This window comes from Curtobacterium sp. ER1/6 (assembly GCF_001742745.1).
Classification (GTDB): domain Bacteria; phylum Actinomycetota; class Actinomycetes; order Actinomycetales; family Microbacteriaceae; genus Curtobacterium; species Curtobacterium citri.
On the sequence record NZ_MJAK01000002.1, the window covers coordinates 1 to 115,343 of the forward strand.

General features: G+C 72.5%; 98 protein-coding genes, 3 tRNA genes and 1 pseudogene (1 of these 102 running past the window's edge). 35 read left to right on the forward strand and 67 right to left on the reverse strand.

Annotated elements, in window-relative coordinates:
- A pseudogene (locus Cus16_RS04375) lies at positions 1–372 on the forward strand (hypothetical protein); the annotation flags it as partial.
- A gap of 19 nt (positions 373–391) precedes the next feature.
- Here the strand turns inward: Cus16_RS04375 and Cus16_RS04380 are convergent.
- The 3 genes from Cus16_RS04380 to Cus16_RS16560 form a co-directional block, all read right to left on the reverse strand.
- Complete coding sequence (locus Cus16_RS04380) at positions 392–1,015, reverse strand: CE1759 family FMN reductase (RefSeq protein WP_069711457.1); 624 nt, start codon at positions 1,013–1,015, stop codon at positions 392–394.
- Positions 1,016–1,182: 167 nt separating this feature from the next.
- Entirely contained in the window at positions 1,183–1,452 is a 270-nt protein-coding gene (rpsO, locus tag Cus16_RS04385; RefSeq protein WP_022902140.1) for a 30S ribosomal protein S15, read from the reverse strand.
- A gap of 100 nt (positions 1,453–1,552) precedes the next feature.
- Positions 1,553–1,999 carry a VanZ family protein gene (locus Cus16_RS16560; protein WP_069711458.1) on the reverse strand — a complete coding sequence of 149 codons (447 nt, stop codon included), beginning with the start codon at positions 1,997–1,999 and terminating at the stop codon, positions 1,553–1,555.
- A gap of 103 nt (positions 2,000–2,102) precedes the next feature.
- On the opposite strand from Cus16_RS16560, the gene Cus16_RS04395 reads away from it, so the two are divergent.
- From Cus16_RS04395 to Cus16_RS04405, 3 genes are read left to right on the forward strand one after another with little or no spacing between them, the layout of a single operon-like run.
- Complete coding sequence (locus Cus16_RS04395) at positions 2,103–3,188, forward strand: glycoside hydrolase family 6 protein (protein WP_083263699.1); 1,086 nt, start codon at positions 2,103–2,105, stop codon at positions 3,186–3,188.
- Positions 3,189–3,221: 33 nt separating this feature from the next.
- Positions 3,222–4,277, forward strand: coding sequence for a M4 family metallopeptidase (locus Cus16_RS04400; protein ID WP_069711459.1), 1,056 nt, complete (start codon positions 3,222–3,224; stop codon positions 4,275–4,277).
- A gap of 17 nt (positions 4,278–4,294) precedes the next feature.
- On the forward strand, positions 4,295–4,567 hold the full coding sequence (locus tag Cus16_RS04405) for a protealysin inhibitor emfourin (RefSeq protein ID WP_069711460.1): 273 nt from the start codon (positions 4,295–4,297) through the stop codon (positions 4,565–4,567).
- Between the two features lie 132 nt (positions 4,568–4,699).
- Here Cus16_RS04405 and Cus16_RS04410 read toward each other — a convergent pair whose 3' ends face one another.
- The 3 genes from Cus16_RS04410 to Cus16_RS04420 form a co-directional block, all read right to left on the reverse strand.
- Positions 4,700–6,946, reverse strand: a complete 2,247-nt coding sequence (locus Cus16_RS04410; RefSeq protein WP_069711461.1) for a HelD family protein — start codon at positions 6,944–6,946, stop codon at positions 4,700–4,702.
- Positions 6,947–7,077: 131 nt separating this feature from the next.
- Entirely contained in the window at positions 7,078–7,914 is an 837-nt protein-coding gene (locus Cus16_RS04415) for an aldo/keto reductase (RefSeq protein ID WP_069711462.1), read from the reverse strand.
- A complete protein-coding gene (locus Cus16_RS04420) occupies positions 7,914–8,285 on the reverse strand; it encodes an FKBP-type peptidyl-prolyl cis-trans isomerase (RefSeq protein WP_069711463.1) in 372 nt (123 codons plus the stop codon). Before Cus16_RS04420 ends, Cus16_RS04415 begins: the two co-directional genes overlap by 1 nt.
- 148 nt (positions 8,286–8,433) lie before the next feature.
- Here Cus16_RS04420 and Cus16_RS04425 point away from each other — a divergent pair, with 148 nt between their 5' ends.
- Both Cus16_RS04425 and Cus16_RS04430 read left to right on the forward strand, forming a co-directional pair.
- Positions 8,434–9,750 (forward strand): MFS transporter, encoded by a 1,317-nt coding sequence (locus tag Cus16_RS04425; protein ID WP_083263700.1) that lies wholly within the window; start codon positions 8,434–8,436, stop codon positions 9,748–9,750.
- A gap of 120 nt (positions 9,751–9,870) precedes the next feature.
- A complete protein-coding gene (locus Cus16_RS04430) occupies positions 9,871–10,956 on the forward strand; it encodes a YihY/virulence factor BrkB family protein (RefSeq protein ID WP_069711464.1) in 1,086 nt (361 codons plus the stop codon).
- 170 nt (positions 10,957–11,126) lie between these two features.
- Here the strand turns inward: Cus16_RS04430 and Cus16_RS04435 are convergent, their stop codons facing one another.
- The 3 genes from Cus16_RS04435 to Cus16_RS04445 all read right to left on the reverse strand — a co-directional run bounded on the left by Cus16_RS04435 (position 11,127) and on the right by Cus16_RS04445 (position 14,331).
- Positions 11,127–12,602, reverse strand: a complete 1,476-nt coding sequence (locus Cus16_RS04435) for an aspartate ammonia-lyase (RefSeq protein WP_141718836.1) — start codon at positions 12,600–12,602, stop codon at positions 11,127–11,129.
- Between the two features lie 120 nt (positions 12,603–12,722).
- On the reverse strand, positions 12,723–13,019 hold the full coding sequence (locus Cus16_RS04440) for a hypothetical protein (protein WP_069711466.1): 297 nt from the start codon (positions 13,017–13,019) through the stop codon (positions 12,723–12,725).
- Positions 13,020–13,074: 55 nt separating this feature from the next.
- A complete protein-coding gene (locus Cus16_RS04445; RefSeq protein WP_083263701.1) occupies positions 13,075–14,331 on the reverse strand; it encodes an inorganic phosphate transporter in 1,257 nt (418 codons plus the stop codon).
- 116 nt (positions 14,332–14,447) lie between these two features.
- Between Cus16_RS04445 and Cus16_RS04450 the strand changes: the two genes are divergently transcribed.
- The 3 genes from Cus16_RS04450 to Cus16_RS04460 all read left to right on the forward strand — a co-directional run bounded on the left by Cus16_RS04450 (position 14,448) and on the right by Cus16_RS04460 (position 18,110).
- On the forward strand, positions 14,448–16,136 hold the full coding sequence (locus Cus16_RS04450; RefSeq protein WP_069711468.1) for a cation:proton antiporter: 1,689 nt from the start codon (positions 14,448–14,450) through the stop codon (positions 16,134–16,136).
- Between the two features lie 82 nt (positions 16,137–16,218).
- Complete coding sequence (locus Cus16_RS04455; protein ID WP_069711469.1) at positions 16,219–17,793, forward strand: ABC transporter permease; 1,575 nt, start codon at positions 16,219–16,221, stop codon at positions 17,791–17,793.
- A 29-nt stretch (positions 17,794–17,822) separates the two neighbouring features.
- Positions 17,823–18,110: a hypothetical protein gene (locus Cus16_RS04460; protein ID WP_069711470.1), complete on the forward strand. Its 288-nt coding sequence runs from the start codon at positions 17,823–17,825 to the stop codon at positions 18,108–18,110.
- Positions 18,111–18,166: 56 nt separating this feature from the next.
- Here Cus16_RS04460 and Cus16_RS04465 read toward each other — a convergent pair whose 3' ends face one another.
- On the reverse strand, positions 18,167–18,673 hold the full coding sequence (locus Cus16_RS04465) for an 8-oxo-dGTP diphosphatase (protein WP_069711471.1): 507 nt from the start codon (positions 18,671–18,673) through the stop codon (positions 18,167–18,169).
- A 64-nt stretch (positions 18,674–18,737) separates the two neighbouring features.
- On the opposite strand from Cus16_RS04465, the gene Cus16_RS04470 reads away from it, so the two are divergent.
- Together Cus16_RS04470 and Cus16_RS04475 are read left to right on the forward strand one after the other, a co-directional pair.
- Positions 18,738–19,088: a tryptophan synthase subunit alpha gene (locus Cus16_RS04470; protein ID WP_069711472.1), complete on the forward strand. Its 351-nt coding sequence runs from the start codon at positions 18,738–18,740 to the stop codon at positions 19,086–19,088.
- A gap of 34 nt (positions 19,089–19,122) precedes the next feature.
- Entirely contained in the window at positions 19,123–20,013 is an 891-nt protein-coding gene (locus Cus16_RS04475) for an aminodeoxychorismate lyase (RefSeq protein ID WP_069711473.1), read from the forward strand.
- Between the two features lie 66 nt (positions 20,014–20,079).
- Here the strand turns inward: Cus16_RS04475 and Cus16_RS04480 are convergent, their stop codons facing one another.
- Entirely contained in the window at positions 20,080–21,279 is a 1,200-nt protein-coding gene (locus Cus16_RS04480; protein ID WP_069711474.1) for an amidohydrolase, read from the reverse strand.
- 255 nt (positions 21,280–21,534) lie between these two features.
- Between Cus16_RS04480 and Cus16_RS04485 the strand changes: the two genes are divergently transcribed.
- On the forward strand, positions 21,535–22,653 hold the full coding sequence (locus Cus16_RS04485) for a Fic family protein (protein ID WP_141718815.1): 1,119 nt from the start codon (positions 21,535–21,537) through the stop codon (positions 22,651–22,653).
- Entirely contained in the window at positions 22,650–24,821 is a 2,172-nt protein-coding gene (locus Cus16_RS04490) for a S9 family peptidase (protein ID WP_069711476.1), read from the forward strand. The genes Cus16_RS04485 and Cus16_RS04490 overlap by 4 nt, the downstream gene beginning before the upstream one ends.
- 48 nt (positions 24,822–24,869) lie before the next feature.
- Here Cus16_RS04490 and Cus16_RS04495 read toward each other — a convergent pair whose 3' ends face one another.
- A complete protein-coding gene (locus Cus16_RS04495) occupies positions 24,870–26,402 on the reverse strand; it encodes a CYTH domain-containing protein (RefSeq protein ID WP_069711477.1) in 1,533 nt (510 codons plus the stop codon).
- A 59-nt stretch (positions 26,403–26,461) separates the two neighbouring features.
- Here Cus16_RS04495 and Cus16_RS04500 point away from each other — a divergent pair, with 59 nt between their 5' ends.
- Positions 26,462–26,734: a mycoredoxin gene (locus Cus16_RS04500; RefSeq protein WP_022902366.1), complete on the forward strand. Its 273-nt coding sequence runs from the start codon at positions 26,462–26,464 to the stop codon at positions 26,732–26,734.
- 135 nt (positions 26,735–26,869) lie between these two features.
- Here the strand turns inward: Cus16_RS04500 and Cus16_RS04505 are convergent, their stop codons facing one another.
- Together Cus16_RS04505 and Cus16_RS04510 are read right to left on the reverse strand one after the other, a co-directional pair.
- The gene (locus Cus16_RS04505) at positions 26,870–28,996 is read right to left on the reverse strand and encodes a DEAD/DEAH box helicase (RefSeq protein WP_069711478.1); all 2,127 of its coding nucleotides are present in this window, start codon (positions 28,994–28,996) and stop codon (positions 26,870–26,872) included.
- 528 nt (positions 28,997–29,524) lie between these two features.
- Entirely contained in the window at positions 29,525–30,769 is a 1,245-nt protein-coding gene (locus Cus16_RS04510; RefSeq protein ID WP_069711479.1) for a phosphotransferase enzyme family protein, read from the reverse strand.
- Positions 30,770–30,849: 80 nt separating this feature from the next.
- Here Cus16_RS04510 and Cus16_RS04515 point away from each other — a divergent pair, with 80 nt between their 5' ends.
- Positions 30,850–31,926, forward strand: coding sequence for an FUSC family protein (locus Cus16_RS04515; RefSeq protein WP_069711749.1), 1,077 nt, complete (start codon positions 30,850–30,852; stop codon positions 31,924–31,926).
- Positions 31,927–31,959: 33 nt separating this feature from the next.
- On the opposite strand, the gene Cus16_RS16565 is transcribed toward Cus16_RS04515, so the two are convergent.
- Complete coding sequence (locus Cus16_RS16565; RefSeq protein ID WP_069711480.1) at positions 31,960–32,322, reverse strand: hypothetical protein; 363 nt, start codon at positions 32,320–32,322, stop codon at positions 31,960–31,962.
- 264 nt (positions 32,323–32,586) lie between these two features.
- On the opposite strand from Cus16_RS16565, the gene Cus16_RS04525 reads away from it, so the two are divergent.
- Entirely contained in the window at positions 32,587–33,264 is a 678-nt protein-coding gene (locus Cus16_RS04525) for a response regulator transcription factor (RefSeq protein WP_069711481.1), read from the forward strand.
- Positions 33,261–34,865 (forward strand): sensor histidine kinase, encoded by a 1,605-nt coding sequence (locus tag Cus16_RS04530; protein ID WP_083263704.1) that lies wholly within the window; start codon positions 33,261–33,263, stop codon positions 34,863–34,865. Before Cus16_RS04525 ends, Cus16_RS04530 begins: the two co-directional genes overlap by 4 nt.
- Before the next feature lie 8 nt (positions 34,866–34,873).
- On the opposite strand, the gene Cus16_RS04535 is transcribed toward Cus16_RS04530, so the two are convergent.
- The 15 genes from Cus16_RS04535 to rplU form a co-directional block, all read right to left on the reverse strand.
- Positions 34,874–38,290 (reverse strand): error-prone DNA polymerase, encoded by a 3,417-nt coding sequence (locus Cus16_RS04535; protein WP_069711482.1) that lies wholly within the window; start codon positions 38,288–38,290, stop codon positions 34,874–34,876.
- 10 nt (positions 38,291–38,300) lie between these two features.
- Positions 38,301–39,953 (reverse strand): DNA polymerase Y family protein, encoded by a 1,653-nt coding sequence (locus Cus16_RS04540; protein WP_083263705.1) that lies wholly within the window; start codon positions 39,951–39,953, stop codon positions 38,301–38,303.
- Between the two features lie 35 nt (positions 39,954–39,988).
- On the reverse strand, positions 39,989–40,873 hold the full coding sequence (locus tag Cus16_RS04545; protein WP_141718816.1) for a hypothetical protein: 885 nt from the start codon (positions 40,871–40,873) through the stop codon (positions 39,989–39,991).
- 72 nt (positions 40,874–40,945) lie between these two features.
- Positions 40,946–42,451, reverse strand: coding sequence for an anthranilate synthase component I family protein (locus Cus16_RS04550; protein WP_069711484.1), 1,506 nt, complete (start codon positions 42,449–42,451; stop codon positions 40,946–40,948).
- On the reverse strand, positions 42,430–43,353 hold the full coding sequence (locus Cus16_RS04555; protein ID WP_069711485.1) for an aldose 1-epimerase family protein: 924 nt from the start codon (positions 43,351–43,353) through the stop codon (positions 42,430–42,432). The genes Cus16_RS04550 and Cus16_RS04555 overlap by 22 nt, the downstream gene beginning before the upstream one ends.
- 110 nt (positions 43,354–43,463) lie before the next feature.
- Positions 43,464–43,536: transfer RNA gene (locus Cus16_RS04560), tRNA-Ala, on the reverse strand.
- Between the two features lie 122 nt (positions 43,537–43,658).
- Positions 43,659–44,033: a ribosome silencing factor gene (gene rsfS, locus Cus16_RS04565; RefSeq protein WP_069711486.1), complete on the reverse strand. Its 375-nt coding sequence runs from the start codon at positions 44,031–44,033 to the stop codon at positions 43,659–43,661.
- A 131-nt stretch (positions 44,034–44,164) separates the two neighbouring features.
- A complete protein-coding gene (locus Cus16_RS04570; protein ID WP_069711487.1) occupies positions 44,165–45,568 on the reverse strand; it encodes a hypothetical protein in 1,404 nt (467 codons plus the stop codon).
- Positions 45,565–46,164, reverse strand: coding sequence for a nicotinate-nucleotide adenylyltransferase (gene nadD / locus Cus16_RS04575; protein WP_083263708.1), 600 nt, complete (start codon positions 46,162–46,164; stop codon positions 45,565–45,567). The genes Cus16_RS04570 and nadD overlap by 4 nt, the downstream gene beginning before the upstream one ends.
- Positions 46,165–46,175: 11 nt before the next feature.
- Entirely contained in the window at positions 46,176–46,376 is a 201-nt protein-coding gene (locus Cus16_RS04580; RefSeq protein WP_069711488.1) for a hypothetical protein, read from the reverse strand.
- 44 nt (positions 46,377–46,420) lie between these two features.
- Positions 46,421–47,686, reverse strand: coding sequence for a glutamate-5-semialdehyde dehydrogenase (locus Cus16_RS04585; RefSeq protein WP_069711489.1), 1,266 nt, complete (start codon positions 47,684–47,686; stop codon positions 46,421–46,423).
- A 177-nt stretch (positions 47,687–47,863) separates the two neighbouring features.
- On the reverse strand, positions 47,864–48,682 hold the full coding sequence (gene proB / locus Cus16_RS04590) for a glutamate 5-kinase (protein WP_083263709.1): 819 nt from the start codon (positions 48,680–48,682) through the stop codon (positions 47,864–47,866).
- A 7-nt stretch (positions 48,683–48,689) separates the two neighbouring features.
- On the reverse strand, positions 48,690–50,198 hold the full coding sequence (gene obgE / locus Cus16_RS04595) for a GTPase ObgE (RefSeq protein WP_069711490.1): 1,509 nt from the start codon (positions 50,196–50,198) through the stop codon (positions 48,690–48,692).
- Positions 50,199–50,324: 126 nt separating this feature from the next.
- Complete coding sequence (gene rpmA, locus Cus16_RS04600; RefSeq protein ID WP_022905368.1) at positions 50,325–50,576, reverse strand: 50S ribosomal protein L27; 252 nt, start codon at positions 50,574–50,576, stop codon at positions 50,325–50,327.
- Between the two features lie 14 nt (positions 50,577–50,590).
- Entirely contained in the window at positions 50,591–50,899 is a 309-nt protein-coding gene (rplU, locus tag Cus16_RS04605; RefSeq protein WP_069711491.1) for a 50S ribosomal protein L21, read from the reverse strand.
- Positions 50,900–51,076: 177 nt separating this feature from the next.
- Between rplU and Cus16_RS04610 the strand changes: the two genes are divergently transcribed.
- Positions 51,077–51,349, forward strand: coding sequence for a DUF4031 domain-containing protein (locus Cus16_RS04610; protein WP_069711492.1), 273 nt, complete (start codon positions 51,077–51,079; stop codon positions 51,347–51,349).
- 72 nt (positions 51,350–51,421) lie between these two features.
- Here Cus16_RS04610 and Cus16_RS04615 read toward each other — a convergent pair whose 3' ends face one another.
- Together Cus16_RS04615 and Cus16_RS04620 are read right to left on the reverse strand one after the other, a co-directional pair.
- Positions 51,422–52,375 (reverse strand): hypothetical protein, encoded by a 954-nt coding sequence (locus tag Cus16_RS04615; RefSeq protein ID WP_069711493.1) that lies wholly within the window; start codon positions 52,373–52,375, stop codon positions 51,422–51,424.
- A 1-nt stretch (position 52,376) separates the two neighbouring features.
- Positions 52,377–55,211, reverse strand: a complete 2,835-nt coding sequence (locus Cus16_RS04620; protein WP_069711494.1) for an Rne/Rng family ribonuclease — start codon at positions 55,209–55,211, stop codon at positions 52,377–52,379.
- Positions 55,212–55,546: 335 nt separating this feature from the next.
- Here Cus16_RS04620 and Cus16_RS04625 point away from each other — a divergent pair, with 335 nt between their 5' ends.
- Complete coding sequence (locus Cus16_RS04625; protein ID WP_223246523.1) at positions 55,547–56,149, forward strand: vitamin K epoxide reductase family protein; 603 nt, start codon at positions 55,547–55,549, stop codon at positions 56,147–56,149.
- Positions 56,150–56,615: 466 nt separating this feature from the next.
- Here Cus16_RS04625 and Cus16_RS04630 read toward each other — a convergent pair whose 3' ends face one another.
- From Cus16_RS04630 to ileS, 5 genes are read right to left on the reverse strand one after another with little or no spacing between them, the layout of a single operon-like run.
- Positions 56,616–57,467 (reverse strand): DsbA family protein, encoded by an 852-nt coding sequence (locus tag Cus16_RS04630; protein ID WP_069711496.1) that lies wholly within the window; start codon positions 57,465–57,467, stop codon positions 56,616–56,618.
- A gap of 28 nt (positions 57,468–57,495) precedes the next feature.
- Positions 57,496–57,915 carry a nucleoside-diphosphate kinase gene (gene ndk / locus Cus16_RS04635; protein ID WP_069711497.1) on the reverse strand — a complete coding sequence of 140 codons (420 nt, stop codon included), beginning with the start codon at positions 57,913–57,915 and terminating at the stop codon, positions 57,496–57,498.
- 26 nt (positions 57,916–57,941) lie between these two features.
- The gene (locus Cus16_RS04640) at positions 57,942–58,358 is read right to left on the reverse strand and encodes a DUF4233 domain-containing protein (RefSeq protein ID WP_069711498.1); all 417 of its coding nucleotides are present in this window, start codon (positions 58,356–58,358) and stop codon (positions 57,942–57,944) included.
- The gene (locus tag Cus16_RS04645) at positions 58,355–59,833 is read right to left on the reverse strand and encodes a bifunctional folylpolyglutamate synthase/dihydrofolate synthase (protein ID WP_083263710.1); all 1,479 of its coding nucleotides are present in this window, start codon (positions 59,831–59,833) and stop codon (positions 58,355–58,357) included. Before Cus16_RS04645 ends, Cus16_RS04640 begins: the two co-directional genes overlap by 4 nt.
- Positions 59,830–63,084, reverse strand: coding sequence for an isoleucine--tRNA ligase (ileS, locus tag Cus16_RS04650; protein ID WP_069711499.1), 3,255 nt, complete (start codon positions 63,082–63,084; stop codon positions 59,830–59,832). The genes Cus16_RS04645 and ileS overlap by 4 nt, the downstream gene beginning before the upstream one ends.
- Before the next feature lie 242 nt (positions 63,085–63,326).
- On the opposite strand from ileS, the gene Cus16_RS04655 reads away from it, so the two are divergent.
- Complete coding sequence (locus tag Cus16_RS04655; RefSeq protein WP_069711500.1) at positions 63,327–64,358, forward strand: cation diffusion facilitator family transporter; 1,032 nt, start codon at positions 63,327–63,329, stop codon at positions 64,356–64,358.
- Positions 64,359–64,377: 19 nt separating this feature from the next.
- On the opposite strand, the gene Cus16_RS04660 is transcribed toward Cus16_RS04655, so the two are convergent.
- Positions 64,378–64,977 carry a TetR/AcrR family transcriptional regulator gene (locus Cus16_RS04660; protein WP_069711501.1) on the reverse strand — a complete coding sequence of 200 codons (600 nt, stop codon included), beginning with the start codon at positions 64,975–64,977 and terminating at the stop codon, positions 64,378–64,380.
- Between the two features lie 31 nt (positions 64,978–65,008).
- On the opposite strand from Cus16_RS04660, the gene Cus16_RS04665 reads away from it, so the two are divergent.
- The 4 genes from Cus16_RS04665 to Cus16_RS04680 are packed head-to-tail and all read left to right on the forward strand — an operon-like array spanning position 65,009 to position 70,213.
- Positions 65,009–66,652, forward strand: a complete 1,644-nt coding sequence (locus tag Cus16_RS04665; protein ID WP_069711502.1) for an ABC transporter substrate-binding protein — start codon at positions 65,009–65,011, stop codon at positions 66,650–66,652.
- Positions 66,637–67,731, forward strand: a complete 1,095-nt coding sequence (locus Cus16_RS04670) for an ABC transporter permease (RefSeq protein WP_317614857.1) — start codon at positions 66,637–66,639, stop codon at positions 67,729–67,731. The genes Cus16_RS04665 and Cus16_RS04670 overlap by 16 nt, the downstream gene beginning before the upstream one ends.
- Positions 67,728–68,603 carry an ABC transporter permease gene (locus tag Cus16_RS04675; RefSeq protein ID WP_069711503.1) on the forward strand — a complete coding sequence of 292 codons (876 nt, stop codon included), beginning with the start codon at positions 67,728–67,730 and terminating at the stop codon, positions 68,601–68,603. Before Cus16_RS04670 ends, Cus16_RS04675 begins: the two co-directional genes overlap by 4 nt.
- Complete coding sequence (locus Cus16_RS04680; RefSeq protein WP_223246524.1) at positions 68,600–70,213, forward strand: ATP-binding cassette domain-containing protein; 1,614 nt, start codon at positions 68,600–68,602, stop codon at positions 70,211–70,213. Before Cus16_RS04675 ends, Cus16_RS04680 begins: the two co-directional genes overlap by 4 nt.
- 191 nt (positions 70,214–70,404) lie before the next feature.
- Here Cus16_RS04680 and proP read toward each other — a convergent pair whose 3' ends face one another.
- Positions 70,405–71,967 carry a glycine betaine/L-proline transporter ProP gene (gene proP, locus Cus16_RS04685; protein WP_223246525.1) on the reverse strand — a complete coding sequence of 521 codons (1,563 nt, stop codon included), beginning with the start codon at positions 71,965–71,967 and terminating at the stop codon, positions 70,405–70,407.
- Between the two features lie 225 nt (positions 71,968–72,192).
- Between proP and valS the strand changes: the two genes are divergently transcribed.
- Positions 72,193–74,784 carry a valine--tRNA ligase gene (gene valS, locus Cus16_RS04690; protein WP_069711505.1) on the forward strand — a complete coding sequence of 864 codons (2,592 nt, stop codon included), beginning with the start codon at positions 72,193–72,195 and terminating at the stop codon, positions 74,782–74,784.
- 73 nt (positions 74,785–74,857) lie between these two features.
- The gene (locus Cus16_RS04695; protein ID WP_069711757.1) at positions 74,858–75,109 is read left to right on the forward strand and encodes a hypothetical protein; all 252 of its coding nucleotides are present in this window, start codon (positions 74,858–74,860) and stop codon (positions 75,107–75,109) included.
- Positions 75,110–75,146: 37 nt separating this feature from the next.
- On the opposite strand, the gene Cus16_RS04700 is transcribed toward Cus16_RS04695, so the two are convergent.
- Both Cus16_RS04700 and Cus16_RS04705 read right to left on the reverse strand, forming a co-directional pair.
- A complete protein-coding gene (locus Cus16_RS04700; protein ID WP_069711506.1) occupies positions 75,147–75,821 on the reverse strand; it encodes a response regulator transcription factor in 675 nt (224 codons plus the stop codon).
- The gene (locus Cus16_RS04705; protein WP_069711507.1) at positions 75,818–77,113 is read right to left on the reverse strand and encodes a sensor histidine kinase; all 1,296 of its coding nucleotides are present in this window, start codon (positions 77,111–77,113) and stop codon (positions 75,818–75,820) included. Before Cus16_RS04705 ends, Cus16_RS04700 begins: the two co-directional genes overlap by 4 nt.
- Positions 77,114–77,226: 113 nt before the next feature.
- Here Cus16_RS04705 and Cus16_RS04710 point away from each other — a divergent pair, with 113 nt between their 5' ends.
- Together Cus16_RS04710 and Cus16_RS04715 are read left to right on the forward strand one after the other, a co-directional pair.
- Entirely contained in the window at positions 77,227–77,805 is a 579-nt protein-coding gene (locus tag Cus16_RS04710; RefSeq protein WP_223246526.1) for a TetR/AcrR family transcriptional regulator, read from the forward strand.
- 97 nt (positions 77,806–77,902) lie between these two features.
- Positions 77,903–79,930 (forward strand): M3 family metallopeptidase, encoded by a 2,028-nt coding sequence (locus tag Cus16_RS04715; RefSeq protein WP_069711508.1) that lies wholly within the window; start codon positions 77,903–77,905, stop codon positions 79,928–79,930.
- A 239-nt stretch (positions 79,931–80,169) separates the two neighbouring features.
- Here the strand turns inward: Cus16_RS04715 and clpX are convergent, their stop codons facing one another.
- A complete protein-coding gene (gene clpX / locus Cus16_RS04720) occupies positions 80,170–81,450 on the reverse strand; it encodes an ATP-dependent Clp protease ATP-binding subunit ClpX (protein ID WP_069711509.1) in 1,281 nt (426 codons plus the stop codon).
- Between the two features lie 209 nt (positions 81,451–81,659).
- Here clpX and Cus16_RS04725 point away from each other — a divergent pair, with 209 nt between their 5' ends.
- Positions 81,660–82,379, forward strand: a complete 720-nt coding sequence (locus tag Cus16_RS04725) for a YcnI family protein (RefSeq protein WP_069711510.1) — start codon at positions 81,660–81,662, stop codon at positions 82,377–82,379.
- A gap of 65 nt (positions 82,380–82,444) precedes the next feature.
- Positions 82,445–83,056, forward strand: a complete 612-nt coding sequence (locus Cus16_RS16570; RefSeq protein WP_069711511.1) for a copper resistance protein CopC — start codon at positions 82,445–82,447, stop codon at positions 83,054–83,056.
- Positions 83,057–83,077: 21 nt separating this feature from the next.
- On the opposite strand, the gene Cus16_RS04735 is transcribed toward Cus16_RS16570, so the two are convergent.
- The 6 genes from Cus16_RS04735 to Cus16_RS16575 form a co-directional block, all read right to left on the reverse strand.
- Positions 83,078–86,425 carry a M60 family metallopeptidase gene (locus tag Cus16_RS04735; protein WP_069711512.1) on the reverse strand — a complete coding sequence of 1,116 codons (3,348 nt, stop codon included), beginning with the start codon at positions 86,423–86,425 and terminating at the stop codon, positions 83,078–83,080.
- Between the two features lie 80 nt (positions 86,426–86,505).
- Entirely contained in the window at positions 86,506–87,165 is a 660-nt protein-coding gene (locus tag Cus16_RS04740; RefSeq protein ID WP_069711513.1) for an ATP-dependent Clp protease proteolytic subunit, read from the reverse strand.
- A 26-nt stretch (positions 87,166–87,191) separates the two neighbouring features.
- A complete protein-coding gene (locus Cus16_RS04745; protein WP_069711514.1) occupies positions 87,192–87,818 on the reverse strand; it encodes an ATP-dependent Clp protease proteolytic subunit in 627 nt (208 codons plus the stop codon).
- 158 nt (positions 87,819–87,976) lie between these two features.
- On the reverse strand, positions 87,977–89,314 hold the full coding sequence (gene tig, locus Cus16_RS04750; RefSeq protein ID WP_069711515.1) for a trigger factor: 1,338 nt from the start codon (positions 89,312–89,314) through the stop codon (positions 87,977–87,979).
- A gap of 36 nt (positions 89,315–89,350) precedes the next feature.
- Positions 89,351–89,427, reverse strand: a tRNA-Pro gene (locus tag Cus16_RS04755).
- A gap of 54 nt (positions 89,428–89,481) precedes the next feature.
- A complete protein-coding gene (locus Cus16_RS16575; RefSeq protein WP_069711516.1) occupies positions 89,482–89,805 on the reverse strand; it encodes a hypothetical protein in 324 nt (107 codons plus the stop codon).
- A gap of 56 nt (positions 89,806–89,861) precedes the next feature.
- Here Cus16_RS16575 and Cus16_RS04765 point away from each other — a divergent pair.
- Positions 89,862–89,932: transfer RNA gene (locus Cus16_RS04765), tRNA-Gly, on the forward strand.
- Between the two features lie 163 nt (positions 89,933–90,095).
- On the forward strand, positions 90,096–90,410 hold the full coding sequence (locus Cus16_RS04770; protein ID WP_069711517.1) for an SdpI family protein: 315 nt from the start codon (positions 90,096–90,098) through the stop codon (positions 90,408–90,410).
- Between the two features lie 15 nt (positions 90,411–90,425).
- On the opposite strand, the gene Cus16_RS04775 is transcribed toward Cus16_RS04770, so the two are convergent.
- The 9 genes from Cus16_RS04775 to Cus16_RS04815 all read right to left on the reverse strand — a co-directional run bounded on the left by Cus16_RS04775 (position 90,426) and on the right by Cus16_RS04815 (position 102,464).
- Positions 90,426–90,716 (reverse strand): DUF1905 domain-containing protein, encoded by a 291-nt coding sequence (locus Cus16_RS04775; protein WP_069711518.1) that lies wholly within the window; start codon positions 90,714–90,716, stop codon positions 90,426–90,428.
- A 16-nt stretch (positions 90,717–90,732) separates the two neighbouring features.
- Positions 90,733–92,433 carry a glycosyltransferase gene (locus Cus16_RS04780; protein ID WP_069711519.1) on the reverse strand — a complete coding sequence of 567 codons (1,701 nt, stop codon included), beginning with the start codon at positions 92,431–92,433 and terminating at the stop codon, positions 90,733–90,735.
- Positions 92,430–93,596 carry a hypothetical protein gene (locus tag Cus16_RS04785; protein WP_069711520.1) on the reverse strand — a complete coding sequence of 389 codons (1,167 nt, stop codon included), beginning with the start codon at positions 93,594–93,596 and terminating at the stop codon, positions 92,430–92,432. The genes Cus16_RS04780 and Cus16_RS04785 overlap by 4 nt, the downstream gene beginning before the upstream one ends.
- A gap of 188 nt (positions 93,597–93,784) precedes the next feature.
- Positions 93,785–94,759 carry an endo-beta-N-acetylglucosaminidase H gene (locus tag Cus16_RS04790; protein WP_083263713.1) on the reverse strand — a complete coding sequence of 325 codons (975 nt, stop codon included), beginning with the start codon at positions 94,757–94,759 and terminating at the stop codon, positions 93,785–93,787.
- Positions 94,760–94,844: 85 nt separating this feature from the next.
- A complete protein-coding gene (locus Cus16_RS04795) occupies positions 94,845–97,874 on the reverse strand; it encodes an alpha-mannosidase (protein ID WP_069711521.1) in 3,030 nt (1,009 codons plus the stop codon).
- A gap of 63 nt (positions 97,875–97,937) precedes the next feature.
- Complete coding sequence (locus Cus16_RS04800) at positions 97,938–99,305, reverse strand: glycoside hydrolase 5 family protein (RefSeq protein ID WP_069711522.1); 1,368 nt, start codon at positions 99,303–99,305, stop codon at positions 97,938–97,940.
- Positions 99,305–100,300, reverse strand: coding sequence for a carbohydrate ABC transporter permease (locus Cus16_RS04805; RefSeq protein WP_223246527.1), 996 nt, complete (start codon positions 100,298–100,300; stop codon positions 99,305–99,307). The genes Cus16_RS04800 and Cus16_RS04805 overlap by 1 nt, the downstream gene beginning before the upstream one ends.
- Positions 100,297–101,169 (reverse strand): carbohydrate ABC transporter permease, encoded by an 873-nt coding sequence (locus tag Cus16_RS04810; protein ID WP_069711523.1) that lies wholly within the window; start codon positions 101,167–101,169, stop codon positions 100,297–100,299. Before Cus16_RS04810 ends, Cus16_RS04805 begins: the two co-directional genes overlap by 4 nt.
- Positions 101,169–102,464 carry an ABC transporter substrate-binding protein gene (locus Cus16_RS04815; RefSeq protein ID WP_069711524.1) on the reverse strand — a complete coding sequence of 432 codons (1,296 nt, stop codon included), beginning with the start codon at positions 102,462–102,464 and terminating at the stop codon, positions 101,169–101,171. The genes Cus16_RS04810 and Cus16_RS04815 overlap by 1 nt, the downstream gene beginning before the upstream one ends.
- Before the next feature lie 103 nt (positions 102,465–102,567).
- Between Cus16_RS04815 and Cus16_RS04820 the strand changes: the two genes are divergently transcribed.
- From Cus16_RS04820 to Cus16_RS16580, 3 genes are all read left to right on the forward strand, one after another.
- Positions 102,568–103,626 (forward strand): LacI family DNA-binding transcriptional regulator, encoded by a 1,059-nt coding sequence (locus Cus16_RS04820; RefSeq protein WP_069711525.1) that lies wholly within the window; start codon positions 102,568–102,570, stop codon positions 103,624–103,626.
- 48 nt (positions 103,627–103,674) lie between these two features.
- A complete protein-coding gene (locus Cus16_RS04825) occupies positions 103,675–103,998 on the forward strand; it encodes a hypothetical protein (protein WP_069711526.1) in 324 nt (107 codons plus the stop codon).
- A 96-nt stretch (positions 103,999–104,094) separates the two neighbouring features.
- Positions 104,095–104,247: a hypothetical protein gene (locus Cus16_RS16580; RefSeq protein WP_181429186.1), complete on the forward strand. Its 153-nt coding sequence runs from the start codon at positions 104,095–104,097 to the stop codon at positions 104,245–104,247.
- Positions 104,248–104,283: 36 nt separating this feature from the next.
- On the opposite strand, the gene Cus16_RS04830 is transcribed toward Cus16_RS16580, so the two are convergent.
- The 10 genes from Cus16_RS04830 to Cus16_RS04875 all read right to left on the reverse strand — a co-directional run.
- Positions 104,284–105,180, reverse strand: a complete 897-nt coding sequence (locus Cus16_RS04830; protein WP_069711527.1) for an EamA family transporter — start codon at positions 105,178–105,180, stop codon at positions 104,284–104,286.
- 14 nt (positions 105,181–105,194) lie between these two features.
- Positions 105,195–105,857, reverse strand: a complete 663-nt coding sequence (locus tag Cus16_RS04835; protein WP_069711528.1) for a response regulator transcription factor — start codon at positions 105,855–105,857, stop codon at positions 105,195–105,197.
- 37 nt (positions 105,858–105,894) lie between these two features.
- Entirely contained in the window at positions 105,895–107,454 is a 1,560-nt protein-coding gene (locus Cus16_RS04840) for a sensor histidine kinase (RefSeq protein WP_083263714.1), read from the reverse strand.
- Between the two features lie 94 nt (positions 107,455–107,548).
- Positions 107,549–108,955, reverse strand: a complete 1,407-nt coding sequence (locus tag Cus16_RS04845) for a serine hydrolase domain-containing protein (RefSeq protein ID WP_069711529.1) — start codon at positions 108,953–108,955, stop codon at positions 107,549–107,551.
- A 27-nt stretch (positions 108,956–108,982) separates the two neighbouring features.
- On the reverse strand, positions 108,983–110,632 hold the full coding sequence (locus Cus16_RS04850; RefSeq protein WP_069711530.1) for an ABC transporter ATP-binding protein: 1,650 nt from the start codon (positions 110,630–110,632) through the stop codon (positions 108,983–108,985).
- The gene (locus Cus16_RS04855) at positions 110,629–111,198 is read right to left on the reverse strand and encodes a GbsR/MarR family transcriptional regulator (protein WP_069711531.1); all 570 of its coding nucleotides are present in this window, start codon (positions 111,196–111,198) and stop codon (positions 110,629–110,631) included. The genes Cus16_RS04850 and Cus16_RS04855 overlap by 4 nt, the downstream gene beginning before the upstream one ends.
- Positions 111,195–112,604 (reverse strand): serine hydrolase, encoded by a 1,410-nt coding sequence (locus Cus16_RS04860; RefSeq protein ID WP_069711532.1) that lies wholly within the window; start codon positions 112,602–112,604, stop codon positions 111,195–111,197. Before Cus16_RS04860 ends, Cus16_RS04855 begins: the two co-directional genes overlap by 4 nt.
- Before the next feature lie 69 nt (positions 112,605–112,673).
- On the reverse strand, positions 112,674–113,564 hold the full coding sequence (locus Cus16_RS04865) for an ABC transporter permease (RefSeq protein WP_069711533.1): 891 nt from the start codon (positions 113,562–113,564) through the stop codon (positions 112,674–112,676).
- Positions 113,561–114,502 carry an ABC transporter permease gene (locus Cus16_RS04870; protein ID WP_069711534.1) on the reverse strand — a complete coding sequence of 314 codons (942 nt, stop codon included), beginning with the start codon at positions 114,500–114,502 and terminating at the stop codon, positions 113,561–113,563. Before Cus16_RS04870 ends, Cus16_RS04865 begins: the two co-directional genes overlap by 4 nt.
- Positions 114,502–115,343, reverse strand: partial view of a M14 family zinc carboxypeptidase gene (locus Cus16_RS04875; protein ID WP_069711535.1) — the 3' portion only. It continues 559 nt past the right edge of the window; 842 of the gene's 1,401 nt are visible here — the last part of the coding sequence; its start codon lies off the right edge, out of view; its stop codon occupies positions 114,502–114,504. The genes Cus16_RS04870 and Cus16_RS04875 overlap by 1 nt, the downstream gene beginning before the upstream one ends.

Genomic DNA, 115,343 nt, shown 5'->3' on the forward strand with positions numbered 1-115,343 from the left:
CCCGCCGCCACGAGCGGCGGGTCGGGCACGTCCTACCCGAGCACGGACGGCGTCGCCGTCGACCCCGCCGGCGCGCAGGCGTACGCCCGCGGCGCCATCGGCTCCTACGGGTGGGGCGGCGACCAGTTCTCGTGCCTCGTGTCGCTGTGGAACCAGGAGTCCGGCTGGCGGGCGAACGCGCTCAACGCCTCGAGCGGGGCCTACGGCATCCCGCAGTCACTGCCGGCGAGCAAGATGGCCGTCGCGGGGGCGGACTGGCGGACGAACGCCGCGACCCAGATCGACTGGGGGCTCGCGTACATCCACGACGCCTACGGCTCCCCCTGCGCCGCGTGGAACCACGAGATGAGCGAGAACCCGCACTGGTACTGACCCCCAGGGGGCGACCCGCTCAGTGGCCGAGGCCGCCGAGCAGCGACGCGAAGTCGGTCGGTGCCGCGAGCACGTCCGCCTGCTGCGGCGCCCGCCGGGAGGCGCGGATCGCCCAGGCCAGGTCGACCCCGGCCCGGCGGATGCGTGCGTCGAGCGCGGCCGCGTCCTCGGGGCTCCCCCAGTCGTCCGTGGCGGCGAAGACGCCGGTCGGCACGACGGCGGCGCGCAGGTAGGCGAACACCGGTCGCAGTGCGTGGTCGATCGCCAGCGAGTGACGGGCGGTGCCACCCGTCGCGGCCAGCAGCACCGGCAGGTCCGCCACGGCGTCCTTGTCGAGCACGTCGAGGAACGACTTCGCGAGACCGCTCACGCCGGCGGTGAAGACCGGCGTGACGAACACGACCGCGTCGGCCTCGAGCACGGTCGCCTGCGCGGCGGCGAGCCCCGGCGCGGCGAACCCGGTGAGCATCGCGTCGACGATCTCGTGGGCGATCGGGCGCAGCTCGACGTGCCGGACGTCCACCGCGGTGCCGGGCTGGTCGGCCTCGACGGCGGTGACCGCGGCGCTGGCCAGGCGGTCGGCGAGCAGACGGGTGGAGCTGGGCTCGGAGAGTCCGGCGGAGACGACGGCGATGGTGGTCACGGGAGCACTGCCCTTCGGGAGTCTTTCAATGCGTTTGCATGAACATCGTACCGAACCGCGCCGCCCACGGCGACATTCCCCGGGAACGAGGAACGCCCCGGTCCTCACGAGGAGGACCGGGGCGTTCGGTCACGCAGTGTCTGCGAGTCGACCAGTGGCGCTACTGCCTAGCGGCGGAGGCCGAGACGCTCGATGAGCGCGCGGTAGCGGTTGATGTCGACGTCGGAGAGGTAACCGAGGAGACGGCGACGCTGACCGACCATGAGCAGCAGACCACGACGCGAGTGGTGGTCGTGCTTGTGCTCCTTGAGGTGCTCGTTCAGGTCGTTGATGCGACGCGTCAGAACGGCGACCTGGACCTCGGGGGATCCGGTGTCGCCCGGGTGGGTCGCGTACTCTTCGATGATCTCCTGCTTGACCTTCGCGTCAAGTGCCATGGATGATCCCCTCTCTGTCCGTTGCGCGGTGCCCGTACCTGATGCACGAGCGCTCTTGATCCGCGGCCGTTCGACGGCAACCGGACGAGACTACCAGAGTTCAGGCCGTGCGGGCGCGGAGCCGCTGACGCCGGGGTGCGGGCAGCAGACTCCGGAACAGTCCGACGAGCGTCGCGCCGAGCAGGCCGCCGAGCCCGTTCGACAGCACGTCGCGGGGGTCGGCGACCCGGTACGGCAGGTACAGCGCCTGCGCCACCTCGATGCCGACGGAGAGCCCGACGGCGACGACGGCACCGAGCAACCACCAGCGCCGCGGCAACCAGAGCGCCGCGAGCATGCCCACGGGCACGAACATCCCGATGTTCGCGAGGAACTCCACGCGGTCGTACGAGAACCACGTGCCGTGCGGCAGCCGCTGCAGCCAGGCGATGGCGTGCTGCACGAGCTCGCCCTGCGCGTGGGTGAAGACCTGCGGCGTGAGCGTCATCCGCCAGATCACCCAGGCGTAGCCGACGGTGACGGCGAGCAGCAGGAGCTTCCGGAACATCCGGTCAGTATCGCCGTGCCGTCCTGGCAGGAGCCCGCGTCCCACCTGGGTGGACGCCCGGCCCCGCTGGCACGAGGGCTCCCGCTCCTGCGAGCATGGGGGCATGCCGCACCAGGGGAAGCGCGACCACCGGACGTCGGTCCGGACCGGTGCCGGTCGTCGGCAGTGGGCGTGGCTCGGGGTCGGCGCCCTGGTCGCTGGCGGGCTCGTCACCGCCGTCGTGCTCGCCGTCCTGCCCGCGCGCACGCCGGACGGGGTCGGCCCCGACGGACGGACGAGTGACCGGGCGGTCGCGGCGAGAGCCACGGCGGCCGAGGCGTTCCCCGGCGGTCTCGCGCGCCAGCCGTCCGCCGTCAACCAGGCGGCGCGGCAGGCGGCCGAGGCGCGCGCGGACGGGCGGGACACCACCGCCGCACGCATCGACGTCATCGCCGACGAGGCGGTGGCGACCTGGCTGACCGACCCGTCCGAGCGGGCCACGGCGCAGACGGTCCGACGGGTCGTCCGCAGCGCCGAGCAGCAGGACCGCACGCCGGTGTTCGTGCTCTACGCCATCCCGGACCGCGACTGCGGCAGCTACTCGGCCGGCGGCACGAGCGACGACGCCTACCTGCCGTGGGTCCGGTCGGCGGTCCGGGCGATGGCCGGGTCGCACGCCGTGGTCCTCGTGGAACCGGACTCGATCGCGCAGATCCACGTCTGCGAGCGCCTCGGGCACGACCGGCTGCGGCTGCTCGACCGGGCGGTCGACGAGCTCGCCGGGCACGGGCTGACGGTCTACCTCGACGGCGGCAACGAGGACCGGGTGCCGGTGGCGACGATGGCCGACTGGCTCCGGCGGGCCGGGGTGGACCGGACGCAGGGCTTCGCCACGAACGTCTCGAACTTCTACCGGGTCGACCAGGAGCGTGCCTACGCCGACCGGTTGGCCGACGCCGTCGGCGACGACCCCCACTACGTCATCGACGTCTCGCGGAACGGGCAGGGGTGGCGCGGGACCTGGTGCAACCCCGCGGGCGCCGGCCTCGGGCAGGCACCGCACGTCACCCGCGGGACGACCCGCCTCGACGCCCTGCTGTGGGTGAAGACGCCCGGGCTGAGCGACGGCACGTGCAACGGCGGACCGGCGGCCGGGCGGTGGTGGGAGTCGTACGCACTGGCCCTGGTCGAGCACCGCGTCCGCGACTGACCGCCCGTCGGACGTCGGTGGTTGCATGACGCCATGACCGCCACCGACCGTCGCCGCTCCGTCGTCCCGCCCTACCTGCTGCGCGCCGTCGCCGCGGCCGGTGAGCACCCCCGCGCCGCCTCGGCGGCACGGACCGCCCTGGCCGAGATGTCGGCCGTCGCCGCACCCAAGCACGAGCACCGTGTCCGGCCGCAGGGCGTCACGGGCACCGTCGACCGGTCCCCGCAGCGCACCGTCGCGGACGCGCACGGCTCGACGACGCTGCCCGGCACCGTCGTGCGGCGCGAGGGCGACCCGGACTCGGGCGACGCCGCGACCGACGAGGCGTACGCGGGCCTCGGGGCGACGCACGCGTTCTGGCTCGACGTGTTCGGACGGGTGTCGATCGACGGCGCGGGTCTCCCCCTCGACGCGACCGTGCACTACGGGCAGGACTACGACAACGCGTACTGGGACGGCAGCCGCATGGTGTTCGGCGACGGGGACGGCGAGGTCTTCCGGCGCTTCACCGTCGCGCTCGACGTCATCGGGCACGAGCTCGCGCACGGCGTCACCCAGTACACCGCGGACCTGACCTACGAGGGGCAGTCCGGCGCGCTCAACGAGTCGGTCAGCGACGTCTTCGGCTCGCTCGTCGCGCAGTACGCCGCCGGACAGACCGCCGACCAGGCGACGTGGCTCATCGGCGAGGGCCTCTTCACGGACGCCGTGCACGGGGTCGCGCTGCGGTCGATGCGGGCCCCGGGCACCGCCTACGACGACCCGGTGCTCGGCAGGGACCCGCAGCCGTCGACGATGGCCGACTACGTCGAGACGACCGAGGACGCCGGCGGGGTGCACCTGAACTCCGGCATCCCGAACCACGCCTTCTACCTGGCCGCCACCGCGATCGGCGGACACGCGTGGGAGGGCGCCGGCGCCGTCTGGTGGGACGCCCTCACCTCGGCGGAGACGACCGCCGGGATCGACTTCGCGGGCTTCGCCGGGGTGACGGTGCGCGCCGCCGCGGACCGCTTCGGCGACGGCTCGGCGGAGCACACCGCGGTGCGGGACGCCTGGCGCACGGTGGGCGTGCTCGCCGCGTCGTGACGGCGTAGAACCGGAGCATGCACATCGTCGTCCGCCGCAGTGGTGGACTCGCCGGGACCTCGCGGGGCTGGCGGGTCGACACCGAGTCGCGCGACGACCCGGACGCCTGGTACGACCTGGTCGGCGCGCTCCCCCGCGAGGAGCCCGTGCGACGGAGACGGGTGGTCCCCGACGACTTCACCTGGACGGTCACGGTCGCCAGGACCACCGTGACCATCCCCGGCAGCCAGCTGGACGGCCCGTGGGCGGCCCTGGTGCGCCGCGTCCGCGACGAGGGCGACCCGGACTGAGCGGGGTGCGGGCGCACGCGCCGTGTGCCGAGACGCCGGGCGCCGACGTGCCGCGTGCCGACGTGCCGTGTGCCGACGTGCCGTGTGCCCGTCGGGAGGCGCGCGGCGACGCCGCCACGCGCCTCCCGTCCGTCAGTCGGTGACGTCGACGACCACGAGCCGCCGCGTCGGACGCGTCATAGCGACGTAGACGGCGGCCGCCGCACGCGCCGCGTCGGCACCCACCCGGTCCGGGTCGACGAGCAGCACGCCGTCGAACTCGAGGCCCTTCGCGTCGGCGCCGGTGAGCACCGTGACGGAGCCGGGACGCGGCGAACCGAGCCCGCGGACGTCGGCGTCGGTCCGTGCCAGGCGTTCCCGGACCGCGGCCACGTCGGCCTCGGGCACGACGACCCCGATGGTGCCGGAGCCGATACGGTCGCGCTCGGCGTCGACCCGCTCGGCGACCGCGTCGAGCAGCGCCGTACGCGGCACCGTGACGCGGTCGACCGGGTCGCCGTCGCGCACGGCCTCGGTCCGGGTGACGGTCAGTCCGGCGGCGGCGGCGAACGCTCCGGCGGCCTGCACGATCGAGCGCGGGGTCCGGTAGTTGACCGTGAGCTCCTCGATGCGGTGGTCGAGCGGCACGACCGGCGCACGGCCCCGACGACGGCGTGCGAGGGCGCCGAGCACGTCGTCCCACGTGCGTGCGGCGGCCGGTGACGAGCCCTGCGCGGTGTCGCCGACGATCGTGAAGGACCGCAGCGGGTTCCGACGGGCGAGCACCCGCCACTGCATCGGCGAGAGCTCCTGGGCCTCGTCGACCACGATGTGCCCGTAGGTCCACTCGCGGTCCTCGGCGGCGCGCTCGGCGGTGGTGCGCGGGTCGCCGCCCTCGGCGAAGGACCCCGCGACCTGCTCGGCGCTGACGATGCCCTCGACGCCCATGTTCTCGATCGCCTGGCGCGCGTTCTCGATGTCCCGGTTCCGGCTCGCCTTCGCGGCGCGCTTCGCGGCCCCGCCGGTCGGGTCGAACGGACCGAGGAGCTCGGCGGCCTCGTCGAGCAGCGGGACGTCCTCGATCGTCCACGCGGTGCCGCGGGGGCGCTGCAGCAGGGCGCGGCGCTCGGGCGTCCAGTCCGGGGTCAGCGAGGCGAGCCAGTTCGGCCGCGCGTACAGGTCCTCGAGGAACTTCTCCGGGGGCAGCGGCAGCCACGCGGTGTTGAGCAGGACCCGGGCGTCGTAGGAGCTGCGGATGTCCTCGCGCAGGACCTTCTCGTCGGCCTCGTCCACGGTCGTGCCGCGCGCCCGCAGCTGCTCGGCGAGCAGGCGGGTCATGGCGTCGAGCGCGATCTTGTTGAACGTGACGCGGGCGACGTTGTGCGGCTTCCCCCGGTCCTGCGCGCGCTTGAGCGCGTCGGCGACGAGCTGCGGCGGCACGGTGAGCCGCTCGCCCTCGACCTCGAGGGTGACCGAGGTCGTCGGGACGACCTGGCGGGACCGCACGGCCCGGTGGAGCAGCGACGCCATCTGCGCCGACCCCTTGACCGCGGCGACGTCCCCGTGGTCGTGCGTCGTCGCGTGCACGCCCGGGTAGAGCGACCCGAGCGACGCCATCACGACGCCGGTCTCGCCGAGGGACGGCAGCACCTGCTCGATGTAGGTGAGGAAGGCCGGCGACGGACCGACCACGAGCACGCCGGAACCGCGGAGCCGCTCGCGGTGCGAGTAGAGCAGGTAGGCGGCGCGGTGCAGCGCGACGGCGGTCTTGCCGGTGCCGGGGCCGCCCTGCACGACGAGCACGCCCTCGAGGGGTGACCGGATGATGCGGTCCTGCTCGCCCTGGATGGTCGCGACGATGTCCGTCATCCGGCCGGTGCGCTCGGCGGTGACGGCCGCGAGCAGCGCCCCCTCGCCCTGCAGGTGGGTGCGCTCGTCGTCGTAGAGCGCGGCGTCGAACACCTCGTCCTCGACGCCCACGACCGTGCGGCCCTCGAGCGTCAGGTGTCGGCGGGCGCGCATCCCCATCGGGTGCGCCGCGGTCGCCTGGTAGAACGCGCTCGCACCGGGGACGCGCCAGTCGAGCAGGAGCGGCCGGTGCTCGTCGTCGCGCAGGCCCACGCGGCCGATGTAGCGGAAGGCGTCCTCGGTGGAGTCGGGGTCCGCGACCTCGAGCCGACCGAACACGAGCCGGTCGCCGACCCGCTCGAGCGTCGCGACGGTGTCCTCGTAGAGCCGGGCGTACGCATCGCGTTCGCTGCGGCTCTGGTGGTTGCCGCCCACCGCCTGCCGGCGGGTCTCGGCGAGGCGCTGCTCGGCGTCGGCCGTCAGCTCGTCCAGACGGGCGAAGAGCCCGTCCACGTACCCACGCTCACGGTCGATCTCGGTCGGTTCGGACACACGCCACCCTTCGGGAAACAGGGGTGTCCAGTGTAGTCCCGCCGGGCGACCACGAGGGGCGTCGTGACGCCGGACGGACGGGAGGCGCGTGGCGGACCCCGCCACGCGCCTCCCGTCCCGGGCACCCGGCCCTACATCTCCTCGTGCGTGTCCGGGTCGCCGTCCCACAGGCGACCGCGCTCGAGTCCGGAGATCGCGCGGACCTCGTCGTCGGAGAGCTCGAAGCCGAAGACGTCGAGGTTCTCGCGCTGCCGGTCCGCGTCGCCGGACTTCGGCACCGGGACGGCACCGAGCTGGACGTGCCAGCGCAGGACGACCTGGCCCGGCGTCACCCCGTGCGCGGCGGCCGCGTCGAGCACCGGCTGCTCGGTGAGCAGTTCGGACTGCTTCGCCAGCGGGCTCCAGCTCTCGGTGACGATGCCGTACTCGGCGTGCACCTTGCGGAGCTCGGCCTGCGGGAAGTACGGGTGCAGCTCGACCTGGTTCACCGCGGGCGCGACACCGGTGGCGTCGATGATCGCCTCCAGGTGCTCGGGCGTGAAGTTCGAGACGCCGATCGAGCGGACCTTGCCGCTGTCCCGGAGGTCCACGAAGGCCTTCCACGTGTCGACGAACCTGCCCACCGACGGGTTCGGCCAGTGGATGAGGTACAGGTCGACGCGGTCCAGCCCGAGGTTGCCGAGCGTCTCGTCGATCGAGCGGTGCGCCTCGTCGTAGCCGTGGTGGCGACCGGGCAGCTTCGAGGTGACGACGAGGTCCTCGCGGTCGACCTCGGACTCGCGGACGGCACGGCCGACGGCGTCCTCGTTGCCGTAGTTGAGCGCGGTGTCGAGCAGCCGGTAGCCGCTCGTGATCGCCGCACCGACGGCAGCGGCACCCTCGTCGCCGTTCAGCCCGTAGGTGCCGAGGCCGAGCTCGGGGAACCGGTGGCCGTCGTTCAGCTCGATGGTGGGCGCGCCGACCTGCATCAGCGGACCCCGAGCAGGTCGATGATGAAGATGAGGGTCTTGCCGGACAGGAAGTGTCCGCCGCCGGCGGGGCCGTAGGCCAGCTCCGGCGGGACGACGAGCTTGCGGCGGCCGCCGACCTTCATGCCGGGGATGCCCTCCTGCCAGCCGCGCACGAGCGCCGCGAGCGGGAAGTCGATCGGCTCGCCGCGGTTCCAGGAGCTGTCGAACTCGTCGCCGGTCTCGTACTCGACGCCGGCGTAGTGCACCTTGACCGTCGAGCCGGCGGTGGCTTCGTCGCCGGACCCCTCCACGATGTCGGTGATCTCGAGCTCGGTGGGGGCCGGGCCCTCGGGGGCGTCGAACTCGGGCTTGCTGTTGAGGTCAGTCATGTCGGCCAGTCAACCAGGTCGGTGCACGGCCGATCCGGGCCGCGCGGTGGTCTCGCTGCCCGCGAACGGGCACGATCCGTCGCGGTGGACGGACCGTTGCGACGGATTCCGCCCGCTCGCGCGGCAGGGGCACCAGAATGGTTCCACCGTGACACGACCTGACACCGCCCCGCGCCGCCGCCTGCTCGCCGACCTCACCCCGCTCCGCCGCTCCCCCGCGTTCGCGCGGCTCTGGGCCGGTACCGCGATCGCCGGCATCGGCACGCAGATGACCACCGTCGCCGTCGGCCTCGAGGTCTACGAGATCACCCGCTCGACCTTCGCCGTGGCGCTCGTCGGCGTCATCGCCCTCGTGCCGATGATCGTCGCGGGCCTCTACGGCGGGATGCTCGCCGACGCCTTCGACCGGCGGCTCGTGGCCCTGGTGTCGTCGATCGTCGCGTGGGTCGCGGTCGCGCTCATCGCCACGCACGCCTGGCTCGGACTGCACAGCGTCGCGCTGCTCTACGTGCTCGCGACCGTCAACGCCGTGGCCGCGACGGTGAGCAACGCCTCGCGGTCGGCGATCGTCCCGCGCCTGGTCGGCACCGACCTGCTCCCCGCGGCGAGCGCCCTCGGCGGCATCGCCTCCGGGTTCCAGGTCACGGTGGGTCCGGCGATCGCCGGGGTGCTCATCGCGAGCGTCGGCTTCGCGCCGACCTACACGATCGACGTCGTCCTGTTCACGTTCGCGTTCCTCGGCGTCCTCACCCTGCCGCGGATGGCCGCCGACCGCGACGCCCTGCGCCCGGGGCTGGGCTCGCTCGTCGAGGGTGCGCGGTTCCTCCGGCGCTCCCGCAACATCACGATGACGTTCGTGCTCGACATCGTCGCGATGACGTTCGGGCAGCCCCGCGTGCTGTTCCCCGCGATCGGCGCGCTCGTGATCGGTGGCGGGTCGATCACGGTCGGGACGCTCACCGCCGCCTACGCCATCGGCGCGCTGCTGTCGAGCGTGTTCTCCGGACCGCTCGGCCACGTGCGGCGCCAGGGCGAGGCCGTGGGCTGGGCGATCACCGCGTACGGAGCGGCGATCGCGGCGTTCGGCGTGGTCATCGCGCTCGCACACGTGCTCGGCGGTCGTTCGGGCGAAGCCTTCAGCACCGAGATCCTGCCCGCGCTCGGGCTGGCGGCACTGTTCCTCGCCGCGGCGGGCGGTGCCGACAACGTCAGTTCGGTGTTCCGGAACACGATCCTGCAGGCGGCGTCGCCCGACGGCATGCGCGGGCGGCTCCAGGGCATCTTCATCGTCGTCGTCACCGGCGGCCCGCGGCTCGGCGACCTCTACGCCGGCCTCGTCGTCGCGGCCGGCATCGCGTACCCGCCGGTCATCGGCGGCGTGCTCATCATCGGGCTCGTCGCGCTGCTGCTGCGCGCGGTGCCGTCCTTCCGCCGCTACGACGCGCTGCACCCGCACGCGAACTGACCGCCGTCGCGCCCCGGCGGGAGGACGAGACTCGCCCCGGCGGACGAGGCTCGCGCTCGGCCACCGCGGAAGTGTCCGCCGGGCCGAGTCTCGTGGAGCGGGTCCGGTACCGTTCACTCCATGCCCGACAGCGCCTCGCGCGACCTGCAGCGGACCGGTGTCCGCGCGGTCGTCCGGCGCACCTACCACTCGGTGATCCGGCACCGGGTCGTCGACGCCGCCGCGTCGCTGACGTTCTTCGCGCTGCTCACGGCGTTCCCGGCGGCGCTCGCCGTCGTGTCGGCCCTGTCCGTCGTCGACCGACAGGGCGACAGCGTGAGCGACATCGTCGAGGTGCTCGGCTTCATCGTCCGACCCGAGACCGCGCAGCACCTCGAAGGGCCGCTCCGGCAGCTCCTGACGCTCGACGACCCGTGGGTCGGCTTCTCGATCGGGCTCATGCTGACGCTCTGGTCGCTCTCCGGGTACGCGACGGCGTTCGGTCGCGCGATGAACACGGCGTACGAGGTCGAGGAGGGCCGCCGGATCTGGAAGTTCCGCAGCATGATGCTCCTCGTCACGCTGCTCGTGATGGTGGGCGGGGCGATCGCGATCGTCATCCTGCTCGGTACCCCGAGCGTCTCGGCAGCGATCGTGCGGCAGCTCGGGTGGGCGCCCTGGATCGACGACCTGTGGAACGTGGCGAAGTGGCCGGTGCTCGCCGTCGTCCTCGTCGTGATGGTGGCGGTGCTCTACACCGCGACGCCGAACGTGAAGACCCCGCGGCTGCGGTGGGTGTCGGCCGGGGCGGCCTTCGCGATCGTGACCTGGGCGCTGGCGACGGTGGGCTTCTCGGTCTGGGTCGAGACGGTCGGCAGCGGCGGGAACCGTGCGTACGGCTGGCTGGGCGGCGCGATCCTGCTGCTCGTCTACCTGTACATCTCGAACTTCGTACTCGTGGTCGGCGGGGAGCTCGACTCCGAGGTGATCCGGCTGCGGCAGCTGCTCGCGGGCATCGAGGCGGACGAGACGATCCGGCTCCCGCTCCGCGACGTCACGCGGAACTTCACGCTCGCCCGGTGGCGGGACCAGGACGTCCGCGCCGCGCAGGACGTCCGCACCGCCGCGCTCGAGCGGGCTGCGGAGGACGACGAGCCCGACCTCGAGGCCGAGCGCCTGCGCGAGCTGTCGCGGCAGGTCCGCGTCGGCGAACGCCCGCTGCCGTAGGGCGCGGCCCGGCCGTCGCGCGCGGCGCGGCCGCCGATGTGGCCAGCGGGCGGATCGAACCACGGAAGCGACGTCGAACCACCGACCTGCCCTGGTTCGACGTCGGGAACGTGGTTCGACGCCGGCGCCACACGCGGGCCGCACGCGGACGGCGGCGGACTCGCCCGCGGTCAGCGCTCGCGCGCGGCCTCGTCCAGCATCTCCTCGGTGACGACCGGGATCGCGCCCGTCGCGAGCTCGATGCCTGACAGCCGCGCAGGCGACAGGACGCGGTGCACCTGGTCCTCGTCCATGAGCCCCGCCGCCGTCACGAGCGTCGCGATCGGCGTCGAGGTCGTCAGCGCCGTGTGCGCGATCGACGCGGCGGCCGCGTACCCGATGTAGGGCGTCAGGGCCGTCACGACGCCGACGTTGGTGTCGACCTGCGCCGCGAGCTTGGCCTCGTTCGCCTCGATCCCGGTCACGCAGTGCACCCGCAGCGTCGCGCACCCGCTGGCCATCCACTGCAGCGACTGCAGGATCGAGTGGGCGATGATCGGCTCGAAGGCGTTGAGCTGGAGCTGCCCGCCCTCGGCCGCCATCGTCACCGTCGTGTCGGCACCGGCGACGGCGAACGCGATCTGGTTCACGACCTCGGGGATCACCGGGTTGACCTTGCCCGGCATGATCGACGACCCCGCCTGCCGCGCGGGCAGCGTGATCTCACCGAGGCCGGCCTGCGGGCCGGACGCGAGCAGGCGCAGGTCGTTGCAGATCTTCGAGAGCTTCGCGGCGCTGCGCTTCACCGTGCCGGACAGGGTCATGAACGCACCGGCGTCGCTCGTGGCCTCGATGAGGTCCGGTGCCGTGACGATGTCGAGCCCACTGGCGACCTGCAGCTGCCGACGGACCTCGTCGCGGTACTGCGGGTCCGCGGTGATGCCGGTGCCGATGGCCGTCGCACCGAGGTTCGTCTCGGCGAGCAGCGGCGTCACCGTCCGGAGCAGCAGGACGTCCTCCTGGATCGTGTGCGCGAACCCGGTGAACTCCTGCCCGAGGGTCATCGGCACCGCGTCCTGCAGCTGGGTCCGACCGATCTTGAGGACGTCCTGGAACGCCCGACCGCGCTCGGCGAAGGCGTCCGAGAGCAGTTCGAGCTGCTCGGTGAGGCGCCGCACGCCGAGGATCATCGCCAGCTTGATGCTCGTCGGGTAGGTGTCGTTCGTCGACTGGCTGCGGTTCACGTGGTCGATCGGGTGCAGGTGCGCGTAGTCGCCCTTCTCGCGCCCGAGGATCTCGAGGGCGCGGTTGGCGAGCACCTCGTTCGTGTTCATGTTCGTCGAGGTGCCGGCGCCGCCCTGCACGATGTCGACCACGAACTGCTCGCGGAGCGCACCGTCGCGGACCTCCTGCGCGGCCTGGTCGATCGCGTCGGCCCGTTCGGGGTCGAGCACGCCGATCGCCTTGTTCGCGCGTGCCGCGGCCTGCTTGACGGTCGCGAGCGCCTCGATCAGGTCCGGGTACACCGCGATCGGCACCGAGGTGATCGGGAAGTTCTCGAGGGCCCGCAGGGTGTTGATGCCCCAGTAGGCGTCGGCCGGGACCTCGAGGGTCCCCAGCGAGTCGGTCTCGGTGCGGGTGCGTGCTTCGTTGCCGGTCACCCTGATGAGGCTAGCCCGTCCGGTCGGTGCGGTCCGGCAGGTCGGTGCGCGTGGTGACCGGTGCACGGACGGGAGGCCCGTGGCGGCGTCGCCACGGGCCTCCCGTCCGTCAGGTGGTGACGTCCGTCAGTGGAACTGCGGGACGATCAGGTAGATCCCGTAGAGCACGGCCAGGCCGGAGAGGGCGAAGCACGCGACGGCGAGCGCGCGGAACGCCCGGACGCCGGGCTGGACCGTCCCGGGCTGCGGGAAACCGGCCGTGGCCGGGCCGACCGTGCCGTCGTCCTTCACGGTGTACTTGCCGGCGCGGGTGTCGGCGGCGCTCCAGAGGCGGAGGCCGATCGAGTAGACGAGGACCACGAAGCACGCGGCGACGACCGCGACGATCGCGACGGTGAGGAAGGCGAACCAGTCGATGCCCATCAGCAGGTCCCTCCGTCCAGGAACGCGAAGCAGCGCGAGTCTGTGGCGATGCCCATCAGCGGCGTCCTCCGTTGCGTCCGGCCATGCGGCGCAGGGTGCGCTCGCGGCTGAGCTCGGCGCGACGCTCGGCGACCCGGGCCGCGCGCTTCTTGCGCTGCAGGTCGCGCAGCTCCTTGCGGGTGAAGACCGCGTTCGCGGCGACGTCGACCTCGATGGCCGAGGCCTGCTCGTGGGGCTTCCGGAGCGACCAGAGGTACAGCCCCAGGATCACGGCGGCACCGACGACGGCGTCGATCACGAGGCCCCCGATCCCGAGCCGGGCGATCCCCGACGCGACGGCCCCGACGGCCGCGGCAGCCGGCAGCGTGATGAACCAGGCGATGACGATCTTGCCCGCGGTCGACCACTGGATCTTCGACCCACGGCGGCCGAGACCGGCGCCGATGATCGAGCCCGAGGAGACCTGGGTCGTCGACAGGGCAAAGCCGAGGTGGCTCGACGCGAGGATGGTCGCGGCGGTCGACGCCTCGGCCGCGAAGCCCTGCGTGGCGCGGATCTCGGTGATACCCGACCCGAGCGTGCGGATGATGCGCCACCCGCCGGTGTAGGTGCCGAGGGCGATCGCGAGGGCGCACGCCACGACGACCCAGAACTGGACGCCCTGGTCCGCCGACTGCGCGCCCGAGGCGATCAGGGTCAGGGTGATGACGCCCATGGTCTTCTGCGCGTCGTTCGTGCCGTGCGCGAGCGACACCATCGAGCTCGTGAAGACCTGGCCGATGCGGAACCCGCCGCGCTCGTTCGGGAACACCGGACGGCGGGTGACCCGGTAGGCGATGCGCGTCGCGAGCAACGACACCAGCGCGGCGATCACCGGCGACAGGAAGGCCGGGATGATGACGACCGTCAGCAGCGCGGCGTAGTTGACCGAGTCGAAGCCGGCGCCGACGATCGCGGCGCCGATGAGCCCGCCGAACAGCGCGTGCGAGGACGACGACGGCAGGCCGCGCAGCCACGTGATCATGTTCCACACGACCGCGCCGATGAGTCCCGCGAAGATCATCTCGGGGGTGATCGCCACCCCACCGGGTCCCTCGTTGATGAGGCCGTGCGAGATCGACGTCGCGACGGCGGTGCTGAGGAACGCACCGACCAGGTTGAGCACCGCGGCGACCGTGACGGCCACCTTGGGCTTCATGGCACCGGTGGCGATCGGCGTCGCCATCGCGTTGGCGGTGTCGTGAAATCCGTTTGTGAAGTCGAAGAAGAGGGCCAACGCGATGACCAGGACGACTATGAGTGTGATGTCCACCGCGGGCAAGTGTCGCAGCCCATCGGCCTCGGGGCAAACCCTGCCGTTCACCCCTCGTTCACCGGGCCTGCGGGATCGTTCAGGATCGGAACGACCCGGATGGGAGGATGGACCCCATGGACACCGCGGAACTCCTCATCCTGCTGATCGGTTCGCTCGCGGTGACCGGCTTCGCGCGCGCCAAGGGGCTCCCCGCGCCGCTGCTCGTCACGGCCGTGGCGCTGGCGGTGTCGTTCCTCCCCGGTCTGCCCGAGATCGAGATCGACTCCGAGGTCATCCTCACCGTGGTCCTGCCGCCGCTGCTCTACTCGGCGGCCCTCGACGTCTCGTGGCAGAGCTTCCGGCAGTCGATCAAGCAGATCCGTCGCCTCGGCATCTTCCTCGTGATCGTCACGGCGGCGGCGGTCGGACTCGCGGCGTACATCCTCATCCCCGACATGGACTGGCCGGCCGCGATCCTGCTCGGCGCCGTGGTCGCGCCGCCGGACGCCGTGTCCGCCGCCGCGATCGGGCGCAAGCTCGGCCTCCCCCGCCGCGTGATGACGGTGCTGTCCGGCGAGAGCCTCATCAACGACGCGGCGTCGCTGACCCTGGTCCGGGTGTTCACGCTCATCGCCGCGGGCACCTCCCTGACGATCTGGCAGGACCTCGGCATCTTCGGGCTCGCGATCGGCGTCGGCCTGGTGGTCGGCATCGTCCTCGGCGTCGCGGTGCACTGGATCCGGATGCGCATCAACGACCCGGTCGTCGAGACGATCATGAGCATCCTGCTGCCGTTCGTCGCCTACGTCCTCGCCGAGCACCTGTCCGGCTCCGGGGTCATCGCGGTCGTCACCGCGGGGCTCTACATCGGCTACAACTCGCCGAAGGAGGGCTACGCGACCCGGCTGCAGGAACGCCCGCTGTGGACGAGCATCGACGTCATCCTCGAGGGGTTCGTCTTCGCCCTCATCGGGCTGCAGCTCAAGACCGTCGTCCAGGACCTCCTCGAGAGCGACCGCAGCCTGACGCAGACGCTCACCGCCGCCGCGGTCGTGCTCGCCGTCGTGATCCTCGTCCGGCCCCTCTTCGTCTTCGAGTCGTACGCGCGCAACCGGTTGAACCGGCTGTGGCTCAGACCCCTGCGGGTCCGGCTGTCCCGGGGCCACCGGTCGCTCCGCTGGCTGCGCGGCACGGCCGAACCGAAGCTGAACTGGCGGGAGCTCACCGTCATCTCGTGGACCGGCATGCGCGGCGTGGTCACGCTCGCCGCCGCGGTGGCCGTCGTCGCCGACCCCGTGCAGATCAAGGCGCAGGACACGATCTTCATCATCGCGTTCGTCGTCACGGTCGGCACGCTCCTGCTGCAGGGCCTCACGCTCCCGTTCGTCATCCGCGCGCTCAAGGTGCAGGACCCGGCGGAGGGCGAGGAGGACGTCCGGAGCGAGATGCGCCTCAACCAGCGCACGACCGAGGCCGCGATCGCCCTGCTCGAGCGGCGGCGTCCGGCCTGGGCCCAGCAGTACGGGCACCAGGCGGTCGACAGCGTCGTGAACCGGTTGAAGGCCCGGCTCGAGCGGCAGGCCGAGACCTTCCGCCGCGACGCGGAGGAAGAGGAGGACGAGGAACGCAACGCCCCGATGCGCCTCCGCGGGGCGCAGATCCAGGACATCCGGCGTGAGCTGCTCGACCGGCGGCGGGAGATCGTGCTCGAGGAGCGCGAGAAGGGCAACCTCGACGAGGAGGTCATGCGCCGCGTGCTCGTGACGCTCGACGCCGAGGAGCTCGCGATGGACTCGGCGCAGGCCTCCCGCAGTCGTTCCTGACCGGTGTCCCGCTCCCGGCGCACCGTGAGCGGACCGGGCGTATCGTGGCGCTCCGATCCCAGGAAGAGGAGCAGAGCGCCGAGTGAGCGAGCCGCGGAACGACGTCCCCAGGAACACCGACCTCCCGGAACGAGACGGAGCGCCGCGGCAGACCGCCGCCCCCAGGCAGCGGCAGACCCGGCCCTCGACCCGCGGCGGCTCGAAGCCCCGCCGGGGCGCCCCGGTCGCCGGCAGCCGGACCGGCGCGGGCGGCCGCTCCCGCGTGCGCCAGGCCCCCGTGCCGGAGCCGCAGCACATCAGCCGGTACCGCCGCTGGTACGGCACCCTCCACCCCTCGCTGCAGCTGATCGGCCTGCAGCTCTGGATGCCGCTGTTCTTCATCGTCGGCTTCTGCCTCTGCTACGTCTTCGCCTTCCACGCCCCGCACCCGCACGACGTCCCCGTCGCGCTGGTCGGGAGCGACCCAACGCTCGTGGCCGCCGTGGACAAGGCCCTGCCCGGTGAGTACGTCTTCCACGTGGTCGACTCGCTCGCGCAGGCGAAGCGGGACGTGCTCGCCGGCACGATGGCCGTCGCGTACGACCCCTCGACGAACGAGGTCTTCAAGGCCAGCGCCCACCAGTTCCAGGTCGCCTCGCTCGTCCCGGCGACGCTGTCCGGCGTGCTGACGGGCATCGGCGTCGCCGCGCCGACGATCACCGAGCTCGCGCCGCTGCCCGCGTACGACGAGTACGGCACCGTCGCGATGTACGTCATGCTCGCCTGGTGCATCGGCGGCTACATGGTCGCGATGTTCATCGGCATCATGGGCGGCCCGCTCCGCCACCGCGTCCGCATGGCGGTGATCGTCGTCGGCGGCCTCGTCATCTCGCTCATCACGAACACGCTCGCCGGGCCCGTGCTCGGGGCGATCCACGGACACTGGATCGAGCTCGTCCTCATCGCCTGGGGGTGGATCGTGGCGATCGGCCTCGCGGTCAACGGCCTGAGCTACTTCGTCGGCCGGTTCATCGCCGCACCCGCGATGATCTGCTTCGTCTTCCTCTCGATGCCGTCGTCCGGCGGCGCGTACCCGAAGTGGTTCATGCCCGAGCCCTTCGCGTGGCTCAACCACGTCGTGGTCGGCTCGAGCATGGTCGACATGATCAAGCACGAGATCTACGGCGTCGGCCCCGGGTTCGGCCGCGGTCTCGTCACGATGGCCTGCTACGCCGCGGCGGGCCTCGTGCTGATGTTCTTCGGCAAGGCGTGGTGGGAGCGCCGGCGCATCGCGGCGATCGTCGGGAACCGCACGACGATGTTCCAGGACGCGCAGACCGCGAACCGGGAGTTCCTCGGCCGCCAGCGCGACGCCGAGCTCGAGCGGCACGGCCTGACGTCGACCGAGACGGGCACGCTGAGCATCCTGCGCGACGAGGACTGGCAGGACGAACGCGTGGGCGGTGACGTCTTCACCGGGGCCCGCGACGGGCTCGAGGGGCAGGTACCGCAGACCGGCCGCATTCCCGTGGTGCGGTCGGCCGACCGACCCGGTCCGGCGCGGACCCCCGGAGCGGGCAACGGACCACGCACCCGCCCGGTCGCGCGACCGGAGGCACCGCGCACGGAGGCCGCCCGCACCGCGGAGCGGGCGCACGGGCGGCACGCGGACCGCTGAGCGCGTCCGACCCGGCGTATCCTGGCCGGATGGACTCCCGTACCGTCTGGCACCGCACGCTCGTCACCGTGGTCGTCGTGTTCCTCGTGCTCGCGGCCGTGCTGTACGCCGCGAGCGTGCTGCTGGCTCCCGCGGACGGGCGGAACACCGCGGGCCTCTTCGTGGGGTGGGCGATGTTCGCGGTCATCGGCGCGATCGTCGTCGGGATCGTCGACTTCTTCGTCCGCCCGCTCGGTGGTCGGAGCGGGGACGCCGACGTCCTCGCGGCGGCCGAGGAGGCCCGGACCGCCAGCACCCGCACGCAGGCGTCGCGCTGAGCCGCGGCTGCACCGGCCGTTCCCGGACGCACACGTCGGGCTGAGCAGGCGCCGGGTCAGACCCCTCGACCGCTGAAGCCCGACACCGTCGCGTCGTCCGCGGCGAAGGTGAACCGCGCGTCCACCGTCCCCCCGGTGAGCACGCCGGGCAGCCAGTAGCGCGCGTCGTCCCACATCGCGTCGTACGGCACCGCGTCGACGGGGATCCACCGCGGCTCCAGCTCGTCGCTGCCCGTCGGGCTCCCCTGCCAGCGGCGGCAGACGAACACGTCCGAGACCTGGGACCAGGACGGGCGGTACGGGAACCGGTAGTCCAACGTGCCACGCGCCTCCAGGTCGGCGGGGTCGAGCCGCAGGCCGACCTCCTCCCGGACCTCCCGCACGGCAGCCGCCACCGGCGGCTCGCCCGGCTCCCGCTTCCCACCCGGGCCGACGAGCCGCCCGGTCCCGAGGCCGCGGCGCTTCTCGCCGAGCAGCACCTCCGGACCCGCGACGCCGTCGCGCAGCAGGTAGACGACGACCACCGGGGCGTGCTGGGACTTGCTCTCGTCGCGCTCGGTCACGCGTCCAGTCTGTCGGACGATCTGTCGTACGCTCTCCTCATGGCACGCGTGCTGCGGGGGCACCATGGCTGAGCCCCGCAGGACCGGGCGCAGCCTCGAAGTGCTGCGCGCCGAGGCCGCCGAGGAGATCTCGGTGCTCGTCGAGCACCGGAGCCGCGCGGGCGAGGACCCGTGGGAGTTCATGCCGACGCTGCCGACCGTCGACGAGCAGGTCGTGCTCATCCTGCGGGCCGAGGCCGTCGAGCTCGACGCCGCGATCGGTCAGCGGAGCGCGCACTGGGCCGGGCACCCGGCGTCCGGACAGGGCACCGAGCTCGGCGAGGAGTACCACCGCCTGCGCCGCATCGCCCTGCTGCACCCGGAGCTGACGCCCGCGGTGTGGAAGCTCATGGGCGCGCTGCCCGGAGCCGGCTGACCCGCGCGGACGCCGGCTGCGGTTGGATGGGGGCATGACCGACACCGTCCTCGCCGTCCTCAACCAGCCCTCGCGGCACGCCGACCCGCACGACCCCTCGGCCGACGCGTACACCTGGGTGGAGCCGCTCGAGGAGCACCTCCAGGTGCAGGACCTCGGCGCGATCCGCGGCGACGGCGTCTTCGAGACGATCACGGTCGTCGACGGCCGACCGCAGGCGCTCGAGCCGCACCTGGCACGGTTCGTCCGGAGCGCCGCGATGCTCGACCTGCCGGAGCCGGACGTCGACGCGTGGCGGCAGGCGATCGAGGCCGTCTGCGCCCGACTCGACCCGGTGCACGAGGCGTTCGCGAAGACCGTCATGACCCGTGGCGTCGAGGGCTCCGGGCGTCCGACGGGCTGGGTGTACGCGGCACCCTCGGGTGACCAGACCCCCGCCCGCACCGAGGGCATCGCGGTCGTGACGCTCGACCGCGGCTACCGGCACGACGTCGAGCGCACCTCATCGTGGCTGCTGCAGGGGGCCAAGACGCTGTCGTACGCCGTGAACATGGCGGCACTGCGCGAAGCCGAGCGTCGCGGGGCCGACGACGCACTGTTCGTCTCGACGGACGGCTACGTCCTCGAGGGCACCCGCGCGAACCTCGTCGCCTCGGTCGACGGGCGCCTCGTCACGCCGCGCACGGACATCGGCATCCTCGCCGGCACGACGCAGGCCGACGTCTTCCGCTTCGCCGAGGCAGAGGGCATCGCGACGTCGTACGAGCTCCTGACGCTCGCCGACCTCGAGGCGGCGGACGCGCTCTGGCTGCTGTCGAGCGTCCGCCAGGCCGCGCCGATCCGCTCGGTGAACGGTGTCGCGCGCGGGATGGACCTGCCGATGACCGAGCGCATCAACGACTTCCTGCTCTCCCGCGAGCAGTAGCCGGTACCCCGGGACGGCCAGGAGGCGCGTGGCGGGCTCGCCGGACGCCTCCGGGCCGTCGTCGGGTCACCAGCGCGGGGTGGTGACGCCCGTCCCGTCGGCCCACTCGTAGACGGACGCGCCGTCGATCCAGACGCGCGTCGCGCGACTGGTCGCCGCCAGCGGGTCGCCGTCCCAGAGCACCAGGTCGGCGTCGAAGCCCGGCTCGATGCGACCGACGCGGTCGCCGAAGCCGAGGAAGTCCGCCGGGTTCACGGTGAGCGCCTCGAGCGCGGTCTGCCACGGCAGGCCCTCCTTGACGGCGGCGATGGCCTGGTCGACGAGCATGTTGATCGGGACGACCGGGGCGTCGGTGGTGATCGCGACGCGCACGCCCGCGGCGGCGAGCCGCGCGAGGTTCGGGATGCCGCGGTCGCGCAGCTCCACCTTCGAGCGGCTCGTGAACAGCGGGCCGTAGATCACCGGGACGTCGCGCTCGGCGAGCACGTCGGCGATCTTGTGCGCCTCGGTGCCGTGGTTGACGACGAGCCGGTAGCCGAACTCGTCGGCGAGGCGCAGCGCGGTCGCGATGTCGTCGTGCCGGTGCACGTGCTGGTCCCAGGCGAGCTCGCCGTCGAGCACGCGGACGAGCGTCTCCTTCGTCAGGTCGCGGGTGAAGGGCTCTCCCTTCGCGGCGGCGGCGTCGCGGGCGGCGCGGTAGTCCTGCGCGGCGACGAAGGCCTCGCGGATGACCTTCGCGACACCGAGGCGCGTCGAGGGCGTCTTGCCCTTCTCGCCGTACACGCGCTTCGGGTTCTCGCCGAGGGCGCTCTTCACGCTGACCGCGTCGGAGATGAGCTGCTCGTCGATCGTGCGCCCGCCCCAGGTCTTGATCGCGACGGTCTGCCCGCCGATCGGGTTGCCGGAGCCGGGCTTCACCACGATGCTCGTGATGCCGCCGGACAGGGCGTCGCGGAAGCCCTCGTCGTCGATGTCGACGGCGTCGATCGCCCGGACGGCGGCCGTGTTCGGGTCCGTCATCTCGTTCGTGTCGTTGCCCGCCCAGCCGTTCGCCTCCTCGTGGATGCCGACGTGGCCGTGCGCCTCGACGAAGCCGGGGACGAGCCAGGCGCCCGCGGCGTCGACGACGGGCAGCCCGGGCGGCGGGGTCACGTCGGGGCCGACCGCGGTGACGCGGCCGTCCTCGACGACGACGGCGCCGCCGTCGAACGCGGGGGCGGTGACGGGGACGACGTGGGCACCGGTGACGACGAAGGAGTGGGTCATGCCACCACGCTACGTCCGCGGTGGGCAGGCGCCACGCGGATCGCGGATGTGCACACGACATGCGGATCGCTGGTGCGCGTGCGCCGCCGGGTCGTACCGTCCGGGTACGACCACGATCCAGGAGGTGCCGTGACCCACGCCCGTCGCCGTTCCCGATCGTCCGCAGCACCCCCTGCCTGGCCGGCGCACCGGACCGAGGACCGCCCGTGGCGGAGCAGTGTCCGGGGCGACCGGGCCACCCGGACGACCACGTCCGTGCGGGTGTCCGTCCCGCCCGCCATCGCGGGTGCCCGGTGGGAACCCGACGAGGGCACCGAGGCCCTGCTCGACCGGAGTCTCGACGCCCTCGCCGCCCTGGACCGCACGGACGGCGCCGGCCCGCTGCACCGGCTGCTCGCCCGGACCGACGCCGTGGCGACCTCGCGCATCGAGCACGAGTCCGCCGGGGTCGACGACGTCGCGCGGGCCCTCGTCGGGTCGCGGGCGAACCCGAGCGCCTCGGCGATGGTGCACGCCGGTGACGCGCTCGAGCGGCTCGTCGCGGCGGCGGGCGACGGCCGGCTCGACGAGACGACGCTGCTCGACGCACACCGGCGGCTCATGCGGCACGACCCGGTCGACGGCCGGTACGCCGGCCGCTACCGCGCGGTGCAGAACTGGATCGGCGGCGGCCGCACCCCGCGGGACGCCGACCACGTGCCGCCCCCGCCCGAGCTCGTGCCGGCGCTCATGGCCGACCTGTTCGCGTTCCTCGAGCGCGACGACCTGCACCCCGTGGCACAGGCGGCGATCGCGCACGCCCAGTTCGAGTCGATCCACCCGTTCACCGACGGGAACGGGCGGACGGGGCGTGCGCTCGTGGCCGCGGTGCTGCGCCGACGGGGCTGCACCCGGACGGTCAGTGCGCCGGTCGCCACCGTCCTGGTCGCCGAACGCGACCGGTACTTCGCCCACCTGGCCCGGTACCGCGACGGGGCGGTCGACGGGTGGGTGCGCGACCTGGCGATCGCGGTCGGGACGGTGTCCGACGAGGGGGTCGTCACCGGCCTGCTGCTCGACGAGGTCGCGCGTGACCGTGCGGCGACCACGTGCACGTCCGGCCCGCACGCGGTCCTGGGGCGCGCGCTCGAGCAGGACGCCGTGCTGACCGAGGAGCACGCCGCGGACCTGCTCGGGGACCCTCGCGCGGACCTGCCACCTGCCGTGCTCGACGACACGGTCGCCGACCTCTGTCGCGTCGGGGTGCTCCGCCCGGTCACGACCCGCCGCTCCCGGCGCGCCTGGGTCGCCCCCGCCGTGGCGGCCGAGCTCGACGCGTTCACCGAGCGCGTGCGGGACGGCGTCGAGGCCCGTGCACGTAGGGTGGCGGGGTGAGCAGCGAGCACGTCCAGGTCACCCCGCCGACCGCCGCCAAGCGGCCCGTCACGCGGACCCACCACGGCATCGACTTCGTCGACGACTACGAGTGGCTCCGGGACAAGGAGTCATCGGACACCCTGGCGTACCTCGAGGCCGAGAACGCGTACACCGACGCGCAGACCGAGCACCTGGACGCCCTGCGGGACCGCATCTTCGCCGAGGTGAAGGACCGCGTGCAGGAGACGGACCTCTCCGTGCCGGTCCGGACGGGCGGCTGGTGGTACTTCACCCGCACGGCCGAGGGCAGCCAGTACGGCGTGCACTGCCGCGCCCCGATCGCCGGTCCGGACGACTGGACCCCGCCCGCCGTCGACGAGGACGGCGCGGCCCTGCCGGGCGAGGAGGTCGTCCTCGACGGCAACGCCCTCGCCGAGGGCCACGACTTCTTCTCGCTCGGCAGCTACGACATCAGCGACGACGGCACGCGGCTCGTGTACGGCGTCGACGTCGAGGGCGACGAGCGGTACACGCTGCACGTGCGCGACCTCACCGACGGCACCGAGCTCGGCGACGAGATCCCGAACACCGGCGCCGGTGCGACCTTCGACCCGTCCGGACGCTTCGTGTTCTACCCGACCGTCGACGAGTCCTGGCGTCCGGACCGCATCTGGCGGCACACCGTCGGCACCGCCGCGGCGGACGACGTGGTCGTCTTCGAGGAGCCGGACGACCGGTACTGGGTCGGCGTCGGGGTCACCCGGTCGTCGCAGTACATCGTCATCGAGCTCGGCTCGAAGATCACGTCCGAGGCCCTGGTGCTCGACGCCGCCGACCCGACCGGCGAGTTCCGCGTCGTGTGGCCGCGGCGCGAGGGCGTCGAGTACGAGATCGAGCACGCCATCGTGGGCGGGAGCGACCGCTTCCTGGTGCTGCACAACGACGGTGCCGAGAACTTCGAGCTCGTCGACGTGCCCGCCGACGACCCGACCGACGAGCACGACCGCCGCGTGGTCGTCGCGCACCACCCCGAGCGTCGGATCGAGTCCGTGGACGCCTTCGCCGGACACCTCGCGCTCGAGTACCGGTCGGAGGCACTCCCCCGCGTCGCGATCATCCCGATCGAGGGCGACGGGTACGGCGACGCCCACGAGGTCCCCTTCGACGAGGCGCTCTTCTCGGCCGGACTCGGCGGCAACCCCGAGTGGGACCAGCCGACCCTCCGCATCGGGTACACCTCGTTCGTCACCCCGTCCGAGGTGAGCGACCTGGACCTGGCCACCGGCGAGGTGACGGTCCTGAAGCGCCAGCCGGTCCTCGGCGGCTACGACCCGGACGACTACGTGCAGGAGCGGGACTGGGCGACCGCACCCGACGGCACGAAGGTGCCGATCTCGCTCGTGTGGCGGCGGGACGCCGTGGACGCCGACGAGCCGGCCCCCCTGCACCTGTACGGGTACGGCTCGTACGAGCACTCGATCGACCCGGGCTTCAGCGTGATGCGCCTGTCGATGCTCGACCGCGGGGTCGTCTTCGCGGTGGCACACGTGCGCGGCGGTGGCGAGATGGGGCGGCACTGGTACGAGGACGGCAAGACCCTCACCAAGAAGAACACCTTCACCGACTTCGTGGCGGTCGCCGAGCACCTCGTCGAGTCCGGTCGCACGAGCGCCGACCGGCTGGTGGCCGAGGGCGGCAGCGCCGGCGGCCTGCTCATGGGCGCCGTCGCGAACCTGGCGCCGGAACGCTTCGCGGGCATCCTCGCCGCGGTGCCGTTCGTCGACGCCCTGACGAGCATCCTCGACCCGGACCTGCCCCTGACGGTGATCGAGTGGGACGAGTGGGGCGACCCGCTCCACGACCCCGAGGTCTACCGGTACATGAGCGAGTACTCGCCGTACGAGAACGTCCGCGAGGACGTGCAGTACCCGCGGATCCTCGCGGTGACGTCCATCAACGACACACGGGTGCTCTACGTCGAGCCGGCGAAGTGGACCGCCCGGCTCCGCGAGGTCGGTGCCCCGGTGCTGCTCAAGACCGAGATGGCCGCGGGGCACGGCGGCGTGAGCGGCCGCTACGACTCGTGGCGGGAGCGGGCGTTCGAACTGGCCTGGCTGCTCGACGTGCTCGGCCTCGCCGACGTGAACCCGGCGGCGGCCTCCGCCCGGCCGATCGCCGCCGGCTGAGGACCGCGGGCCGGGTCGGGCCAGGACGACGTGTCCCGGCCCGGCCGCTCAGACGCGGTTGAGCGCGTGCACCGCCTGGTCGTAGGACTCCTCGGCCAGGCGGACGCGGTCACCCGCGAGCACGCCGTACCCGAACGTCCCCTCCCCACCGCGCTCGGCGATCCCCGAGTGCACCCGCAGGACGTCGAGCGCGTGCAACGAGCGCACCCGCTCGGTCAGCACGTCTGCCGCGTCCCCGATGCGCGTCCACAGCGCGTGCGGGAAGGCGTCGTCGCCGAGCACGTCCATCGCGGCGCGGGCCCGGGTGGCCGCGCGCCAGGCCTCCTCGGTCGCGGTGCGCTCCGACGCCTCGCGGTCGACGAGCCCGACGCTCTCGTCGTCGTCCGCGACGGCCCGTCGCACGAGCTCCCGGACGCGCGGCTTCTCGATCGCCGACACGTCCTGCGCCACGTGCTTCGGCGACCGCAGCGCCCAGGCGGTCGGTGCGGGCCGTTCGACCGCGTCGTCGAGGGCGTCGAGCAGCTCGAGGTACGGCTCACCGTGCAGGAAGGCCGTGACCTCGCCCACCGCGACGGAGCGGCGCTCCCGGGTCGCGGCGAGGATCCGCTCGCGGGTCATCGCGTCCACGAGCAGGTCCTGGGCCGGTGACGACGCGTACGGCAGGCGCTCCACGAGGTGCTCCGCGAGCGCGGCACGGGCGGTGACGGCCGCCAGTGCGTCCGCCGCCTCGGCGGCGCGGTCGGCCGCGGCGGTGTCGGGGAACGCCGGACGGTAGGCCGACAGGACGGCGGCGATGCCGAGGGCGGTCCGGGCCGTCCCGCGGAGGTCGGCCGGCCCGCCGGAGCGGAGCACGGCCTCCTGTCCGAGGAGTGCCGTCCGCAGCTTCCGCAGCCGCTTCGTGAGCGCACGGGCCGCGGTGCCCTTCTCGGGCTTGTCGGCGGTGCGGAGGCGTGCCGCCGGCGCACCCTCGAGCCCCCGCGCCAGCTTCGACGCGACCGCGGCGGGCGCGGCACCGACGGCGGCGAAGCGTCCGTCGAGCGAGGCGAAGAGCTCGTGCGCGACCTGTTCGTCGACGGCACCGACCGTCTCGACCTCGACCTCGCGCCACGTCCGCGGGGTCGCCGGTGCCGCGTCGTCGAGGCGCTGCGCGACGACGGCGTCGTCCGCCAGCTCGGCAACCTGCTCGTCGTCCTCGTCGAGCAGCCGGGTGACGGTCCGCGTGGTCGTGATCCGCACGACGGGGCGCAGGCCGCGTCCGCGCCGCTCGGTGAAGAGCGCACCGAGGACCTCGTCCGGCACGGTGTCGGCGTCCTCGGTCAGGGGGAAGTGCTGCTCGTGGCGGACGGTGTCCGACGCGGAGCGCTTGATGTGCCACCCGGCGTCGTGGCCGCCCGTCCGGCGCCGGACGGTGACACGGGACGCGACGAGGTCGTACCGCTCGGTGTCCCAGTAGGTGGCGTCGAGGACGAACGGTTCCTCGTGCTCGGTGCGGGCGATGCTGCCGATCCCGACCAGGTCGGGGAGGTCGTCGCCCTCGGGCAGGTCGTAGGTGCGCTCGATCTCGAGGTGGGTGTCCGTCACACGCTCCTGTCTACCAGGGCGTCCGGGGTTCCCCGAACCGGCGGGGTTAGCCTGTGGACATGAGCGAGACGATCACCCGCGACGCGTTCGTGCCCGAGGCCGGCGGCGTCACGATGTTCACCACGAGCTGGTGCGGCTACTGCGCCCGGCTGAAGAACCAGATGACGAAGGCCGGTGTCCCCTTCCGCGAGGTCGACATCGAGCAGACCCCGGGGACGGCCGAGCTCGTCGCCGAGGTGAACGGCGGCAACCAGACCGTGCCGACGCTCGTGTTCCCGGACGGGAGCACGGCGACGAACCCCTCGTTGGCCGAGGTGCAGTCGCGCGTCTGAGGCGCGGCGCGGGGCCGGCTGGCCCTGACGAACCACGAATCCGACATCGAACCAGGCGCGAGCCCCGGTTCGATGTCGGTTTCGTGGTTCGAAGCCGCGAGCGAGGCGCCAGCGCCCACGCGCCAGCGCCCCGCGTCAGCGCGCCAGCGCGTCCTCGAGCAGCGCCACCATCGCGTCGAGCTGGATGTCGCCCGAGTCGGCGACCTCCTCGTCCGAGCCGTCGAGCGCGCGGGCGGCCAGGGACGCCTTCGAGTCGATGAGCTCGGCGATCTTGGTGTCGATCGTCTGCGCGGCGATGATGCGCCACGCGGTGACGGGCTCCTCCTGCCCGATGCGGTGCACGCGGTCGATCGCCTGGGTCTGCTCGGCGCTCGTCCAGGACAGCTCGGCGAGCACGACGTTGGAGGCCACCTGCAGGTTGAGGCCGACGCCCGCCGCGGTGAGCGAGCAGACGATGACGGCCACGTCGGGGTCGTTCACGAACGAGTCGATCTCGGCCGTGCGCTGCGCCGGCGTCTGGTCGCCGCGGATCGTGGCGGTCTTCAGGTGCCGACGGGCGAAGACCTCCTCGGCCTGGTCCATGACGTCGAGGTGCTTCGCGAAGAACACGACCTTGCCGACGTTCGAGGCGAGCTGCGCGGCGTAGTCCGCCGCGAGCTGCGCCTTCGCGCGACCGATGCGTCGGACCATCGAGAACACGTTCTCGCCGGTCGACGAGGCGTCCTGGTCCTCGAGCTCCCACCGCGCGACCTGGCGGACGAGCTTGTGGTCGATGCCGACGACCGGGTCCTGCCCGGTGCGCGCGTCGAGCGCCTGGTGGTAGCGGCGGACGAGCTTCGCGGTGAGCTCGCGCTCGGCGTCGCGGATCGAACGGCCCTCTTCCCCGTCGAGCTCGACCGGGATGTCGGCGATGCGTCGGGCGGGGATGTCCGCGGCGACGTCCACCTTGCGGCGGCGGACGATGCCCTGGTCGATGACGGCCTTGCGCGCCTCGACGAAGAACCCGGGGTCGGCCGGGGTCAGCCCGATCTCCTCGAGCTCGTTCATGAGCTTCGCGCGCGGCTTCTTGTCGTCGATCCAGCCGAGGAACTCCCAGATGGTGCGGAAGTCCTCGACGGAGTTGATCAGCGGCGTCCCGGTCAGCGCCATGAGCAGCGGCGACGACACCCGCGAGCGGATCTTCTCGGCGAGCTGCAGCACGAACCGGGAGCGCTGCGACTCCTTGTTCTTGATGAAGTGCGCCTCGTCGACGACCATGCCGCGGAACCCGAAGTTCCCGAGCCAGCCGGCGTGCCGGTCGAGGATCTCGTAGTTGACGATGACGATGTCGGCGAAGCCGTCCAGGTCGTCACCGTCGCCGTGGATGACCGTCGCGGTCCGGTTCGGCACCCAGCGGGCGGCCTCGCGTGCCCAGTTCGTCTTCACGACGTTCGGCACGACGACGAGCAGCGGGAACGCGTTCGCGGCGTCGGCGGCGAGCAGGGACTGCGCGGTCTTGCCGAGGCCCGGTTCGTCGGCGAGCAGGAACGAGCGGTGCCCCTGCGAGGCGGCCGCCACGAGCTCCGCCTGGTGCTTCATGAGCGTGGTACCTGACCGCGAGTGCAGCGACGACGGCTCGGGCAGCGGCATCGAGGCCGTTCCCCCGCCGGCGCCGTACTCGAACGACTTGAAGAGCGGCCCGAACAGTTCCCAGTTCGCCAGGCGCCGCGGGTGCGCGACCGGCTGGTCGGCGAGGGCGAAGTCCGGCGCGAGGAACGGGTTCGCGAGCTGGCGCTGCACGACCGCCTGCGGCAGCACCGAGCGCACCGGCGTCTCGACGACCGGCGACGGCTCGGCGGCGATCACGAGGTCCTCCGGCTGCAGCTCCATGCCGCCGGCGATCATCATGTCGCGCTTCGCGGTCCGGGTCGCCTCGCCGACCGAGGCCTCCTCGGTGAGCAGCTGGATGACGCTCGTGTCGCGCGCCGCGGTCTTCGCCAGGATCGTCGCGACCCCGTCGAGCCGCTTGAGCTGCTCGGCGCGCTGCGCGTCGGAGAGCTCCGGGTCGGCCTTGACCCGCGCACGCTCCTCGCGCATGAGCAGCGCGACGGCCTGGAACTTCGACCGGTTCGACGCCTTGAGCGGTCCACGCTGCGCCGCCGCCTCGACCTCGCGCACGGCGCGGGCGAGGACGGGGATGACGCCGTCGTTGTCGAGCGGCCGGGTGCGGCGCGACGCGGTCCGCGTCCCGCCGGCTGCTCGCCGGGTGCCTGATCGAGCCAACGCTCCTCCTTGTTCCGCCCGTGTCCGGGCGAGCCGCCGTCTCGGCGGGAAGTCATCGACCGGCGCCTGGCGCGACTCCGGCCCACGGGCCACCCTGGCCCGCTCGTTCGCCGGTCCCGTCACAGGACGTCCGGTGGAGTCCCGCGGTCCGCCCCGCGCCCGCACCCCGAGGGTGTCCGGCACGACGGTCCGCGCCGGGATCCGGCGCCGTCGCACGCACGTGGTGCCCGTCGGGCATCCACGGATCCGGTCCCCACGTCGGTCAAGCGACCGACTGTCGCGTCCGGAATCGACGCGGCACGTGACGACACGGTGCGTGCAGGCACAGTTTACTCCCCGACGACCGACGGAGGCGAGTCCACGGGACCCGCGCGCGTCGCGGTCGTCCACCGGTCCCGGTGCGCGGTCGCGCGAGCGGCCCACGATGGTGACCTGGCGTCGGACGGGAGGCACGGCTCGACGCCGCCACGCGCCTCCCGTCCGACGCGGTGCACGCCCGACGGGACGCGGCGGGGCGGGGCAGGGCGGTCAGGCCTGCGGTGCGGACCGCGGACGGAGCGTGCCGTCGGACGGCACGACCGGCGACGCCTCGGCGAGCGCCGCCCGCGTCGCCGTCAGCAGGTGCTGCGCGGTCTCGATGCCGTTCGCCGAACCGGTCGTCGCCTGTCCGCCCGCGTGTGCGAGGAGCTGCGCACCGATCGCCGGGCCGATGCGGTCGGCTTCGCCGGGGTTCCGCGCGACCCAGTCGCGCGCCACGGCGTCGGCGAGGCGCTCCGCGGCCGCACCGCGCTCGGCGTCGCCGCGCGACCGGTGCCAGAGTCCCGTGACGACGAGGTGTGCCACCACGGCGCCGATGTCGCGGACCGGGAACCCCCACCCGGCGGTGTCGATGTCGAGCAGGCCCGAGATGCGCCACGGCTCGTCCTCGTCGACGAAGACCTGCTCGAGGTGCAGGTCCCCGTGCACGACCTGCTTCGTCGCGCTCCCCCAGCCGACCGAGCGGCGGCCGATCGCGTCGTAGAGCGCGTCGATCTCGGCGGCGTCCTGCGGCAGCGCGGTGACCAGCGTGCGACGGTGCCAGTCGGCGTGGTCCATCGCGTCGGCGCGTGCCTGCTGGGTCATCGGCACGGTCGCGATCCGCCCGGTGAGCGCCGCGAGCGAGGCGACGAAACGCGGGTCGTCGGCGATCTCGGTGATGCGGCTGCCGGCCGGCACCCCGCGGATCCGCTCGAGCACGAGCAGGCCGTCCCCGCGGCTCGACAGCACCCGCGGTACCGGCAGCCCGGCGGCGGTGAACTGCTCGTGGGACTCGACGATCGGTGCGACCCGGTGCGGTCGCACGATCTTGAGGAAGAGGGTGCGCTCCGGGGCGTCGACGCGGACGACCGCCCGCTTGCCCGGGCGGTAGGCCGCGACGGAGAGCACCGGGTCGGTGACGGGCATGCCGAGGCCGGCCAGGAGCTCGGCCACGGCGTCACGGTAGGTGACCTGCGGCAGCACGGGCAGGCCGGGGTCGTTCGGGTACGCCCACACGGACACGGGCTCGCCGGTCGCGGGATCGGTGACGATGGCGCTGTTCTGGTCGTGGGCGCCGCCGGTGTCGACGTAGGTCAGGACGGTGGCGCGCTGGCCGGCCCGGTCCACGGTGTCGACCTCGTACCCGTACAGGTAGCCGTTGCCCGACGGTTCGACGGAGTGCGCGCGTGCGGCGACCACCGAGGTCCCGGAGCCGGCGAAGGCCTGCGGGATGACGCGCTCATGGTTGGGCCACACGGGACCAGTCAACCGTGCGGACGTGCTTTCGTCGCCATCGTGCACGGCTCGGCGTGCGGCTCGTGGCTAGCGTGGTCGTCGTGAACCCGGTCGCGCGCCTCCGCAGTTCCAGCCGCACGCCGTTCCTGCAGGTCGTGAAGACCGCGGTGGCGGTGGTCGCGGCGGTGCTGCTCTGCCGGGTGCTCGTCGACGGACCGTTCCCGACCTTCGCCGCGATCGCGGCGCTGCTCGTCGTGCAGCCGAGCATCAACCAGTCCTTCGTGAAGGGGTTGGAGCGGAGCGCCGGGGTGGTGCTCGGCGTCGTGCTGGCCACCGGGTTCCACCTGCTGTTCGGCGACGCCGTCTGGGTCGTGCTCGTCGTCATCGTGCTCGCGATCCTGCTCAGCTGGGCGCTCCGGCTGACCCCGACGTCGGCGACCCAGGTGGGCATCAGCGGCATGCTCGTGCTCACCGCGGGCGTCGTCACGCCGAACTACTCGGCCGACCGCATCCTCGAGACGGTGATCGGCGCGGTCGTCGCGCTCGTGGTCAACGCGGTCGTCGTGCCGCCCGTGCTCCTCGAACCGGCACACCTGGCGGTCGCCCGGCTCGCCCGCGACACCGCGGCCGCGTTCGAACGGATCGCGATCGGGCTCACCGAGGGGTGGGACGCCGACCGGTGGCACGAGGCACTCCTGCAGGCCCGGGCGCTCCGGCAACAGCACGCCCGCGCCGAGGCCTCACTCACGGCCGCCGGCGAGTCGCTGACGATGAACCCGCGGGGCGGTCGGCACCGGACGATCCTCGAGCGGGACGTCGCCGTCGCCGAACACCTGCGGGTCCTCGTGACGCGGGTGACCGGCATGACGCGCGCCGTCCGTGACAACACCGCGCCGGACCTGCGCTCTGACCCCGTCGTCGGCAGCATCGCGACCGAGGTCGCCCGGATCGGAGCGGACGTCCGGGCGCTGAGCGCACGCGTCGAGGCGACGCGGTTGCACCACGCGGAGCACGACGGCTTCGTCGGTGCGGAGCGGGACGACACGGACTCGGTGGAGCCGGCGCTCACGGCGCCGCTCGCGGTCGTCCGCCCCAACTCGCGGCACTGGGTGCTCATCGGGGCGCTGCTCGAGGACATCCGACGCGTGCGCGAGGAGCTGCTCGGCGAGGACGACTGACGGCGGCAGGGACGCTCCGCTGCGTCGCTGCGGTCAGCGGACCAGGGTGACGGGTTCCGGACGTCCGACCGCCCGGGCTGCCTCGACCGCCGTGTGCACGATGTCCTCCCACAGCCCGGTCGCGGCCGCGCCTCCAGGCCCGTCGCCGTCCGGAGCGCGGTCGGCGACGGCACGGATCGTTGCGACGACGTGCTCCGCTCCGGCCTCGTGCGCAGCGCGGCTCGCCAGGTCCGGCACCGCGGTGCGGAGCTCGGCGACGACACGCTCACGTCGCGGGGCGTCGAGCTCGTCGAGGACGACGATGCCGACGCGCGCGGCGTCGAGCTCGGCCAGCAGGCGCGCGACCGCCGGGTGGTGCTGCGATGGTGTGTCGGCGTGGTCTGATCGGTCGTGCACGGTTCCCCCCACGGACACCGCGTCGGGTACGCCGCGTCCGGTCCGGAGCCTAGCAACGAGTACCGCTCGGTATCACTCCCCACTCCACGGGACGCACCGTCCTGCCCCCGGCCGGGTGACACCGGCAAGGCGGGCCCGTCGTCCGGGCGCTGCTCGGGGGACCGGCAGCCGCGGGGGTCACTGAGACGAGATTCAGCGACTTCGGAGGTCCGACGGCCCCGAACCGCCCGTTCCCTGCCACGATGGGGTCCGAGGAGGTCGATCATGCGCCTGTTGGTGGTCGAGGACGACGACGAGATGCGTGCGCTCATGGAGCGGGGACTCGCAGCAGAGGGGTACCGCGTCACCGCGGTCGAGAACGGGGTCGAGGCGCTCATCGCCCTCGGCGAGCAGGCCTTCGACCTCGCGGTCGTCGACGTCATGATGCCCGGCATGTCCGGCTTCGAGCTCGCGCGACGCATCCGCGAGCGCGAGGACCCGGTCCGCATCCTGCTCGTGACCGCGCGCGACGCCGTGGACGACCGGGTGTTCGGCCTCGACGCCGGCGCCGACGACTACCTGACGAAGCCCTTCGCCTTCGCCGAGCTCACCGCCCGGCTCCGCGCCCTCGGTCGCCGTGAGTCGACCGCCGGCCAGCGCACGATCGAGGTCGGCGACGTCGCGATCGACTCCGAGGCCCGCCGCATCTCCATCAAGGGGCAGCGCGTCGCCGTGAGCCCGACCGAGTTCGCGCTCCTGCGGCTCCTCGCCCGCTCCGTCGGCTCCGTCGTCGACCGCCCGAAGATCCTCGAGGAGGTCTGGGACGGCTCGCAGCACGTCGACCCGAACGTCGTCGAGCAGTACATCTCGTACCTCCGCAAGAAGCTGACGTCGCACGAGGCGACCGTCGCGATCTCGACCGTGCGGGGTCGCGGGTACCGCCTCGACCTGCTCGGGGCGTGACCGACACGGCTCCGACCCCCGGGAGTCCCGGATCCCGACACGGGCTGCCCCGTCCGCTGCGGAACCTGTCGCTCCGCTCGCGGATCACGATCGGTTCGACCGCGATCGCCGCGGTCGTCATCGTCCTGCTCGTGCTCGTCATGCGCTTCCAGGTCGTCAGCGTCGTCGCGAGCGCCACGAGGACGCTCCTCGACGCCGACGTCGACCCGTACGTGGCGACGCTCGAGGTGGACAGCGATCCCGACCTGTCGGCACCCGGCAACGCCCAGCTCGTCGCCGTCGTCGCCCCGTCGGGACAGATCCGCCTGTCGACGATGCCGCCCCGGGTCGAACGCGCCCTCGGCAGCCTGACCAGCACCCAGGCCGGCGCCTCGGTCATCGACGTGTCCGGCTCCGAGTACCGCGTGGTCATCGAGCACCCGGTCAACCAGGCCGGCCGCTGGACGGTCATCGCCGCCCGCAACTCCCAGGCCGAGGCGATCGTCGTCGACGACCTGACCACCACCCTCTCGCTCACCGGACTCGCGATCCTCATCGCGTTCGGTGTCGCCTCGTGGATCCTCGCCACCGCCGCACTTCGCCCGGTGAACCGGATGCGCCGCGAGGCCGAACGGCTCTCGGTCGCCCCCGAGCGCGCCGAGCTCCCGGTCGGTCCGGCCCAGGACGAGCTCGCCTCGCTCGCCACCACGTTGAACGCCTTCCTCGCCCGGACGCGGCAGGCCACCGAGCGCGAACGACAGATGGTGTCGGACGCCAGCCACGAGCTCCGCACCCCGCTCGCCATCCTCACCACGCAGCTCGACCTCGCGTCGCTCGACGGCGACGACGCCGCGGCGCTCGCGGCGCACATCGACCGCGCCAAGCGCAGTGTGGCTCGGCTGTCCCGACTCGCGAACGACCTGCTGACGCTCTCCCGGATCGAGGACTCGGAGCGACGCGAACAGGACGGCGGACCGCAGCCGACGACCACGTGGAGCGACCTCGGTGACGAGGTCATGGCCGCCGTCGACCGCGTGCGGCTCATCGCGTCGGCGAAGGACATCACGGTGGACTTCGACCTCGAGCCGCCCGGACCCACGAGCCCGGCCGGTTCGTCCGAGCCGCACGGTGCACCGGTCGCGGCCCCGCGCTCGGACGCGTCGTCGGACCGCTCCGACGGCGTGGTCCCCGGTGGCGTCGGGGCGGACGCCGGCGAGCCGCGCTTCCGGTTGGACACCGGCGGCATGGCGCAGCTCGTGACGAACACCGCGAGCAACGCGGTCGCGGCACTCCCCCGCGGGGGCGGCGTGTTCGTGTCGTGGCGCGTCGAGGGGGCCGAGGGCGTCCTGCAGGTCACCGACGACGGCCCCGGGGTGCCGGAGTCGTTCATCCCGGTCGCCTTCGACCGGTTCACGCGCCCCGACGAGGCGCGGACGTCACGCCACGACCCGGACCCGGCGACGGGCGGGGTCCCGCTGCCGGGCGGCTCCGGCCTCGGGCTCGCGATCGTGCGCGCCATCGCGGAACGGTCGGGAGGCACGGCCTCCCTCCGCAACGTGCGTTCCGGTGGGCTCGAGGTCACCGTCCGGGTGCCCGTGGTGCCTCCGCAGACCACCGCCTGACGCGGCGGTCACTGGAAGTCCCGCGACCGCGTCCGCACCCCCAGCGGCAGGTGCTCGATCTGGTCGGCCACCAGGTTCACCACGCCGTCGGGCGACCGCTCGAGGATCCCCCGCACCACCACCGCCGGCGACTCCCGCGCCACCCGTCGGTACCGTCCCCACACCCCGACGCTGCAGATGACGTTCACCAACCCGGTCTCGTCCTCGACGTTGAGGAACGTGATCCCCGACGCCGTCGCCGGACGCTGCCGGTGGGTGACGATCCCGCCGACCTCGACGCGACGCCCGGTCTCGGCCGTGGCGGTGTCCAGCACGCTCAGCACCCCTCGGGCGTCCAGCCGCGGGCGGACGTGTCGCACGGGGTGGTCGTCGGTCGACATGCCCGTGGACCACATGTCGGCGATGAGGACGTCCCCGCTCGTCATCTGCCCGAACAGCGGCGGCTGCACCGTCACCTGCGTGTCCGGCAGCTGGTCGGGACGCTCCGCCGCGGCCTGGGCGGCGGACCACATGCCGCTGCGCCGGTCGATGCCGAGTCCGGCGAACGCGTCCGCCGCCGCGAGGGCCTCGAGCTGCGCCGTCGTCAGGCGGACCCGCCGGGCGAGGTCGGACATGTCGGTGAACGGCCCGTGGGCCTCCCGCTCGACGACGATCGCCTCGGCACTCCGGCGACCGAGCGAGGCGACCTCGGCGAGCCCGAGGCGGACCGCGAAGGCCCCGTCGCGGCGGTGCTCGGCGGTGTCGTCCGGCCGCGAGCCGTCGAACGGCAGCACCGGGGGCTGCTCCTCGGCCAGGCACGCGTCGGCACCGGGGTGCGCGGCTCCGCCGTGCTGGTCGAGCGGTTCGAGCGTCGCGTCGACACCCGAGCGCAGGACGTCCGGCCGGAGCACGCGCACGCCGTGCCGCCGGGCGTCGGCCACCAGCGTCTGCGGCGAGTAGAACCCCATCGGCTGCGCCCGGAGCAGCGCCGCCAGGAACGCCCCCGGGTAGTGCAGGCGCATCCACGCGCTCGCGTAGACGATGAGCGCGAAGCTGATCGAGTGGCTCTCCGCGAACCCGAAGTTCGCGAACGCCTGGATCTTCGCGTAGATCGCGTCCGCGTCCGCGCCGTGGATGTCGTTCGACGCCATCCCTGCGTAGAGCTTCTCGCGGAGCCGCTCGATCTTCTCGTGCCCCCGCTTCGACCCCATCGCGCGGCGGAGCAGGTCGGCGTCGTCGCCGGAGCACCCGCCGACCGCGATCGCCATCTGCATGAGCTGCTCCTGGAACAGCGGCACCCCCAGTGTCCGCTCGAGCACGGGCTCCAGTGAGGGGTGGATGTAGGTGATGGGCTCCTCGCCGGTCCGCCGCCGGATGTACGGGTGCACGGCCCCGCCCTGGATCGGCCCGGGGCGCACCAGGGCGACCTCGATCACCAGGTCGTAGAACCGTCGGGGCAGCAGGCGCGGCAACGTCCCCATCTGCGCACGGGACTCGACCTGGAACACCCCGATCGTGTCCGCGCGGCACAGCTGGTCGTAGACGCCCTGCTCCTCCTTCGGGATGGAGTGCATGTCCCAGCGCTCACCGCAGTGCTCGTCGGCCAGGTCGAACGAGTACTGCAGCGCCGCGAGCATCCCGAGCCCGAGCATGTCGAACTTCACGAGCCCCATGTACGCGCAGTCGTCCTTGTCCCACTGCAGCACGGTCCGGCCGTCCATCCGGGCGTGCTCGATCGGCACGACCTCGCCCACTGGTCGGTCGGTGAGCACCATGCCGCCGGAGTGGATGCCGAGGTGCCGCGGGAACCCGAGCACCTGCTGCGCCATGTCGACCACCGTGTCCGGGATGTCGTGGTCCTGGCTCTCGGTGACCGCCCCCCAGCGCTCGACCTGCTTCGACCAGGCGTCCTGCTGCCCCGGGCTGTGCCCGAGCGCCTTCGCCATGTCGCGCACGGCGCCCTTCGGCCGGTAGGTGATGACGTTCGCGACCTGGGCGGCGTTGAACCGTCCGTACTTCTCGTAGACGTACTGGATGACCTCCTCGCGGCGGTCCGAGTCGAAGTCGACGTCGATGTCGGGCTCCTCGTCGCGCATCGCCGACAGGAACCGCTCGAACGGCAGTCCGTACCGGATCGAGTCGACCGCGGTGATCTCGAGCAGGTAGCAGACCGCCGAGTTCGCCGCCGACCCGCGCCCCTGGCAGAGGATGCCGCGGTCGCGGGCGTACTGCACCATGTCCCGCACGATCAGGAAGTACCCCGGGAAGTCCTTGTCCGCGATGACGGACAGCTCCCGCTCGATGCGCTCGCGCTTCTGCGGGTCGACGCCGTCCGCGCTGCCCGGGTAGAACCGCCGTGCCCCGTGCCAGGTGAGCTCCCGGAGCCACGACATCGTGGTGTGTCCCTCGGGGACCTCGACGTCGGGCAGCCCGGGCTTCGCGGTCCGCAGCCGGAAGCCGAGCTCGTCGGCCAGCTCGACGCTCGTCTCCACCGCCCCGGGCCACCGCGCGAACCGCCGGGCCATCTCGGCCCCCGACCGCAGGTGGGCGGTCGGCGCGGCCGGCAGCCAGCCGTCGATCTCGTCGAGGCTCCGCCGGGCCCGCACGGCCGCCAGCGCGGTCGCCACCGGGAACCGGTCGGGCGTCGCGTAGTGCACGTTCCCGGTCGCGACGACGGGCAGCCCGTGCTGTGCCGCGAGGGCTGCGAGCACGTCGTTCCGCGCGCTGTCGAGCGGCTCGCCCTGGTCGGTGAGCTCGACGACGACCCCAGCCGTGCCGAACCGGTCGAGCAGGGCGCGCAGGGCCTCGTCGGCGGCGGACTCGCCGCCCTGCTCGAGGGCCCGGCGCACGGTGCCCTTCCGGCAGCCCGTGAGCACCCGCCAGTGCCCGTCCGCCTGTGCTGCGAGCTCGTCGAGGTCGTACTGCGGCCGCCCCTTCTCGGCACCGGCGGCGAGGTGCGCCCGGGTGACCGCCGCCGCCAACCGGTGGTAGCCGTCCTGGCCGTCGGCGAGCAGCAGCAGGTGCGTGCCCTCGGGGTCGGGCACACCGTTCTGCGGTTCGGTCAGCCCGAGCGACAGCTCGGTGCCGTACACGGTGGCGACGGTCGGGTACGCCTCGGCGACCTCGGCCATCCGGGCGGCCCCGTAGAAGCCGTCGTGGTCGGTGAGCGCCAGGCCGTGCAGGTGCAGGCGCGCTGCCTCCTCGACCAGGTGCTCCGGACCGCTCGCACCGTCGAGGAAGCTGAAGGTCGAGTGCGCGTGCAGCTCGGCGTACGGCACGACCGGGACGTCGTCGTCGGACGCCGAGGGCGGCGGGACGTACCGGGAGCGCTTCCGCGACCAGGCCGGGCTGTCCCCGCCGTCGCCGGCGTGCGCGCTGTCCGGACGCTTGTCGGACAGCGCGCGCTCGAACTCCGACCACGGGATCGGCGGGTTGCTGTAGCCCATCAGTGCTCCCTCACGTCGCGACCGCCTCGGCCCACCACCGGTGGTCGGCGAGCACCAGGTACCAGGCACGGCCGTCACCGTCGACCAGCTGCAGCCGGTGCAGGCGCCGGCCGCCGGACTCCCACCAGCGCACGACGAGCGGCCACGGGCCCGCCCACGCCGTCACCGGGGCGAACCGTCCGCCGCGCTCCCCCTCGGCCCGGAAGCGCTCGGGCGCACCGGTCAGCGCACCGCGGTCGTCGACGTCCACGGTCTCGCCGTCGGCGGCCACCACGTCCACCGGTCGGGGCCGCTCGAGCACGGTGGCGGGCGGCGGCCCGGGGAGCCGACCGGGCCACGGTCGGTCCCGGACGGTCGCCAGCGCACGCTCGCCGCCCACGGGGGCGTCGCCCCACGGGACGAGCACGACGCGTTCGGCCAGGGTGCGCCCGCCGCCGATCCGCGGGGTGACCACGCCCTCGTGCCCGACGAGTCCCTGCACACGGGCGAGGGCGTGGTGCACCCGTTCGTCGGGTCCGGTGCCCCAGAGCCCGCGCTCGTGGTTCGCCGCGTCGTCGACCGCGACCGGTTCGAGCACGACCTGGACGACGGGTGCCTCGAGCCCCGTGGGGTCCACCCCGCCGGCGAGCTGCCACCGGACCCGGTCGACCACGTCGGCGGCGTCGAACCACCGCGGGTGCACCCAGGTCCGTTCGAGCAGCAGGTCGCGCTCGTCGACGATGCCGACCCGGATGGTGGTGGCGACCAGACCCGCCGAGCGCAGCCGGGCGGCGAAGTCGTCCGCCGACCGTCGGAAGGCGAACGCGACCTGGTCGGCGCGGTCGAGCGGCGGTTCGAAGGACGCCTCGACCCGGAGCTCCGGCGGGACCGCACGCGACGTGACCTCGCGCGGGTCACGGCCGCCCGCGAGCCGGTGCAGGAACGCCCCGGCGACGCCGAACCGGTCACGCACCTGCTCGTCGCCGAGCGCGGCGAAGTCGCCGAGGGTGCCGAGGCCCAGCCGCCCGAGCACCGTCGCCAGGTCGGGGTCGCCGAGCACGCCGAGCGGCAGGTCCGCCAGGAACGGCGCCGACCCGCCGACCGGCACGATCCGCACCCGCTCGCCCGGGCGCACGGGACGGGCACGCGCCGCCTGCTCCGCCGCGAACGGCGTGTCCGCCACCCCGGCCCGCACCCCGGGGGCGCCGTGGTCGGCGGCGATGCCGGCGAGGGTCGCCGCAGCCGCCCGCTCGCCGCCGTAGTACCGGGCCGGCCCCCGGGAGCGCAGGGCGACCGTGCCGGGCCGCAGGACCTCGACCCCGGGGACGGCTTCCTCGATCGCCCGGATGACCGGTTCGAACGCCCGGTGGTCGAGGGCGTCGTCGTAGGGCTCCACCACGAGCTCGGGACAGCGTGCCTGGGCCTCCCGCACGCGGAGCCCGCGCACCACGCCCTGCTGCCGGGCGCTGGCCGAGCTGGCGAACACCGTCCCCTTCGCCACCAGGGCGAACGGGTGGTCCGGTGGCGAGCCCGCCGCACGGGCCGCCGCGATCACGGGCCAGTCCGGGCACCAGAGCACGATCGTGCGGGTGGGCGGCGGCTCCGGCAGTGCTCCACCGCGCGCCAGCGCATCGGCCCGCACGGACACGGCACCGGGCACGACGGCGCCCGACCGTGCCGCCACCCGCGGCGCGGTCGCCCGCGAGCGCCCGCGGGGACTCACGACGCCACCGCGACGGGACGCAGCACGGGCGACGACGACCCGGCAGCACCGGCAGATCCGGCAGCCCCGACAGATCCGGCAGCCCCGACCGCACCGACGACCGCGGGACGCACCGCGCCGTCGGCCGCCGGCAGGAGCAGGTCGGCGCTGACCGGCCGTCCCGCTCCCGCCCGCCCCGAGGCCGTCACGGTCGCCCGGCGCTCCGCCAGGTGCCCGTGGCCGTCCCCGATCCCGCTCCACACCGACTCCGTCACCCGCAGCGTGACGTCGGCACCGGGCCAGGACCCGAGCGCGACGAGCGCCCCGCCGCGCTGCCGCAGCCGTGCGGCGAGCCGGGAGACGTCGCCGGGCACCACGCGGCCGAGCGGCCGGGTGAGGACGATCTGCGCGACGTCGGCGAGTGCGGCCGTCACGGTGAGCCACTGGTCCCCGGGGTCGGGCACGAGCACGAGCCGTTCGAGGTCGATCCCCATCGCGGCGGCGGCCTCGACCCCGAAGGACGGCACGCCGACGACGGCACACCAGGCACCCTCGGCCGACGCGGCCTGGAGCATGGTCATCGCGAGGAGCACCGACTCCTGCACCGCGTAGGACCCGCCGACGCGGATCGCACCGCCGGGCAGCAGGGACTGCAGCGCCGCGGCGGTGGGCAGCCCCTGGACGTCGACGCGGGTTGCCTCCATCTCGGACACCCGGGAGCGCAACGCGGTGATGCGCTCGAGCGCCGCCCGCGCGTCACCGAGGTGGTCCACGCGCCGGGTCGGCCGTGCGGAGGCGGGCGACACCGCGCCCGCCCGGGCAGGACCGGTCCGCCCGGACGTCCCCTCGGACCCGGGCGACAGGAGTGCCGCCGCCGACTGCATGCCCTCATATTCGAACATGTGTTCGATGATGTCAACCGGGTCCGACATCCGTGGACGAGCCGGTCGAACACGCGTTCGACACGCCCGGCGTCACCAAGACAGGGTGGCTCCCAGCGCCCCGAGGACCGACCGGGTCTTCGTCTCGACCTCGTCGGCCTCGTCCGCCGCCGTCGAGGACCACGTCACCGCACCACCGGCGCCGAACGACCGTGACCGCTCGACGCCCCGACCGTCGAGGACCGTGACCAGTGTGCGGATGGCCACCGACAGGTCCACCGAGCCGTCCGCCGAGAAGTACCCGATGACACCGGAGTACACGCCACGCGGAGCACCCTCGAGCCGGTCCGCGATCGCCGTCGCGCTGCGCTTCGGCGCGCCGGTCATCGACCCCGGCGGGAACGCCGCGTGCACGACCGCCGCCCGCGAGACCCCCTCCGGCAGCACCGCCGACACCGTCGACACGAGCTGGTGCACGCTCGCGTAGGTCTCGACGGCGCAGAGCCGCTCGACGTGCACCGACCCGGGCACCGCCGTGCGGAGCAGGTCGTTCCGCAGCAGGTCGACGATCATGACGTTCTCGGCCCGGTCCTTCACGCTCGTCGCCAGTCCGGCCCGGACGACCGCGTCGCGCGCCGGGTCCGGGTCACGCCGCCGGGTCCCCTTGATGGGCTCCGCGACCACCGTGCCCGCCGCGTCGACGCGCAGGAAGCGCTCCGGCGACCGGCTCGCCACCCGCAGGGGGCCGAGCCGCAGGTACGCACCGAACGGCACGGGGTCCGCCCGTCGCACCCGCAGGTACTCGTCCAGGTGGGGGTCCGTGCCGGGGCCGACCCGCGCCTCCCGTCCGACCGTGCCCACCGCGAAGGCGGTGGTGAGGCACACCTGGAACGCGTTCCCCTCGCGGATCTCGGTGCGGCAGTCCTCGACCGCCGCCTCGTAGGCGGCGCGCGTCACGCGCCCGGTGGCGACGGCCGGGAGGCCCGTGGTCGCGTCCGGCGCGTCGCCCCGCGTCCGCGACCCGTGCGGGTCCTCGAGCCACGCCCGGTTCGCCGCACCGGCCGTCGGCTCGTCCTCGCCCACCAGGGCGAGCGCCCAGGCGCGCCCGTCGGCGTGCACGACCACCGCGCGGTCGACGAACCGCAGGTCCGCGTCGGCGTGCCCGTCGGCGGTGCGGTCCGGACCGTCCGACTCCCGGCCGAGCTCGTACCCGAGGAACCCGACCCACCCGAGCGCGAAGCCGCAGCCGGGCACGGGCGCATCGAGCACCGGCGTGCGCTCGAGCAGGTCGCCGAGCACGGCGAACGCCCGGCGGTCCTCCGTGCGGGACGCTCCGAACCACCGCTCGGCGGCGGGTGGGACGTCGAGGACGGCCCGGCGGTCCTCGTGCCGGAACCGCGTCGCGAAGGGACCGTCCGTCAGCGCGAGGACCGACCAGGCGGCCCGCTCGCGGGCGGTGTCGGGGGCGCCGTCGGGCAGACCGGAGTCGAGCCAGACGACGTCAGCGGTCGTCGCCGCCGCGAGCGCGCCGAGGTCCGGCGTCCGGTCGAGCCGTCGCGCGACGACCCGCGCTCGGCTCAGACCGCGGCGATCGTCCACGACGCGGCGTGTGCGGCACCGGGGGCGAGCACGACGAGGCCGGACCCGGACCCGGCGTTGAAGGCGTCCGGCGCGCAGGTCATCGGCTCGACCGCGAGCCCGACACGGTGGTACTCGGGGACGACGTGGTCGGCGGTGTGCACCTGCGCCCAGCCGCACTCCGGACCGAAGGACACCCGGACGCCGTGCCCGTCCGCCGCGGTGAGCACGATGGTGGCGGTCCCCGCGGCGTCGCGCTCGAACCCGGTGAAGGCGTGGTCGATGAACCGGCCGCCGATCGGGGTCGCGGTGCGGAGGTCGAACGCGTCGTGCACGGGGGCGAGACCGGTCGGCACCAGGCGGTCCTCGGTGACCTCGAGCACCTCGGCCGCGGGCAGGGTCAGCGTCCAGTCGTCGACCCGGCCGGCACCGGCCACGAGGTACGGGTGCGGCCCGGTCCCCCACGGTGCCGCGTCGGCGCCCGTGTTCGTGCCGGTGATCGTCGTGTGCAGGCCGTCGGCGTCGAGGCGGTACTCGACGAGCACCTCGACGCGGAAGGGGTAGCCCTCCTGCGCCGGCACCGTCGTGGCGAGGACGGCACGGTCGGGCTCGTGCGCGACGACACGGAAGTCGGTCCACGCGACGAGGCCGTGCAGGGCGTGGTGGCGCTTCGGCTCGGTCAGGGCGAGCTCGTGCTCCCGGCCGTCGAACGTGTAGCGTCCGTCGACGACCCGGTTCGGCCACGGCGCGAGCACGGCACCGCGGAAGGCCGGGCGGACCTCGTCGGCAGCGAACGGCACGACCAGGTCACGCCCCTCGACGCGGAGGGTCCGGAGCGAGGCCCCCACCGAAGCGATCTCGGCGGTGTACCCACCGGCGGTGATCGTCAGGGCGGATCCGGACAGGGGCGCGTCGTTGCTCATGCGGATCAGCGTAGTGGCGGCGGGAGCCGCGTCGGACCGCCGAGACCGGCGCCCGGGAACGACGGAACCCCGCCGCATCGCGACGGGGTTCCTGCGTGTTCCGTTGTGGGTGGATCTGAGGGGACTCGAACCCCTGACCCCCTGCATGCCATGCAGGTGCGCTACCAGCTGCGCCACAGACCCGTGATGGTACTGCCGTTCGTCTTGCTGTTCTTCCGTGTCACCGTTCCCGGAGGCACCATGGAAGCGTACACCACGCGAACCCCGGGTGACGAAATCGTCGCCGCCACCCGGGCGCGTCGCACCTACGCGGTGTGGTCGACCGGCAGTTCGAGCGGGATCGTCGGGCAGTCCGACCAGAGCCGCTCGAGCGAGTAGTACTGGCGGTCTTCCTCGTGGAAGACGTGCACGACGATCTCCCCGAAGTCGATGAGGACCCAGCGGCCCTCGGTCCGTCCTTCGCGACGGAGGGGCTTCGCGCCGGCCGCGATGAGCCGGTCCTCGACCTCGTCCGCGATGGCGAGCACGTTGCGCTCGTTCCGACCGGTCGCGAGCAGGAACACGTCGGTGAGCTGCAGCGGGGCGGTCACGTCGAGGGCGACGAGGTCTTCGGCCTGCTTCGCGTCGGCCGCCTGGGCGGCGATCTGCACGAGTTCCAGTGCACGTGGGGAGGCGGTCACGGAGTCCTTCCGGTCGACGGACCCGCCGTGTGCGGCTCCGTGTGGTGGGTCCCGATCATAGGCCACCCCGCCGACAGCGGCCAGGCCGGTGCGGCGGGGTGGACGAGGACCCGAGGTGGTGTCGGGGGCGGTCAGCCGCCGAAGTGGGTGGTCAGCAGCGCGACGATGATGACGCCGGCCGCGGCGAGGCCGACGGCGCCGACGGTGACGCCGAGGATCACCGGGGTGCGGGACTCCTTCGGCTTCGCAGCCGCGAGGACGACCTGTCGCGTGGAGGTGTGGCTCGACACCGCGCGGCTCGCCCGCACGGGGCTGGCGTCCGTCTCGGGCTGCTCGTCGTGCTGCTCGAGCAGCCGGTCGACCTCGGCACCGTCGATCGGTCGGTGCGACCCGGTCGACGACAGCGAGGCGGGCAGGTCGATCGACCCGGTCAGGATGACCTCGCCGGTCGCGTTCAACGCGCCCGTCGGGTCCGCGAGGGCCGAGTCGGGCAGCACGATCGAGTTCGTGTCCTGCACCGCCAGGCGGCGGACCCCGGTCGCGTCGTGCACGTCGTCGCCGTCCTGGGCCTGTTGCGACCAGTGACCGGCGGGCGGCTCGAAGGCAGTGGTGACGGGCTTCGGCTCGGTCGGCCGCTGGAACGCGGCGGGCAGACGGGGAGCCTCCGGCACGTCGCGACCGTTCCGGTCGTCGTCGCGGTCGTCGGTCGCGGGCGTCGGCCGCTGGACCGGTACCTCGTTCGTGTCGTCGTCGAGCGACAGCGGGAAGACCACGGGCGTCGAGGAGGACGGTGCATCGGTGGTCGGCACCGCAGCGGCCGACCCGGTACCGGCGTCCTGGGCGCCGTGGCCCCGCGCGTCGTGGTCCTGCGCGTCGTGGTCCTGCGCGTCGTGGTCCTGCGCGTCGTCGTCCTCCGGCGGCGCCCACGTCGAGCGGTGCCGGCGCGGTTCCTCGGCGTGTGCGGCGGCCTCGCTCAGGGGCTCGACGGCATCGGGCGAGCCGTCGGCCTCGGTGGCCTGCGCCACGGTCGCTGCGTCGAGCTGCTCGGGCTCGGCCGACGACTCCTGCGCGGGGTCCTCGTGCGCGCCGCCGTGCAGGTCGTCGACGGATCCGATGACGTCCTGCACGGTGCGGTCGGACGAGTGCGGCGTCGGCGCACGCAGGGGCACGGGCTGGACCGCCTGCCCCTCGGCCTCGCGCATCAGCCGGAGCTGCCGGCGGGTGAGGCCCCCGGTCCCCGGCACGATCTCGGTCGCGGAGGCGGGAGCCGGCGTGAGCGGGAAGACGCCCGCGGCCGGAGCGGTGCCGGCGGAACGCGGCCCGCTCTCGCTGCCCGGGCGGACGGCGGACTGCGCCGGTCCGCTCGGCGACGGCGCGACGTGGGAGCCGGGGCGACGCGGCCCGTCGGCCTCGCCGGTGGTGGGGGCGGCGACGGTGGGCGGCGGCGTGACCGGCTGCCCGCCGGCTGCGGCGGCACGCTCCCGCTCGCGCGCCTCGCGCCGCGACAGTGGCGGCTGCGCGTCGGACGAACTCATGCAACGCTCCGATACAGGTGGTGCTTCGAGATGTACTGGACGACCCCGTCCGGGACCAGGTACCAGACCGGGTGGCCGCGCCTGACCCGGTCGCGGCAATCGGTCGAGGATATCGCCAGTGCGGGGACTTCGAGCACGCTCACGTCACGCTCGGGGAGACCGGTGATGCTCAGGTCGTGCCCCGGCCGCGTGACCGCGACGAAGTGCGCGAGGTCCCACAGTTCATCGTGGTCCTTCCAGTCGAGGATCTGCTGAACGGCGTCAGCGCCCGAGATGAAGACGAGCTGAGCGTCCGGTCGCTGGTCGTGGAGGTCCCGCAGGGTGTCGATCGTGTAGGTCGGACCGGGCCGGTCGATGTCGACGCGACTGACGGTGAACATCGGGTTCGACGCCGTCGCGATCACCGTCATGAGGTAGCGGTGCTCGGCGTCCGTGACGTCGGACTTCATGTACGGCTGGCCGGTCGGGACGAACACGACCTCGTCCAGGTCGAAGGCGCGGGCGACCTCCGATGCCGCCACGAGGTGCCCGTGGTGGATCGGGTCGAACGTGCCACCCATCACGCCGATGCGGGGGCGCCCCGTGCTCTCGAGCATCGAGCGGCTGGTCAGAGCTTGGTGTGACCGAACTCGTCGACACCCGTCTCGTGGTGGCGGGTGGCCTCGAACTTGTGCGAGTGGCGGTAGGCGACGTCGCGGAAGCTCCAGGTCACGAACCCGAGGAAGATGAAGAAGAGCGCGCCGCACATCGGGAAGACGAACGCGGGGACCGAGGAGGCGTGCTCTGCGGCTTCAGCGAGGAAGGTCATCGGTCCGGTGCTCCGTTCGATCGGGTGGGAAGTCGCCGCCCAGTCTAGCCGCGGATCTGACCCTGCCCGCGCACGATCCACTTGGTGCTCGTGAGTTCCGGCAGCCCCATGGGGCCTCGGGCGTGCAGCTTCTGCGTGGAGATGCCGACCTCGGCACCGAAGCCGAACTCCCCGCCGTCGGTGAAGCGGGTCGAGGCGTTGGCCATCACCACGGCCGAGTCGACCTCGGCGAGGAACCGCTCGGCCGTGACGAGGTCGTCCGTGACGATCGACTCGGTGTGGTGCGTCGACCACCGCGCGATGTGCGCCATCGCCGCGTCGACGTCGGGCACGACGCGGATCGAGAGGTCGAGGTCCATGGACTCCGTCGCCCAGTCCGCCTCGGTCGCCCGCAGCACGCCCGGCACGATCGTCCGGGTGGCGTCGTCCCCGCGCAGGGTGACGCCCGCGGCGCGCAGCCGGTCGGCCAGCTCGGGCAGCAGCCGCTCGGCGGCACCCTCGTGCACGAGCAGGGTCTCGAGCGCGTTGCAGACGCTCGGCCGCTGCACCTTGCTGTTGAGCACGATGTCGACCGACCGCGCGAGCGGTGCCGAGGCGTCGAGGAACACGTGCACGACACCGGCGCCGGTCTCGATCACGGGCACCTGCGACTCGGTCACCACCGTCTGGATGAGCGAGGCGCTCCCCCGGGGCACGAGCACGTCCACCAGGCCCCTGGCGCGCATGAGGTCCGTCGCGCCCTGCCGACCGAACTCGTCGATCGTCTGCACGAGGTCCGCCGGCAGCCCGACCGAGGCGACCGCGGCGCGGATCCGCTCCACCAGCTCGGCGTTGGTGCGCTGCGCCGCCGACCCGCCGCGCAGCACGACGGCGTTGCCGCTCTTCAGCGCCAGGGCGGCGATGTCGACCGTGACGTTCGGGCGTGCCTCGTAGATGGCCCCGACCACCCCGAACGGCACGCGCACCTGGGTGAGCTGCAGGCCGTTCGGCAGCCGGGACCCGCGCACGTGCTCCCCCACCGGGTCGGTGAGGCCGACGACGTGCTCCACCGCTGCCGCCAGGGCGTCGATCCGTCCCGCGTCGAGCCGCAGCCGGTCGAGGAGTCCGGAGGACGTGCCGCGCTCCTCGCCCGCCACGAGGTCGTCGTGGTTCGCGGTGACGATCGCGTCGGTGCCGTCCCGGAGTGCCGCCGCCACGGCCCGGAGTGCCCGGTCCTTGACCGCGGTCGTGGCCGTCACCAGCGCGGTCGACGCGGCACGGGCGGCGACGAGCTTGTCGGTGAGCGTGGGAGCGGTGACCGTCGGCGACATGGTCCGATGATAGGTCGCCGCCGGGATCGTGACGCCCGTCGTGACGCCACCGTCGACGCGGGACGGTCCGGCGGCGCCGAGACGGGCCCGGATCCGGCGGCGTCTCGGCCACACGCCGGCGGCTCGACCGAACGCCGGACCGGCGCCGCGCCTCCCGGCCGCTCGCCGACTGGTGCCTCAGGCGCGCGGAGCCGCGTGGAACCAGGTGCCGACGTGCTCGCCGGTCAGCGCCCGGTCCACCAGCGCCGTCGCCGTCACGAGCACGGCGGTGCCGGCCTCGGCCGCGAGCCGTGCCGCGGCGACCTTGGTCCCCGCTCCCCCGGTGCCGACCCCGGCCTTCCCGGTGGACCCGAACGTGACGCCGGCGAGCTCGTCCCCGAACGGGACCTCGTCGATCGGCTCCGCGTCCGGGTGCTCGGGCGGTCGCGTGTACAGCGACTCGACGTCGGACAGGAGCACGAGCGCATCGGCGCCGAGCAGCCGGGCGACGAGCGCCGCGAGCCGGTCGTTGTCGCCGAAGCGGATCTCGTCCGTGGCGACCGTGTCGTTCTCGTTGACGATCGGCAGCACCCGCAGCGCGAGCAACCGGTCCACGGCGCGCTGGGCGTTCACCCGGTGCGTCGGGTTCTGCAGGTCGCCGGCGGTGAGCAGGACCTGCGCCGCGACGACCCCGTGCCGGTCGAGTTCCTTCTGGTACCGGAACATGAGCACGTTCTGGCCCGTGGCCGCCGCCGCCTGCTGCGTCGCGAGGTCGTCCGGCCGCCCCTCGAGTCCGAGGAACGGGAAGCCCGTCGCGATCGCGCCGGAGGACACCAGGACCACCTCGGTCCCCCGGGCGTGTGCGGCGGCGATCGCGTCGACGAGCGCCGCGATCTGCCCGGTGTTGTCCCCGCTGACCGACGACGACCCGACCTTGACCACGAGCCGACGTGCACGCGGGACGTCCTGCCGCCGGGTGACGGGTCCGAGGTCGGTGCGCGCGCTCGTGTCGGTCATGCCGGGATCAGTCCTCGTCGTCGTCGGCCCACAGGCCGGAGATGCGCTCCTGCTCGAGCTCGGCGCGTGCGGCGGCCTTGGCGTCCATGCGCTCGAAGTAGTCCTCGCGGCGCTCGTTGCGGGTGGGTCGCGAGGACCCGCCGACCCGGGCGTCGGTGCCGCGGGCACTCGTGATGAGCTCCGCGGTCGAGGTGAGCGTGGGCTCCCAGTCGAACACCATGCCGCCGTCGCCGCCGATCACGACGGTGGAGCCGGCGACGGCACCGGCCTTGAACAGGCCGTCCTCGACGCCGAGCTTCGCGAGCCGGTCGGCCAGGTAGCCGATCGCCTCCTCGTTCGTGAAGTCGGTCTGCACGACCCAGCGCTCCGGCTTGGCGCCACGGACCCGGTAGAAGCGGTGCTCCTCGCCGCCCTCGGCGCGCACGGTGAAGGGCTTCTCGTCGACCGCCTTCGGACGGAGCACGATGCGCTCCTGCTCCGGTGCCGCGGGTCGCTCGGCCCGGGCGCGCTCGACGACCTCGGCCATGGCGAAGGTCAGCTCGCGCAGGCCCTGCCGGGAGGCCGTGGAGATCGGGAAGACGCGGTAGCCGCGCTCCTCGAGCTCGGCGGTGACGAACTCGGCGAGCTCGGCGGCCTCGGGCACGTCGACCTTGTTGAGCGCGACGAGCTGGGGACGTTCGAGCAGCGGCGTCTGTCCCTCGGGCACCGGGTAGCGCTCGAGTTCGCCGAGGATGACGTCGAGGTCGCTGAGGGGGTCGCGACCCGGGTCCATCGTCGCGCAGTCGATGACGTGCAGGAGCGCCTCGCAGCGCTCGACGTGGCGGAGGAACTCGAGGCCGAGGCCCTTGCCCTCGGACGCACCCTCGATCAGCCCGGGGACGTCGGCGACGGTGAAGCGGACGTCGCCGGACTCGACGACGCCGAGGTTCGGGGTCAGGGTCGTGAACGGGTAGTCCGCGATCTTCGGCTTCGCGGCGGAGACCGCGGCGATGAGCGAGGACTTGCCGGCACTCGGGAAGCCGACGAGCGCGACGTCGGCGATGGTCTTCAGCTCGAGACTGACGTCACCGGTCCACCCGGGGGTGCCGAGGAGCGCGAACCCGGGGGCCTTGCGCTTCGTGGTCGCGAGCGCCGCGTTGCCGAGGCCACCCTGGCCGCCGGGGGCCACGACGACCCGCATGCCGGGCTCGGTCATGTCGGCGAGGACCTCGCCGCCCTCGTCGTGCACGACGGTGCCGATCGGCACGGGCAGCTCGAGGGTCTCGCCGCTCACGCCGCTGCGGTGGTCGCCCATGCCGGGCTGACCGTTGCGCGACGAACGGTGCGGCGACCGGTGGTAGCCGAGCAGGGTCGTCACCTGCGGGTCGGCGACGAGCACGATGTCGCCACCGTCGCCGCCGTTGCCGCCGTCCGGGCCGGCGAGGGGCTTGAACTTCTCACGGCGGACCGACACGCAGCCGTTGCCGCCGTTCCCCGCGGTGAGGTGCAGGGTCACGCGGTCGACGAAGGTCGCCATGGGTCCACTCCTAGGTGTTGCAGCGGGGCCACGAGGTGTCGCAGCGGTGCCGCCGGGTGTTGCACGAAAGAACGGGAGGGGCGGGCACGTGGCCCGCCCCTCCCGCAGAGTCTGTCGTCGCTGGTGTTACGCGTTGACGATGTTGACGACCTTGCGGCCGCCCTTGGTGCCGAACTCGACCGAACCGGCCGAGAGGGCGAACAGCGTGTCGTCGCCACCGCGACCGACGTTGGCGCCCGGGTGGAAGTGGGTGCCACGCTGGCGGAGGATGATCTCACCGGCGTTGACGACCTCACCACCGAAGCGCTTCACGCCGAGGCGCTGTGCGTTCGAGTCACGACCGTTGCGAGTGGAGCTCGCACCCTTCTTGTGTGCCATCTTCTACTCCCGCCTTACGCGATCGAGGTGATCTTGACGCGGGTCAGCTCAGCGCGGAAACCCTGACGCTTCTTGTACCCGGTCTTGTTCTTGAACTTCTGGATGACGACCTTCGGACCGCGGAGGTCCTCGAGCACCTGGGCGGTGACGGTCACGTTCGCGAGCTCGGAGGCCGCCGACGTGATCTTGTCACCGTCCACGAGGAGCACCGGGGCGAGGTCGATGTTGCCCTTGTCGTCGGCCTTGGCACGGTCGAGCGTGATGATCGTCCCGACCTCGACCTTTTCCTGACGGCCGCCGGCGCGCACTACTGCGTAAACCACGTGGAATTCCTTACGTACTCTGCTTGAGGGAAGTCTCGGGTGCCCACTTCTGCACGAGCGGCTCCCGGAGCCCGGGCCCGATCGGCGACGCAGGCAGAACGGCCCGCTGACACCAGGGATCGAGTTTACTCGATGTCCCCGGCTCCGGTCAAACGGCGACACACGTAGCATTGCCGCGTGACCGTGCTGATCGACCCGCCGACGTGGCCCGCCCACGACACCGTCTGGTCGCACCTCGTCAGTGATCGATCCTACGACGAGCTGCACGCCTTCGCCGCACGCGCCGGGATCCCCCGCCGGGCGTTCGACCACGACCACTACGACGTCCCCCTCGCGCGCTACGACGAACTGGTCGCCGCGGGTGCCACGGCCGTCACCGGGCGTGAGCTGGTGCTCCGCCTCATCGCGAGCGGACTGCGGGTGGCGCAGCGGGACAAGCGCGCGCACTGAGGTCGCGCCCCGACGGTGAGTCCAGACGGCGCCGGACGGGAGGCACGCCCCGCTCCGGCGGGACGGGTCCGGTCAGCGGGTCGGCGGCGTCCAGCGGTCGTCCGGTCCCGGGACCGGCTGCTGTCCGCCCACGTGGGGCTGCCCCGGCTGCTGCCCGCCGACGGGCGGCACGAACGGCCCCGGGTCCCGCGGGAGCGGCGGACCCGGCACCGGCTGCACGGTCGAGGGCGGGACTGCGTCGGCGGGGCGTACGGTCCCGGGGCGGCCCGCGCCGGGCTGCTGTCCCGTGCGCTGTCCGCGGGGACGGCCGAGCCACAGCCACGCCGCGGTGGACGTCGCGAGGAGCATGAGGGTGAAGGGGACGCCGTTCTGCAGCGGGGAGGTGACGACGTCGATGACGAGCCGGGCACCCGAGCCGGTGCGGGCGGCCGCCCAGGACCCGGTGAACACCCCGACGAGGGCGAGCGCGACCGTCCCGGCGGCACCGGCGAGGACGGCGCGGAGGAGCACCGTCGGCAGCGGGCTGCGGCGGGCGATCGGCGTGAGGAAGGCCAGCGCCGTGAACGCCCCCGCGTAGAAGGGGAACGGCGAGGCGAAGACGCCGGAGACGAAGCTGCCGAGCAGGGTCGCACCGGTGCCGTAGGTCGAGAACGGGTGCACCACCAGGGACGTCCCGAGCAGTCCGAGGACCCCGGAGACGAACTCGACGAGCACGATGGACACGACGGCGATGAGCGCGCCCGTCGTGTTGGCGACCGAGGCACCCGGTGCGAACGCACGACGCGGGTCCCCGCTGCCACGCCCGGCCCGATCCCGCGGCCGGAGCCCGGGCGCCTGCTGCCCGCCGGGCTGCTGCCCGTACGGCTGGTGCGGGACCTGCTGCCCGGCGGGCTGCTGCGGGACCTGCTGCCCCGCCCAGGCGTTCCCGGCGGACGGCCCCGGCCCGGGCGGTGCGGGCTGTGACCAGCCCGCACCGTAGAACCCGCGGTCCGGCTGCCGTCCGCGCGGGTCGCCCGGGTCGGTCACCTCAGTTCCCCACGATCACGGAGCCGTCGTCCTGCACGTCGTCACCGGACGACGCGGGCGCGCTGATGCTCGGGGACGACACCCGCCGGGACCGCGAACGGCCCTGACCGGGCTGCTTCGGCTCCGGGAGCGCCTGCAGCACCGAGTCGAGCAGCGACTCGGCGTCGTCGCGGACCGGCCGCGGCTCGCGCTTCGTGACCGCGACGGGGATGTCGAGGATCGCGACGGTGTTCTCCGTCGGGGTGACCGGGGCGCTCGAGCTCACGCGACGTCGGGCCGGCGCGGCGCTCTTCGTCGGCGCGGCGGTCGGCTCGTCGGCCGTGGTCGGCTCGGCGACCGCGGGGACGTCCGCACGGGCGGCGGGCTCGGGCGCAGCGGTCGGCTCCGCAGCCATCGGCTCCACAGCAGCCGAGGGCTGCTCGTCGGTCGACGACGACGCCTGCTCCGCACCCGGGGCACCGGCGCCGCGGCCGCCACGGCGACGACGACGCTTCGAGCCGGACGGCTGCTCGCCACCCTGGCCGTCGGCGGCGGGGGTCGACGCGTCCTGCTCGGTCCCCTGCTCCGGCGCGGACACCGGCGAGCCCGTCGACGCGGCGGGAGCCTGGCCACCGTTCGGAGCCGCGACACCGGTCACACCGGCGGCGGCCTCGTCATGGGGCAGCGTCGAGGCCGCGATGCGGGACAGCGCGTTCTTGACGTCCTCGGTGATCTGGTGCGCCTGGGACGACTGGCCGTTCGACCCGTGCGAGCCGTTGCCCGACGCGCCGTTGCCGTTGCCGCCGTTCGGGCCGCTGTTCCCACGGGCCTTCCGCCGGCTCTTCGACGGCCCCGGGTCCGCGTTGTTGTCGTTGACCTTCGCGTTGACCTCGTCGAGGGACTCGCGGAGGCCGACACCGATCTTCTTGCGGGTCATCTGCACGAGACCGAGCGACGTGACCTCGGCGACCTGGTGCTTCGTCCGGTCGCGGCTCAGGCACTCGACGAGTCGACGGAGCACGAGGTCCCGGTTCGACTCGAGCACCATGTCGATGAAGTCGACGACGATGATGCCGCCGATGTCCCGGAGCCGGAGCTGCCGGACGATCTCCTCGGCCGCCTCGAGGTTGTTCTTCGTGACGGTCTCCTCGAGGTTGCCGCCCGAGCCGACGAACTTGCCCGTGTTGACGTCGACGACCGTCATGGCCTCGGTGCGGTCGATCACGAGCGAGCCACCCGACGGCAGCCAGACCTTGCGGTCGAGCGCCTTCTCGATCTGCTCGTTGAGGCGGTACTCCTCGAAGGAGTCCGGGCCGTCGTAGATCTCGACGCGGTCCTTGAGGTCCGGCGCGACGGCGTCGAGGTACTCCTCGATCGTGCCGCGGGCGGCGTCGCCGTCGATGATGAGCTTGGTGAAGTCCTCGTTGAAGACGTCGCGGACGATCTTCACGAGCAGGTCGGGCTCCGAGTGGAGCATGACCGGTGCCTGGCCGTTCGCGACCTTCTTCTGGATCGCCTCCCACTGGCTGGTCAGGCGCTGCACGTCGCGGGTGAGCTGTTCCTCGGTCGCGCCCTCGGCCGCGGTGCGCACGATGACGCCCGCGTGCTCCGGCAGGACCTCCTTGAGGATCTTCTTCAGGCGCGCGCGCTCGGTGTCCGGCAGCTTGCGGGAGATGCCGTTCATCGAGCCGTTCGGCACGTACACCAGGTATCGACCGGGCAGCGAGACCTGCGAGGTGAGGCGGGCGCCCTTGTGGCCCACCGGGTCCTTCGTGACCTGCACGAGCACCTTGTCGCCGGGGCGGAGTGCGGCCTCGATGCGACGGCCGTGGTTGCCGGTGTCGACCGAGTTCCAGTCGACCTCGCCGGCGTAGAGCACCGCGTTCCGGCCGCGGCCGATGTCGACGAACGCCGCCTCCATCGAGGGCAGCACGTTCTGCACCTTGCCGAGGTAGACGTTGCCGATGAGCGAGACGTTGTGCGACTTCGTGACGTAGTGCTCGGCGAGCACGTTGTCCTCGAGCACGCCGATCTCGATCTTCGACGAGCTCGACCGCACGATCATCTGGCGGTCGACGCTCTCGCGGCGGGCGAGGAACTCGTCCTCGGTGATGACCGTGCGACGACGACCGGCGTCACGGCCGTCGCGGCGACGCTGCTTCTTCGCCTCGAGGCGCGTGGAGCCCTTGATGCGCTGCGGCTCGGTGATGAGCTCGGGCTCGCGACGACGCGGTTCCTGGTGGTCGCGCGGCTCGCGGACGCCCCGCTCCTGGCGGTCGGCGCTGCTGCCCCGGCGGCGCGAGCGGCGACGGTTGCCGCCCTGCTCGTCGTCCTCGTCCTCGTCGTCGTGCTCGTCGCGGGCCGGGCGGACCGGGAGGTCCGGCAGGACCGGCGCGTGGAAGATCAGGCTGAGCGTGCTCGTCGCGCGCGGGACGAAGGGCTCGGTGGCCGACTCCTCCGGCTCGGCTACCGACACGGGCTCGGCTGCCGACACGGGCTCCGGACGGGAGGCAGGGGTCGCCTCCGTCACGGGCGTCACCGCGGCGGGGCTCGCGTCCTCGGACACCGGCGGCGTCCCGACGACCGGCTGGCTGCCGGTCACGGTCGACACGTCCTGCGGCTCGGTCGCGGCGACCGCGACCTGCTCGACCGCCACGGGCGTCGACTCCGGGACGGCGTCGGGCGCCGTCGGTGCGATCGACTCGTCGGCGACCGTCTCGGCGTCCGCGGTGGTCTCGTCGACGTCACCACGGGCCTCCGGGCCGGTGGACCGCGCGCGGCGGTTGCCGAAGAGGCGTCCCCGGCGCTTCGGTGCGACTTCTTCGTTGTTCGTGTTGTCGGTGTTCTGCTCCACCATGGATCTGGTGCACTCCTCGGCCCCACTCGCGCCCTGTCGGACGGCGGGAATTCTGTGGTTGTCACGGGTGGCGTCGACGTCCCCGTGTTCGTTCCTTGCGACCGGTGCGCACCGCCCTGGGGTTGTGGTCCTCGGCCGTTCCGTGTCGGGCACCCGGCCCGTCCGGCTCGGCGTCCCAGGTGACGCGAGTCCCGGTCACGGCGCGCTCTCACCGCACCTGATCGTCCGGGCTGCGCCCGGAAAGCTCTCTCGCCGCACGGATCGGCCGCGCGACTCCAGCCATTGTCGCACGACGTGCCAGGAAAGTACCGGAACGGGCATGCGATGATGACGGCGTGAGCACGAGCGCAACCTCGCCCCGCCGCCCCGTCGCCATGGCGGTCTTCCTCGTCGTCACCGGCGCGGTCGGCCTCTTCGCCGCGTTCAACCTGGTGATCGACGAGTTCGCGAAGTACGAGAACCCGTCGAAGGCGCTGTCCTGCGACGTCAGTCCCTTCGTGAACTGCTCGCAGGTGATGACGAGCTGGCAGGGGTCGCTCTTCGGCTTCCCGAACCCGCTCCTGGGCGTGATGGGCTTCGTCGCCCCGATCGCCGTGGGCGTCATGCTGCTCGCCGGCATGCGGAACGGACACCGGTGGTTCTGGGTCCTGTTCAACGCGGGCGTGCTCCTCGCCTGGGTCTTCGTGACCTGGCTCTTCACGCAGACCGTGTGGGTCATCGGCTACCTGTGCCCCTGGTGCCTGCTCGTGTGGAGCGTCACGATCCCGATGTTCTGGATCTTCACGACCTGGAACGCCGCGCAGGGACGCTTCGGCGCCGGGCTCCAGCGGGTCGGGCGCGCACTGCTGCCCTACTCGTGGGCGCTCGTGCTGGCGAACTACGCCGTGATCGTGGTCAGCATCCTGATCGTCTTCCCCCGGGTCCTCACCACGCTCTGACGCCGGCCGGCGCTTTCGAGCCGCGCCCTGCTGACGCCCGTGTGCTCCGCGGGCGCCGGTGCCCGCGGGCGAACCCGTGCGCGCCCGTTCCTTCCCATGACAGGTGCGGTACCTGGCGAGAACGGGCGTACCTGGTCGGATAGATCGACCAGGCACGCCCGGAACCACCAGGCATGCGCGGACCGACCAGGCATCCCCGCGGCCCTGTCCCTCGCCCCCATCCTCCGCGCCGGGGGTGCTCGGTGCCCGTTCCTTCCCATGACGGGTGCGGTACCTGGCGAGAACGGGCGTACCTGGTCGAACAGATCGACCAGGCACGCCCGGAAAGACCAGGTACGCCCGGAACCACCAGGCACGCCCGGAACGACCAGGCACGCGAGCGCGCCCGACCAACTCCCGACCCCGGGCACGACGACGGCCCCGCACCCCCGGGAGCGGGGGGACGGGGCCGTACGGCGTGGAGCGACTACTTCGCGGCGGCCTGGATGGTCGGCACGACGTCGGTGAGCGTGTTCACGCGCTGCCCGTTCACGAGGATGGTCGGCGTGCCGAAGCCCTGCGGACCCTTGAGGCTCTCGTCGGCGAGCACCTGGTTCGTCACCTTCGTGACCCACCCCTTGTACGTCTCGTTCGACAGGCACTCGGAGACCGCGGAGCTCGTGGCACCGCCGGCCTTCACCAGGTCGGCGATCTCGGCGTTCGTCAGGCCCTTCGTGCCCTCCTCCGGCTGCTTCTCGAAGAACTGCGTCTGCACGTCGAGGAACTTGTCCGGCTCGTTGTTCGCGACGCACATGGCGGCGTTCGCGGCACGGCTGGCGTAGCGCGACCCGAGGTAGCTGCGGTCGAGGATCGAGACCGGGTGGATCTCGAGCGTCGCCTGACCGTTCTTGACGTAGTCGGCGATCTGGTCGGCGTAGGCACCCTCGAACTGCTTGCACACCGGGCAGGCCCAGTCGACGTACTCGACGACCTTGACCTTGCCGTCGCTGTCGGCGGTCGGGACCGGAGACGGGGTGCCGTCGGCGGAGACCCCACCGGTCGTGACCGGCTCGATCTTGCCGTCGGCACCGGTGAACTGGATGCCGCCGGTGACCATGTTCTTCGGGCCGGCGGCCGACACGGAGCCACCACCGTTGTTGACGTTCACCACGACGATCGCGACGATGGCCGCGACCGCCACGATGCCCAGGCCGATGCCGCCCTGGAGGAACCACTTGTTGCGGCGCTTGCGACGCTTCTCGGCGTCGGCGCGCTGGCGGGCGACGTCGCGGGCGTGCTGACGGCGCTCGTTCTTGGTCGGTCGGTCGTTGTTCGTCATCGCTTCGGGATCCTGTCGGGGCCGGGGGTCACGCGAACCAGAGGGCGAGCTCGCGGGCGGCGGACTCCGGGGAGTCCGAGCCGTGCACGAGGTTCTGCTGCACCTTAAGGCCCCAGTCACGACCGAGGTCGCCACGGATGGTGCCCGGGGCGGCCGAGGTCGGGTCGGTGGTGCCGGCGAGCGAGCGGAAGCCCTGGATCACGCCGTTGCCCGCGACGCGCACGGCGACGACGGGTCCGGACTGCATGAACTCGACGAGCGGCTCGAAGAACGGCTTGCCCTGGTGCTCCTCGTAGTGCGAGTCGAGCAGCTCGCGCGAGGCGGTCACCATCTTCAGGTCGACGATCTCGTAGCCCTTGGCCTCGATCCGGCGGAGGACCTCTCCGGTGAGCTGGCGGGCGACGCCGTCGGGCTTGACGAGGACGAGGGTCTCTTCGAGATCGGACACGCAGTTCTCCTGTGGTTCGGTGGTCGTCAGTCCTCGCCCTGCGCGGCTCGGAACGCGGCGTTCTGCCGGTCGAGCTGACCGCCCTTGACGAAGCAGAACACCCACAGCGCCAGGAACACCGCGCCGACCGCGAACATGAACGGTTCGATGAAACCGGTGGCGAGGATGGCCGCCTGCAGCAGCCACCCGAACCATACACCGGCCGGCTTGCCCGTCAGGCGTGAGGAAGCTGCGAGGACGATGATCGCGAGGATCCCGCCACCGAACGCCGCGAGCGGCGGCAGCGTGCCCTTCCCGTACACGACGAGCATCGGGAAGAAGAACATCACGGCCTCGAGTCCGAGGGTGATGGCGAGCAGGCTCTCGCGGGCACCGCGCTGCGGACGCGGCTTCCGCACGCGCGGCTGGCGGCCCGGCCGGGAGGCCCGTGGTGCGTCCGTCACTCCGCCTCGCCTCCCCCGGAACGCAGCCCTTCCGCGTGGACCAGGTCCATGACCTTGCCCACCATCACGATGGACCCCGCGACGAGCACGAGGGCGTCCTCGGCGTCCGCCTCGTCCGCCAGGTCGCGCGCCTCCTGCAGCGCCTGCTCGAGCGACGGCTCGACGACCACGCGGTCCTCGCCGACCTCGGCCACGACGACGCGGGCGAACGCGTCGGCGTCCAGGGCGCGGTCGCCGGGCGGCTGCGTGACGACGAAGGTCTGCACGGTGTCAGCGAGCGCGCGGACGAAGCCGCGGGCGTCCTTGTCGCCGAGGATCCCGACGACGCCGACGACGTGCTCCGACGGGAACGCGACCGGCAGCGCCTCGGCCAGGGCGCGGGCCCCGTGCGGGTTGTGCGCGGCGTCGACCACGACGGTCGGCTCCTGTGCGATCGGCTGCAGGCGACCGGGGCTCGTCGCCGCGGCGAGGCCCTCGGCGAGGACGTCCTCGTCGAGGGCCTGCGACCCGCGACCGAGGAACGACTCGACGGCGGCGATCGCGACCGCGGCGTTGTGCGCCTGGTGCTGGCCGAACAGCGGGACGAACAGGTCGTCGTACCGGCCGGCGATGCCCTGCACGGAGACGAGCTGGCCGCCGACCGCCGGGGTGTCCGACACGACCGAGAACCCGGTGCCCTCGACCGCGAGCGTCGACTCGGTGAGCTCGGCCGCACGCTCGAGCTCGGCGAGCGCCTCGGGCGTCTGCGCGCTCGACACGACGGACGACGACGGCTTGATGATCCCGGACTTCGTGCGGGCGATCTCGGCGACGGTCGACCCGAGCTGCTTGGCGTGGTCGATGGCGACGGGCGTGATCACCTGAACCTGGCTCTGCACGACGTTCGTGGAGTCCCACTCCCCGCCCATGCCGACCTCGATCACGGCGACGTCGACCGGCGCCTCGGCGAAGCACGCCAGGGCGAGGACGGTGAGCGCCTCGAAGAAGGTCAGGGGCTGCTCGCCCCGGTCGGTGAGCTCCTGGTCGGTCATCGCGAGGATCGGCGTGATGTCGTCCCAGTTCTCGACGAACCGGTCGGCCGCGATCGGCTCGCCGTCGATGACGATTCGCTCGCGGATCGAGACCAGGTGCGGGCTCGTCATCAGGCCCGTCCGGAGCCCGTGCGCGCGGACGATGCTCTCGGTCATGCGGGCGGTCGACGTCTTGCCGTTCGTGCCCGTGACGTGGATGACCGGGTACGCCAGGTGCGGGTCGCCGAGGAGTTCGACGGCACGTCGGGTCGCGGTCAGCCGGCGCTCGGGGGCCTGCTCGCCGATCCGGGCGTACAGGGCCGCCTCGACGCGCCGGACCTCGTCGTCGTCCCCGCCGTACGGCAGGGCATCGGCCGGGGTCTGGTCGCCGGACGGGCCGACGGGGATCTCGATGCCGTCCCCGGCCGGGTCGTCGTGGTCGTCGTACGCGTTGCTGTCGCTCATGCGCGTGCCACCTCCACGGACACCTTCGCACCGTCGCCGACGTCCGAGCCCTCGCCGGGAGCGAACGTCGTCGTGGTCACCTCGACGCTCGTCGACAGGGTCTCCCCCGCGATGAGCTGTTCGTGCGTGCGGACCGGGCCCTCGGCGTCGGCCGACACCCGGAGGGTCAGGGCGATGCGGTCGCTGACGTCGAGGTCGGCGTCGCGGCGGGCCTGCTGCACGGCGCGGACGACGTCGCGGGCGAGCCCCTCGGCCTCGAGCTCCGGCGTGGTCACGGTGTCGAGCACCGCGAAGCCACCGCCGTCGAGGAACGCCACCGCGACGGAGTCGTCCGTCACGGTGAGGTCGAGCGTGTACTCGCCCTCGACGAGGTCCACGCCGCCGACGGTGACGCCGGACTCCGTCGCGACCCAGTCGCCCTTCTTGGCGGCCGGGATCACCTGCTGCACCTGCTTGCCGATGCGGGGACCGGCGGCACGGGCGTTGACGGAGAGCTTCCGCTCGATGCCGTAGCGGCCGAGCGAGGACTCCTCCTGCTGCTCGAGCACGACCCGCTTCACGTTGAGCTCGTCGCGCAGGATGTCCGCGAACGGCTCGATCGCGGTCGGGTCCGGCACCACGAGGGTCAGCGTGGCGAGCGGCAGCCGGACGCGCCGACCGGTGGCCTTGCGGAGCGCGAGGCCCTTCGAGGCGACGTCCCGCACGCGGTCCATCGCGGCGACGAGGGCGTCGTCGGCCGGGAACTCGTCGGGCGACGGGAAGTCCTCGAGGTGCACGCTGCGCCCGCCGGTCAGGCCCTGCCAGACCTCCTCGGTGACGAGCGGTGCGAGCGGCGCGGCGACCCGGGTGAGGGTCTCGAGCACGGTGTGGAGCGTGTCGAACGCCGCCTGCGCCTCGGGCGAGGACGCCGCGCCGAGCCAGAACTTGTCGCGCGAACGCCGGACGTACCAGTTCGTCAGCACGTCGGCGAAGTCGCGGACGGCCTGCGCCGCGAGCGGGGTGTCGAGCGCGTCGAGGTGCGTCGTGACGTCGGCGACGAGCACGCGGGTCTTCGCGAGCAGGTAGCGGTCGAGCACGTCGGTGCTCGCCGTGCTGCGCGAGGCCTGGTAGCCGTTGTCGCCGGAGGCGTTCGCGTAGAGGGTGAAGAAGTAGTACGTCGACCACAGCGGCAGCAGGAACTCGCGGACGCCCTGGCGGATGCCCTCCTCGGTCACGACGAGGTTGCCGCCGCGGATCACCGACGACGACATGAGGAACCAGCGCATGGCGTCGGCACCGTCGCGGTCGAACACCTCGGACACGTCCGGGTAGTTCCGGAGCGACTTCGACATCTTCTGGCCGTCGGAGCCGAGCACGATGCCGTGGCTGATCACGTTCCGGAAGGCCGGGCGGTCGAACAGCGCCGTGGACAGGGCGTGCATGACGTAGAACCAGCCACGCGTCTGCCCGATGTACTCGACGATGAAGTCGGCGGGGCTGTGCTCCTCGAACCACTCGCGGTTCTCGAACGGGTAGTGCACCTGCGCGTACGGCATCGACCCGGAGTCGAACCACACGTCGAACACGTCCGAGATGCGGCGCATGGTCGACTGCCCGGTCGGGTCGTCGGGGTTCGGGCGGGTCAGGTCGTCGATGAACGGACGGTGCAGGTCGACCTCGCCGTCGGCGTTCACCGGCAGCCGACCGAAGTCGCGCTCGATCTCCTCGAGGGAGCCGTAGACGTCCTGGCGCGGGTACGCCGGGTCGTCCGACACCCAGACCGGGATCGGCGTGCCGAAGTAGCGGTTCCGCGAGACCGACCAGTCGATCGCGTTGCCGACCCACTTGCCGAACTGGCCGTCCTTGACGTTGTCCGGCACCCAGTTGACGTCCTGGTTGAGCTCGCCCATCCGGTCGCGGAACTCGGTGACGCGGACGAACCACGACGAGACCGCCTTGTAGATGAGCGGCTTGCGGCAGCGCCAGCAGTGCGGGTAGCTGTGCTCGTAGGACGCCTGGCGGAGCAGGCGACCCATGTCGCGCACGGCCTTCGTCAGCGGCTTGTTCGCGTCCGACCAGAGCATGCCGGCGACCTCACCGAACTGCGCGGTGAAGCGGCCGCCCTCGTCGAGGGAGAGCACGACCGGGATGCCGGCGGCCGCGCAGACCTCCTGGTCGTCGGCGCCGTACGCCGGGGCCTGGTGCACGATGCCCGTGCCCTCACCCGTCTCGACGTACTCGGCGACGAGGATCCGCCACGCGTGCTCGTACCCCTCCTGGTCGGCCAGGAAGTCGAACAGCCGCTCGTACCCGACGCCGTCGAGCTCGGCGCCGGCGACCGTGCGGAGCACGGCGGCGAGCGCGTCGTCGGCCGACTCGTAGCCGAGGTCCTTCGCGTGGGCCGCCACGGTGTCCGAAGCCAGGAGGTACCGGGCCGCACCGGCGTCGCCACCGTCAGCCGCGCCTCCCGGCCCGGCCGGCACGACCGCGTACGCGATCTCCGGACCGACGGCGAGCGCCGCGTTCGTCGGCAGCGTCCAGGGGGTCGTCGTCCAGGCGAGGGCGCGGACCCCGGTCAGGTCGAGCTCGGCGGCGCGGGCACCCTGCAGCGGGAACGACACCGTGACCGACTGGTCCTGGCGCATCTTGTAGACGTCGTCGTCCATGCGCAGCTCGTGGTTCGACAGCGGGGTCTGGTCGTTCCAGCAGTACGGCAGGACGCGGAAGCCCTCGTACGCCAGACCCTTGTCCCAGAGCTGCTTCCACGCCCACAGGACGCTCTCCATGTACGTGACGTCGAGGGTCTTGTAGTCGTCCTCGAAGTCGACCCAGCGTGCCTGGCGGGTGACGTACGCCTGCCACTCGTCGGTGTACTGCAGCACGGACTTCCTGGCGGCCGCGTTGAACACGTCGACGCCCATGTCGTCGATCTCGTGCTTCTCGGTGATCCCGAGCTGGCGCATCGCCTCGAGCTCGGCGGGCAGGCCGTGGGTGTCCCAGCCGAAGCGGCGGTGCACCTGCTTGCCGCGCATGGTCTGGTAGCGCGGGAAGACGTCCTTCGCGTAGCCGGTCAGCAGGTGACCGTAGTGCGGCAGGCCGTTGGCGAACGGCGGGCCGTCGTAGAACGTCCACTCGGTGCAGCCCTCGCGCTGGTCGATCGACGCCTGGAAGGTGTCGTCGCCCTTCCAGAAGGCGAGGATCCCCTGCTCGACGGCGGGGAAGCTCGGCGAGGGCGTGACGCCGTCGGCGTTCGAGTTCAAGGGGTAGCGCACCGCATGGCTCCTGTGGTCGGGGTCGTCTGCCACGAGGACGGAGCGTGCTCCGCGGTACCACCTCGCTTGCCGGCCGCTGCTCGCGCTGCGACCGACCGCTCGTTCGCCGGATGGGGTGCGGTCCGGTCCGCCCGGGTCTACTGACGACGGTGGTGCTGCCGCGTTCTTCCGGAGGCTCCCCGGTGATGGCCGGTTCGACGCCTGGTGGGACGAGTCTACAAGAGTCGGAGCATGCTGGAGCGATGCCCTCGTCCGAGAAGCAGGACCGTCCGGAGTCCCTGCTCACCGTCGTCATCGCCTTCGCCGCCAACCTGCTCGTGGCCGTCGCCAAGACCGTCGCCTCCATGCTCACCGGATCGGCGTCGATGACCGCCGAGGCCGCGCACTCGTGGGCCGACACCGGCAACGAGGTCTTCCTGCTCGTGGCGGAACGCCGGGGTGCGAAGCAACGGGACCGGAAGCACCCGCTGGGCTACGGACGCGAGACCTACATCTGGTCGATGTTCGCCGCGTTCGGCCTCTTCACCGCCGGCGCCGTCGTGTCGATCTGGCACGGGATCACCGAGCTCGGCGAGACCGGTCCCGCAGAGGACGTCGTCCTCAACTACGTCGTGCTGGCGATCGCGTTCGTCCTCGAGGGCACGAGCTTCCTGCAGGCATACCGCCAGGCGCACGGTGCCGCCACGAAGCGCCGCGTGCCGGTGCTCCGGCACGTGCTGCAGTCGTCGAACCCCACGCTCCGGGCCGTCTTCGCCGAGGACGCCGCCGCGCTCGTCGGCCTCGTCATCGCGTTCCTCGGGGTCTTCCTCCACCAGGTCACCGGCCTGGCGGTGTTCGACGCGATCGGCTCCATCGCGGTGGGGCTGCTGCTCGGGGTCGTCGCGATCGTCCTCATCGAGCGGAACCGCCGCTTCCTGGTCGGCGAGGCCACCTCGCCCGAGCTGGAGGACGCCGTCCTCACCGAGCTGCTCCGCCGCGACGAGGTGGAGCGGGTCACGTACCTGCACCTCGAGTTCGTCGGACCGTCACGGGTGTTCCTCGTCGCCGCCGTCGACCTGACCGGCAACGAGGACGAGGAGCACGTCGCCGTGCGGCTGCGTCGGGTCGAGGAGTCCCTGGAGACCAGTCAGTACATCGAGGAGGCGGTGCTCACGCTGAGCATCCCGGGCGATGCGTCGCTCGCAGCTCGTGGAGACGGCGAGGTCCCCGCGATCGTCCGCGACGGCACGGTCGAGGACGTCGCGTCCGGCGGCGCGGGCACGCTCCGGGCGTAGGGCCCGACCGCGGAGCCGGTCAGCGCGCGTCGAGCCCCGCCGCGACCGGCGTCAGCGCCGCGCCGACGTACTCCACGAGCGAGCGTCGCCCGACCCCGTCGGCGACCCAGACCCCGAACGCCGCCGCGGCCGCCCCGAGCAGCGCTCCGGAGACCGTCTGCGGCCAGAGCGCCGTCGGGCGCTCCCCCGTCCGGGAACCGACGAACGCCGACACCGCCCCGTGCTGCGCCATCACCCGCGCGGCGACGCTCGCGACGAGCTCGGTGCCGATGTCCATCACCTCGGCCTGCGCGATCGCCCACGGCACGCGCTCCGGGTCGTGCGCCCGCGCGGCCGCCACGAGCGCCTCCTCCACCGCGCGCACCGGGCTCCGCTCGGTCGACGCGGCCAGGAACGCGGGGATGTCGGCGACCGCGGCGTCCAGTTCGAGCCAGAGCACGTCGGACTTGGCGCCGAAGTAGTTGAAGAAGGTCGCACGGCTGACGCCGGCCCGGGCGGCGATGTGGTCGACCGTCGTCCGTCCGTAGCCCTGCTCGAGGAACAGCTCGGCCGCCGCGTCGGCGAGCACCCCGGCGCTCGAGCGTCGGGGGCGGCCACCGCGGCGCATCGTCTCGTCCATGCCCTCAGTAAACCGCTAGACTCGACGCGCCATGATCTTGGACCGAGTACAGAAAACACGCGCCCGCGCCCTCCTCACCGCCGCGGGCGCCTCCGCGGTCCTGCTGACCCTCACCGCCTGCACCGGTGGCGGCGCGGCCACCTCCGACAGCACGCCGGTCAGCGGCGGCACCCTCACGTACGCCTCGGGCGACGCGGAGCCCACCTGCCTCGACCCGCACGTCGGCGGCAACTACCCGCAGGCCCTGCTGTCGACGCAGTACATCGAGACGCTCACGAGCCTCGACCGCGACCGCCGGCCGAGCCCCGCCCTCGCGACCGACTGGCAGACCAGCGGCGACGGCAGGACCCTGACGTTCGACCTGCGGAAGGACGTCACGTTCTCGGACGGCACCCCGTTCGACGCGGCCGCCGTCGTCGCGAACATCGAGCACGTGCAGGACCCGACGACCGCGTCGAGCACGGGCTACCTCGCCCTGCAGTCGATCACGAAGGCCACCGCGACCGACGACCACACGGTGACGCTGACCCTGAGCCGTCCGGACAGTGCGCTGCTCGAGTCGTTCTCGCAGCCGTGGGTCGGCATGGAGTCCCCGAAGGCGCTCGATCGTCCGCAGGCGACCAACTGCGAGTCCCCGGTCGGCACCGGCCCCTTCACCGTGACGAAGTGGCAGCACGGTGACCGCGTCACCCTGGCGAAGAACACCCGGTACACGCCGCTCTCCGGGTCGACGGAACCCCGCCTCGACGGCATCACCTGGCGCTTCCTGCCCGACTCGACCTCGCGCTACGCGGCGCTGCAGGCGGGCCAGGTCGACGTCATCGACAACGCCCAGCCCGACCAGCTGAAGGCCGCGTCCACGAAGGGCGCGATCCGCGACCTCGACGCCCCGCGCCCCGGCGCCTCGAACCGCCTCGAGCTGAACTCCGGGCACGGCGTGTTCCAGGACGAGGCGGTCCGCAAGGCCTTCATCGCCGGCGCCGAGATCGACCCGGGTCTCCGGAGCCTGTTCCTCGGCACCGCGAAGCGCTCGTACTCGGTGCTGTCGAGCGTCGAGCCCGACGGGTACTCCGACCCGGCCCTGTTCGAGTACTCCCCCACGACCGCGGAGCGCCTGCTCGACGAGGCCGGCTGGAAGGTCGGCAGCGACGGGATCCGCCAGAAGGACGGCGAGCGCCTCACCGTGACCTTCCCGGTGTCGACGAACCAGTCCGTGCCCGCCGAACGCAGCCTGTTCCAGCAGGTCCAGGCCTCCGAGAAGGCCGTCGGGTTCGACGTCCGGCTCGAGGAGCTCGACCTGTCGAGCTGGTACGCCGCGCTCGCCGCGAACCAGTACGACGTCGTCAGTGCGCCGTACACGAAGGTCGGCCCCGACGTCCTCCGGATCCTCTACGACAGCGCGAGCATCACGCCGGCGCCGTCGGGCTACTTCGCGAACCTCGCGCAGCTCGACGACCCGACGGTCGACGACCTCCTGCAGCGTGCGGCCGCGACCGCCGACGCCGACGAGCGCGGGGACCTGTACCGTCAGGCCCAGCAGCGGATCCTCGCCAGCGGCACCGTGCTGCCGCTCTACGACCAGCAGAACCACTTCCTGTACCGGTCGACCGTCCACGGCATCGAGACCACGTCGGTCTCCACACCGTGGTTCGGCACGGCGTGGATCGCGCGCTGACGAGCCCACCGGCCGGGAGGCACCCCCTGCGTCCGACACGCGAGCACCGGACCGCCGTCGGCTCGGCATGGGTCCTGTGGGGCCTCCGCCGGGCGGCCGGCGGCGTCGGCGTGCTCTGGGCCGTCGCGACGATCGTCTTCGTCGCGATCCGGCTCGTCCCCGGTGACCCAGCGCTCGCGATCCTCGGTGGTCCGGGTTCCCAGGCCTCGGCCGAGGCGGTCGACGCCGTCCGCCGGGAGTACGGGCTCGACCGGCCGGTGCTCGTCCAGTACGCGGTGTTCCTCGGCCGACTCGCGACCGGGCACCTCGGCGACTCATACGCCTTCCGCACCCCGGTGTCGACGCTCCTCGCGCAGCAGCTCCCGATGACGCTGACGCTCGCCGTGGCCGGGCTCGTCGTCGCCTGGGTGCTCGCGATCGCCGCCGCGTGGTGGTCCACCCAGCGCGGCCGCGTCGCCGCCGCCCTGACCGGCGCGATCACGGTGACGGCCAGCGTCGTCCCGCACTTCTGGCTCGGCAGCGTGCTCATCGTCGTCTTCGCGAGCGCCCTCGGCTGGGTGCCGGCGGTCTCGGACGGCTCCGTACGAGGCTGGGTGCTGCCCGTGCTCACGGTCGCGGTCCCCGTCGCCGGGTACCTCGCCGAGACCGTGCGCGACGGCGTGGTCGACGCGCAGCGCTCGGCGTTCGCCCTGGCCGCCCGCGGTCGCGGCGAGTCGCGCGCGGGACTCTTCGGTCGGCACCTTCTGCGGCACGCGGCACTGCCCGGCATCGCCCTGTCCGCCTGGGCCTTCGGGTCGCTGGTGTCCGGCGCGGTCGTCGTCGAGTCGGTGTTCGCGCTGCCCGGCATCGGCCGTGCCCTGGTGACCGCGGTCACGCAGCGGGACATGCCGCTCGTCGCCGGCATCGCGCTCGTGTCCGCCGCAGCTTACGTCGTCGTCCTCGCCGTCGCGGACCTCGTCGAGCGCCTGGTCGACCCGCGGGCCGGCGCCCCCGTCGGCGGCCGTCCCGGCGGACGGACCGCGACGCGCCGGCGGGGCCGGGTACCCGTCGGGACGCACCACGGGACGGGCGCACGGTGAGCGGCATCGCCGACCCGGGCCTCCAGGCCGGTGCGACGCCGGCCACGGCACGGTCCGAGCGGTCTCGTGGGGGGACGCTCGGGCCGGCGGGGCTGGTGGCCGCGGTCGTCGTCGCCGCCGCGGTGGTGGCGGCCGTCTGGCCGTCGCTGCTCGGCGGCGGGGACCCGCTCGCGGTGCACCCGGCGGACGCCCTGGCCGCGCCGAGCGGCGCGCACCCGTTCGGCACCGACGAGTCCGGACGCGACGTCCTGACGCGGGTGGTCGCCGGGACGCGCGCGTCGCTCGTGGTCGGGGTGGTGGCCACCCTGGTGGGCGGCACGACGGGTGTGGTGCTCGGCACGGTCGCGGGCCTCGGCGGACGGCTCGTCGACGCGGTGGTCGGTCGGCTGACCGAGGTGGCGTTCGCCCTGCCGCTCCTGCTCGTCGCGCTCGTCGTCATCGCGGTGACCGGGCCCGGACCGGTGCCGGCGACGCTGGCGGTCGGGTTCGCGACGGCACCCGGGTACGCACGCATCGTCCGCGCCCTCGTCCGCACCGCGCGGTCCTCGCAGGTGGTCGAGACGGCGGTGCTGCAGGGACGCCCGCCCGGGCGGATCCTGTTCCGCCACGTGCTGCCCGCGGCGCTCTGGCCCGTCGTCGCCGTCGCCACCCTCGGGGTCGGGCAGGCGGTCGTGTGGGCCTCGGCGCTGAGCTACCTCGGTGTCGGGACGCCGCCGCCGGCGCCGGAGTGGGGCGCGATGCTCGCGGACGGTCGCACCTACCTGCTGACCGCGCCGTGGATGAGCACGTTCCCCGGGCTCGCGATCGTCGTCCTGGCCACGTCCGTGACGGTGCTCGGACGCGCGGTGCGACGAGCGGGGGCCGCACGGTGAACACGGGAGGCGCGGAGCGCACGGCGACCGCTCGCGTGCTCGACGTCAGCGGGCTCACCGTGACCACCGGCGGTGCCACGCTGGTGCACGACGTCACCCTGCACGTCGCCGCCGGCGAGTGCGTCGCCCTCGTCGGCGCGTCGGGCTCGGGAAAGACCGTCACCGCCCGGGCGGCGCTCGGGCTGTCGGCACCGGGCGCGGTCGTCCGCGCGGACCGGCTCGACCTCGACCGCACCGACGTCCGCGGGCTGTCCGAACGCCGGTGGCGGCGGCTCCGGGGCTCGACCGTCGGGTACGTCGGACAGGAGGCCCTCGGCGCGCTCGACCCGCTCCGCCCCGTCGGTCGGGAGGTCGCCGACGCCCTGCGCCTGCACACCGACCTGCGGGCCGTCAACCGGGTCGAAGCGGTGCGCGAGGCGCTGGCGGCCGTCGGGCTCGACCCGGCGCTGGCCACCGACGGGCGGCTCGCGGGCACGCTGTCGGGCGGGATGCGGCAGCGGGCGCTCATCGCCGCGGCGACCGTGGCCTCGCCGGCCCTCGTCGTGGCGGACGAACCGACCACCGCACTCGACGCGGCGGTCGCGGTCACCGTGATGGATCAGTTGCGTGCGGCGCAGCAGCGCGGTGCCGGGCTCCTCGTCATCACGCACGACCTCGGCCTCGTCGCCGGGTGGGCGGACCGCGTGGTCGTCGTGGACGACGGCACGGTGGTCGAGGACGGCCCGGTCGCGGCGGTCCTCGACGCGCCCGCGCACCCCGCGACGCGGGCGCTGGTGCGGGCGGCGCGCTCGGGCGCTGACCGCTCCCGGGCCCCGGCCGCGGCGGCGGCGGCGGCGGCGAACGGTGCGCCGGTGCTCGACGGCGTGGGGCTGACCCGCGTGTTCGACGAGGTCCCCGCCGTGCAGGACCTCGCGGTCACGGTGCGCCCGGGCCGGGTGACGGGGGTGATCGGTGCCTCCGGTTCCGGCAAGACCACGGTCGCGCGCATGCTGCTCGGGCTCGAGACCCCGGACGCCGGCACCGTGACGCTCGACGGTGCGCCGTGGGTGCCGCTGCCCGAACGGGAGCGCCGGGACCGACGGCACCGGGTGGCCGCAGTCGTGCAGGACCCCGGGGCGACGTTCGACGAGCGGTGGACGGTCGAGCGCGTGCTCGCCGACGCCCTGACGGACGGTGGTGCACGCCGGGCGACCGGTGCGCTCGCCGACCGGGTCGATGCGGCACTCCGGCAGGTCGGGCTCGACCCGGCGCTGCGCTCCCGTCCCCCGCGCACGCTGTCGGGCGGGCAGCGGCAGCGGCTCGCGATCGCCCGGGCGCTGGCGACCTCGCCCGAGGTGGTCGTGCTCGACGAACCCGTGACCGCCCTCGACGCGACGGTGCAGGACGCCGTGCTGACGCTGCTCGAGCGACTCCGCGACGAGACCGGCGTCGCGATGCTGTTCGTGTCGCACGACCTCCGTGCGGTGCGTCGGATGGCCGACGACGTGCTCGTCGTGCACGAGGGCCGGGTCGTCGAGCAGGGTCCGGCGTCCCGCGTGTTCGACGCACCCGAGCACCCGGCGACCGAGCGACTGCTGACGGCCTCCGCCCGCCTGGCCGCCGGCGCCTGAGCAGCTGCCGCCGGCGCCGCGGCGCCGCGCCAGCGGGCGAGTCTCGCCCAGGCGGACACGTTCGCGGTAGCGAAGCCGCGAACGTGTCCGCCGGGCCGAGTCTCGGGGAATGCCCACGGAGCGGACATGCCGGGAGGCACGGTGCGCGTCCGTGGCGGACGTGCGCCGTGCCTCCCGGCCGACAGGGGCGGCTACGAGCCGGTGGTCTCCTGCTTCGGGGCGTCGCCCGAGATGATCGGGATCTCGCTCGTCGAGAAGTCCTTCGCCCAGTCGGACTGCGCGAGCTCCGAGCTCGGGTCGTTGTAGTCCTCGATCACGCCGGCGACCTCGTCCTCGTGCGCCACCGTCGGGCCGGAACCCATCAGCGGCGTCGCGGCCGTCTCCTTCGTGAAGTACACGGCGACGAGCCCGATCACGGCTGCGAGCATGAGGTAGAACGCGGGGATGTCCTCGGCCCACGACAGGCCGGCGTCCTTCGCCCCGGCGATGAGCGCCTGGGTCGCGAGGGGCGTGGTGCCGCCGAACAGCGAGACCGAGACGTTGAAGGCGATGGCGAGGGCGCCGTAGCGGATGATCGTCGGGAAGAGCGCCGGGAGCGTCGACGGCATGGTCGAGGTGAACGTGACGAGCACGAGCCCCAGGATCAGCAGCCCGAAGAACACGCCGGCACCGGTGCCGGACTGCACGAGCTTGAGCGCCGGCCACGACAGCAGGATGAAGCCGATGCAGCCCGCGGCGAGGACCGGACGTCGACCGAACTTGTCGGACAGACGGCCGCCGAAGGTGATGACGACCATCATGAGGATCATCACGATGACGATGAGGATCAGGCCGAACGTCGCGTTCTGGCCGAGGTTCGTCTCGAGGTAGGTCGGCATGTACGACAGCAGCATGTAGTCGGTCACGTTGAACACGAGGACCAGACCGATGCAGATGAGGAGCGACCGCCAGTTCTCGGCGAAGAGCTTGAGGAACGGCGTCTTCTGCGACTCGCGCTCGGCGGCCTGCTCCTGCTGCTTCTGGAACGCGGGGGTCTCCTCGAGCTTCAGGCGCAGGTAGAGGCCGATGAGCCCGAGCGGGCCGGCGATCAGGAACGGGATGCGCCAGCCCCAGCTGAGCAGCGAGTCCTCGGGGAGGGCGTACTGCAGGGCCGTGACGATCGAGGCGCCGAGCACGTAGCCGGCGAGCGTGCCGAACTCGAGCCACGAGCCCATGAACCCGCGGCGCTTGTCCGGCGAGTACTCGGCGATGAACGTCGCGGCGCCGCCGTACTCACCGCCCGTCGAGAAGCCCTGCACGAAGCGTGCGACGAGGAGCAGCACCGGTGCCCAGAACCCGATCGTGTCGTACGAGGGGATGAGGCCGATCATGAGCGTGCCGGCGGCCATGAGGATCATGGTCAGCGCGAGGACCTTCTGGCGGCCGATCTTGTCGCCGATCGGGCCGAAGACGGCACCGCCGATCGGACGGACGATGAACGCGGCCGCGAAGAAGCCGAAGGTCGCGACGAGGTTGGACGTCGGGTCGCCCTCGGGCAGGAACACCTTCGAGATCGTGACGGTCAGGTACGCGAAGATGCCGAAGTCGAACCACTCCATCGCGTTGCCGAGTGCCGCGGCGGCGACGGCACGCTTGAGCAGCGACTCCTCGACGACGGTGACGTCGTCCTCGGTCAGCTTGCGGCGTGCACGCTTCGCGGCGGCCTTCGTGCGCAACGGCCGATCGCCGTGCTGGTGGGATTCGTTCGGTGCCAAGTTCGTTCCTCCGGTAGTGCTGTGTCTTGCCTTCGGGCGTCCGGCGGAGAGCGACTGTGCAGTCCTGACGGAAACCGCGTCCGCCGGACAAACTCCGACAGCCTAGCAGATGGAGCGCTCCGACGCGACGGCCCGCTACGATGTGCTCACCACGCACGTCCTGCGTGTCACTCAGGCACCTCACCACGGACTCGGTGCCGCACACATCGATCGAAAGGCCCCGCCATGTCGAAGCCCATGCCCGAGAAGCCCACCGTCGACGGACTCGAGCAGGTCTGGGGCCCGGTCTGGGAGCAGGACGGCACCTACCGCTTCGACCGCGACAGCGCGACGAAGGACGCGGTGTACTCGATCGACACCCCGCCGCCGACCGCCTCCGGGTCGCTGCACATCGGCCACGTGTTCTCGTACACGCACACCGACCTCAAGGCCCGGTACGAGCGCATGCGCGGCAAGCACGTCTTCTACCCGATGGGCTGGGACGACAACGGCCTGCCGACCGAGCGTCGCGTGCAGAACTACTACGGCGTCCGCTGCGACCCGCAGCTCCCGTACGACCCGGCGTTCGTCCCGCCGTTCGAGGGCGGCGACGGCAAGTCCGCCAAGGCCGCCGACCAGCTGCCGATCTCGCGCCGCAACTTCATCGAGCTGTGCGAGCGCCTGACCGTGCAGGACGAGCAGCAGTTCGAGCACCTCTTCCGCACGCTCGGCCTGTCCGTGGACTGGACGCAGTCGTACCGGACCATCGACGACACGTCCCGCGCGAGCGCGCAGCGTGCCTTCCTCCGCAACCTCGAGCGCGGCGAGGCCTACCAGGCCGACGCCCCGACGCTCTGGGACGTCACGTTCCGCACCGCGGTGGCCCAGGCCGAGCTCGAGGACAAGGAGATGCCCGGCGCGTACCACGGCCTCGCGTTCCACCGCACCGACGGCGGCGAGGACGTCGTCATCCAGACCACCCGCCCCGAGCTGCTCCCCGCGTGCGTGGCCCTCGTCGCCCACCCGGACGACGAGCGCTTCCAGGACCTGTTCGGCAAGACCGTCCGCTCTCCCCTGTTCGACGTCGAGGTCCCGGTGCTCGCGCACCACCTCGCGCAGCAGGACAAGGGCGCCGGCATCGCGATGGTCTGCACCTTCGGTGACACCACCGACGTGGTGTGGTGGCGCGAGCTCCAGCTGCCGAACCGCGCGATCATCGGCTTTGACGGCCGCGTGCGCTCGGACGAGCCGACCTGGATCGAGTCCGCCCGCGGCAAGGAGCTCTACGCCGAGATGGCCGGCAAGACGGTGTTCTCGGCGAAGAAGGTCCTCGTGGACGCCCTCACCGAGTCCGGCGACCTCGTCGGCGACGTCAAGACGATCAACCACCCGGTGAAGTTCTTCGAGAAGGGCGACAAGCCGCTCGAGATCGTCTCGACCCGCCAGTGGTACATCGTCAACGGCGCCCGCGACGAGCAGCTCCGCAGCACGCTCCACCGGCGCGGCGAGGAGATCGCGTTCCACCCGGACTTCATGCGCGTCCGCTACGACAACTGGGTCGGCGGCCTGTCCGGCGACTGGCTCATCTCGCGCCAGCGCTTCTTCGGCGTGCCGCTGCCGGTCTGGTACCCGCTCGACGCCGACGGCAACCCGGTGTTCGACCAGCCGATCGTCCCGACCGAGGACCAGCTCCCGGTGGACCCGGCGTCCGAGCCCGCCCCCGGCTACGAGGAGTCCCAGCGCGGCGTCGCCGGCGGCTTCCAGGGCGAGCTCGACGTGATGGACACGTGGGCGACCTCGTCGCTCACGCCGCAGCTCGCGGGCAAGTGGGACACCGACCCGGCGCTGTACGACCTCGTGTTCCCGTACGACGTCCGCCCGCAGGCGCAGGACATCATCCGCACCTGGCTCTTCACGACGGTGCTCCGCAGCCAGCTCGAGGCCGACGTGGCCCCCTGGAAGCACGCGAGCATCTCCGGCTTCATCGTCGACCCCGACCGCAAGAAGATGTCGAAGTCGAAGGGCAACGTCGTCACGCCGCTGTCGATCCTCGAGCAGCACGGCGCGGACGCGGTCCGCTACTGGGCGGCCTCGTCGAAGCTCGGCACGGACGCGGCCTTCGACGCGCAGAACCCGAAGCAGATCAAGGTCGGCCGACGCCTGGCGATCAAGGTGCTCAACGCCGCCAAGTTCGTCTACGGGTTCGAGCTCCCGATCGGGGCCACGAGCGTGACCGAGGCGCTCGACGTCGACATGCTCGCCGAGCTCGCGAGCGTGATCGACCAGGCCACCACGGCCTTCGACGGCTTCGACCACGCCCGCGCGCTCGAGGTCACCGAACGGTTCTTCTGGACGTTCTGCGACGACTACCTCGAGCTCGTCAAGGAGCGCGCCTACGGCACCGCGACCGACGCGACGCACGAGACGCAGGCGAGTGCGGTCCTGGCGCTGCGCGCCGCGATCGACGCGCTGCTGCGGCTGCTGGCACCGTTCCTCCCGTTCGCGACGGAGGAGGTGTGGGCCTGGACCCACGAGACCAGCGTGCACCGCGCCTCCTGGCCGACGACGGCCGAGCTGCCGACGCAGGCCGCTCCGACGGGCCTGCTGGCAGCCGTCGGGCAGGCACTCATCGGCATCCGCGGTGCGAAGACCGCCGCGAAGGCCTCGCAGAAGACGCCGGTGACGCGCGCCGTCGTGTCGGCCCCGGCCGAGCAGCGGGCGCTCATCGAGCGTGCGGCGGTCGACCTTGCGGCCGTCGGGCGCATCGAGAACCTGTCGTTCACGGACGGCGAGGAGCTCGCCGTCACCGAGATCGAGCTCGCCGAGCAGCAGGCGTAGCGTCACGGGAGCAGGCCGGACCGTCCGCGGTCCGGCCTGCGACATGACGGATCGGGACGGACTGGAGGCACGGATGCAGTTGGGCACGCGCTGGAACGTGGGTGGGGAGCCGCCGTCGCGACTGCCGGAGACGGTCGTCGTCGCCGTGCGCGGTGTCGAGGACGAGCTGGCGGCCGAGTCGGTCGACGCGTCGACCTGGCGGTGGACGCTCACCTTCCTCGAGGGCAAGCCGGTCGTCGAGCTCGACGACGGCACGTCGATCCACCTCGACGCCGCGGGGCGCGCACAGGTGACGAACCCGGACGACGCGCCGGAGGAGGACTGAGCCGGGCGATCCGCCCGGGGTCCCTCCGCTCCGTGGGTCAGACGAGCCCGGCGCGGTGGGCCGTGATGGCCAGCTGCGTCCGGTTCTGCAGACCGAGCTTGTCGAGGAGCCGCGAGACGTAGGTCTTGGCCGAGGCCGGAGTGACGCCGAGCCGCGCGGCGATCTGCGCGTTCGTCAGCCCCTCGCCGACGGCGACCGCGAGCTCCCGCTCCCGCGGGGTGAGGTCGGCGAGGTCGTCGTCGGCCCCCGATCCGGCGTCCGCGGCCGCCGTCGGGCGGGTCAGCGTCGGGCGGGTCACCGCCCGCGCGACCACCGCGGACGCCACCGCGGGCGCCAGCACGCAGCGGTCGGCTGCGACGTCCCGCACCGCGGTCGCGAGCTCGTGCGGGCGGGCCCCCTTGAGCAGGAACCCCGACGCGCCGACCTCGAGCGCGCGGAGCACCGCGTCGTCGTGCTCGAACGCCGTGAGCACGACGACGCGGGGCGGGACCTCGAGCGCCCGCAGGAGCCCGGTCGTCGCGATGCCGTCCGGTCCGCCGGGCATCCGGAGGTCCACGAGAGCGACGTCGACCCGCAGGCGACGGGCGACCGCCGCGCCGCGTTCCCCGTCCGGGCACTCGGCGACCACGACGATGTCCGGCTCGGACTCGAGCACGAGCCGGATGCTCGCCCGGACGTCGGCGTCGTCGTCGACGAGCAGGACACGGATCACCGGGGCACCTCGACGGTCACCCGGAAGCGTTCACCGAGGACGCCGTGCGTCACGCGTCCGCCGACCGACGCCGCGCGCTCGGCCGCGACCGCCAGCCCGTGGCCGCCGCTCGGCAGTACCGGTGCGTGCTCCGTGACGGGGTTCTCGACCAGGACCCGGACGAGGTCGGGCCAGATCTCGCCGCGGACGTCCACCGCCGCCCCGGGGGCGTGCTTCGTCGCGTTGTGGAGGGCCTCGGCGAGCACGGCGTCCAGGACGGCACTCGATGCGTCGTCGAGCCCGGCCGTCCGGGCGATCGGACCGGCCGCCGGCCCGTGCCGACGGACCACGGTGCCGTCGCGCTCCGCCGCGTCGATCGACTCCTGCCACGAGCGGGACGACCGTGCGCGGGGACCGGTACCGATGTCCGGGCCGCTCGACGACGCGACGTGCGCGTCGTCGGTGCTGTCGGTGCCGTCGGCGCCGTCAGCGGCGTCCGCGCCGGTCGCGCGGTCCGCGCCGTCCGCGCCGTCGCGCAGGAGCCCGACGACGAAGTGCACGTCCTCCAGGAGGTCCGCGCCCGTGTCCGCGATCCTGGCCGCGAGCGTCCGGGCCTCGGCGTCGGCACTGCGCGCGGCGATCGCACTCGCGTGCAGGGTCATCCGGCTGACGTTCTGGCCGACGAGGTCGTGCATGTCGCGGCTCAGGCGGAGCCGCTCGTGCGCGACGACATCGGCCGCCCGGGCGGCGGCCACCTCGGCGGCGAGCCGGAGGCGGTCCTCGCGCAGCGCGACGAGCCGGGAGGCCTCCCCCACCGCACCGCCGACCAGCGCGGGCAGGACGACCCCGAGCAGCGGCGCGGTCTCCTCGGGGAGCGCGACGTGCCCGGCTCGGAACGAACAGGGCACGGGGACGAGGCCGAGCGGGTGCAGGACCGTGTACACACCGAGGACCAGCAGCCACCCCCGCGGACGGCGGGCACCGAGCACGACCGCCATCACCATCACGAAGGAGCACGACCCGGTGGCGGCCCACACGAGCGGTGCGACCACGCTCGGGACGACGGGGAGTCGCCGGACCAGGTACAGCGACAGCCCACCCGCGAGGAACGCGAGCAGCTGTCCGGCGTCCGGCGCCTTCCGCGCCGCGAGTGCGTCGTACCAGGTGCTCCAGGCCGTCACGACCAGGGGGAACGACAGTGCGGCGACGCGGAGGACCCGGCGGGTGCGGACGTCCGGGCCATCGACGAGCCGCTCGATCCACCGGTGGGGTCGCGGGATGGCGCCCGTCGCGAGTGCTGCTTGGAATATCACATGTTCAGTATATGCACCGCAGTCGTCATGCAGCGAGCAGACCCCGGTACACTCGGGAACGGCCGTTCCCGTCTGCTCGGAGCGACCGCCGCACGGGATCGGGAGGACGACCGTTGGCGAACGCCGTGGACCAGGAGACGAGCGAGCGCATCCGCGCCACCGCCGACGCGCTCTTCGCCGCCCGTGGGTTCCAGTCGGTCGGCATGGACGACATCCGGACCGGTGCCGGCGTCTCGCTGAAGAAGCTCTACGCCGCGTTCCCGGGCAAGGACCAGCTCATCGCCGCGGTCCTCGCCGGGCGGCACACCACCTGGGAGCAGGGCATCACCGCGGCCGTCGCGGCTGCGACCGCTCCGCGGGACCGACTCCTCGTCATGTACGACTTCCTCGAGCAGTGGTTCGGCGACGACACGTTCCGCGGGTGCGGCTTCATCAACGCCTTCGGGGAGCTCGGCGGGACCTCCCCCGCGGTGGCGGAGATCGCACGGGCGCACAAGGACTCCTTCCAGCGCTACGTCGCCGGGCTGGCCGCCGACGTCGTCGCCGACGCGGAGACCGCCGAGGAGCTCGCCGCGCAGCTCGCGCTGCTCGCCGAGGGGGCGCAGACCACGGCCGCCATCGCGGGCGACACCGCACCGGCGCGGCACGCGCGCCGTGCCGCCGCGACCCTCATCGACGCCGCCACGCGCTGACGGCCCGCGCGGTCCATGGGTCGAGCGCGCGACCACGTGACGGACGGGAGGCGCGTGGCGGGGCCGCCCCGTGCCTCCCGTCCGTAGTGTGGGGGCCATGGCAACCCCGTTCGACGAACCGAGCACCCTCCCCTACGCCCTCCCGCCGTTCGACGACGTCCGGCTCGAGCACTTCCGCCCCGCGTTCGACGCCGGGACGGCCGAGCAGCGCGCCGAGGTCGAGGCGATCGCCGCCTCGGACGAGGCCCCGACCTTCGAGAACACGCTCGTGGCGCTGGAGCGCTCCGGGCAGCTGCTGACGCGCGTCTCCCACGTGTTCTTCACCCTGTCCTCCGCCGACTCGACGCCCGAGCTGCACGACCTCGAGGCCGAGGTCTCCCCGCTGCTCGCCGCGCACCGTGACGCGATCACGCTCGACTCCCGGCTGTACGCCCGCGTCGACGCGGTGCGTTCCGCGCTGGGCGACCGGGCCGACCTGACGGACGAGGACCGCAGTCTCGTCGAGCGGACCCACACCGAGATGACGCTCGCCGGCGCCGGCCTCGACGAGGCCGGCAAGGAGCGCCTGACCGCGATCAACCAGGAGCTCTCGACGCTCACCACGACCTTCGAGCGGAACCTGCTCGAGGACACGAACGACCTCGCCGTGCACGTCACCGACGAACAGGAGCTCGACGGGCTCGACGACGGCGCGAGGTCCGCCGCTGCCGGGGCTGCTCGCGACCGGGGGCTCGACGGGTGGTTGATCACCCTGCCGCTGTACACCGGGCACCCGTGGCTCGCGTCGCTGACCGACCGTGGGCTCCGGGAGCGGGTCATGCGGGCGTCACTCTCCCGCGGGCGCCGTGGGAACGAGCACGACAACCGCGACGTGCTGCTGCGGATCGTGCGCCTCCGCGCCGAGCGCGCCGAACTGCTCGGGTTCCCGAACCACGCCGCCGTCGTCACCGCGGACGAGACCGCCCGGACGCCCGAGGCCGTCGACGGCCTGCTGTCGTCGCTCGTGCCGGCCGCGACGGCGAACGCCGACGACGAGCGGGCCGTTCGCTCCCGCACCGTCGGCTTCGACGTCGAGGCGTGGGACTGGGCGTACGCGACCGAGGTCCTGCGCGGCGAGCAGTTCGCCGCGGACAGCTCGGCGCTCCGGCCGTACTTCGAGGCCGACCGGGTCCTGCGCGACGGCGTCTTCCACGCGGCCGGCGGGCTCTACGGGCTGACGTTCACCGAACGTCCGGACCTGCACGGCTACAACGACGAGGTCCGGGTCTTCGAGGTGCGTTCGGACGACGACGCACCGGTCGGGCTCTACCTGCTCGACCTGTACACGCGGGACGGCAAGCGCGGCGGCGCGTGGATGAACCCCGTCGTCGAGCAGTCCGAGCTGCTCGGCACGCTGCCGGTCGTCGTGAACAACCTCAACGTGGCGAAGCCGGCGGCGGGCTCCCCCACGCTCCTCATCCAGGACGAGGTCGAGACGCTCTTCCACGAGTTCGGGCACGCGCTGCACGGACTCATCGCCCGGACGACGTACCCGCGGTTCTCGGGGACGAACGTCGAACGGGACTTCGTCGAGTTCCCGTCGCAGGTGAACGAGATGTGGGTGTCGTGGCCGTCGGTGCTCGCGAACTACGCCAAGCACCACGAGACCGGTGCGCCGCTGCCGCCGGAGCTCGTGCTCGGCCTGAGTGACTCGGCGGGCTTCAACGAGGGCTTCTCGACCACGGAGTACCTCGCCGCGGCGCTCCTCGACCAGGCGTGGCACCGACTGTCCGCGGCGGCAGCCGCCGAGGTCACCGACGTCGAGGCGTTCGAGCGACAGGCCCTGACGGACGCCGGGGTGGACGTGCACGCGGTGCCGCCGCGGTACTCGTCGACGTACTTCGCGCACACCTTCTCGGGCGGGTACGACGCCGGGTACTACGGGTACATCTGGTCCGAGGTGCTCGACGCCGACACCGTGGAGTGGTTCCGCGAGAACGGCGGGCTGTCCCGGGAGGCCGGGGCGCGGTTCGCGGCGAAGGTGCTCGGCGTCGGCGGGGCGCAGGACCCGCTGGAGGCCTACCGCGCGTTCCGCGGGCGCGACGCCGAGGTCGGCCCGCTGCTGCGGCGCCGCGGGCTGGAGTAGGCGCGCGGCGGGGCCCGACCGGCCCGGCCGGGCGGCCCGGCGGCCGGCGGTTGGTGTCGAACCACGGATGCGACGTCGAACCAGGGCACCCTGCTGGTTCGACGTCGTGTTCGTGGTTCGATCCCGGGTGGGAGGGACGGGACGGACGGCACGGACCGGACGCATCCGCTCGGAGCGCCGCCCCCGGACACACGGACGGCCCGACGCCCGAGGGGACCGGGCCGTTCGCGAACGGCGAGCTACGCGGACTTCTCGACGCGCTTCGCCCGCGGGTGCGGGACGATCGTCGGCGCCGCGTTCTCGAGCACGGACTCGCGGGTGATCACCACGCGCGCGACGTCGTCGTCCGAGGGCACGTCGAACATGACCGGCCCGAGGACCTCCTCGAGGATGGCGCGGAGACCACGGGCACCGGTCTGCCGCAGCACGGCGAGGTCGGCGATGGCCTCGAGCGCGCCGCGGTCGAACTCGAGCTCGACCCCGTCGATCTGGAACATCCGCTGGTACTGCTTCACCAGCGCGTTCTTGGGCTCGGTCAGGATCTGCATGAGCGCCGACTGGTCGAGCTGCGACACCGTGGTGACGACGGGGAGACGCCCGATGAACTCGGGGATCAGACCGAACTTGTGCAGGTCCTCCGGCAGGACGTCCGCGAACAGGTCCTGCTGGTCGAGCGGGCTGTGGAGCGGCGCGCCGAACCCGATGCCGCGCTTGCCGACACGCGAGGACACGATGTCCTCGAGTCCCGCGAACGCCCCCGCGACGATGAACAGCACGTTCGTCGTGTCGATCTGGATGAACTCCTGGTGCGGGTGCTTCCGTCCACCCTGCGGCGGGACCGAGGCCGTCGTCCCCTCGAGGATCTTGAGCAGCGCCTGCTGCACGCCCTCGCCCGAGACGTCGCGCGTGATCGAGGGGTTCTCGGCCTTCCGCGCGATCTTGTCGACCTCGTCGATGTAGATGATGCCGGTCTCGGCCCGCTTGACGTCGTAGTCCGCGGCCTGGATCAGCTTGAGGAGGATGTTCTCGACGTCCTCACCCACGTAGCCGGCCTCGGTCAGGGCCGTCGCGTCGGCGACCGCGAACGGGACGTTCAGACGCTTCGCGAGCGTCTGGGCCAGGTAGGTCTTGCCGCAGCCGGTCGGACCGATGAGCAGGATGTTCGACTTGGCGATCTCGACGTCGTCGCGGTCCTCCGCGGCGGTGATCTGCCCCTGCGCGCGGATGCGCTTGTAGTGGTTGTAGACGGCCACGGCGAGGGCACGCTTCGCCGGGTCCTGGCCGATGACGTACTCCTGCAGGAAGTCGAAGATCTCGCGGGGCTTCGGCAGGTCGAAGTCGCCGCCCGTGGTGTCCTCGCCGGCCTCGGCCAGGCGCTCCTCGATGATCTCGTTGCACAGCTCGACGCACTCGTCGCAGATGTACACCCCCGGTCCGGCGATGAGCTGCTGGACCTGCTTCTGGCTCTTGCCGCAGAAGGAGCACTTCAGCAGGTCAGCGCTCTCCCCGATGCGTGCCATGTCGGTGCCCTCCTTGGATGACCGGTGCGGATGACCGGTGCGGTCGACCGATGCAGGCTGGTGACCCGCCCGATGGATCGACTCTAACCGCATCCGGTGACACCGACCGTGACGCCGTCCGGCCTGTCCCGGCACGTTCGCCCAGGGCGTGCACACCTGGTACGGTGACTCCGGTTCCTCTACAAGTTGTAGAGGTCGGAAGGACCCCCATGACGAAGCGACTCGCCCTCCTCGGTACCGGCACCCTCGGCGTCACCGCCGCGATCGTCCTCGGCACCGCCGCTGCGGCCAGCGCCCACGTCGAGGCCGACGCGACCTCCACCGCGGCGAACTCGTACACCACGGCCACGTTCTCGGTGCCGCACGGCTGCGACGGCTCCCCCACCACGAAGCTCGTTTTCCAGGTGCCCGAGTCCGTCATCGAGGTCACGCCGACGGTCAACCCGAACTGGACCATCACGAAGGCCACCGAGCCGTACACCGCTCCGTCGAGCAGCGCCGCGAGCGACGAGGAGACCGAGGCCGGCGCCGAGCGCGTCACGAGTGTCACCTACACCGCGAAGACCCCGCTCCCCGCCGACGAGCGCGACACCTTCGCACTGTCGTTCTCACTGCCGGACGGCAAGCCCGGCGACCGTGTGTCCTTCCCCGTGGTGCAGACCTGCGAGCGCGGCTCGGTCGACTGGGACCAGGCGCAGGAGTCCGGGAAGGCCGAGCCGGAGCACCCCGCGCCCTCGATCGTGCTGACCGCCGCCACCACCCAGGGCGACGACGACGACGCAACCACCGCCACCGCGAGCGACACCGGCACGACCGCGGCGCAGCCCGACCTCGTCGGTCGCTTCCTCGGGCTCGGCGGCCTGGTCGTCGGCGCCGTCGGACTGGTCGTCGCGGTCGCGGCGACGCGTCGCCGGGACGCATCGAAGTGACCCTCGGATCGCGTCCGACACACGGCAGCCGGTCCGGAACGGCCCGACGTCCGGCCTGGAGGCCCGTGGCCGCGACCGCCGCGACCCTCGCCGTCGCGGGCGGTGCGGTCCTCGGCCTCGCCGCACCCGCCAGCGCGCACAACTACCTGGTGTCCTCGACGCCGAAGGCAGGCGGGACGCTCACCGAGCTCCCCGACCGCTTCGACATCACGACGAACGACCGGTTGCTGGCGATCGGCGGGTCGGACTCCGGCTTCGCCTTCCGCGTGATCGGTCCCGACGGGAGGTACCACGAGGACGGCTGCGTCTCCGTGGACGGCCCGTCGATGACCACGAAGGCCGCCCTCGGGAGCTCCGGCGAGTACGAGGTCGAGTGGCAGATCGTCTCCGCCGACGGCCACACCGTCTCCGACCGCTACGACTTCACGTGGAAGGCGCCGGCCGGTTTCTCGCCCGACCGCGGCTCCGCGACCCCGGCGACGTGCGCGACCGGTGACGGGTCGAGCGCCGCCCCGGGCTCGACGAACGGCAGCGAGGCCGCCGGCGACGACTCGAGTGCGACGGACGCGCTCTTCATCGGTGCCGGCGGGATCGTCCTGGCCGGCGTCGTCGTCGCGGTCCTGCTGCTGCTCCGGCGCCGGCCGGCACCCGCTGCCGACGACCACGACGAGGACTGACCGGGGCCGGACGGCAGCCCGTCACGCGGTCCCGGGGTCGTCGCCCGGCCCGTACTGCGTGGCCACGAGGGTCTGTCGTCGTTCCTCGAGGTCCGAGTCGACCTGGATCGTCCACTCCCCCCGGTGGTCGACGTGCCCGGTGCCGAGCACGGCGTCGGTTTCCTTCCGGCGGACGACGACCGCACTCCCCGGTTCCCCGTGGCCCGTCAGGACCGGCCGCAGGTCGGTGTCGGCACCGTCCTCCGGCGACGCGATGCTCACGGCGGTGAAGACGCCGTCATCGCGCACGAGCCCGCCGTCGACGATGCGGAACCGCTGGACGAGGTCGGTCGAAGTGGGCATCCGCTCGCTGTCCCGCCACGGGAACACCCCGTCGTGCTGCTGGTGCCGGATGACCAGGATCTGCCCCTCCTGCCAGTGCGCGTCGAACCGTTCCGCCAGCGGGTACGCGGTTTCGTCACCCTTGATGGACCAGTCGCCGAGCGACCGTTCGTCGTCGGCCGACCGCAGTTCGATGCCGATGTACTCGCGCCCGGCCCACGAAGAGTGGGCCTGGTAGGTCGTGCGGGGCACGAGCCGGAGCTCGTGGTCCTCGGGCAGGATCGCGAGTCTCGCGACCGGGCGGTCTCGCTGCCCGAGGAGGTCGACGAGGTTCCCTGCCCGGACGCGGACCGTCCGGTCGATCACCTCGCGCGGTCCTCGGGGATCCACCAGCTCCACGAGGACGCTCCCGTCGCCCTGGTCGACCGCGGAGGCCGTGGTCGCGCCGACGGACACGGGCGCGCCGTCGCTGCTGCCGATCCCCTCGACACGGACGTCGGGGACGTGCCGCTGCCCGACGACGACCTCGGGGGCATCGACGATTGCGCCGACCGGGGTGCCCACCTCGGGCAGGATGTGCTCCGGACGGTCCGTCGACGTGTCCACGTTCTCCCAGATCGCCTGCTCGAGGGCAGGATGCTCCGCGAGCTCGGCCGCGGCCTGCTCGCCGATCGGGATGCCCCACTGCTCGAAGAACGGCCGGAGATCGCGATCGGCGAGCCGGCCGGCCACCGTCGCGAAGGTGTCGATCTTCGCCTGGCTCGTGCCGAGGTCGAGCTCCCCGAGTGCGTTCGCCACCCGGAGTTCCTGGTTGAGCCGCGGGTAGAACTGCCCGCCGAAGGCCCTCCGCAGCTGGTCGTACATGAGCGCCCGGACGAACAGGTCCGCACCCGCGTACGTCCGCTCCCCCACCGGCTGCGCGAAGAACGCGTCGACGACGCCGCGCTTGCCGTCGAGACGGTTGCCGGCTCCGATCGCGTGCTGCACCTCGAGGGCGGAGACGTTGACCGAGACCTCTCCCTGACCGCCCCAGGTGTAGGCCGGGGTCTGGTAGGTGTGCCCGACCTCGTGCCAGAACCCCCACTGGTCGGACACCGGCAGTGTGAAGAGGTCCGCGGCGGCGCCGGTGCCGACCTGGAACGTGACGCGCTCCTGCGTGGCGCTGGCGTACCCCGCACCCGTGTCCGGTGACGTGATGTAGATGCGGTGCGGCGCCTTCCGGGCGGTCCCGACGAGGTCGTCGTGCAGGTTGTGCATGCGGTTGGTGAGGGACACGACGTCGTCCCAGGTCTGGAGCCGGGCCGTCATGTCCGACGGGAACGCGCTCGCGGTGCGACGCTGGAAGTCGCCGAACACCCGTCCGCCGACGAGTTCGACCACCGGCGCGTCCGGCATCGTCCGGAGCTGCTCACGGAACTCCTCGTCCGAGGTCTGCCCGAGGACGAACGTCGGGACCACACGCCCGCCGTGGACGCGGACCACCGCACTGCCCGTCGGCGCGGTGCTCACCAGGAAGACCATGCCGTCCCGGTCGGCGGTCCACGACGTCGACGTCCCGCTCGGTGTGGGCACGAGTGCCGACAGCGAGGTCGCCGCAACGCCCTCGTACGCGCCGTAGAGCCCCGTCCGGATGCCGGTCGACGGCGCGTCGGCGGGGACGTCGACGGTCACCCGCTCGCCGGCGCGCACGAACCGCCCGGTGGGCTGGAGGTCGCTGTGCCGCATCGCTCGTCCTTCGCGTGCCTGCTCGGCCGCGGCACTGCCGAGGCCGTGGACGCGGACCGCGGTGGACTCGAGGTCGTCGGAGGGCTCGATCGACGCCGGTCGCGGACCGCTGTCGACGACGGTGAAGCGTCCGTGTGCGAGCACGGCCCCGCCGTTCCCCAGCACACGGACCTCGCCCGGCCGACGCACGCCGTCCTGCCGCTCGACCGTCCGCACCGTGAACCACGGGCGTCTCGAGGGCGCCGACCACGACGCGCCGTCGCCGTGCCAGACCACGGAGCGACCGTCGGGTGCGACGTCGGCACCCGTACCCGACCCGCCGATGCCCGCACCGGTGACCACGGAGCCGACCGGTACGTCGACGCGCAGGTCGCCACGGACGTCCGCCTGCACCTCGACCGGGACCCGCGGGGACTCGGTGCCGGAGGGCAGCGCCGGTACCGTCACGCGGACGTCCCCGGTCAGGTCGACCGGCACCGGACCCGCGGCCAGAACCCGCGTCCCACCGTGTTCGGTGATCCGGCTCGCGCCCGTCGTCGACCCCGACGGTGCGTCCGCGGCGGCGCGGAGTCGGATCTTCGCCGCTCGCCAACCGGACGACCAGGTGGCCTTGTCCGGCCAGGTCACCGAGGAGCCGTCCGCCGCGATCCGCCCACTGAGGGGACGGATGTCCGCCTCGGCGGCGACGATGGCGGTGCCGGGCGGCGCCGTCACGGTCAGGACGCCGATGACCGATCGCTCGGGGACGACCGGGATCCAGTCCGACTCGGTCCCGACGGACAACAGCGTGGACCCGACCGGGATCGCGACGTCGGGCGACGTGACGTCGAGCGGGAGCGCGCCGCTCGCGAGGTCGGGACCACCGGCGGGGTCGGCCACCCGGACCGTGCCGGAGGTCCGCCCGGCCTGCGTCTCGACGTCGACCCGGACGCGCACCTTCGGGACGCGCCAGTCCCCCGACCACGAGTTCTTCCCGGTCCACATAGCCGACCGGCCGTCCGACTCGATCGATCCTCGCAACGGCCGGACGTCGGCGTCCGCCTCGACGATCGTCGTCCCGGGCGGTGCCGTCACGCGGAGCTCGCCGAGCACGAGCGACGACGGCACCAGGCGGATCCAGTCCGACACCGCTCCGGGCCCGACCCGGGCAGGGTCCACGGTGACGTCCACGACGTCCGTCGATCGCTGCTCGGACGACCCGACCGCTACAGCACCGTCGTCAGCAGCGAGGACGCCGGTTGAACCCAGCAGGGAGACCAGCAGCCCGGCGACCGCGAGCCGCGCGACGGTCCGGCGTCGGAACCAGGAGAAGATCTTCAGCATACGGAATATCGTATCCTGAATAGAGAACGACGAAGGCCCCGGACCATCGGGTCCAGGGCCTTCGATCGTGCGGCGCGGTGCTACTTGACGAGCGCCGGAAGGTTCTTGCGGCTCGTGAGGACCTGGTCGATCAGGCCGTACTCCAGAGCCTCCTCGGCGGACATGATCTTGTCGCGCTCGATGTCGTTGTTGACCTGCTCCGGCGTCTTGTTGGAGTGCTTCGACAGCGTCTCCTCGAGCCAGGTGCGCATGCGGAGGATCTCCGCCGCCTGGATCTCGATGTCGGACGCCTGGCCGCCACCCTGCTGCACGGCGGGCTGGTGGATGAGCACGCGGGCGTTCGGCAGCGCGAGACGCTTGCCGGGGGTACCGGCAGCGAGGAGCACCGACGCGGCCGAGGCAGCCTGGCCGAGGCAGACCGTCTGGATCTGCGGGCGGATGTACTGCATCGTGTCGTAGATCGCCGTCATCGCGGTGAACGAGCCACCGGGCGAGTTGATGTACATGACGATGTCGCGGTCCGGGTCCATCGACTCGAGCACGAGCAGCTGGGCCATGACGTCGTCGGCGGACGCGTCGTCCACCTGCACGCCGAGGAACACGATGCGGTCCTCGAAGAGCTTCGCGTACGGGTCCTGCCGCTTGAAGCCGTAGGCCGTGCGCTCCTCGAAGCTGGGGAGGATGTAGCGATCGGACGGAGCCGGGACGTTCTGCGCGCCACCGAGCATGGGGAGGTGCATTCTCGTTTCCTTCTCTTCGGTGGTGGTCAGTTGGACTCGGGCTCGGCCGCCGACGTCGGCGTCTCGCCGTCGCCCACGGTTCCGCCGCCGCCGATGACCTCGATCGACGAGGCACGGAGGTGGTCGACGAAGCCGTACTCGAGGGCCTCCTGCGCCGTGAACCAGTTGTCGCGGTCGTTGTCCTTGAGGACCTGCTCGATCGACTTGCCGGTCTGCTCGGCCGTGAGCTCCGCCATCCGCTGCTTCATGTCGAGGATGACCTTGGCCTGCGTCTGGATGTCGGCAGCGGTACCGCCGAAGCCACCGGACGGCTGGTGCAGGAGCACGCGCGCGTTCGGGGTGATGTAGCGCTTGCCCGGGGTGCCCGACGAGAGCAGGAACTGCCCCATCGAGGCCGCGAGGCCGATGCCCACGGTGACGATGTCGTTCGGCACGAACTGCATCGTGTCGTAGATCGCCATGCCCGCGGTGATCGAACCACCGGGCGAGTTGATGTAGAGGTAGATGTCCTTCTCGGGGTCCTCGGCGGCGAGCATCAGCAGCTTCGCTGCGATCTCGTTCGAGTTGTCGTCGCGGACCTCAGAGCCGAGCCACACGATCCGGTCTCTCAGAAGGCGGTCAAAAACACTGGGGTTCAGTGTCGCTTCGGCCATGGAAAAGCTCCCGTTCAGTTGTCGCTTGATGTCGAACTTATCGGGTGCAACGCACCACATCGCGCCTGTTCGCTCTGGGCGGTCGGATGGTGCCGGGACGACGGACGGGAGGCACGGTGCCAGCTGGCACCGTGCCTCCCGTCCGTCAGCGCGTCGCGTTACTTCGCGTCGGCCTCGGTGGTCTCGTCAGCCGACTCGTCGGCGTCCGACTCCTGCGCCACACCGGCGGTGAAGGCGGAGAGGTCGACGGCGTCGCCGTTGGTGTCCTTGACGGTCACCTTGGCGAGGACGGTCGCGACCGCCTTCGAGCGGGCGACCTCGCCGACCATGCCGGGGATCTGGCCGTTCTGGTCGATGACCTTGATGAACTCGGCCGGCTCCATGCCGTACTGCGCAGCAGCCTGGATGAGGTACTGCGTGAGTTCCTCCTGGGAGACCTGGATCTCCTCCTTCTCGGCGATGGCGTCGAGGAGGATCTGCGAGCGGAAGGCCTTCTCGCTGGACTCGGAGACCTCCTTGCGGTGCTCCTCGTCCTCGAGACGGTTCTCCTGCTCGAGGTGACGGTGCACCTCGTCCTCGATGAGCTGCTCGGAGATCGGGATGTCGACGTCCTCGATGAGCTTCTCGACGAGCTTGTCGCGAGCCGCGGCGCCCTGACCGAAGGTCTTGGACTTCGCGATCTGCTCCTTCAGGTCCGCCTTGAGCTCGTCGATGGTGTCGAACTGGCTGGCGATCTGGGCGAACTCGTCGTCGGCCTCGGGGAGCTCGCGCTCCTTGACGGCGGTGACGGTCACGGCGATCTGCGCGGTCTCGCCCTCGCGGTCGCCACCGACCAGCGTGGACTCGAACGTGGTCGACTCACCGGCGGTGAGCGACTCGAGCGCCTCGTCGATGCCCTCGAGCAGGTCGCCCGAGCCGATCTCGTAGGAGACGCCGGTGGCCGAGTCGACCTCGTCGTCGCCGATGGTGGCGGTCAGGTCGATCTGGGCGAAGTCGCCGGTCTTCGCCGGACGGTCGACCGTGACGAGCGTGCCGAAGCGGGTGCGCAGGTTCTGCAGCTCCTCCTCGATCTCGTCGTCGGAGACGTCCACGGCGTCGACCGTGAGCTCGTACTCGCCGTAGTTCGGCAGGTCGAACTCCGGACGGACGTCCACCTCGAAGGTGAGGACGAGGTCGCCGGAGAAGTCCTTCACGTTCGGGAGCTCGGCGACGTCGGCCTCGGCGCGACCGAGGATGCGCAGCTCCTGCTCCTCCACCGCCTGGCGGTAGAAGGTGTCGATGGCGTCACCGACGGCGTGGTTCAGGACCTCGCCGCGGCCGACGCGCTGGTCGACGATCGCCGGCGGGACCTTGCCCTTGCGGAAGCCGGGGATGTTGATCTGCTCGGCGATGTGCTTGTAGGCGTGGTCGATGCTCGGCTTGAGATCGTCCGGCGTCACGTTCACGGTGAGCTTGACGCGGGTGTCGCTCACCTTGTCGACGGTGCTGGTGGCCAAGGGATGTACTCCTGTTGGTTGACGTTCGAGTGGACCTGGTCGGGGCGACAGGATTTGAACCTGCGACCTCCCGCTCCCAAAGCGGGCGCTCTACCAAGCTGAGCTACGCCCCGTGACTGGGCCAGGGTGGTCGCGCACGCCCGAGGGCACGCACGACCGCGACGAGTCTAGCGGTCCGCCGGTGCCTGGTTCCCGGGAGGCGTGCCGGGGTCGGGCGCGTCGGCCTCCGCACGCCGGCGCAGGCCCTGCCGCCAGCGCACCCCGACGACGACCTGGACCCCGAGCGCGGCGACCATGAGCGCGACACCGAGCACGATCCGCCAGACGTGCAGCAGGGCGTGCAGCGGTTGCACCTGGGGATCACCGAAGGCCTCGGGCCGCAGGGAGAACACCACGGCCGCGAGGGCCAACAGGACGAAGGAGACGACGCGGGAGCGCTTGATGCGGCGTGTGTCCGACCCGTCGGGCTGCGGGAGCACGTTCGATGGCATGGGGGTGGTCGTTCGTCCGCTACGATGGTGGCGCTGCGGACCTGGTGCCGCAGTGCGGGGATGTAGCTCAATGGTAGAGCCCCAGTCTTCCAAACTGGCCACGCGGGTTCGATTCCCGTCATCCCCTCCGTGTTCTCCAGCGCTCCGCGCGGTCGTCCGTTGCTCGTCCCAGAGCCGCGGGGCGACGCGGCGCTCTGAGGGGGTGTTCGCGCGTGCCCTACCCTTGCCACGCCTCCTCCACATCTGGTACTTCAGGTGGTCAGGAGTTGTCGGTCGGAAGGAACGACGTCATGGTCTTCGTGGAGATGCTGGTCGCGGTGATCATCGTGCTCGCCACCGTGCTGCCTGCACAGGGCGTCATCGGGCGGAACGCCTTCGTCGGGATCAGGACCCGCTCGCTCATGCGTGATGACAGAGCGTGGACCCGGGGGCACCGGGCTGCCGTCCTCCCGACGGCCGTCGCTGCTGCCGTCGCCATCGTCGTCGGCGCGGTGTTCGCCGTCACCGGGCTCGAGAACGACACCAGGGCCGTGCTCGTCTGCGCAGCACTGATCATCCTGGGAGCCTCGTGGGCTGCTGCAGCCGCAGCGCGGGCGGTCCGCTGATGCCCGTGGCCGGCGTCAGGGAGCGCTGAACGTCAGGGCCAGGTGGACGGTGACGCCGACCTCGACCCCCGCTCGCCGCCGCTCCGCGGTGCGCAGGGGCACGAGGTAGCCGCCGTCCTTCGGGAACAACGAGGTGGTCCAGCGCACGGTGCCGATCGTCACGCCAGCCGGCACGACGCCCCACCCGTAGGTCAGCTCGGACACCAGCTCGTGCACCAGGTCGACCACGTCGGGCGGGACGACCGCGAAGACGAACGGCGCGGGCCCCCGCCACTCGATGACGTCACCGTCGAACTCGATGTCCACGCGGGCATCGTACGGCTCAGGCGGTCGTCTTCGTCAGCCCGTGCTCCGTCTTCTCCCAGTAGTGCGGCCTGGTGACGAGCTGCCAGAGCCCCTTGTACGCGGCGACCGAGTGCAGGACCCAGTAGAGCGGGTTGAGCAGCGCCCAGCCCATCAGGTCGAAGCGTCCGCGCTTGTACGGCCCCATCATCGTCAGGTAGATCATCGTGGCGTTGCCGAGCAGGAAGTCGAGCACGCAGAGCCAGAGGACCGGGGCGGGGAACATCGGCGCCGTCCAGTCCGCCGGCAGCACCAGGGTCGCGATCGTGACGACGATGCCGGGGAGCATGCCGAGGAACGTCAGTGGCGTGCCGGCGATGAGCAGGGCGAAGGCGGCGGCGCGGCGGAGGCCGATCTCGGCGACGAGCGCCCGTGGGCGCCGGGCGTGCACGAGCGCGGTCTGCATGTACCCCTTGATCCAGCGCGATCGTTGTCGGACGAAGTTCGGGATCGAGGTGTTCGCCTCCTCCATCGTCGTGGAGTTGACGACGGCGACGCGGTACCCGACGGCCGACGCCCGGATGCCGAGGTCGGCGTCCTCGGTCACGTTGTACGGGTCCCATCCGCCGAGCTCGCGGAGCAGGTCGGTGCGGAAGTGGTTCGAGGTGCCGCCGAGCGGGATCGGCAGTTCCCGGGCGTCGAGCCCGGCGAGCATGTAGTCGAACCAGTACGAGTACTCGAGCGTGAACATGCGGGTGAGCGCGTTCTCGTCGGCGTTGAAGTAGCTCAGCGCCGCCTGCACGCACACGGTGTCGTCACCGGACCGGTCGAAGGTCAGGAAGACCTTCTTGAGCTGGTCCGGGTCGGGACGGTCCTCGGCGTCGTAGATGACGACGTACTCCCCCTGCGCGATGGCCAGTCCGACGTTGCAGGCGCGCGGCTTCGTCTGCGGCGACCCCGGCGGCACGATGACGATGCGCATCCACTCGGGCGGCTCGGCGTCGAGCACGGCCTCGCGCGTCTCGTGGTCCTCGGCCTCGACGAGCACGAGGACCTCGAGCCGGTCCTTCGGCCAGTCGAGCACCTCGAGGTTGCGGACGAGGTCGTGCACGATGTTCGCCTCGCGGAACACCGGGACGAGCACGGTGTAGGTCGGCAGGGCGTCGTCGTCGAGGGCCGCGACGTCGTCGGCGGAGACCTGCTCGACGAGGTCGAAGCGCGCGCCGACCATCGACACCCAGAACTTGAAGAGGATGCCGGCGAGGAACCCGAGCGAGAGCACCGCGGTCGCGACGGCGACGGTGCTGCCCGGTGCGACGACGAGGCACACCACGAACAGGAGCAGCGCGACCGCCCCGCCGACCTGCTGCCCGCGTGACAGGACGGTCCTGGCGGAGAGCGCCGGGTTCGTTCGGGCGAGCCCGTGCGCGGCGAGGTCGGCGACCTCCTCCTCGAGTTCGTAGGCGATGCGCTGCCGGACGTCGGCCTCGGACGCGCTGCGCAGCACGACGGGCTCACCGAACTCCTCGGTGAGCGCCACCCGGAGGACGTCCGGGTCGGACCGCCCGCTCGTGAGGACGAGCACGCCCTCCCGGATGCGGGCCGAAGCGACCCAGCCCTCCTCGACGTGACGCTGGACCGAGCACCGGTGCGGCGGCCGCCAGTCGGTCTCGGTACCCCGGTGTCGGGCGGTCCGGACGAGCGGGCCGGGATCGGCAATGTGCGACTCGACCGCGGTCATCCGAGCACCACCGCGACGAGCGCGTGCATCCACTCGACGACGACCTCGCGCTGGAACGCGGCTGCCCAGGCGAGCGGCACCTGCAGGACGGCGAGCACGACGACGAGGGTGCTCGTCACCCGACCCCGCACGGGTGGCAGGATCGCGATCGCGACACTGAGCATCGTGACGAAGACGTTGCCGGCCGCGGCGACGGGGACCAGGCCGATCGCGTACCCGCCGATGATCCCTCCGAACAGCGCGACGACGAGGGCGACCGCTCCCGGACGACCGACGAGGAGCGCGAGCGTCGCGCCCGCGACGACCATCGCGACGAGGAGCAGGCCGTCGGCCGTGGCGAACAGGTGCTGCAGCCCCGCGAGTCGCTGCCCGGACACGTCGATCGTCCCGCGGAGCGCCGCGAACGGGTCGTGGAGCACCATGGTGTCGAGCACCGCGGTGGAGAGCGCCACCGCAACACTGGGGAACACGAGGACCAGGACGTTCGCCCGTCGGATCCCGCGCTGCTCGTGGCGTGCGAGGTCGAGCACCGGCGCGGCGAGCGCGGCGATGGCGAGGTAGACGAACCCCATCGGGTCGACCAACGTGGAGAGCATGAGTGCGAGGCCGGCGCGGAACCCCGCCTGGGTGTCGCCCCACGCGAAGAAGCGCACCATGTCGACGACCGCCAGCGCGAAGAGCGCGATCCCGAGGAACGCCTGCAGGTCGTTCAGCGCGACGAACGCGTACAGCGGGTTCGCGCCGAGCGCGATCGTGAAGGCGACGACCTCCCGCATCCGCAGACCTCGACGGCGCATGTCCTGTGCGAGGAGCTGGAGCAGGACACCGGCGACGACCCCGCCGAGCACCGCGGCGCCCTGGGCGCCGAAGGGCATGAACCGGAGCAGCACCCCCGACAACAGCGGGTAGAGCTGACCGATGGCCTGCACGACGCCGCCGTCGAGCGCGGTCGTCGCGCGGTCGAGCGTCGCCTGGTTGCCGGTCAACCCGAGGAGCGTCGTCGGCGTGGTCTGCGCGGCGATCAGTGCGAGGACGACGTACGGCACGGCGAAAGCGGCGCGGAGCAGCCACCGCACCGCGCGTGGCGGGAGCGGGCGCAGGACCGAGTCGGCGGGCGCGGGCTCGACGGAGGCCGGGAGGGACGACGAGAGCGTGACGGTCATGCCGCTCCTTCCGGCGGAGCACACAGAGGCGTCCCGCACCATCCATTCCACGCCGCGTTGCAGGGATACGACAGCCCACGTACGGGGTACACCCGTGTCCTCCGCGCGACCGACACGGCGGGACGGACGCGCCCCGCGCCTCCCGGCCGGAGCCAGGAGACGCGGGGCGCGGTCGGACGGAACCGACTTCAGTGGTACGTCGCTGCCTGCCCGTAGAGCACCTGCGTCAGCGACGACACGTACGGCGAGACGTCCCCGTCCGGCAGGTTGTACGTCATGAAGACGCCGTACCCGTCGGCCTGCGACCGCTCCGCGAGCGACACCGCCGTCGACTCCGGGGTGTTCTGGACGTCGACCGCCGCCGCGGAGAGCCGGTCCTTGCCGAGGCCCGGGATCGACGGCGCCGAGTACGTGCCGTAGTAGGGGTTCCAGGCGTAGTCGAGCTGCGAGCCGATCGTGCTGCTCGACGACGACAGGGCGTCCGACGCCGGGCCGATGTCGTAGAACGAGATGAGCTTGCCGGGCATGTCCGCGCGCAGGGCGCTGACGAGCCAGCCGATCGACTGCTGGTTCGGTTGCGGGGTGCCGTTCGTGCCGTAGTCGGAGTACTCGTCGTCGAGGTCGACTCCGTCGAGGCCGTACTTCGCGACGGTCGCGGAGACCTGCGCGGCGAAGTCCGCGGCCGCCTGCTGCGTCGGGAAGTTCGCGATCCCGGTGCCCTGGTGGTTGCCGAGGACCGATAGCGACACCTTGATGCCCTTCGCCTGCAGCGGGCGGATCTGCGTGGCGGCGTCGTCGAGGGTGCGCTGCACGTTCTCGTTGGCGTACAGCACGGCGTCGCCGTCCGCGTCGCGGTTGATGTTGGCAGCGAAGATGATCGCCACGTCGAAGGCGTTGGCGCCGTTCGCGAGCTGGTAGCGGCCGACGTTGGCGAGCTGGTCGTTGTTGACCTCGACGTACGCGATGCTCGTCGGGCCGTCCTTGGTGGGGACGGCGTGCGGCCGCTTCCCGTGCCCGACGCCGTGCCCCACGCCGTGGTGCGCGCCGACCCCGTGGGAGAGGCCGGTCGGGGACGGTGCCGCCGACGCTGCGGCCGGCACCATCGGTGCTGCGAGCATCGCGGCGAGCGCCGCCACGATGCCGATCTTCACGGACTGCTTCATGTCACTCCTCGTCGAGCGATGGACCGGTCGACCGGTGTCGACCGGGGGCCGCCGCCGGGGAACCCGAACCCCCGGCGGCGGGGTCTCAGGCGCGCGGGTAGCGGAAGGTCCGCACCTCGTACGCGTCGACCGGGAAGGCCGCGACACCGTCGGTGACCGCGGCGACGCCCGGCAGGGAGTCGTCGACCTCCTCGAGCAGCGTCACCTCGACCGGGTCACCGAAGACGCCGGGCTCGGCCACGGCGATCCCGCCGGTCCCCCGTCGGCCGCTCGGCTCGTACACGCGGACGACCAGGTCGCCGGACCGGTCGTCGGCGAGCTTCACGCTCGACAGCACGACGTCACCGGACACCTGCACGAGCGGGTCGAAGCCGTGTGCGCCGGTCACCGTCCGGGCGCTCGCGTTCATCACGACGCCGGCCGCGGTCGCGCCGAGCTGGTCGGTCCCGACGACGACCCCGTACCGGTGCGTCTGCAGCCCCTGGTCGGTCTCCGGGTCGGGGAACCGCGGAGCCCGCAGCAGCGACAGCCGCACGGTCGTGGTGACGTGCCCGTCCTCGGCGTCACGCGTGGTGTCGAACCCGTGGACCGAGGAGTTGACGAGGGCGACGCCGAACCCGGGCTCCTCGACGAGCACGTAGCGGTGCATCGAGGTCTCGAACTTCGCGGCCTCCCACGAGGTGTTCGTGTGCGTCACCCGCTTCTGTGCGCCGAACTGCGTCTCGGCGATGGTGTGCTCGGCACGGACGTCGAGCGGGAACGCGACCTTGAGGAACTTCTCCGTCTCGTGCCAGTCGGTGGTCTGGTCGAACTCGAGCGTGCGAGAGCCGGGCGCGAGCACGATCTCCTGCGTGACCGTGGAGTCCCCGAACGAGCGCGACACGACGATGCGTGCGACCCCGGCCGCGTCCACCGACGCCTCCAGCGAGTCGACGGCGACCAGGTCCTCGACGCGGTTCCGGTAGTACCGGTCGACGTCCCACGCGTCCCACATGTTCGGGAAGTCCTGGTGCAGCTGCAGCAGGTTCGCGGCCCGGCCGGGGGCGATTGCGTCGCGCCCGGTGGTCAGGTCGACGGCGCTCGTCACGAGCCCCTCGGCGGTGACGACGACCCGGACCAGGTCGTTGGTGAGCACGAACCCGCCGTCCTGCTCGTCCAGGGACACCGCGGTCACCTCCGGCACGTCGGTTGCCGGGACCGCACCCTGCGCGGGAGCACCGGCCTGGAGGAACGGGGCCGGGTTGACGACGACGGTCTCCGTCCCGGGACCGGCGAGTGCCGACAGCGCGTCCTCGATGATCGCGGTCAGCGCTGCGGCCGTCTCGGCGTACTTCGCCACCGCCTCGCGGTGCACCCAGGCGATCGAGGTACCGGGCAGGATGTCGTGGAACTGCTGCAGGAGGACCTGCTGCCAGAGCGCGTCGAGTTCGTCGTACGGGTACACGAACCCGGTGCGGGCCGCGGCGGTCGTGGCCCAGAGCTCGGCCTCGATGAGCAGCTGCTCGCACCGGCGGTTGCCCTGCTTCGTCTGGTGCTGGCTCGTGAGGGTCGCGCGGTGCAGCTCGAGGTACAGCTCGCCGACCCACACGGGCGGGTGCTCGAGCTCGGACCGCGCCCGGTCGAAGAACGCGTCGGGGTGCTCCCACCGGACCTTCGCGCTCCCCTCGAGGTCGGCCAGCCGCGCGGCGGTGCCGGTCATCTCGCGGGTCGTGCCACCACCGCCGTCGCCCCAGCCGACCGGTGCGATCGACCCGGTGGCGAGCCGGTTCTCACGGAACTGTCGGGAGGCCTTCGCCACCTCCTCCCCGCTGAGCCGCGAGTTGTAGGTGTCCATCGACGGGAAGTGCGAGAACACCCGCGAGCCGTCGATGCCCTCCCACAGGAACGTGTGGTGCGGGAACTTGTTGACCTGGTTCCACGAGATCTTCTGCGTGAAGAACCACTCGAACCCCGCGCGGCGCATGAGCTGCGGCAGGGCCGGCGAGTACCCGAAGCTGTCCGGCAGCCAGACGCCCTTCGGTCGGATGCCGAACTCCCGCTCGAAGAACCGCTGTCCCTGCGAGAACTGCCGGACGATGCTCTCGCCCGTCGGCATCACGGTGTCGGACTCGACCCACATGCCGCCGAGGGGCAGGAACCGGCCGGCTGCCACGGCGTCCTTGACCCTCGCGTAGACCTCGGGGCGGTGCTCCTTGATCCAGGCGTACTGCTGCGCGCTCGACATGCCGTAGAGGAAGTCGTCGGTCTGGTCGATGAGCTCGGTCATCGTCGAGGTGGTGCGGGCGACCTTGCGGATCGTCTCGCGGACGGGCCAGAGCCACGCGGAGTCGATGTGCGCGTGCCCGATCGCCGAGATCGTGTGCGCCGATGCCTCCGCCGGCGCGGCGAGCACGTCGACGAGTGCCGCACGGGCGTCCGGGGCGGTCGCCGCGATGTGCTGCAGGTCGAGCCGGTCGAGGGCGTCGTCGAGCGCCTGCAGGATCCGCATCCGCCGCGGCCCGTCGGGCAGCTGCGCCTGGAGTTCGAGGAGCACCTCGAGGTCGAGGGACAGCTCGTGCACCTCGGACGCGAACACGGCGAGGTCCATCCGGCGGCTCGTGTACAGGCGCTTCGACGACGACGTCTGCACGTCGCCCTCCTGCGTCGGCAGGAAGGGGTGGTAGTCGAGCAGGACGGGGTTCGACGCCGCCTCGACGAACAGCTCGACCGACTCGCCGCCCTCGGCCCGTTCCGTCACGAGCACCCACTGGTTCCGCGGGTTGATCGACTTCACGGGCGTGCCGTCGGCCCGGTACACGAGCCCCTCGCACTGGAACCCGGGCATGTTCTTGTCGAAGCCGAGGTCGATCACCGCCTCCACCCGCTGTCCGGCGTACTCGGCGGGCACGGTGCCGGTCAGCCGGAACCACGTCGTGCCCCAGGCCGCTCCCCACGGGGTCCCGACCTCGTACGGCTCGAAGGCGAGCTCCAGACCGGAGGCGGGGGCGATCGGCTCCCCGGGCAGTTCGTGCCAGGCGGTGTCGAGCGGGGTCGCGACGGCGTGCACCGCGGGCAGGATCCGCTCGTCGAGGACCCGTCGGGCGCGTCCGGTGGTGAGGGGGATGTCGTCGTGCATGGGGTCCTTCCATCAAGGAACGGGAGCAGCGGATGGTCGTCGGGGCGTCAGGGCGTCGGGTCGTCAGGGCAAGGTGGCGGGGTGCGCGACCACGAGCGGTGAGCCGGTCGTGTCGTCCGGCACGTCCACGATGCTCGTGATGCCCCGGGCCGCGGTCAGGGCGGTGTCGCCGAGGCGGGAGCGGAGCAGCACCTGCGGACCACGGCCGTCCGGCGCGGACTCGGCGCAGTCCAGCCACGCGGCGGCGAACCGACCGCCCGGGGCGCAGTCCGCGCGGGAGTCGGAGCGCGGTGACCCGTCGGGCCGGACGTCGTCGAGGACGATCGCGGTCGACGGTGGGACCGCCGTCGACGTCGCACCGGAGCGGGCGAGCGCGGCGAAGGCCTCCCCCGCGGGCTTCAGCCGGCCGTCGTTCGTGAACAGGCCGAGGTCGTACTCGAGCTCCGGGAAGTCGGCGAGCGACCGGGAGACGTCGTGCGAGCACCACCAGGTGACTCCGAGCACGTCCTGCGCGCCGAGGACGTGCCGGATCGTCCGCTCGGTGAAGGCCGCGGCGTCGCCGGGGTCGACGACGTTCGTCGGGGCGCCGACCTCCTGCAGCCAGTTCGGCCGCCCGGGCTCGCGGTTCCAGGCCGCCGCGAGCTGGAGGAGGTACTCGCCGTGCCGCACCGACCCCGCCCCGAGTGCGCCGTGCAGTGCCGCCGAGCCGTTGAACACCCACGAGTGCGTGACCGTCGCGTCGCCGTGGTCCGCCGCGTGCTCCGGGCCGAAGGGCTGCGCGTCGTCGTACCAGGCCGCGTCGTACTGGGCGACGGTGACCAGCGGGGTCGGACGCGACCCGGAGGCGGTGGCGACCGTCGGGGCGGACGTGTCACGGGCCTCCCGGCCGGCCGACGTGGCCGACGCCAGCCCGCGTCGCGCCGCCGCGACCATCGCCGCCGCCCACGTGTGCCCCTGCTCCGCCGTGGTGGCGTGCGGTGCGGGGTGCGGGGCGTGGGCGAACTGGTTGACCTCGTTGCCGATCGAGATGCCGAGCAGGTTGGGCCGGTCGCCGACCGCTGCGGCGAGCGCCTCGACGTACGCCGCGGTCGACGCGACCACGTCCGGGTCGGTGAACAGGTTCCGGCGGTGCCAGCTCTCGAGCCACGACGGCAGGAAGTCGAAGCTCGACAGGTGCCCCTGCAGCGCGTCGACGTTCACGTCGAGGCCGAACGACCCGGCGATGTCGACGACGGTGGCGACGTCCGCCAGCGCCCGCTGCCGGATGAGCGTCCGGTTCGGCTGCACGACGGGCCAGAGCGGGAAGATGCGCACGTGGTCGGCGCCGAGGGATGCGATCTGCTCGAGGTCCCGCGCGGTGTCCGACGCCGAGAAGTCGAGCCACGAGTGGAACCAGCCGACCGACGGGGTGTGGTTGACGCCGAAGCGCATCAGCCCTTCACCCCGCCCTCTTCGACGCCCTTGAAGAAGAAGCGCTGCAGGACGGCGAAGATCACGGCGATGGGGATGAACGCGATCATGGTGCCCGCCGCGATCATGCGCTGGTCGGTGGCGAACGTGCCCTGCAGGTACTGCAGCCCGACGGTCAGGGTCAGGTTCTCGGGCGACTGCAGCACGATGAGCGGCCAGAGGAAGTCGTCCCACGCGCCGATGAACGAGAAGATCGCGATCACGGCGATGGTCCCCTGCACGGCGGGCAGCGAGATGTACCGGAGGCGCTGCATCGCGTTCGCCCCGTCCATCACCGCCGCCTGGTCGATCTCCTCGGGGATCTGCCGGAACGCGTTGAACATCAGCAGCACGTTCAGCGCGGCGATCATGCCGGGCAGGGCGACGCCGACCAGGTTGTCGGCGAGACCGAGGTCCTTCACGGTGACGAACTGGCTGATGATCGTCGCCTCGCCCGGCAGCACCAGGGTCGCCAGGAACAGGCCGAGCACGAGCTTCCGGAAGCGCCACTGCAGGCGTGCGAGGGCGAACCCGGCGAGAGTGGCGAACACGATGTTGCCGAACACGTCGATCGCCGCCACGAGCAGCGAGTTGCCGATGTACCGGAAGACCGGGATCGCCGCCGCCACCTTGAGGTAGTTGTCGAACGTCGGCTCGCTCGGGATGAACGACGGGTTCGCGGTGTAGATGTCCTCGCCCGCGCCCTTCAACGAGGTGGAGAGCTGCCAGAGGAACGGGCCGATCGTGATGAAGAGGACCACGATCAGCAGGACGTAGCGGACGACCTTCTCGCGGGTGGACATGACGCCCCAGACCTGGCGGCGTCGGCGGCGGCCGTCTCGTCCGTCTCGTCCGTCTCGTCCGTCCGTCCGGGAGGCCCGGCCCGCGCCCGTCCCGCCGGTCACGTCCGGTGCGGGTGCGGCGGCGCCGGCGGCGCCCCCGATCACGGGTTCCGTGGTGCTGGTCGTGTTCGTCACTTGTCCGCCTTGCTGTTCATGCGCGCGAGGGCGAGCATCGGCACGAGCGTCACCACGAAGAGCAGCAGGCTGAGCGCGGACGCGTAGCCGAGGTTGCCGGTGAAGCCGCGGGCGTACTGCTGGATGAGCATGACGAGCGAGTTGTCCTGCCCGCCGGGTCCGCCGGTGCCGTTGGTGAGGATGTAGAGCTCGCTGAACACCCGGAGCGCGCTGACGCACACCAGGATGCCGACGAGCGTCATGGTGCCGCGGACGCCGGGCATCGTCACGGACCAGAAGCGGCGGACCGCCCCGGCGCCGTCGAGGGCGGCGGCCTCGTGCAGGTCCTTGCCGACGTTCCCGAGCGCCGCGAGGAAGATGATCATGTAGTAGCCGAGGCCCTTCCAGACCGTCAGGCTGATCGCGCTGATGAGCAGCAGCCACCGGTCGGTCAGGAACGGGATGCCCGCCCCACCGAGTGCCTTCACGATCTCGTTGACCACACCGCGGTCGTCGAGGATCCACGTCCAGATGAGCCCCACCACGACGGCCGAGGCGATCACGGGCGTGTAGTACGCCGTGCGGAAGAACGCGATCCCGGGGAGCTTCTGCTGCACGAGCACCGCGATGAGCAGCGGCAGGACGGTGAGCAGCGGCAGGCAGATCGCCATGTAGATGACGCTGTTGAGCAGCGCCTCCCACACCTGCGGGTCGGCGAGCAGGGTCTGGAAGTTGCGGACGCCCACCCACTGACTCACGCCCCCGAGCGGGCTGGCGTTCGTGAACGACAACCGGACGGTGTTGATCGACGGCCAGAGGCTGAACGCGAGGAGCCAGACGAGTGCCGGCAGGACGAGCAGCCAGGGCGTGAACCAGCGGTTGGCGCGCATCAGCCGTTGGCCAGCAGGCTGTTCATCTTGTCCTGCGCGGTCTGCAGGGCCTTCTCCGGCGAGACCTGACCCTTCATGGCGAGGGCGATCTGCTGGTCGAGGAAGTCCGTCATCGCGGAGTTCGCCTCGACCGGGTTGAGGACCTTCGCCTCCTTGAGCGCCTCGTTCGCGAGCACGCGGGCCTTGCCGTTCACGGTGCCGTCGTCCTTCGAGAAGTACGGGTCGGACTGCGACGAGGTGGTCGACGGGAAGATGTTCACCTGGTGGGCGAACGCCTCCTGGTTCTTCGCGTTCGTCATGTACTGCGCGAACGCCTCGGCGGTGGCGAGGTGCTTCGACTTGCTCGACACCGACAGACCCTGCACGTAGAGCGGCGGGGTGTCGAGCGCGGGGCTGACGGTGACGTTGCCCTTGAGCGACGGGTTGCTCTTCTCCATGTCGGCCAGCGCGGTCGCACCACCGGTGGTCCAGGCGACCTTGCCCTGCGTGAAGAGCGTCGAGTTGCCGAGGTAGTCGCTGTTGAGGACGTTGGACGGCATGTAGCCGTCCTGGTACGCCGTCTTGTAGCGGTCGATCAGGTCGGCGGCCTTCGACGAGTCGGCGAACGTGAACTTCGTGCCGTCCCCGTTGACCACCTTCACGCCGGCGAGCGTGAAGTCGCCGAGGCCGGGCTTCCGGCTCATCAGGTAGTCGTCCGGGCACCGCTCGTGCATCGTCTTCGCCTGGGTGAACAGGTCGTCGGTCGTCTTCGGCGGGTTGTCCGCGTCGAGCCCGCACTCGGCGAACATCGACGAGTTCCAGTAGTCGACGTCGGTGTTGAGGTACCAGGGGTAGCCGTAGGTGCCGTCGAGGCCCTTGTACTCGTAGGAGTCCAACGCGCCCTGCACGTAGGTGCTGCTCAGCTTGCTGTCGTCCTTCGAGACGTCCTGCAGGAACCCGCGCTTCGCGAGCGGCAGCGCGATGTCCGGGGGCAGGTTGATGACGTCCGGCAGCGAGTTCGACGAGGCCTGGCTGAGCACCTTGTCGGCGTAGCCGTCGCCCGGCTGGTCCTGCAGCTTGACCTTCGCACCCGGGTGTTCCTGCTCGAAGCCGTCGATGACGCCCTGCAGGTAGTCCGTGTAGGTCGGCGTGAGTGCCCAGGTCTGCAGCGTGATCGAGCCGTCGACCCCGCCGCTGCCCCCGCCGCTGGCGCCGCTGCTGCCGCTCGAGCAGCCGGTCAGGACGAGCGCGGTTGCGGCTGCGGTCGCGAGCAGCGCTGCCGCGCGGCCCCTCGTCACTCTCGATGTGGTCCTCATGGCGTTGTGACTCCTTCGTCATCCTGCTCAAGCGGTTCAGTGCTGATCTCCCGAACCGGTGTCTGCCTGCCACTGTGCGCGACTAAAGCGCTATAGTCAACCCGTGGCTTCCAAGCGTCGGACGACGATCGCCGACATCGCCGCCCGCGCGGGCGTCTCCATCAGCGCGGTGTCGTTCGCGCTGAACGACCGGCCCGGGGTCTCCGTAGAGACCCGTCGTCGCGTGCTGGAGATCGCCCGCGAACTCGACTGGCAGCCGCACACGGCGGCGCGCGCGCTCGGCGGTGCGCGGGCCGGGTCGATCGGCTTCGTCCTGAACCGGCCGGCACGGACGCTCGGCACGGAGTCGTTCTTCGGCGACCTCATCTCGGGGATCCAGCTCGGGCTCGCCGGCACGCACGTCGGCATGACCCTCCTCGTCGCCCGCGATGCCGACGAGGAGCTCGCGACCTACCGCGACTGGTGGCGGGGCCACCGTGTGGACGGTGTCATCGTGATCGACCCCCGTCGTGCCGACGAGCGACTCACCCTGCTCGCGGAGCTCGGGATGCCCGCCGTGGTCGTCGGGTCCCACCCGACCCCGGAGGGCACGGCACCCAGCGTGTGGATCGACGACTCGGACGCCACCGACACCGTCCTGCGGTACCTGCACGCGCTCGGACACCGGCACATCGCCCACGTCTCGGGTCGACCGGAGTTCGAGCACACCGCCATGCGCGTGGAACGCCTCCGGGCCTTCGCCGCCGCGGCCGGGCTCGAGCGGACCGTGTCCGTCCCGACCGACTACTCCGCCGACGAGGGCGCTCGGGCGACCCGGACGCTCCTGTCCCACCCCGACCGTCCGACCGCGATCGTGTACGACAACGACGTCCTCGCGGTCGCCGGTCTCGGCGTCGCGAGCGAGATGGGCGTCGCCGTCCCCACGGACGTGTCCATCGTCTCGTTCGACGACTCCGCCATGGTCCGGCTCGTCCGGCCCGCCGTCACGTCGCTGACCCGCGACACCGTCGAGCTCGGACAGCGCGCCGCCGTGCTCCTGCGGGAGCAGATCGACACCGGGACGGTCCTGCCGTCGCGTCCGGGGCCGCCGCTGACCCTGAGCGTCCGCGACTCGACCGGGCGCGCCCCGACACGCCCGTCGACCGACCGCTCCGCGTGGTGACCGCGCGCCGGACTTGACGACGGTTCGAACACACGTTCGAATACCGGTGTGGGACGGCGTCGCGAGAACCGGTGGCAGCCCCCGGAGCACCCGGAGGTCGAACGCCCGCGCGCCTACTCCCTGTCCGAGGACGCCCGCGGGCCGGACGTCTGCCACGCCGTCACGCCCGTCCCCGTCTGGGCGTGGATCCAGTTCCCGACGTTCCACATCCGCGTGAAGGGGTTCGCGAAGAGCTGGACCCGCGACGCCGTGCTCGTCGAGTGGGCGCAGTTCGGGCAGCAGGCCGACGCGTGGGTCTGGCGGTCCGCCGTGAAGCACCGCACCCTCCGCGCCGACCGCGCCGATCGGCATCCGGCAGACGCACGGCATTGACTTCCGTCGCCGCGACGAGGATCGTTCAGTCAACAGCGGTCGGTCGAACTACTCACCGATCGAGTAGTTCGACCGGACGACCATCGAGGAGGCACCGTGAAGAAGAGCGAGGTGCCGTCCTGGGTCGCCCACGTGCTCACCCCGCCCGAGGTCATCGCGGCCTACGTCGAGCGGCGGATCAACGACCCGGCACTGCTGTCGGGCGTGCAGGCGGAGCCCACCTACGCGGACTTCCTCCGCGTCGAGTAGCCGGTCGTCCGGGAGGCACGGCGGACGTCCCCGGGATCAGGGCACCTGGTCGGCGCCCGGCGGCAGCCCCGTGTCCGGTCTGGTCCGGCCGCGTCGCGCGGACAGCGTGACGCCGATGCTCGCGACGCTCACGCACGCGAGCGCGACGACCTCCTGCGTCGCGAGGGCCTCGTGCAGGACCACGAGCCCGGCGAGCGCTGCGATCCCCGGGCCGAGGCTCTGCAGCACCCCGAACACCCGCGTCGGCATCCGCCGGAGCGCGAGCATCTCGAGCGCGTAGGGCAGGACGCTCGACAGCACCGCGACCGCGCCGAACACGAGCAGCAGCGTCGGGTGCGCGGCGACGCCCTCGACGGCCGGCCCGAGGCCCGTCGGCAGCGAGACGACCATCGCCACGACCATCGACACCGCGAGCCCGTCGACACCGGGGATCGCGGCACCGACGCGACGGTTCATGACGATGTAGCCCGCCCAGCACGCGGCGGCGGCCACCGCGGCGAGCACGCCCCCGACCGCGGTGACGGCGGCCGGACCGACACCGAGCAGCACCACACCGGCGAGCGCGAGCAGCGCCCACGTGACGTCCCGCCACCGCCGGGTGTGCACGAGGGAGAGCACGAGCGGACCGAGGAACTCGATCGTCACCGCCACGCCGATCGGGATGCTCGCGAAGGCGACGTAGATGAGGACGTTCATGCCGCCGAGTGCCAGGCCGAGCAGCGCCGCGGCCGTCCACTGCGCACGCGTCCAGTGCCGGACGCGTGGACGCACCACGAGCAGGAGCACGACGGCGCCGATGACCAGCCGGAGCGTGGCCGCGCCCACCGGCTCGACCTCGTCGAAGCGGGTCTTCGCGACCGCCGCGCCGATCTGCACGGACACCATGGCGGCGAGCGCGAGGAGCGGCGCGGGGACACGGGTCGCGGTCGCCATCGGGACAGCGCCGCTCAGCCGAGGTAGGCGAGCACGGCGAGGACGCGGCGGTGGTCCTCGCCGGTGTCCTCGAGGGCGAGCTTGCCGAAGATGCTCGTGACGTGCTTCTCGACGGCGCCGGTGCCGATCACCAGGGCACGCGCGATCGCGGCGTTGGTGCGGCCCTCGGCCATGAGCCCGAGCACGTCGCGCTCCCGCGGTGTCAAGGCGGCGAGCGGGTCCCGGCGGCGACCCATGAGCTGCGTGACGACCTCGGGGTCGAGCACCGTCCCGCCCGCGGCGATGCGCCGGACGGCGTCGTCGATCTCCTCGAGCCGGGTCACGCGGTCCTTGAGCAGGTACCCGATGCCGGTCGCGCCGGCGGCGAGGACGTCCTCGGCGTAGGTGGCCTCGACGTACTGCGAGAGCAGCAGGACCCCGGTCCGCGGGGCCACCCGGCGGGTCTCGACGGCGGCACGGACGCCCTCGTCGGTGAAGGTCGGCGGCATCCGCACGTCCATCACGACGACGTCCGGAGCGGCGTCGGGCAGCGTGGCGAGGAAGGCGTCCGCGTCGGCGTACTGACCGACGACGTCGATGCCCGCCTCGTCGAGCACGCGGGCGAGGCCCTCGCGCAGGAGCACGGCGTCGTCGACGACGACGGCCCGGATGCGTGCTGCACCCGGGCCGTCGCTCATGCCGACCAGCCTAGCGGGAGCGGTCGCTCCCCCGGCCTCACGCCCTCGTGACCGGGACCCCGTGCAGGGCGCCGAGCGGGATCCGGGCCGTGGCCTCGGTGGGGCCGCCCTCGGGGCTGTTCACGACGAGTTCGCCGTCGAGGGCCCGCATCCGTCCGGTCAGCCCCTCGATCCCGTGGCCGACCTGCGTGCGGGCACCGCCGCGACCGTCGTCGGTCACGCTGACGGTGAGGTACCAGAGCCCGGAGGCGTCCACGATGAGGCCGAGGTAGACACCCGCCGCCGAGGCGCCCGCGTGCTTCGTCGTGTTCGTCAGCAGCTCGCTCACGGTGAAGTACACGTTGCGCTGGACCTCGGTCGCGAGCTCGAGCCCCTCGGGCAGCCGGACGTCGAGTCCGACGGGGATCGGCGTCCGCGCAACCAGGGCCTCGAGCGCCGCGACGAGCCCGCGGTCGAGCAGGATCGGCGGTGCGAAGCCCCGCGACAGTGCGCGCAGCTCGTCGAGGGCGTCCTGCGCGTGCTCGGTCGCCTCGCCGATGAGCCGCTTCGCCTTCTCCGGGTCACGGTCGAAGGCGCGCTCGGCGGCGGCCAGGTCCATGCGGAGCCGGACGAGTCGCTGCTGCGGTCCGTCGTGCAGGTCACGCTCGATCTGCCGGAGCGTCTGCCCCTCGGCCGTGACGGCCCCGGCACGCGAGGCCTGGAGCCCGGCGACGCGCTGCTCGAGCTGCTCGGCACGGAACCCGCCGAGCAGCCCGGCGTCGATCCAGTAGTGGGCCAGGACCGAGCCGCGGGCCCAGAGCGGGAAGAGCGCGACCGAGGCCGCCATCGAGAGCAGGGCTGCGGTGCCGATGCCCACCAGCGCGCCGCTGTCGACGAAGTCGAGCGACGGCAGGGCGCCGTTCATCGTCCGGCCGAGGACGAAGCCGCCGGCGAGCAGGATGGGCCACAGGAAGCCCGCGACCAGGACGGCGCCGACGCCGACGGTGACGAGCGCCGCGAGCGGGTACACGACGACCGCGTGCAGCAGGTACAGCCAGTAGTGCGGGTTGGCGACCGCCGAGCCGGTCCGGGTCCACCAGTTCTGCTGCCACCGCGGGGTCCAGTCCACCGGGCGGATCGGCCGGGGGTCCGCCCACCCGATGCGGAGCTTCTCGAACTGCCCGACCCACCGCGCCACGAACAGCGCGATGAAGAACATCAGCAGGACGAACGGGTTGAACAGGTCGCGCAAGCCCCGCCCGAACAGCGCCGCGGGGAACGCCACGTAGAGCGTGCAGAGCAGCACGGCCGTCAGCGCCATGTACCCGAAGTCGCGCGGCAGGCGCCGCCAGGCCTCGCGGTAGAAGCCACCGGCGGTCGTCCGCCGACCGGACCCTGCTCCGCCACCCGGTCCCACGACGGGCGTCGGCTCGGCGCCGACGGCGGGCGTCGACGACCACGACGACGGCGGCGTCGGCGGTGTCAGCGGCTGTTCGGGCACGGGCTTCGTGGCTCCCTGGGGCACGGCGTCGTCCAGCGGGACGGTGTGTGCCCGGTCGGCGGCGGAGTGGTCCAGCGGGATGGTCTCGGCCTGGTCGAGGCGGTCGGTGTCGGTCATGGGTCCAGCCTCACGGAGCCCGTCCCCGCGTCCCATCCTGCCGTCTCCCGGATCGGGGGTGGGGTTGTCCCCACCCCATGCGCCCGTCGCGCCGTCAGACGAGGGCGGCGGCGACCGCCGGGGACTCCTCGGGTACCGACCACGGGCGGTGGGTCATCCCGCTGTCGCCCCGGAACGAGGTGACCGTGCCCGATCCGTCCCGCACGTAGCTGATCAGCTCGTCGACGGAGCCGAAGCGGTTGCCCGATGCCATCCGGAGCGTGTCCTCGTCGACGACCTCGAGCCGCACCGGTGACTCGGTCGGCACGGGCTGCGTCGGGTCGATCGCGAGCAGCCGGTCGCCGATGCGTGCCACGTCCGTGATCCCCTCGAAGGTGGTGAACCGGCCGGTGTAGCGGTCGGTGTCGACGTCGGCGGGGAGCACCGGCCCCGGGGCGTGCTCGTCGGCGGCGGCGTCGAGCAGGTGGACGATCCCGGTGGCGATCATGCCCGCCGGGCCGGTCGCACTGCTCGTCAGGACGGACACGACGAGCGACGAGGCCGGGTCGAACACCGACTGGGTGATCTGCCCGGGGAACCCGCCGGAGTGGCCGCGGACCTCGCGCCCGTTGATCCGGTCGACGACGAACCCCGCGCCGTAGCCGCGCGCCGCCGGGTCGTCGTCGACGGCGCTCCAGGCCTTCCGCTGCGCCAGGCGCTTGGCGCGGTCGGACAGCAGCGAGCCGCGACCGGGCACGTGCTCCGAGAAGTAGCGGACCAGGTCGGACGCGGTGCCGTGGAAGCCGGTGGCGGCGGCGAGCGCGCCGGTCGTCACGTGCGGGACACGCTGACGGGTGCGGGCGTCGTGCAGGCTGGTGTAGCCGACGACGAACTCGTCCTCGCGTGCCGGGTCGAACTCCGGGCCGGTGCCGGCGAGGCCGAGCGGCTCGGTGATCGCGGTCCCGACGTGCTCGGCGTAGGACGTCCCGGTGACGGCCTCGATCACGAGCCCGAGCAGGCCGTACCCGAGGTTCGAGTAGTTGAACGCGGACCCGACGGGCACCTTCGCGCCGCCCTCGACGACGAGCGCGACGAGCTGGTCGGCGTCGGGGAACGGGTGGTCGAGCGCCCAGTGGTCGCCGTCGGCACCGTCGCGCACCACCCCGGCGCCCATCTCCATGAGCTCGCGGACCGTCGCGTCCGCGATCGGCGACCCGGCCTCGACCAGGGCGGGCACGAACGAGCCGACCGTGTCGTCGAGCCGCAGGGCGCCGGCGTCGGCGAGCTGCAGCAGGGCGGTCGCGGTGAAGGTCTTCGAGTGCGACGCGATCCGGAACAGGTCGGTCGTGGTCAGGCGGCGACCGGCCTCCACGTCGGCGTACCCCCACGCCTCGGAGAACAGCTCCTGGCCCTCGAAGCCGATCGCGACCTGCACACCGGGCAGGCGCAACTGCCACACCTTGTAGGCGACCCACTCACGGACGTAGGGCAGGACGGACTCGTACGCGGCGCGCTTCTCCATGCCGACCAGCCTGGCACGAGCCCCGCCTCAGCCGGACAGCGCCGCGAGCCGCGCCGAACGCCGGGCCGCCTGCTCGACGGGGTCCGGCACCGGCGCCGCCTGGACGAGCCGCCTCGTGTACGGGTCCTGCGGTGCCCGGAGGATCGCGTCGCGCGGCCCCTCCTCGGCCACCCGTCCCCGGTGCAGCACCACCACGCGGTCGCACAGGGTGTCGACCACCGCCAGGTCGTGCGTGACGAACAGGCAGGCGAACCCGAGGCGTTCCTGGAGCTCGCGGAAGACGTCGAGCACCCGTGCCTGCACGGAGACGTCGAGCGCGCTGGTCGGTTCGTCGGCGATGAGCAGGGCGGGGTCGAGCGCGACGGCGCGGGCGATCGCCACACGCTGCCGCTGACCGCCGCTGAGTTCGTGCGGGTACCGCTCGCGGAAGCCGCCGTCGAGCCCGACGTCCGCGAGCAGTCGCTCGACACGCGGGCCCACCTCGGCCGACGGCAACCGGAGGATCTGGCGGAGCGGTTCGGCCACCGTCTGCCCGACCGTGTACCGCGGGTTCAGGGATCGCAGCGGGTTCTGGAAGACCACCCCGACCCGGCGACGCATCGTGTTCCGGGAGGCGCGGCGCGCGCCCGCCACGTCGGTCCCCTCCACGAGGACCGACCCGTCGGTGATCGGCGCGAGTCCGACGGCGGCGCGTCCGATCGTCGTCTTGCCGCTGCCGGACTCGCCGACCAGGCCGAGGATCTCACCACGACCGACGGCGAACGACACGTCGTCGACCGCGCGGAAGCGCCCGCGCAGGGCGCCGCCGTACTCGACCACGAGGTGCCGGACGTCGAGGACGGGCACAGCGGGTTCCGTGGCGGGCGTGGGCCGCGCCTCCAGCACGGAGGTGCCCATCCGCGGGACGGCGGCGAGGAGTTCCCGCGTGTACTCGGCGGCCGGGTCGGCGAAGACGCCGACGGCCGTCCCGCGCTCGACGACCTCGCCCCGGCGCATCACGACCACCCGGTCGGCGATGTCGGCGACGACGCCCATGTCGTGCGTGATGAGGAGGATCGCGGTGCCGGTCCGGTCGCGGAGCGCACGGAGCACGTCGAGGACCTCCGCCTGCACGGTGACGTCGAGCGCCGTCGTCGGCTCGTCGGCGATGAGGAGGTCCGGGTCCGCGGCGAGCGCCATCGCGATCATGACGCGCTGGCACTGACCGCCCGAGAGCTCGTGCGGGTACTGCCCGAGTCGACGGTCCGGCTCCGGGACCTCCACGGCGCGGAGGAGTTCGAGCGAGCGCGCACGGACGGCCGCGCGGTCGAGGCCGCCCTCGGCGCGGCGGACGGCCTCGGCGAGCTGGAACCCGACCGTGAAGACGGGGTTCAGTGCGGCGGACGGGTCCTGGAAGATCATCGACACCCGGCGACCGCGCACCTCGCGGAGCACCTGCTCGTCGGCGCCGAGCACCTCGAGGTCCCCGATCCGGATGCTCCCGGTGGCGCGGGCCCCCTCCGGCGCGATGCCCATCGCGGTCATCGCGGTCATGCTCTTGCCCGACCCGGACTCGCCGACGACGGCCACGACCTCGCCGCGGCCGACGGTGAACGAGGCGCCGTCGACCGCGCGGACGACGTCGCCGTCCACGTCGAACGTGACGGTGAGCTGGTCGACGGTGAGGACGTCGGTCATGGGGTCTCCGGTCGGTCGGACTCGTCGCGGGCCGCCTTGAAGGCCTCCCACTCCTCGAGCATCTTGACGTGGTACCCGCGCAGCCACTGCATGTAGTCGCGGCCGTTGCGGAGGCGTTCACGGACCTCGGCGTCCACGTCGCCGTCCGCGGTGTGGCCGCCGGACTCGACGATCGCGAGCCCGCGGCCGATGACGTCGCGCTGCCGGTCGAGGTACCGACGCTCCCCGGCGAGCCAAGACCCCCAGACGTCGGCCTCGGCGCGGAAGTAGTGGCTGCGTTCGCCCGGGACGGTGTGCCGCTTGACGAAGCCGCTGTCCGCGAGCCGCCGGGTGGCCATCGAGATCGCGCCCGAGCTCGCGCCGAGCGCGAGCTGCAGGTCGGACGACGACGAGTGCGGGGCCCGGGTCATCATGAGGTAGCCGAGGACCCGTGCGTCGGTGAGCGGCGTCCCCGCGAGCTCGCTGAACATCAGGGCGAACTCCTCGACGAACGCCTGGCGCTCCGGTTCGAGGACGACGTCGTCCTGCACGTCCGTGCCCGCGGACGGGCGCTCCCCGGCGCTCATGCCTCGAGGCCGGCGGCGACCGCGGGCGACTCGGTCGGGATCGTCCACGGCTCCATGGTCATCCCGCCACCGGCACGGATCGAACGGACACCGCCGTCGGCGTCGCGGTCGTACGTGACGTCCTCGTCCACGGACCCGAACCGGTTGCCGTGGGTCATCCGGAGGGTGTCGGCGTCGACGACCTCGAGTCGGGTCGGCGCGTCGAGCGGCGCCGGTGCGGACGGGTCGATCTCGACGAGCCGGTCGCCGATGCGGGCGACGTCGGTGACGCCCCACGGGTTGGCGAAGCGCCCGGTGAAGGTCGCGGCGTCGACGTCGTCCGGCACGACCGCGTTCGGGGCGTCGTCCGCGACGGCCGCGTCGAGGAGCGTGATGATCGCGGTCGCGATGAGCGTCGCCGGCCCGGCCGCGGCGCTGGTGAGCACCGAGACGACGAGCCCGGACGCCGGGTCGAACATCGACTGCGTGATCTGCCCGGGGAACCCGCCGGAGTGCCCGCGGATGTCCCGGCCCCCGATCCGGTCGACGACGAACCCGGCACCGTACCCGCGCTCGGCGTCGTCGTCGGTGGCGCTCCAGGCCTTCCGCTGGACCAGGCGCTTCGAGTGGTCGCTGAGCAGGGTGCCCTGCCCGATGACGTGCTGGGAGAAGTACCGGACGAGGTCGGACGCGGTGCCGTGGAACCCGGTGGCGGCGGCCATCGCGCGGGTGTCGACGTGGTCGATGCGCTTCCGGGTCCGGGCGGTGTGGAAGCCCGTGTACCCGACCACGAAGTCGTCGGCCCGGGCCGGGTCCCAGTCCGGGCCGGTGTTCCGCAGGCCGAGCGGCTCGGTGATCGACGCACGGACGAAGTCGTCGTACGACTGCCCGGAGACCGCGGCGATGACGAGCCCGAGCAGGGAGTACCCGAGGTTCGAGTAGTTGAACGACGACCCGGTGGGGACCTTCTGTCCGCGGTCGAGGACGAGCGCGAGCAGCTCCTCCTCGTCCGGGAAGGGGCGCTGCAGGGACCAGTAGTCGCCGTCGTGACCGTCCCGGATGACGCCGGCGCCCATCTCCATGAGTTCGCGGACGGTCGCGTCGGCGATCGGCGACCCGCCCGCGACGAGGGCCGGGACGTGGGTGCCGACGGTGTCGTCGAGCCGGAGGTCACCGCGCTCGACGAGCTGCAGGAGTGCCGTCGCGGTGAAGGTCTTCGAGTGCGACGCGATGCGGAACAGGTCGGTCGTGGTGAGGCGCCGTCCGGCCTCGACGTCGGCGTGGCCCCACGCCTCGTCGAACAGGACCTCGCCCCCGTGGCCGATCGCGACCTGCACGCCCGGGACCCGCAGTTGCCACACCTTGTACGACACCCACTCCTGGATGTACGGGAGGGTCTTGCGGTAAGCGTCGAGGGTGTCGGTCACGGTGGTCCTTTCGAGGAGCGGTGGGTCGAGTCTGTCGCGTCGCGGGCCGCAGCGTGCGCCGCGCCGCGCTCAGCGACGTCGGGGGTCGAGTGCGGCGCGCAGGGTGTCGCCGAGCGCGATGACGGACAGCACCGTCACCGCCAGGAACACCGCGGGCGCGACCAGCATGTGCGGTGCCCGGAGGAACTGGCTCGTCGCCGCGGACAGCTGCAGCCCCCAGGAGATGGCGGGGCTCTCGAGCCCGATGCCGAGGTAGGTGAGGGACGATTCCGACACGATGACGCCACCGACGGTGATCGTCGCGAGGACGAGCAGCGGTGAGATCGACGCCGGCAGGACGTACCGGGTGGTGATCCGCCAGGTGGAGAGGCCCATCGTGCGGGCGGCCAGGACGAACTCGGCGTTCCGGACGCTCCGCACGCTCGAGCGGACGAGCCGGGCCATGGTCGGCCAGCCGAACAGGGCGAGGACGAGCGAGACGGTCAGTACCGACCGCTCCCCCACGCTGTTCAGGACGACGACCGCCCCGAGCAGGAACGGGAACCCGAGGAAGACGTCCGTCAACCGGGCGAGCACGGCGTCCACCCACCCGCCGACCATGCCGGCGACGGTCCCGACGACCACGGCGACGGCACCGGCGAGGACCGTGGTGAGCACGGCGACGGCGATCGACGACCGGGTTCCGTAGAGGACGTTGGCGTAGACGTCGCACCCCTGCAGGTCGAAGCCGAAGGGGTGACCGGCTGCGGCGGGCGCACCGCTCTTCCCGAGGTCGCACACTCGGGGGTCGCCGTGCCCGAAGAGGCCGGCGAAGAAGCCCGGGAAGAGCGCGACGAGCAGGACGACGGTCAGGACACCGGCCGGCAGCCAGAACCCGGGGCGCCGGACCGCGGAGCGCAGCGGTCGCCGTCGGGTGACGACGGCCTGCGGGACGGTGGCGCCGATGGCGGAGGTGGTCATGCGGAGGCTCCTGTCCGGACGCGGGGGTCGAGGGCGGCGTGCAGCAGGTCGACGAGCACGCTCGTGACGAGGAACACCAGGATGAGCGCGGTCGAGATGCCGACGACGACGGCGCCCTCGTGCGACCGGATGCCCTGGAACAGCAGGTTCCCGACGCCGGGCAGGTTGAAGATGCCCTCGACGATCACCGTCCCGCCCATGAGGTACCCGAGGTCGGTGGCGAGGTACGTCGCCGTGGGGATGAGCGAGTTGCGCATGACGTGCACGCCGACGATGCGGCCGGGGGTGAGCCCCTTCGCGCGCGCCGTCCGGACGAAGTCGGCGTCGAGCGTCTCGATCATCGACGTCCGGGTCAGCCGGGACACGGCCGCCAGGCCGAAGAGCGCGATGACGAACGCGGGCAGCAGGTACGCCGTGGGCCACCCCGCGGTCGCCCCGGCGACGGGGAACCAGTGCAGCCGCACCGAGAAGACCAGCTGCAGGGCGACACCGAGCACGAAGACCGGGACGGCCCCGACGACGATCGTGCCGACCAGGACGCTCTTGTCGAGGAGGGTGCCACGGCGCAGTGCCGACACCACCCCGAGCCCGATGCCGAGCACGATCTCGATCGCCCACGCGGTGAGCGCGAGCGTGACCGTGACCGGCCAGCGCGACGCCATCTGCTCGCCGACGGACTGCCCGCTGAAGTCCGTGCCGAAGTCCCCGCGGAACAGGCCGCCGAGGTACTGCAGGTACTGCAGCCACAGCGGCTGGTCGAGGTGGTACTCGGCCCGCAGGGCGCGCACGACGGAGTCGCTGAGCGGCCGGTCGCCGCCGAGCGCCTTGATCGGGTCGCCGGGGAGCGCGAACGTCATCGCGTAGATGAGGAAGGTCACGCCGAGGAAGACGACCAGCAGGCCGCCGACCCGGCGGCCGACCGTGAGCGTGGGACGCATCACGCGCCTCCCGTCGTCGCCAGGGACGGTCGGGAGGCGCGTGGTGCGTCCGTCCCGTCGCCCACGACGTGCGCCGCGCAGGCCAGGATCGCCCCGAACTGCACGCCCACCAGCGTCGCCACCGGGATGGGCACCGCCCCCGTCCCGGCGTCTGCCTGCCAGAGCGCGTACTGCGCCGCGAGCCGGTCCCGCAGCCGCCGGAGCGGCGCGGGTGCCGTGCCGGCACCCGTCTCCGCCTCGAGCGCACGGAGCAGCATGCCGCCGTAGCGGAGCCCGAAGCACCGGACGAGGTCCTCGCAGCCGAAGCGCTCGGCGACGGTGGCCCTCCGGGCGGCCGGTTCCCGGTCGGCCCGCAGCCGGTCGGTCTCGACCATGCCGGCGAGCATCGGCACGAAGGCACGGGAGGCCTCGAGGAAGGGCGTCTCGATCGTGAGCAGGGGCGTCGCGGCGTCGAGCACGTCCTGCAGGACGACCCCCACGGCGCCGAGGTCGTCCGCGCACCGACGGAGGAGGTCCGCGTACGACTCGGTCGTCGGGGTCTGGTCGTCGGCGTCCGGGTGGCTCCAGTACGGCAGCTCGGCGACCACGCACAGCGCGCCGTGCCGCATCGCCCACGCGGCGCTGGACGCCCCGTGGATGTGCTCCGCGGGGTCGACGCCGAGCGACTCCAGGTAGTCGTACGCCCGCTCCACACCGTCCATGGCGAACACCGCCGGGGCGAGTTCGCGCAGGAACGGCGACTCCGGCTCCCCGGTGTCGAGCGGCAGCCCGAGTGCCGCCGGGACGGCGTGCAGGGTGTCGATCACACCGGGCAGGTCCTCGGAGAGGTAGTAGTAGACGC

Bases quoted from the DNA above. Each gene is read 5' to 3' on its own strand.
- rpsO (WP_022902140.1), bottom strand. From the start codon at position 1,452: ATGGCACTTGACGCGAAGGTCAAGCAGGAGATCATCGAAGAGTACGCG.
- Cus16_RS16560 (WP_069711458.1), bottom strand. From the start codon at position 1,999: ATGTTCCGGAAGCTCCTGCTGCTCGCCGTCACCGTCGGCTACGCCTGG.
- Cus16_RS04395 (WP_083263699.1), top strand. From the start codon at position 2,103: ATGCCGCACCAGGGGAAGCGCGACCACCGGACGTCGGTCCGGACCGGT.
- Cus16_RS04400 (WP_069711459.1), top strand. From the start codon at position 3,222: ATGACCGCCACCGACCGTCGCCGCTCCGTCGTCCCGCCCTACCTGCTG.
- Cus16_RS04405 (WP_069711460.1), top strand. From the start codon at position 4,295: ATGCACATCGTCGTCCGCCGCAGTGGTGGACTCGCCGGGACCTCGCGG.
- Cus16_RS04415 (WP_069711462.1), bottom strand. From the start codon at position 7,914: ATGCAGGTCGGCGCGCCCACCATCGAGCTGAACGACGGCCACCGGTTC.
- Cus16_RS04420 (WP_069711463.1), bottom strand. From the start codon at position 8,285: ATGACTGACCTCAACAGCAAGCCCGAGTTCGACGCCCCCGAGGGCCCG.
- Cus16_RS04430 (WP_069711464.1), top strand. From the start codon at position 9,871: ATGCCCGACAGCGCCTCGCGCGACCTGCAGCGGACCGGTGTCCGCGCG.
- Cus16_RS04440 (WP_069711466.1), bottom strand. From the start codon at position 13,019: ATGGGCATCGACTGGTTCGCCTTCCTCACCGTCGCGATCGTCGCGGTC.
- Cus16_RS04450 (WP_069711468.1), top strand. From the start codon at position 14,448: ATGGACACCGCGGAACTCCTCATCCTGCTGATCGGTTCGCTCGCGGTG.
- Cus16_RS04460 (WP_069711470.1), top strand. From the start codon at position 17,823: ATGGACTCCCGTACCGTCTGGCACCGCACGCTCGTCACCGTGGTCGTC.
- Cus16_RS04470 (WP_069711472.1), top strand. From the start codon at position 18,738: ATGGCTGAGCCCCGCAGGACCGGGCGCAGCCTCGAAGTGCTGCGCGCC.
- Cus16_RS04475 (WP_069711473.1), top strand. From the start codon at position 19,123: ATGACCGACACCGTCCTCGCCGTCCTCAACCAGCCCTCGCGGCACGCC.
- Cus16_RS04480 (WP_069711474.1), bottom strand. From the start codon at position 21,279: ATGACCCACTCCTTCGTCGTCACCGGTGCCCACGTCGTCCCCGTCACC.
- Cus16_RS04500 (WP_022902366.1), top strand. From the start codon at position 26,462: ATGAGCGAGACGATCACCCGCGACGCGTTCGTGCCCGAGGCCGGCGGC.
- Cus16_RS04525 (WP_069711481.1), top strand. From the start codon at position 32,587: ATGCGCCTGTTGGTGGTCGAGGACGACGACGAGATGCGTGCGCTCATG.
- Cus16_RS04535 (WP_069711482.1), bottom strand. From the start codon at position 38,290: ATGGGCTACAGCAACCCGCCGATCCCGTGGTCGGAGTTCGAGCGCGCG.
- Cus16_RS04545 (WP_141718816.1), bottom strand. From the start codon at position 40,873: ATGTTCGAATATGAGGGCATGCAGTCGGCGGCGGCACTCCTGTCGCCC.
- Cus16_RS04555 (WP_069711485.1), bottom strand. From the start codon at position 43,353: ATGAGCAACGACGCGCCCCTGTCCGGATCCGCCCTGACGATCACCGCC.
- Cus16_RS04570 (WP_069711487.1), bottom strand. From the start codon at position 45,568: ATGAGTTCGTCCGACGCGCAGCCGCCACTGTCGCGGCGCGAGGCGCGC.
- nadD (WP_083263708.1), bottom strand. From the start codon at position 46,164: ATGCTCGAGAGCACGGGGCGCCCCCGCATCGGCGTGATGGGTGGCACG.
- Cus16_RS04580 (WP_069711488.1), bottom strand. From the start codon at position 46,376: ATGACCTTCCTCGCTGAAGCCGCAGAGCACGCCTCCTCGGTCCCCGCG.
- Cus16_RS04585 (WP_069711489.1), bottom strand. From the start codon at position 47,686: ATGTCGCCGACGGTCACCGCTCCCACGCTCACCGACAAGCTCGTCGCC.
- proB (WP_083263709.1), bottom strand. From the start codon at position 48,682: ATGACCGACACGAGCGCGCGCACCGACCTCGGACCCGTCACCCGGCGG.
- obgE (WP_069711490.1), bottom strand. From the start codon at position 50,198: ATGGCGACCTTCGTCGACCGCGTGACCCTGCACCTCACCGCGGGGAAC.
- rpmA (WP_022905368.1), bottom strand. From the start codon at position 50,576: ATGGCACACAAGAAGGGTGCGAGCTCCACTCGCAACGGTCGTGACTCG.
- Cus16_RS04620 (WP_069711494.1), bottom strand. From the start codon at position 55,211: ATGGTGGAGCAGAACACCGACAACACGAACAACGAAGAAGTCGCACCG.
- Cus16_RS04630 (WP_069711496.1), bottom strand. From the start codon at position 57,467: ATGACGAACAACGACCGACCGACCAAGAACGAGCGCCGTCAGCACGCC.
- Cus16_RS04645 (WP_083263710.1), bottom strand. From the start codon at position 59,833: ATGAGCGACAGCAACGCGTACGACGACCACGACGACCCGGCCGGGGAC.
- Cus16_RS04655 (WP_069711500.1), top strand. From the start codon at position 63,327: ATGCCCTCGTCCGAGAAGCAGGACCGTCCGGAGTCCCTGCTCACCGTC.
- Cus16_RS04660 (WP_069711501.1), bottom strand. From the start codon at position 64,977: ATGGACGAGACGATGCGCCGCGGTGGCCGCCCCCGACGCTCGAGCGCC.
- Cus16_RS04665 (WP_069711502.1), top strand. From the start codon at position 65,009: ATGATCTTGGACCGAGTACAGAAAACACGCGCCCGCGCCCTCCTCACC.
- valS (WP_069711505.1), top strand. From the start codon at position 72,193: ATGTCGAAGCCCATGCCCGAGAAGCCCACCGTCGACGGACTCGAGCAG.
- Cus16_RS04695 (WP_069711757.1), top strand. From the start codon at position 74,858: ATGCAGTTGGGCACGCGCTGGAACGTGGGTGGGGAGCCGCCGTCGCGA.
- Cus16_RS04715 (WP_069711508.1), top strand. From the start codon at position 77,903: ATGGCAACCCCGTTCGACGAACCGAGCACCCTCCCCTACGCCCTCCCG.
- clpX (WP_069711509.1), bottom strand. From the start codon at position 81,450: ATGGCACGCATCGGGGAGAGCGCTGACCTGCTGAAGTGCTCCTTCTGC.
- Cus16_RS04725 (WP_069711510.1), top strand. From the start codon at position 81,660: ATGACGAAGCGACTCGCCCTCCTCGGTACCGGCACCCTCGGCGTCACC.
- Cus16_RS04735 (WP_069711512.1), bottom strand. From the start codon at position 86,425: ATGCTGAAGATCTTCTCCTGGTTCCGACGCCGGACCGTCGCGCGGCTC.
- Cus16_RS04740 (WP_069711513.1), bottom strand. From the start codon at position 87,165: ATGCACCTCCCCATGCTCGGTGGCGCGCAGAACGTCCCGGCTCCGTCC.
- Cus16_RS04745 (WP_069711514.1), bottom strand. From the start codon at position 87,818: ATGGCCGAAGCGACACTGAACCCCAGTGTTTTTGACCGCCTTCTGAGA.
- Cus16_RS16575 (WP_069711516.1), bottom strand. From the start codon at position 89,805: ATGCCATCGAACGTGCTCCCGCAGCCCGACGGGTCGGACACACGCCGC.
- Cus16_RS04770 (WP_069711517.1), top strand. From the start codon at position 90,096: ATGGTCTTCGTGGAGATGCTGGTCGCGGTGATCATCGTGCTCGCCACC.
- Cus16_RS04780 (WP_069711519.1), bottom strand. From the start codon at position 92,433: ATGACCGCGGTCGAGTCGCACATTGCCGATCCCGGCCCGCTCGTCCGG.
- Cus16_RS04785 (WP_069711520.1), bottom strand. From the start codon at position 93,596: ATGACCGTCACGCTCTCGTCGTCCCTCCCGGCCTCCGTCGAGCCCGCG.
- Cus16_RS04790 (WP_083263713.1), bottom strand. From the start codon at position 94,759: ATGAAGCAGTCCGTGAAGATCGGCATCGTGGCGGCGCTCGCCGCGATG.
- Cus16_RS04795 (WP_069711521.1), bottom strand. From the start codon at position 97,874: ATGCACGACGACATCCCCCTCACCACCGGACGCGCCCGACGGGTCCTC.
- Cus16_RS04800 (WP_069711522.1), bottom strand. From the start codon at position 99,305: ATGCGCTTCGGCGTCAACCACACCCCGTCGGTCGGCTGGTTCCACTCG.
- Cus16_RS04810 (WP_069711523.1), bottom strand. From the start codon at position 101,169: ATGCGCGCCAACCGCTGGTTCACGCCCTGGCTGCTCGTCCTGCCGGCA.
- Cus16_RS04815 (WP_069711524.1), bottom strand. From the start codon at position 102,464: ATGAGGACCACATCGAGAGTGACGAGGGGCCGCGCGGCAGCGCTGCTC.
- Cus16_RS04830 (WP_069711527.1), bottom strand. From the start codon at position 105,180: ATGGCGACCGCGACCCGTGTCCCCGCGCCGCTCCTCGCGCTCGCCGCC.
- Cus16_RS04835 (WP_069711528.1), bottom strand. From the start codon at position 105,857: ATGAGCGACGGCCCGGGTGCAGCACGCATCCGGGCCGTCGTCGTCGAC.
- Cus16_RS04840 (WP_083263714.1), bottom strand. From the start codon at position 107,454: ATGACCGACACCGACCGCCTCGACCAGGCCGAGACCATCCCGCTGGAC.
- Cus16_RS04845 (WP_069711529.1), bottom strand. From the start codon at position 108,955: ATGGAGAAGCGCGCCGCGTACGAGTCCGTCCTGCCCTACGTCCGTGAG.
- Cus16_RS04850 (WP_069711530.1), bottom strand. From the start codon at position 110,632: ATGACCGACGTCCTCACCGTCGACCAGCTCACCGTCACGTTCGACGTG.
- Cus16_RS04855 (WP_069711531.1), bottom strand. From the start codon at position 111,198: ATGAGCGCCGGGGAGCGCCCGTCCGCGGGCACGGACGTGCAGGACGAC.
- Cus16_RS04865 (WP_069711533.1), bottom strand. From the start codon at position 113,564: ATGACCACCTCCGCCATCGGCGCCACCGTCCCGCAGGCCGTCGTCACC.
- Cus16_RS04870 (WP_069711534.1), bottom strand. From the start codon at position 114,502: ATGCGTCCCACGCTCACGGTCGGCCGCCGGGTCGGCGGCCTGCTGGTC.